Annotated in this window: 95 protein-coding genes and 1 riboswitch (1 of these 96 running past the window's edge); of the genes, 40 read left to right on the top strand and 55 right to left on the bottom strand. The window is 37.7% G+C overall.

Annotated features, from left to right (window positions below; genetic code table 11):
* The 4 genes from QQK09_RS17780 to QQK09_RS17765 form a co-directional block, all read left to right on the top strand.
* Window positions 1-165 carry the 3' portion of a helix-turn-helix domain-containing protein gene (locus QQK09_RS17780; protein ID WP_284205523.1) on the top strand. It extends 150 nt beyond the left edge of the window, so the window shows 165 of its 315 coding nt (coding positions 151-315); the start codon falls outside the window, past its left edge; the stop codon is at window positions 163-165.
* A gap of 116 nt (window positions 166-281) precedes the next feature.
* The gene (locus QQK09_RS17775; protein WP_284205522.1) at window positions 282-788 is read left to right on the top strand and encodes a GNAT family N-acetyltransferase; all 507 of its coding nucleotides are present in this window, start codon (window positions 282-284) and stop codon (window positions 786-788) included.
* A 94-nt stretch (window positions 789-882) separates the two neighbouring features.
* Window positions 883-1,134 carry a TIGR03643 family protein gene (locus QQK09_RS17770; RefSeq protein ID WP_284205521.1) on the top strand — a complete coding sequence of 84 codons (252 nt, stop codon included), beginning with the start codon at window positions 883-885 and terminating at the stop codon, window positions 1,132-1,134.
* Window positions 1,135-1,345: 211 nt separating this feature from the next.
* Complete coding sequence (locus QQK09_RS17765) at window positions 1,346-1,795, top strand: GNAT family N-acetyltransferase (RefSeq protein WP_284205520.1); 450 nt, start codon at window positions 1,346-1,348, stop codon at window positions 1,793-1,795.
* A gap of 54 nt (window positions 1,796-1,849) precedes the next feature.
* Here QQK09_RS17765 and QQK09_RS17760 read toward each other — a convergent pair whose 3' ends face one another.
* The 5 genes from QQK09_RS17760 to QQK09_RS17740 are packed head-to-tail and all read right to left on the bottom strand — an operon-like array spanning window position 1,850 to window position 9,224.
* Window positions 1,850-2,881 carry a protein-glutamate methylesterase/protein-glutamine glutaminase gene (locus QQK09_RS17760; protein WP_284205519.1) on the bottom strand — a complete coding sequence of 344 codons (1,032 nt, stop codon included), beginning with the start codon at window positions 2,879-2,881 and terminating at the stop codon, window positions 1,850-1,852.
* 2 nt (window positions 2,882-2,883) lie between these two features.
* Window positions 2,884-3,711, bottom strand: a complete 828-nt coding sequence (locus QQK09_RS17755) for a CheR family methyltransferase (RefSeq protein ID WP_284205518.1) — start codon at window positions 3,709-3,711, stop codon at window positions 2,884-2,886.
* The gene (locus tag QQK09_RS17750; RefSeq protein WP_284205517.1) at window positions 3,711-6,497 is read right to left on the bottom strand and encodes a methyl-accepting chemotaxis protein; all 2,787 of its coding nucleotides are present in this window, start codon (window positions 6,495-6,497) and stop codon (window positions 3,711-3,713) included. The genes QQK09_RS17755 and QQK09_RS17750 overlap by 1 nt, the downstream gene beginning before the upstream one ends.
* 12 nt (window positions 6,498-6,509) lie before the next feature.
* A complete protein-coding gene (locus QQK09_RS17745) occupies window positions 6,510-7,010 on the bottom strand; it encodes a chemotaxis protein CheW (RefSeq protein WP_284205516.1) in 501 nt (166 codons plus the stop codon).
* A gap of 27 nt (window positions 7,011-7,037) precedes the next feature.
* Entirely contained in the window at window positions 7,038-9,224 is a 2,187-nt protein-coding gene (locus QQK09_RS17740; protein WP_284205515.1) for a chemotaxis protein CheA, read from the bottom strand.
* Window positions 9,225-9,525: 301 nt separating this feature from the next.
* Between QQK09_RS17740 and QQK09_RS17735 the strand changes: the two genes are divergently transcribed.
* From QQK09_RS17735 to QQK09_RS17725, 3 genes are all read left to right on the top strand, one after another.
* Window positions 9,526-10,836, top strand: a complete 1,311-nt coding sequence (locus QQK09_RS17735) for a hypothetical protein (RefSeq protein ID WP_284205514.1) — start codon at window positions 9,526-9,528, stop codon at window positions 10,834-10,836.
* 648 nt (window positions 10,837-11,484) lie between these two features.
* Window positions 11,485-12,366 (top strand): NAD(P)-dependent oxidoreductase, encoded by an 882-nt coding sequence (locus tag QQK09_RS17730; protein WP_284205513.1) that lies wholly within the window; start codon window positions 11,485-11,487, stop codon window positions 12,364-12,366.
* 320 nt (window positions 12,367-12,686) lie between these two features.
* Entirely contained in the window at window positions 12,687-13,616 is a 930-nt protein-coding gene (locus tag QQK09_RS17725) for a M14 family metallopeptidase (RefSeq protein ID WP_284205512.1), read from the top strand.
* A gap of 78 nt (window positions 13,617-13,694) precedes the next feature.
* Here QQK09_RS17725 and QQK09_RS17720 read toward each other — a convergent pair whose 3' ends face one another.
* The 6 genes from QQK09_RS17720 to QQK09_RS17695 form a co-directional block, all read right to left on the bottom strand.
* Window positions 13,695-14,018: a hypothetical protein gene (locus tag QQK09_RS17720; RefSeq protein ID WP_284205511.1), complete on the bottom strand. Its 324-nt coding sequence runs from the start codon at window positions 14,016-14,018 to the stop codon at window positions 13,695-13,697.
* Window positions 14,019-14,223: 205 nt separating this feature from the next.
* A complete protein-coding gene (locus QQK09_RS17715) occupies window positions 14,224-14,853 on the bottom strand; it encodes a CDP-alcohol phosphatidyltransferase family protein (RefSeq protein ID WP_284205510.1) in 630 nt (209 codons plus the stop codon).
* A complete protein-coding gene (locus QQK09_RS17710) occupies window positions 14,846-15,514 on the bottom strand; it encodes an ATP-binding cassette domain-containing protein (RefSeq protein ID WP_284205509.1) in 669 nt (222 codons plus the stop codon). Before QQK09_RS17710 ends, QQK09_RS17715 begins: the two co-directional genes overlap by 8 nt.
* 2 nt (window positions 15,515-15,516) lie before the next feature.
* A complete protein-coding gene (locus QQK09_RS17705) occupies window positions 15,517-17,223 on the bottom strand; it encodes an ABC transporter permease (protein ID WP_284205508.1) in 1,707 nt (568 codons plus the stop codon).
* Between the two features lie 127 nt (window positions 17,224-17,350).
* Complete coding sequence (locus tag QQK09_RS17700) at window positions 17,351-18,493, bottom strand: ABC transporter substrate-binding protein (protein WP_284205507.1); 1,143 nt, start codon at window positions 18,491-18,493, stop codon at window positions 17,351-17,353.
* A 113-nt stretch (window positions 18,494-18,606) separates the two neighbouring features.
* Entirely contained in the window at window positions 18,607-19,422 is an 816-nt protein-coding gene (locus QQK09_RS17695) for a sterol desaturase family protein (RefSeq protein ID WP_284205506.1), read from the bottom strand.
* A gap of 420 nt (window positions 19,423-19,842) precedes the next feature.
* Between QQK09_RS17695 and QQK09_RS17690 the strand changes: the two genes are divergently transcribed.
* The gene (locus QQK09_RS17690) at window positions 19,843-20,253 is read left to right on the top strand and encodes a LexA family protein (protein ID WP_284205505.1); all 411 of its coding nucleotides are present in this window, start codon (window positions 19,843-19,845) and stop codon (window positions 20,251-20,253) included.
* Window positions 20,253-21,509: a Y-family DNA polymerase gene (locus QQK09_RS17685; protein WP_284205504.1), complete on the top strand. Its 1,257-nt coding sequence runs from the start codon at window positions 20,253-20,255 to the stop codon at window positions 21,507-21,509. The genes QQK09_RS17690 and QQK09_RS17685 overlap by 1 nt, the downstream gene beginning before the upstream one ends.
* Window positions 21,510-21,677: 168 nt before the next feature.
* Here QQK09_RS17685 and QQK09_RS17680 read toward each other — a convergent pair whose 3' ends face one another.
* Window positions 21,678-22,175, bottom strand: a complete 498-nt coding sequence (locus QQK09_RS17680; protein ID WP_284205531.1) for a fasciclin domain-containing protein — start codon at window positions 22,173-22,175, stop codon at window positions 21,678-21,680.
* Window positions 22,176-22,546: 371 nt separating this feature from the next.
* On the opposite strand from QQK09_RS17680, the gene QQK09_RS17675 reads away from it, so the two are divergent.
* The 3 genes from QQK09_RS17675 to QQK09_RS17665 all read left to right on the top strand — a co-directional run bounded on the left by QQK09_RS17675 (window position 22,547) and on the right by QQK09_RS17665 (window position 24,848).
* Window positions 22,547-23,227 carry an SDR family oxidoreductase gene (locus tag QQK09_RS17675; RefSeq protein ID WP_284205503.1) on the top strand — a complete coding sequence of 227 codons (681 nt, stop codon included), beginning with the start codon at window positions 22,547-22,549 and terminating at the stop codon, window positions 23,225-23,227.
* 55 nt (window positions 23,228-23,282) lie between these two features.
* The gene (locus tag QQK09_RS17670; protein WP_284205502.1) at window positions 23,283-23,804 is read left to right on the top strand and encodes a GNAT family N-acetyltransferase; all 522 of its coding nucleotides are present in this window, start codon (window positions 23,283-23,285) and stop codon (window positions 23,802-23,804) included.
* A gap of 132 nt (window positions 23,805-23,936) precedes the next feature.
* Window positions 23,937-24,848, top strand: a complete 912-nt coding sequence (locus QQK09_RS17665) for an AEC family transporter (protein WP_284205501.1) — start codon at window positions 23,937-23,939, stop codon at window positions 24,846-24,848.
* 54 nt (window positions 24,849-24,902) lie between these two features.
* Here QQK09_RS17665 and QQK09_RS17660 read toward each other — a convergent pair whose 3' ends face one another.
* On the bottom strand, window positions 24,903-26,345 hold the full coding sequence (locus QQK09_RS17660) for a sensor domain-containing diguanylate cyclase (protein WP_284205500.1): 1,443 nt from the start codon (window positions 26,343-26,345) through the stop codon (window positions 24,903-24,905).
* Window positions 26,346-26,517: 172 nt separating this feature from the next.
* On the opposite strand from QQK09_RS17660, the gene QQK09_RS17655 reads away from it, so the two are divergent.
* From QQK09_RS17655 to QQK09_RS17630, 6 genes are all read left to right on the top strand, one after another.
* On the top strand, window positions 26,518-27,135 hold the full coding sequence (locus tag QQK09_RS17655; protein ID WP_284205499.1) for a class I SAM-dependent methyltransferase: 618 nt from the start codon (window positions 26,518-26,520) through the stop codon (window positions 27,133-27,135).
* 30 nt (window positions 27,136-27,165) lie between these two features.
* A complete protein-coding gene (locus QQK09_RS17650) occupies window positions 27,166-27,984 on the top strand; it encodes a fumarylacetoacetate hydrolase family protein (RefSeq protein ID WP_284205498.1) in 819 nt (272 codons plus the stop codon).
* Between the two features lie 320 nt (window positions 27,985-28,304).
* Window positions 28,305-28,760, top strand: coding sequence for a YHS domain-containing (seleno)protein (locus tag QQK09_RS17645; RefSeq protein ID WP_284205497.1), 456 nt, complete (start codon window positions 28,305-28,307; stop codon window positions 28,758-28,760).
* A 68-nt stretch (window positions 28,761-28,828) separates the two neighbouring features.
* Window positions 28,829-29,305 carry a hypothetical protein gene (locus QQK09_RS17640; RefSeq protein WP_284205496.1) on the top strand — a complete coding sequence of 159 codons (477 nt, stop codon included), beginning with the start codon at window positions 28,829-28,831 and terminating at the stop codon, window positions 29,303-29,305.
* 549 nt (window positions 29,306-29,854) lie between these two features.
* The gene (locus tag QQK09_RS17635; protein ID WP_284205495.1) at window positions 29,855-30,031 is read left to right on the top strand and encodes a hypothetical protein; all 177 of its coding nucleotides are present in this window, start codon (window positions 29,855-29,857) and stop codon (window positions 30,029-30,031) included.
* Window positions 30,032-30,231: 200 nt separating this feature from the next.
* Window positions 30,232-30,834, top strand: coding sequence for a TetR/AcrR family transcriptional regulator (locus tag QQK09_RS17630; protein ID WP_284205494.1), 603 nt, complete (start codon window positions 30,232-30,234; stop codon window positions 30,832-30,834).
* A gap of 47 nt (window positions 30,835-30,881) precedes the next feature.
* Here QQK09_RS17630 and QQK09_RS17625 read toward each other — a convergent pair whose 3' ends face one another.
* Window positions 30,882-32,405: a hypothetical protein gene (locus tag QQK09_RS17625; protein ID WP_284205493.1), complete on the bottom strand. Its 1,524-nt coding sequence runs from the start codon at window positions 32,403-32,405 to the stop codon at window positions 30,882-30,884.
* 14 nt (window positions 32,406-32,419) lie between these two features.
* Complete coding sequence (locus tag QQK09_RS17620) at window positions 32,420-33,448, bottom strand: HlyD family secretion protein (protein ID WP_284205492.1); 1,029 nt, start codon at window positions 33,446-33,448, stop codon at window positions 32,420-32,422.
* A 319-nt stretch (window positions 33,449-33,767) separates the two neighbouring features.
* On the opposite strand from QQK09_RS17620, the gene QQK09_RS17615 reads away from it, so the two are divergent.
* A complete protein-coding gene (locus QQK09_RS17615; RefSeq protein ID WP_284205491.1) occupies window positions 33,768-34,145 on the top strand; it encodes a DUF2237 family protein in 378 nt (125 codons plus the stop codon).
* Window positions 34,146-36,032: 1,887 nt separating this feature from the next.
* On the opposite strand, the gene QQK09_RS17610 is transcribed toward QQK09_RS17615, so the two are convergent.
* A complete protein-coding gene (locus QQK09_RS17610; RefSeq protein WP_284205490.1) occupies window positions 36,033-36,752 on the bottom strand; it encodes an SDR family oxidoreductase in 720 nt (239 codons plus the stop codon).
* Between the two features lie 176 nt (window positions 36,753-36,928).
* Between QQK09_RS17610 and QQK09_RS17605 the strand changes: the two genes are divergently transcribed.
* On the top strand, window positions 36,929-37,870 hold the full coding sequence (locus QQK09_RS17605; protein WP_284205489.1) for a LysR family transcriptional regulator: 942 nt from the start codon (window positions 36,929-36,931) through the stop codon (window positions 37,868-37,870).
* Between the two features lie 53 nt (window positions 37,871-37,923).
* Here QQK09_RS17605 and QQK09_RS17600 read toward each other — a convergent pair whose 3' ends face one another.
* From QQK09_RS17600 to QQK09_RS17585, 4 genes are all read right to left on the bottom strand, one after another.
* Window positions 37,924-38,127, bottom strand: coding sequence for a hypothetical protein (locus QQK09_RS17600; RefSeq protein WP_284205488.1), 204 nt, complete (start codon window positions 38,125-38,127; stop codon window positions 37,924-37,926).
* A gap of 154 nt (window positions 38,128-38,281) precedes the next feature.
* On the bottom strand, window positions 38,282-39,010 hold the full coding sequence (locus QQK09_RS17595; RefSeq protein WP_284205487.1) for a substrate-binding periplasmic protein: 729 nt from the start codon (window positions 39,008-39,010) through the stop codon (window positions 38,282-38,284).
* Between the two features lie 363 nt (window positions 39,011-39,373).
* A complete protein-coding gene (locus tag QQK09_RS17590; RefSeq protein ID WP_284205486.1) occupies window positions 39,374-39,832 on the bottom strand; it encodes a hypothetical protein in 459 nt (152 codons plus the stop codon).
* Between the two features lie 296 nt (window positions 39,833-40,128).
* On the bottom strand, window positions 40,129-42,846 hold the full coding sequence (locus QQK09_RS17585) for a hybrid sensor histidine kinase/response regulator (RefSeq protein WP_284205485.1): 2,718 nt from the start codon (window positions 42,844-42,846) through the stop codon (window positions 40,129-40,131).
* Window positions 42,847-43,028: 182 nt separating this feature from the next.
* Here QQK09_RS17585 and QQK09_RS17580 point away from each other — a divergent pair, with 182 nt between their 5' ends.
* The gene (locus QQK09_RS17580; RefSeq protein WP_284205484.1) at window positions 43,029-43,496 is read left to right on the top strand and encodes a hypothetical protein; all 468 of its coding nucleotides are present in this window, start codon (window positions 43,029-43,031) and stop codon (window positions 43,494-43,496) included.
* The gene (locus tag QQK09_RS17575; protein WP_284205483.1) at window positions 43,486-44,574 is read left to right on the top strand and encodes a porin family protein; all 1,089 of its coding nucleotides are present in this window, start codon (window positions 43,486-43,488) and stop codon (window positions 44,572-44,574) included. The genes QQK09_RS17580 and QQK09_RS17575 overlap by 11 nt, the downstream gene beginning before the upstream one ends.
* Window positions 44,575-44,696: 122 nt before the next feature.
* Here QQK09_RS17575 and QQK09_RS17570 read toward each other — a convergent pair whose 3' ends face one another.
* From QQK09_RS17570 to QQK09_RS17555, 4 genes are all read right to left on the bottom strand, one after another.
* Window positions 44,697-45,800, bottom strand: coding sequence for an ABC transporter ATP-binding protein (locus QQK09_RS17570; protein WP_284205482.1), 1,104 nt, complete (start codon window positions 45,798-45,800; stop codon window positions 44,697-44,699).
* An 18-nt stretch (window positions 45,801-45,818) separates the two neighbouring features.
* Window positions 45,819-47,000 (bottom strand): carbohydrate ABC transporter permease, encoded by a 1,182-nt coding sequence (locus QQK09_RS17565; protein ID WP_284205481.1) that lies wholly within the window; start codon window positions 46,998-47,000, stop codon window positions 45,819-45,821.
* A 2-nt stretch (window positions 47,001-47,002) separates the two neighbouring features.
* Window positions 47,003-48,013: a carbohydrate ABC transporter permease gene (locus tag QQK09_RS17560; protein ID WP_284205480.1), complete on the bottom strand. Its 1,011-nt coding sequence runs from the start codon at window positions 48,011-48,013 to the stop codon at window positions 47,003-47,005.
* A 63-nt stretch (window positions 48,014-48,076) separates the two neighbouring features.
* Window positions 48,077-49,435 (bottom strand): ABC transporter substrate-binding protein, encoded by a 1,359-nt coding sequence (locus QQK09_RS17555; protein ID WP_284205479.1) that lies wholly within the window; start codon window positions 49,433-49,435, stop codon window positions 48,077-48,079.
* A gap of 309 nt (window positions 49,436-49,744) precedes the next feature.
* On the opposite strand from QQK09_RS17555, the gene QQK09_RS17550 reads away from it, so the two are divergent.
* Entirely contained in the window at window positions 49,745-51,427 is a 1,683-nt protein-coding gene (locus tag QQK09_RS17550; RefSeq protein WP_284205478.1) for a glycoside hydrolase family 13 protein, read from the top strand.
* A 146-nt stretch (window positions 51,428-51,573) separates the two neighbouring features.
* Here QQK09_RS17550 and glgC read toward each other — a convergent pair whose 3' ends face one another.
* From glgC to QQK09_RS17510, 8 genes are all read right to left on the bottom strand, one after another.
* Entirely contained in the window at window positions 51,574-52,839 is a 1,266-nt protein-coding gene (gene glgC / locus QQK09_RS17545) for a glucose-1-phosphate adenylyltransferase (protein WP_284205476.1), read from the bottom strand.
* Window positions 52,840-53,351: 512 nt separating this feature from the next.
* Complete coding sequence (locus QQK09_RS17540; protein WP_284205475.1) at window positions 53,352-55,616, bottom strand: alkaline phosphatase; 2,265 nt, start codon at window positions 55,614-55,616, stop codon at window positions 53,352-53,354.
* 389 nt (window positions 55,617-56,005) lie between these two features.
* Window positions 56,006-57,382 carry a TRAP transporter large permease gene (locus tag QQK09_RS17535; protein ID WP_284205530.1) on the bottom strand — a complete coding sequence of 459 codons (1,377 nt, stop codon included), beginning with the start codon at window positions 57,380-57,382 and terminating at the stop codon, window positions 56,006-56,008.
* The gene (locus QQK09_RS17530; protein WP_284205474.1) at window positions 57,382-57,948 is read right to left on the bottom strand and encodes a TRAP transporter small permease subunit; all 567 of its coding nucleotides are present in this window, start codon (window positions 57,946-57,948) and stop codon (window positions 57,382-57,384) included. Before QQK09_RS17530 ends, QQK09_RS17535 begins: the two co-directional genes overlap by 1 nt.
* 101 nt (window positions 57,949-58,049) lie before the next feature.
* The gene (locus QQK09_RS17525) at window positions 58,050-59,135 is read right to left on the bottom strand and encodes a TRAP transporter substrate-binding protein (RefSeq protein WP_284205473.1); all 1,086 of its coding nucleotides are present in this window, start codon (window positions 59,133-59,135) and stop codon (window positions 58,050-58,052) included.
* 787 nt (window positions 59,136-59,922) lie between these two features.
* Complete coding sequence (locus QQK09_RS17520) at window positions 59,923-61,146, bottom strand: quaternary amine ABC transporter ATP-binding protein (protein ID WP_284205472.1); 1,224 nt, start codon at window positions 61,144-61,146, stop codon at window positions 59,923-59,925.
* Window positions 61,146-62,039 (bottom strand): ABC transporter permease, encoded by an 894-nt coding sequence (locus QQK09_RS17515; protein ID WP_284205471.1) that lies wholly within the window; start codon window positions 62,037-62,039, stop codon window positions 61,146-61,148. The genes QQK09_RS17520 and QQK09_RS17515 overlap by 1 nt, the downstream gene beginning before the upstream one ends.
* Window positions 62,040-62,098: 59 nt before the next feature.
* Complete coding sequence (locus tag QQK09_RS17510; protein ID WP_284205470.1) at window positions 62,099-63,103, bottom strand: ABC transporter substrate-binding protein; 1,005 nt, start codon at window positions 63,101-63,103, stop codon at window positions 62,099-62,101.
* Between the two features lie 595 nt (window positions 63,104-63,698).
* On the opposite strand from QQK09_RS17510, the gene QQK09_RS17505 reads away from it, so the two are divergent.
* Entirely contained in the window at window positions 63,699-64,436 is a 738-nt protein-coding gene (locus tag QQK09_RS17505) for an SDR family oxidoreductase (RefSeq protein ID WP_284205469.1), read from the top strand.
* Window positions 64,437-64,541: 105 nt separating this feature from the next.
* Here the strand turns inward: QQK09_RS17505 and QQK09_RS17500 are convergent, their stop codons facing one another.
* The 4 genes from QQK09_RS17500 to QQK09_RS17485 form a co-directional block, all read right to left on the bottom strand.
* Window positions 64,542-65,045, bottom strand: coding sequence for a prepilin-type N-terminal cleavage/methylation domain-containing protein (locus QQK09_RS17500; RefSeq protein ID WP_284205468.1), 504 nt, complete (start codon window positions 65,043-65,045; stop codon window positions 64,542-64,544).
* A gap of 172 nt (window positions 65,046-65,217) precedes the next feature.
* A complete protein-coding gene (locus QQK09_RS17495) occupies window positions 65,218-65,376 on the bottom strand; it encodes a YqaE/Pmp3 family membrane protein (RefSeq protein ID WP_284205467.1) in 159 nt (52 codons plus the stop codon).
* A 123-nt stretch (window positions 65,377-65,499) separates the two neighbouring features.
* Window positions 65,500-66,771, bottom strand: coding sequence for an O-acetylhomoserine aminocarboxypropyltransferase/cysteine synthase family protein (locus QQK09_RS17490; RefSeq protein WP_284205466.1), 1,272 nt, complete (start codon window positions 66,769-66,771; stop codon window positions 65,500-65,502).
* Window positions 66,772-66,870: 99 nt separating this feature from the next.
* The gene (locus QQK09_RS17485; protein ID WP_284205465.1) at window positions 66,871-67,191 is read right to left on the bottom strand and encodes a hypothetical protein; all 321 of its coding nucleotides are present in this window, start codon (window positions 67,189-67,191) and stop codon (window positions 66,871-66,873) included.
* 440 nt (window positions 67,192-67,631) lie between these two features.
* Between QQK09_RS17485 and QQK09_RS17480 the strand changes: the two genes are divergently transcribed.
* From QQK09_RS17480 to QQK09_RS17470, 3 genes are all read left to right on the top strand, one after another.
* Complete coding sequence (locus tag QQK09_RS17480) at window positions 67,632-68,471, top strand: DUF3014 domain-containing protein (RefSeq protein WP_284205464.1); 840 nt, start codon at window positions 67,632-67,634, stop codon at window positions 68,469-68,471.
* Between the two features lie 116 nt (window positions 68,472-68,587).
* A complete protein-coding gene (locus tag QQK09_RS17475; protein WP_284205463.1) occupies window positions 68,588-69,691 on the top strand; it encodes a phosphoribosylaminoimidazolesuccinocarboxamide synthase in 1,104 nt (367 codons plus the stop codon).
* A 326-nt stretch (window positions 69,692-70,017) separates the two neighbouring features.
* Window positions 70,018-70,206, top strand: a complete 189-nt coding sequence (locus tag QQK09_RS17470) for a DUF2897 family protein (RefSeq protein ID WP_284205462.1) — start codon at window positions 70,018-70,020, stop codon at window positions 70,204-70,206.
* A 36-nt stretch (window positions 70,207-70,242) separates the two neighbouring features.
* Here the strand turns inward: QQK09_RS17470 and bamC are convergent, their stop codons facing one another.
* Both bamC and dapA read right to left on the bottom strand, forming a co-directional pair.
* Window positions 70,243-71,361 (bottom strand): NlpB/DapX family lipoprotein, encoded by a 1,119-nt coding sequence (gene bamC, locus QQK09_RS17465; protein WP_284205461.1) that lies wholly within the window; start codon window positions 71,359-71,361, stop codon window positions 70,243-70,245.
* Window positions 71,358-72,239 carry a 4-hydroxy-tetrahydrodipicolinate synthase gene (gene dapA, locus QQK09_RS17460; protein WP_284205460.1) on the bottom strand — a complete coding sequence of 294 codons (882 nt, stop codon included), beginning with the start codon at window positions 72,237-72,239 and terminating at the stop codon, window positions 71,358-71,360. Before dapA ends, bamC begins: the two co-directional genes overlap by 4 nt.
* Window positions 72,240-72,414: 175 nt before the next feature.
* Between dapA and QQK09_RS17455 the strand changes: the two genes are divergently transcribed.
* Window positions 72,415-73,290, top strand: coding sequence for a tetratricopeptide repeat protein (locus tag QQK09_RS17455; RefSeq protein ID WP_284205459.1), 876 nt, complete (start codon window positions 72,415-72,417; stop codon window positions 73,288-73,290).
* Here QQK09_RS17455 and QQK09_RS17450 read toward each other — a convergent pair.
* From QQK09_RS17450 to ubiT, 4 genes are all read right to left on the bottom strand, one after another.
* Entirely contained in the window at window positions 73,279-73,938 is a 660-nt protein-coding gene (locus QQK09_RS17450; RefSeq protein WP_284205458.1) for a hypothetical protein, read from the bottom strand. The genes QQK09_RS17455 and QQK09_RS17450 overlap by 12 nt on opposite strands.
* Entirely contained in the window at window positions 73,939-74,562 is a 624-nt protein-coding gene (locus QQK09_RS17445; protein WP_284205457.1) for a glutathione S-transferase family protein, read from the bottom strand. It lies immediately after the preceding gene.
* A gap of 26 nt (window positions 74,563-74,588) precedes the next feature.
* Window positions 74,589-74,816 carry a DUF1294 domain-containing protein gene (locus QQK09_RS19420; RefSeq protein ID WP_431312609.1) on the bottom strand — a complete coding sequence of 76 codons (228 nt, stop codon included), beginning with the start codon at window positions 74,814-74,816 and terminating at the stop codon, window positions 74,589-74,591.
* Between the two features lie 224 nt (window positions 74,817-75,040).
* A complete protein-coding gene (gene ubiT, locus QQK09_RS17440; protein ID WP_284205456.1) occupies window positions 75,041-75,562 on the bottom strand; it encodes a ubiquinone anaerobic biosynthesis accessory factor UbiT in 522 nt (173 codons plus the stop codon).
* 121 nt (window positions 75,563-75,683) lie between these two features.
* Between ubiT and ubiU the strand changes: the two genes are divergently transcribed.
* Both ubiU and QQK09_RS17430 read left to right on the top strand, forming a co-directional pair.
* Window positions 75,684-76,679, top strand: a complete 996-nt coding sequence (gene ubiU, locus QQK09_RS17435) for a ubiquinone anaerobic biosynthesis protein UbiU (protein ID WP_284205455.1) — start codon at window positions 75,684-75,686, stop codon at window positions 76,677-76,679.
* A 28-nt stretch (window positions 76,680-76,707) separates the two neighbouring features.
* Window positions 76,708-77,589 (top strand): U32 family peptidase, encoded by an 882-nt coding sequence (locus QQK09_RS17430; protein ID WP_284205454.1) that lies wholly within the window; start codon window positions 76,708-76,710, stop codon window positions 77,587-77,589.
* A 74-nt stretch (window positions 77,590-77,663) separates the two neighbouring features.
* On the opposite strand, the gene QQK09_RS17425 is transcribed toward QQK09_RS17430, so the two are convergent.
* The 6 genes from QQK09_RS17425 to thiD all read right to left on the bottom strand — a co-directional run bounded on the left by QQK09_RS17425 (window position 77,664) and on the right by thiD (window position 82,921).
* Window positions 77,664-78,566 (bottom strand): LysR family transcriptional regulator, encoded by a 903-nt coding sequence (locus QQK09_RS17425; protein ID WP_284205453.1) that lies wholly within the window; start codon window positions 78,564-78,566, stop codon window positions 77,664-77,666.
* Window positions 78,567-78,829: 263 nt separating this feature from the next.
* Window positions 78,830-79,498, bottom strand: a complete 669-nt coding sequence (tenA, locus tag QQK09_RS17420; RefSeq protein WP_284205452.1) for a thiaminase II — start codon at window positions 79,496-79,498, stop codon at window positions 78,830-78,832.
* A 22-nt stretch (window positions 79,499-79,520) separates the two neighbouring features.
* A complete protein-coding gene (locus QQK09_RS17415) occupies window positions 79,521-80,468 on the bottom strand; it encodes an ABC transporter substrate-binding protein (protein WP_284205451.1) in 948 nt (315 codons plus the stop codon).
* A gap of 41 nt (window positions 80,469-80,509) precedes the next feature.
* Window positions 80,510-81,250, bottom strand: a complete 741-nt coding sequence (locus QQK09_RS17410) for an ABC transporter permease (RefSeq protein WP_284205529.1) — start codon at window positions 81,248-81,250, stop codon at window positions 80,510-80,512.
* A gap of 67 nt (window positions 81,251-81,317) precedes the next feature.
* A complete protein-coding gene (locus tag QQK09_RS17405) occupies window positions 81,318-82,073 on the bottom strand; it encodes an ABC transporter ATP-binding protein (RefSeq protein ID WP_284205450.1) in 756 nt (251 codons plus the stop codon).
* A gap of 2 nt (window positions 82,074-82,075) precedes the next feature.
* Window positions 82,076-82,921, bottom strand: a complete 846-nt coding sequence (gene thiD, locus QQK09_RS17400) for a bifunctional hydroxymethylpyrimidine kinase/phosphomethylpyrimidine kinase (protein WP_284205449.1) — start codon at window positions 82,919-82,921, stop codon at window positions 82,076-82,078.
* Window positions 82,922-83,013: 92 nt separating this feature from the next.
* A riboswitch (TPP riboswitch) is annotated at window positions 83,014-83,111 on the bottom strand.
* A 165-nt stretch (window positions 83,112-83,276) separates the two neighbouring features.
* Here thiD and QQK09_RS17395 point away from each other — a divergent pair.
* From QQK09_RS17395 to QQK09_RS17380, 4 genes are all read left to right on the top strand, one after another.
* Window positions 83,277-83,882 (top strand): TetR/AcrR family transcriptional regulator, encoded by a 606-nt coding sequence (locus QQK09_RS17395; RefSeq protein ID WP_431312608.1) that lies wholly within the window; start codon window positions 83,277-83,279, stop codon window positions 83,880-83,882.
* A gap of 296 nt (window positions 83,883-84,178) precedes the next feature.
* Window positions 84,179-85,222: an NADP-dependent oxidoreductase gene (locus QQK09_RS17390; protein ID WP_284205447.1), complete on the top strand. Its 1,044-nt coding sequence runs from the start codon at window positions 84,179-84,181 to the stop codon at window positions 85,220-85,222.
* A gap of 57 nt (window positions 85,223-85,279) precedes the next feature.
* Window positions 85,280-85,960 (top strand): type 1 glutamine amidotransferase domain-containing protein, encoded by a 681-nt coding sequence (locus QQK09_RS17385; protein WP_284205446.1) that lies wholly within the window; start codon window positions 85,280-85,282, stop codon window positions 85,958-85,960.
* Between the two features lie 83 nt (window positions 85,961-86,043).
* Window positions 86,044-86,673: a glutathione S-transferase family protein gene (locus QQK09_RS17380; RefSeq protein ID WP_284205445.1), complete on the top strand. Its 630-nt coding sequence runs from the start codon at window positions 86,044-86,046 to the stop codon at window positions 86,671-86,673.
* 179 nt (window positions 86,674-86,852) lie between these two features.
* On the opposite strand, the gene cspE is transcribed toward QQK09_RS17380, so the two are convergent.
* The gene (gene cspE / locus QQK09_RS17375) at window positions 86,853-87,059 is read right to left on the bottom strand and encodes a transcription antiterminator/RNA stability regulator CspE (RefSeq protein WP_284205444.1); all 207 of its coding nucleotides are present in this window, start codon (window positions 87,057-87,059) and stop codon (window positions 86,853-86,855) included.
* 493 nt (window positions 87,060-87,552) lie between these two features.
* Here cspE and QQK09_RS17370 point away from each other — a divergent pair, with 493 nt between their 5' ends.
* On the top strand, window positions 87,553-88,398 hold the full coding sequence (locus QQK09_RS17370; protein ID WP_284205443.1) for a DUF4405 domain-containing protein: 846 nt from the start codon (window positions 87,553-87,555) through the stop codon (window positions 88,396-88,398).
* Window positions 88,399-88,948: 550 nt separating this feature from the next.
* A complete protein-coding gene (locus tag QQK09_RS17365; protein WP_284205442.1) occupies window positions 88,949-89,491 on the top strand; it encodes a hypothetical protein in 543 nt (180 codons plus the stop codon).
* A gap of 166 nt (window positions 89,492-89,657) precedes the next feature.
* Here QQK09_RS17365 and QQK09_RS17360 read toward each other — a convergent pair whose 3' ends face one another.
* The 3 genes from QQK09_RS17360 to QQK09_RS17350 all read right to left on the bottom strand — a co-directional run bounded on the left by QQK09_RS17360 (window position 89,658) and on the right by QQK09_RS17350 (window position 91,771).
* Window positions 89,658-90,287, bottom strand: coding sequence for a sulfotransferase (locus QQK09_RS17360; RefSeq protein ID WP_284205441.1), 630 nt, complete (start codon window positions 90,285-90,287; stop codon window positions 89,658-89,660).
* A gap of 26 nt (window positions 90,288-90,313) precedes the next feature.
* Window positions 90,314-91,072 (bottom strand): tRNA isopentenyl-2-thiomethyl-A-37 hydroxylase MiaE, encoded by a 759-nt coding sequence (gene miaE / locus QQK09_RS17355; RefSeq protein ID WP_284205439.1) that lies wholly within the window; start codon window positions 91,070-91,072, stop codon window positions 90,314-90,316.
* A 144-nt stretch (window positions 91,073-91,216) separates the two neighbouring features.
* Window positions 91,217-91,771 carry a hypothetical protein gene (locus QQK09_RS17350; RefSeq protein ID WP_284205438.1) on the bottom strand — a complete coding sequence of 185 codons (555 nt, stop codon included), beginning with the start codon at window positions 91,769-91,771 and terminating at the stop codon, window positions 91,217-91,219.
* A gap of 283 nt (window positions 91,772-92,054) precedes the next feature.
* Between QQK09_RS17350 and QQK09_RS17345 the strand changes: the two genes are divergently transcribed.
* Window positions 92,055-93,845 (top strand): aminopeptidase P family protein, encoded by a 1,791-nt coding sequence (locus QQK09_RS17345; protein ID WP_284205437.1) that lies wholly within the window; start codon window positions 92,055-92,057, stop codon window positions 93,843-93,845.
* 375 nt (window positions 93,846-94,220) lie between these two features.
* On the top strand, window positions 94,221-95,528 hold the full coding sequence (locus QQK09_RS17340) for a sensor domain-containing diguanylate cyclase (RefSeq protein WP_284205434.1): 1,308 nt from the start codon (window positions 94,221-94,223) through the stop codon (window positions 95,526-95,528).
* Window positions 95,529-95,650: 122 nt separating this feature from the next.
* On the opposite strand, the gene QQK09_RS17335 is transcribed toward QQK09_RS17340, so the two are convergent.
* A complete protein-coding gene (locus QQK09_RS17335) occupies window positions 95,651-96,637 on the bottom strand; it encodes a YHYH protein (RefSeq protein WP_284205433.1) in 987 nt (328 codons plus the stop codon).
* Window positions 96,638-96,726: 89 nt separating this feature from the next.
* Complete coding sequence (locus QQK09_RS17330) at window positions 96,727-99,063, bottom strand: Lcl domain-containing protein (protein WP_284205432.1); 2,337 nt, start codon at window positions 99,061-99,063, stop codon at window positions 96,727-96,729.
* A 479-nt stretch (window positions 99,064-99,542) separates the two neighbouring features.
* On the opposite strand from QQK09_RS17330, the gene QQK09_RS17325 reads away from it, so the two are divergent.
* Window positions 99,543-100,100: a DJ-1/PfpI family protein gene (locus QQK09_RS17325; protein WP_284205431.1), complete on the top strand. Its 558-nt coding sequence runs from the start codon at window positions 99,543-99,545 to the stop codon at window positions 100,098-100,100.
* 23 nt (window positions 100,101-100,123) lie between these two features.
* Window positions 100,124-100,522 carry a ribbon-helix-helix domain-containing protein gene (locus QQK09_RS17320; protein ID WP_284205429.1) on the top strand — a complete coding sequence of 133 codons (399 nt, stop codon included), beginning with the start codon at window positions 100,124-100,126 and terminating at the stop codon, window positions 100,520-100,522.
* Between the two features lie 182 nt (window positions 100,523-100,704).
* On the opposite strand, the gene QQK09_RS17315 is transcribed toward QQK09_RS17320, so the two are convergent.
* On the bottom strand, window positions 100,705-115,305 hold the full coding sequence (locus tag QQK09_RS17315; protein ID WP_284205428.1) for a T1SS-143 repeat domain-containing protein: 14,601 nt from the start codon (window positions 115,303-115,305) through the stop codon (window positions 100,705-100,707).
* Window positions 115,306-115,343 lie beyond the last annotated feature (38 nt).

Raw genomic sequence — 115,343 nt, 5'->3', positions numbered from 1 at the left:
AGGTTTAATATGTCTCGTGGTGTATTTGCTAGTTTACTTCATACATCTTCCCGTACGTTAGAGAATTGGGAACAAGGACGCAGCGCTCCTAATGGGCAAGCAGTTACGCTTTTGAAATTAGTACAGCGTCACCCAGAAACTCTCACGCACATTGCAGAGCTATAAGGCACTTAAACGGAACAAAAAAAGAGTTGGTTACGTTTCACTTCGCTACACTACACATTATAACCAACTATTTTTGTCGGCTTAGTGCGTCGTTAGCCCTATTTGGAGATGTTTAAATGTCTATTATTATTCGACTAGAAAAAACTAGTGATATTCAAGAAATTCATAAAACTACAATCTCAGCATTTCTTGATGCTCCGCATACAGATCACACGGAACAATTTATTGTGGATGCATTGAGAGATTCGGGAATGCTGTCTGTTTCAATTGTTGCTGAAGACTCATCTAAAATAGTCGGGCATGTCGCATTGTCGCCTGTTACTATCTCGAACGGTTCAACTGATTGGTATGGTTTGGGGCCCATTTCTGTAGTCCCAACTGAACAAAATAAAGGAATTGGCTCTAAGCTAATGCATGCAGCTCTTATCGAATTAAAAAACCTTAATGCTAATGGCTGTGTAATACTTGGTGATCCTAATTATTATCGTCGATTTGGCTTTGCATCAATAGATGGCCTAGTACTTCCTGATGTTCCTCCAGAATATTTTCAAGTCGCACTACTTAAAGGTTCTTACCCGAAAGGCACTGTTGTATATCATGAGTCATTCTTATCGCAGGACTAACAAGGCGTTGGAATGACGTTTAAAGTGCCGATTATTTGATCTGAAAATGTAGTATAAACGTATGCTTACTATGTTTATAGTCAAAGAGAATTCAATGAAATTATGCAAAGAAAGTGAATCCCGTATTATTGAAATGGCGTGGGAAGATAGAACTTCATTTGAGGTGATTGAGATACAATTTGGTTTGAATGAGTCTGAAGTCATTCGCTTCATGCGCAGTCGTCTAAAGTTTGGCAGTTTTAAACTTTGGCGTTCCCGAGTTTCCGGACGATCAACAAAGCATCTTAAACTTCGTCACTCTGATGTATCGAGAGGTTATTGCCCAACTCAGTACAAGCATCGCTAAACGGAATTAAAACGCAGCTGAGAAATAATATAACTAATTTCAATTAGTGATGGACTCCGCTGTATTTATTGAAATTGACGGTGTTTCATAAGACGTAATTAAATATTCCAAGTAATTCAATAATTTTTAATCACACAATATGAGTCGGTACACTTTTGTGCTTTACTATGTATCGTAAACTTTTAGTTAGCGTTACCTTCTGGAGACAAAAATGTATATTAATATAAAACGAGCAACATCAGAAAACCTTAATGAAGTTAGTGAGTTATTTAATGATTACCGTGTTTTTTACAAACAAGATGACGATTTAGAGTTAGCGGTTAGTTTTATTGCTGAGCGCTTAAAGAATAAAGACTCTGTGATATTTTATGCTTATGATGAAAACGATAATGCACTAGGTTTTACACAATTGTACCCTACGTTTTCTTCACTTTCCGCGGCGTCGAGTTGGGTCTTAAATGATCTCTATGTTACACCTTCTGCTAGGCGATTAGGCGTAGGGAAAAAGTTGATGGATACAGCTAAGTTATTTGCCATTGAAAGTAATGCAAAAGGTATTGCACTTGAGACAGCAGAAGACAATGTAAATGCTCAGGCACTTTATGAGTCTCTGGGTTATGAAAAAGAGGTTGGTTTTTATAACTACTTTTTAACGTTATAAAAAATCAGTATGTTTTATAGCTAGAAATGTGGTTACCGTTTTAATGTAGCCACTTTATTTTTTTTGGGGGCTAGGACCTTTAACATAATTTAGTATCGCATTGGCAATATTCTCTAACGGAAGTTGATGTTTCACTGCTCCGATTCTTTTTGCTTCTTTGGGCATACCATAAACGACACAGCTCGCTTCATTCTGAGCGAATGTTTCAGCTCCTGAGTGATGCATCTTTAACAATCCTTGAGCGCCATCTTTACCCATACCCGTTAATATAATGCCTATTGCGCATGTCTTAATATTATCTGCTACGGATGTAAACAATACGTCGATAGATGGCTTATGTAAATTAACGGGGTCTTTATCGCAGAGTATCGTGTAATAACACCCCGCACGCTTTTGAACTAATAGGTGGAAATCTCCAGGCGCAATATACGCGTGACCGGGTCTTATTAGCTGGTTATGTTTGGCTTCACAAACGTCAATATTACAAAGACCTGTAAGGCGTGTTGCAAAAGAAGCGGTAAAACCCTTCGGCATATGTTGTGCAATGACAATGCCTGGGCAACTTGCTGGCATTTCAGTTAATATCTTTGTTATTGCTTCAGTACCACCAGTTGATGCGCCAATGGCAATCAGGTATTTACCTTGGTCTAGCTTTTCTTTTTTATTTTCATGGAGTTGATTTAAAACTCTTTTTTCATATATCTGTGTAGCTTCTCGAATCTGTTTTACAACCTCTAACGCGATATAGTCGAAATGCTCTATTTGGGGTTTATAGATACAGGCTGTTGCGCCTATTTTTAATGCTTGTTCGGTAATGAGCGATTTTTCTTCTGCTAATTTCGATATAATGACAACGGGCATTGGACGAAGGCTCATTAGCTTATCTAGAAAATGTAACCCATTCATTCTTGGGAACTCGATAGAGAGGGTTAACACATCGGGCTGTAATGTTTTTATCATTTTTCTTGCTTGAAAAGCATCATTGGCAATACCGATCACTTGCATATCATTTTGTTGGCTAATAATGCGTTCAAGCTCTTTGCAAACATCAGCAGAGGTATCAGTGATTAACACGTTAATGGTCATATCTACACCCTCTTATACATGGTTTGACCCATCAATTTAAATGCTGTTTGTGTGGTTGAGATACTTTCTGAGTGGCCAATAAAGAGTCGTGCATCTATTGGTAGATAATGGGCTAGTTTTCGTAGTAATTGTTGCTGCGTTTGTTTATCAAAATAGATCATGACATTTCTGCAAAATATCACATCGAATTGTTTCGCCATTGGCCATTGTTTGCTAATTAAGTTTAATCTTTTAAAACTGATCAATGCTTTCACTTCTTTTTTTACTTGAAAGTATTGTTTTTTACTATCGCAATTAAAAAATTTCTTTTTCTGTTGGTCTGTTAAATTTTCTAACTCTTTAACACTGTAAATCCCTTTTTTAGCACGTTGTAAAACATCAGTATTTAAATCTGTGGCTAATATTTTTACGGGCGGGTCAATGCAACCAAAAGTATCGATTAAAGTCATTGCAATACTATAGGCCTCTTCTCCAGTTGAGCAGGCTGAACACCAAACTTTGATTGGCTGTGTTTGGCTTTTATGGATCAGGTGCTTACTGGCATACTCTGCCAATAATTCAAAATGATAAGGCTCTCGATAAAAAGAGGTCAGGTTGGTGGTTAATGCGTTAAGAAAATAATTCCATTCCGGTGCATTCTTATCATCTAATAAATGGATATATTGTTTGAAACTTGATAACTTTTTTGATCTTATCCGGTGAATTAAGCGATTGTATACGAGGTGTTTTTTGCTTTCGGATAGAGATATTCCGACGTTGTTATAAAGCAAAAAAGCAATCGCTTGAAAGTCATTTTGTGTCAGTTCGAAGGTTTCATCAAATGTATTCATCAGAATTCTGACCAATCGTTATCATCATCGATATCGCCTAAGTGTGGGCTATGTTTATGTTTCGTACTGCTGACTCGCTTCATCTCATGGTGAAATGCTCCTTCACCTGTATCGAATGCCGCCACATAAATAGCTAAATTCGCTACTTGCTCTTCTAATGAACTTGCTGCTGCCGAGCCTTCTTCCACCAATGCTGAATTTTGTTGTGTCACATCATCAATTTGCAAAATAGCACGGCTCACTTGATCGATACCGACACTTTGTTCCACTGATGCTATCGTAATACCTTCAATCAGTTTCGCGACCTCTTGTATCGAGATAACCACATCAGTGATAGATTTTCCTGCTTGATCGGCAAGTGTTGTACCGGTTTCAATTTTTTGTACTGACGAACTGATGAGTGCTTTAACCTCTTTTGCTGCCGTCGCTGAGCGTTGTGCTAGGTTTCGTACCTCTGTGGCCACTACGGCAAAACCTCTACCTTGTTCGCCGGCTCTTGCGGCTTCTACAGCGGCATTAAGCGCGAGTATATTTGTTTGAAAGGCAATACTGTCGATCACTGAAATAATATTCATTATTTTCTGCGAGCTGGTATTAATTTCACTCATATTATCAACGACTTTTTTGACTATATCACCGCCTTCAAGTGCATTGGTAGAGGTCTCTTTGGCTAAATGGTTCGCTTGTTTGGCATGTTCAGAGTTTTGTTTAACGGTGACGGTTAGTTCTTCCATGCTCGATGCTGTTACTTCAAGGCTTGATGCTTGTTTTTCGGTACGTTGTGATAAATCTACATTACCACTGGCGAACTCTTTTGCTGCGGTGTTAATCGTATCGGCTGATATTTTAATTTGTAAAATCATCTCTTTTAGTTTAGATACAGTCAAGTTGGAGCTTTCTTTTAATTCACCAAAGGCGCCAGAATAGTCGGCCTCTATTTTTGCAGTCAGATCACCCTGAGCAAGTGAAGATAAGACTCGAACTATATCAGCTAAACTTACTTCGCTTATTTCGAGTAAGCGATTAATACTTTCACAGAGTGTGGTAAAAAAGGCATTTTTACCATCGAGATCCATTCTCTGCGTAAAATCTCCTTTGACAGCAGCCTGGATGACACTTTCAATGTCTCTTTCAATGGCGATCTCTAATGTGCGATCTGACCATTCGGCAACACTACCGATACGTTGTTCCTCGTCGTCAATCACAGGGTTAGTGATTATTTGGAATATACAGCCATTAACTTCCACTTGTGCACGGTGCTCTGAAGTAAATGTCTGTAACAATTGGGCTTGGTGTGATGGTTTCTCATGAAATTGGTCAATATTAGATCCGACTATATGGTCGGCATTGAAGTTAGGCAGTACCGCTTTTAATTGCTGTTCGGAGTTTTTAAACATCTTAATAACAGCTGGGTTTGCATAAATGATATTTCTATCATTATCGGCAATCAGTACATTTGTACTGACATTATCGAGGGCTATTTTAATACGTGTTGCGGTGATCGCTTTTTGTTTCATTTTCTCCATGTTAAAAGCTAACTGTACTTTCATTATTTTTAATGATTGCAGTACTTGATCGACTTCATCATGGTTATCCACCTTCACTTCAAACAGGTAATCTTGAATGACCAATTTATTAAAGTAATGTTTGATTGCTTGTAATCGGAATTGAATATCACGATTAAAAAAGAAAGTGATGATTAGTAGGGTGATAACGCACATTATTGTCAATGCGACTGAGATGATCACTTCATTAAGGAAGGCCTCTAGGCTAAATTGATATATTGCTTCGGTTTCTTCTTCGATACTGTTGATGTGCGTTTGTATTTCGGCTCGGTAGGTTTCTATTTCAGTAATCGTATTCTCTATGAGTGCCGTTAATTGTTCTCGCTCCATTGATGTTTGATTATTACTGATCAGATTATTATAAATCGGTTGTATCGATGTCGTTGCTAATAAATTATTTTCAGCCGCCACTCGTTCATATAGCTCAACACCGGCAGCATCAACATATTGCTGATTAGTATTCATTAATTGTGAAATAAGCAGCTCTAAACCAAGGCTGTTTTGTTTAAGTTTTTGGCTGACATTTAAGTTTTCTTGATAATTATCAGTGAGTAGGGGAGTGTTTAATAAGTATCGGTTTTCTTGCCAGAGACTACTTATCTCTTTCAATTGACCATATACTTTTATATTGGCGTGATAGATATGTTGGACAGATTCTTTTTCGGTATAAGTACTGTATACCCCCATGCCAAGTACCGCTAATATTGAAATAGTGGCAAAAATCACTAATCCCAGTAGGCGTTGTTTTATGGTGAAAAGAGAGGCAAAGGTGGGAGCTGCTTTTTTAATTATTCGACCATTTTTGAAGATAAGCTTACCTTGGTCTCCCGATTTAAATTTTAGGTATAGGTTTTTTACTCGTTCTAAATCGACTTTATTAGGTGCAGAGCGTACGGACATAAAACCGATATGTACGCCTTCTTTGTAAAGTGGTATCACATCTGCTTTTACCCAATAATAGCCGCCATTTTTTTGCCTGTTTTTGATAATACCAGACCAACATTTTTCTTCCGTGATACTTTGCCACAGATCGGCAAAGGCCTCTTTGGGCATATCGGGGTGACGAACAATATTATGTGGATTACCAATCAGTTCTTCTTCAGCGTAACCACTGATACGAATAAAGTCATCATCCGCAAAGGTTATATTGCCTTCTAAGTCAGTCGATGAAACAAGTAAATCATTTTCATTTAAAAGATACTCTTTATTATCATTGCTCATTATAAGTTCCTTTTATACTTCTGTTTGTTGCGTTGTACCGTCGGCGCTAATCTGTTCAAACAATGCCATCTCTTTGCTATTCATTAACTTTTTAATATTGATTAGTACAAGCATATCTTGGTCTTGTGCAGCCAGTCCTTTGATAAATTTGGTATCAAGTGCACTGGCAAAATTTGGGGGAGGTTGGATCTGTTGTTCTTGCAGTAAAATCACATCAGCAACAGTATCCACGACAATACCTACGATACGATCATCAATGTTCAAAATGATCACTACCGTCGTTTCATTGTAGGTAATATGCGTTAGGTTAAATTTAATACGCATATCTACAATCGGGATCACCACTCCACGCAAATTCATGACGCCTTTGATAAACGAAGGCATATTTACGACGGTAGTCACTTGATCATAAGTTCGAATCTCTTGTACGGTTAAAATGTCGATAGCGTAATACTCTTTACCTAACCAAAAGGTGAGATATTCTTTGGTTTGGCTTTGATTGTTATTATTCACATTTTTCCCTTATTCTTATTCAAGTGTTCAGCACTGTTGAACTAAATCAGCTACATCAAGTATTAATGCAACCTTGCCATCACCCATAATAGTTGCCCCTGAAATAGAGGGGACTTTACGAAAATTGTTTTCTAAATTCTTTAAAACAACCTGCTGTTGACCAACGAGAGCATCGACAAATAGCGCAATCATTTTGCTATCGTGCTCCAATAAAATGACGATACCTTGGTGAAGTTGAGTGATTGTTGTCTCTATATTAAAGAACTGGTGCAAAGCAAGTACTGGAATGTAATGCCCATGAACCAATACCATTACTTGCCCGCCATTGAGCACCTGTACTTCCTCAGCTCGGGGCTGTAATGACTCAACAATAAAGCTGAGTGGAATGATATAAATATGTTCACCGACCGCAATTGACATACCCTCTATGATTGCTAGGGTAAGGGGCAAGTGGATTGATATTTTTGAGCCTTTTCCTAATACAGAGCTAATTTCTACGCGACCACCCATGCTAGTTATATTACGTTTTACTACGTCCATGCCGACTCCACGGCCAGATACATCGGTCACTTTATCCGCCATTGAAAACCCAGCGGTAAAAATCAATTGGAATATCTCATTGTCTGTCATTTTATCCGCTAATTTCATGCCATTTTTTCGCGCTTTTTGTTCTATTTTTACTGCATCAATACCCGCACCGTCATCATCTACATTAACAATCACATCACCACCACGGTAAAAAGCAGACAACGTAATAGTGCCTTGCTCCTGCTTATTGTTTTTTAATCGCACCTCGGGTGATTCGATACCGTGATCAATACTGTTTCTTATCAGATGGGTTAATGGGTCGACTATCATTTCCAGTAAACTCTTATCGAGTTCTGTCTGCCCACCCTCAATAAGGAGTTTGATATCTTTATCTAATTTTGTGGATAAATCTCTAATGATACGTGGGAAACGTCCAAATACTGTGTTGATCGGCATCATGCGGACAGACATCACAGATGCTTGTAAGTCACGCGTATTATTCTCTAATTGGCTAAGCCGAGTTGCTAATAGCTCATTATCATTAAGCCCAAGATCGACACTCAGCTTTTGTAACATCGACTGGGTAATGATCAGCTCTCCAACTTGATTAATCAATTGGTCTACCTTGGCTGTTTCGACGCGGATAGAATATGTTTCGTGCTGATTTTTATTGTTTGTAGTTTTTTTGGGTGATTTCTGCACAGTATTTGGCTGTGTTTGAATTTTGGCTTCTGTTACGTCTTGTTGCTGAAGTCTGTTGTTATCAGAAGAGGCTTGATCAGTTTCAATCGCCTTCTTTGTGTTTTTTCTTTTATTAATCCAATATTGTATTTTTTCGTCCACACGCTTTGCATCAATGGGTTTAATTAAATAATCATCCATACCTGCGGTAAGGCACTGTTGTTTCTCCTTTTCACCGGCCATGGCGGTCATGGCAATGATAATAACGTGACGGTTTACTTCACTCGCTTCACCTTTACGTATTGCTCGTGTGGCTTGATAACCATCCATTATCGGCATCTGGCAATCTAATAAAATGAGATTAAAAGGGATATCGGTAGCTTCATTCAATTTGTCTAATGCTTGTTGTCCATCTTCTGCTACCTCTAATGTGCTAAATCCCAATTTCTTCAGGGTGAAGGTAGCAACCATCTGGTTGACTTTTGTATCTTCAACAAGCAAAATTTTAGTATTTTCTTTTTCTTGTTGTGTTAGTTCAGTCTGCTCATCAGCTGTGGTTTCTACTGTTTGTTGTGGTGTACTAGTGACAACGACGTGGTCCGTAATGGTTAAACCACCAGCGGTTGTTTTAAGTTGTTCGCATACTTTATTAACACGAGAAACAGACACTAAATCTGTATCGTTAAATTGATGACTCTCTTTTAATGACGTTAATAGATCATTTGCTTCGAGAAAAGTCTCAATCATGGATTTAGTGAGTGTGAGCTCATCACATCTGAGTTTATCTAGCAGACTTTCTAAAATGTGGGTAACCGAGGAGATATCGTCAAAGCCGAAAATGCCTGCACCTCCTTTAATTGAGTGGGCAGCCCTGAAAATAGCATCAAAAGCATCCTGGTTTTCATCTTTCACTTGCATGTTAAGCAGCAACGACTCCATCTCTTCTAGATGTTCAGTCATCTCTTCAAAAAAAATTTTATCAAATTGCTGCGTACTGTCTGGCATAAAAGCCCTCTAACGAAATGAATATCGCTTTGTAGTTATAAGGATATATCGGATTTTTAAAAACATCTGATTATTCTTTAAAAAACATCATTTTGGGAGCTGTGTCACGAGATTAATAGGCTTTAAATCTAGGCTGGTGTTATGGAATCGACTCGTTTTAATCGCTGCTGGTTAAGGTTATTCTTTACCTAAATACCCTCGTGATGATAAAAACACGCTTTTGCTATTCTCACTAGATTCTATTAATGTATCTTTCTCTCTTTTAACTTACTGTTATTATTTTAATATTTCAGGTGGATCTATGTCGGTACTCTCTCCAAATAGTGTGTTTACTTCTCTTCAACAGCATGGACCTTTTGCCGTTACTAGCCAGTCAATGACGGCAGGCATTTTTTCTGTTCAAACACGCGAATGGGTTAAACAATTACAACAAGATCCTAACAACATTACTAAATATCGTGCTTTGCGAAGCCAACTTTTTGAGTTCTTAGAGGTGGACAGTTTTGAGCAGATAAAATTACTGGTTGAAGATAAAACCTTACGTGAAAAACGTACAGAGCGTGCACTGTGCTTATTAGGTAATATGTTTGGTATTAATGGTAACCTCAATGAAATCAAAAGTAGGGTAGATGACTATGCGCGCACGGCAGATGCTGTCATTCACTCGATTATCGGTAAAATTCTTGCCCCCTATGCATCACACATCGAAGCCACCAATGAAATTGAAGTGACGAATAATCCGGTTGAGCTGTTATTAATTATGTTCAATGATGGTTACCATAAAAAAGCGCGCTTTGAGGCGCGTCGTAAACTGATTTTAATGACACTTGCCGGTAGTATCGACCAACGTGAGCGAGAAACGGATATAGAAAATAAGTTCTCTTCTTTTCTCGCATTCTTAAATGGTTATGTTTGGAGCCCCAATCTAAAAATTGGTGAGTTAGATCCTGTCTACTTGCATTCAACACACCGTAAAGAAGATTATAGATGTGTCGATGTTACTGTTTTAAGCCCGCAACAGGCTGAGTCAATTAAGCCTGCAAAAGGGGAGAAACTAACCCTTATTAAACGTCGAAGCTTTACAGTGGGCGTCAAAAACACCCCGATTTATGTTGCGATCAGAAAAAAGCCGCCAGAAGCGAAAGTTTTAAAACTGCTAAGAAAAAATGAGAAGAATCCAGCGGTAGCGGTGGATGATGAGTTAGGGCTGATGGCAGTACTCGATTCTGTTAGTGATGTTAAAGCGTTCCAGCAGCACCTGACACGTAGTGCTGCCAAGGCAGATTCATTGATGGTATTAGAAGATATCTCAGATACCTTAAATGAGCAGACTCATTATCGTGGGCGTGCGGTTGGCTCTAGTGATAAAACTGCGATGATGAAGTTTTTCGCTCGTTTAGGTGGTATGCGTGTTGAGTTTATTATTCACACTAATCGTTCTTGGTTAAATTATATATACCAGCAAGATGTTGCACATAATGAGTATGAAGTGAAACGTATGTTTGATACTGGTGTGATTGAACTTCTTTTTCCGATGGATATATTTCATCTTAAGCATTTAAATACGCGTAACGAGATGCTGCAATTTTTCCGTAAGCAAATTGAATCATAAAAATAAGGACGGTTAGAGTCGGTAATCCATGATCTAACCATTAACTGCCTTATTTATGCCAATATTCCTTTTCATGGCTTTATTTAAGGTCTCGATAAGTCACTTGGTTAGGGAAGGGCAGCGTTATTAGGCTAGGTTAACTGTTAAACGGCGTATGTTTTTTAGTTAACTATCTCAGTATGGATATATAATGGAAGACAGACATATATTCTTAAATGTATATATTCCATTATTCCTTATTAGCACCTTATGCACTGTTTATATTTACTTCCTAATGTTTGTAAATTATCCAATACATTTATTGCACAGTTTAATGCTAATAAGGTTTGTATTTGAATAACGTATAAAATCTACTATTTTTAATAGGCAGTTACAAAAAGTCGATTGAGTCTGTTAGACCTTTAACGTCCTGTATGTTTTATAGCTAATTATTATTTTTAGTGGGTCGTTTTCTATACATAGTCGTGACAATGAACACTATATTATGTTTTTTGACTCAGTTTCTGCATTTCTTGAGTGAAATAGATTGAAAATATGATTAATTATAGTATTGTATGACTTATAGGGTTACACACATACACATAGTCGTATATTGTTATCCTTCAAATTTTGATAAACATACACTATATACATATTTAGGAGTTTAAAATGACTAAACCAGTAATCGGTTTCATCGGTCTTGGCCTTATGGGCGGCAACATGGTTGAAAACCTACAAAAACGTGGCTACCAAGTTAACGTTATGGATCTTAACCAAGAAGCAGTTGATGCTGTTCTTGCTCGTGGTAACGCGACTCAATTTACTTCTGGTAAAGAGTTAGCTGCTGCTTCTGATATCGTTGAATTCTGTCTAACAACTTCTGCTGTTGTAGAAATGATTGTATACGGCGAAAACGGTGTTCTAGCTGGTATGAAAGAAGGCGCTACATTAGTTGACTTCGGTACTTCTATCCCTGCTTCTACTATCAAAATCGGCGCAGCACTAGCTGAGAAAGGCTGTGGCATGATCGATGCACCTCTTGGTCGTACTCCTGCACACGCTAAAGATGGTTTATTAAACATCATGGCTGCTGGCGATGTTGAAACTTTCAACAAAGTTAAAGTTGTTCTTGAAGAGCAAGGCGAAAACGTATTCCACCTAGGTAAATTAGGTGCTGGTCACACAACTAAGTTAATCAATAACTTCATTGGTATGACTACTGTTACTGCTATGTCTCAAGCATTTGCTGTTGCAAAAGCTGCAGGCGTTGACGGTCAGCAATTATTCGACATCATGTCTGCTGGTCCATCTAACTCACCATTCATGCAGTTCACTAAGTTCTACGCTGTAGACAACGAAGAAAAATTAGGTTTCTCTGTTGCTAACGCAAACAAAGATCTTGGTTACTTCCTACAAATGGTTTCTGACCTAGGTACTGAATCTCCAATCGCTGAAGGTACTTCTAAAGCACTTCAAGCTGGTGTTGACGCTGGTCTTGGTCAAAACGACGTACCTGTAATCTTTGACTACTTCACTAAATTAGAGAAGTAATTCAAACGTTACCTTCTACCTCGTGTAGAAAGTAGTTCATTATATTGATTTTTGATCTAATATAATGAACCATAGAAGGCGCCCAAGGGCGTCTTTTTTATGTCTGTTTCCAGGACATAATATTATTATTTAAAGCCTATCCTTATCTAACTACCCCTTTTATTCGTTGTAGAGAGAGTTATCTCAACACACTGTCGATAGTCATAATAAAGCTAAATCTCTTAATAAAAACAATAGTTATAAGCGTTAATTTTATGCTAATTTAACCTCTACTTAACATCAGCTTACTCTGTAAGTTATTATATTTCTAAGGTCATGATATGAAAAAATTACTAGACTACCCAATTGGTACTCCCGGTAAAAAGTGGGGGGCTGCAGAAAAGGTTGCATGGCGTGCACAGCAGCAGATAAAACGTAGCTATAAAGATGAAGTACATAGTGAATTCGATACTGTTGCTGAACATTTTGAGTTAATCCAATACGGTGCTTTATCCTATGCGCCAAATGACTATCCGTTATTTCTCTTTAAATCTAAATTATGGCAAGAAGAACGGCCGACAGTGCTCGTCACAGGTGGTGTGCATGGCTATGAAACGAGCGGTGTTCATGGTGCAATTCGCTTTGCAAAAACGGTTGAAGCTAACTTATTAAGTCAGTTTAACTTTATCATCGCACCCTGCGTGAGTCCCTGGGGTTATGAAACGATCAATCGCTGGAACCCCAATGCGATGGATCCGAATCGTTCATTTTACGAGGGGAGTACTGCCGAAGAATCTACTGCGCTGATGGCGGTTATCAGTTCTTTAGATCTTGAATTCATTGCACACATTGATCTACATGAAACGACTGATACTGATAACAGTGAGTTTAGACCTGCGCTGTTAGCTCGCGATGCAATACAGGATAAATATACTGATATTCCGGATGGCTTTTATTTAGTCGGTGACAGCACTAAACCTCAGGATGCTTTTCAAAAAGCGATCATTGAAAAGGTACAACAGGTTACTCATATTGCACCTGCCGACGAAAACCAAGAGATAATCGGCTCTCCTATCACTCAGTTTGGTGTGATCAATTATGCCGCTCGTGAGTTAGGTTTATGTATGGGATTAACCGATGCCGCTTATGTAACAACGACAGAAGTTTATCCTGATAGTCCGCGAGTTGATGGTGAAAACTGCATTAATGCGCAAGTCGCGGTTATCAACGCGGCACTTGAATATTTAATGAAGTTTGTCTTGAAGAAGTAAGTTTTTGAAATTGAACCTAGATGGTTAAATGATTATTTACCATCTAGATTCACGCTCGCAATAGTTTTTGTACCGTTATTAATGAGCATTCTTTTTACATGCTGAAATATAGATGCGTTGGGCTTTATCGATGGCGTGTAATGATTGCAGTGCAACTCGATAAGCTTGCTGATATTCGCTCTCGTTGCGTAAATCTTTGGCTTGATGTAACAGTTTGTTAGAGGTGTCAATTTGAGATTTCATTCCAAATGGACACGTTGGACGACTAATTGCCCAATCCTGTAGGGATTCAATATCCAAAATTGCTTCTTGATATTGTTCTTCAACCGCTTCTTGCTGGGCAAATTTAAAAATGATGTAGGTAATGGTGGTAATAAGTGCAAAGATAAATAGGATGCTCATGCTTTTTTCCTTATTTGAAGTAGGCACAGAACTAACGTAAGCATCCTTGCTGATCTATCTTAACTCTTATCCCTGATATTATGATTTTCACTTTATCATTTAAGCAATACATTAGTTTCATTGCGATTAGTTTGCAAAAAAGTATAGGAACGATAAATCTACTTTTCCATCTTATAAGCAAATAAACGAGTCTATTATAATGTATCTATTCTTTTGCCTTAGTAGCTACTGTTTTAAGTGTATTGTAACCACTCCATATCCTTGTAAATGTCGTTATCCAACATAAGCTAGCAAAGAGATAAGCGATAGCTGCGAAGTATTGAGGAAAGAGGCAGAACAGTATTAAACAAAAAATAGTTTCAGTACCTTCCGTTAAGCCACTGATATAATAAAGTGACTTGTGCTGATAAACAGGGTTTTCTATTCCTTGCTTGCCGGCCATCACTGCAAAGGCTAAAAAGCTACTGCCAGTACCAATGAACGAAAAAATCAAAAATGCGCCTGCGACGGCATTAGTGCTTGGATCTGCTAATACAAACGCAAAGGGAATGAGTGAATAGAAGAGAAAATCTAAACTAATATCTAAAAATCCACCACTATCGGTAATGCCTTGAATACGTGCAACGGCGCCATCTATGCCATCAAATATTCGGTTGATGATAATAAACAATAAACCAAGGTAATAATACTCAAAAGCAATACTGGGTAGTGCTAATAACCCTAGCAAAAAACCAAGCACAGTGACTTGGTCTGCACGCATGCCACGCTGGTCAAATAATATAGCTATCTGTTGTAGTGGCGATTTTATAATTTGAATAGCATAGCGATCAAGCATCTAATGTTTCCTCTTTATGCCAAGGCCAATGTAATGTTGTTTGACCTATTGGGCAGTCTTCGTTGTCGTGGGTGACTAAAATAGTGGGTAAGTTACGTTTTTTTAATTCAGTAAATAACCAATCGCGAAACTCACTGCGCAGTGATTTATCTAATTTACTAAAGGGTTCATCGAGTAATACAGCGTGGGGCTCTGCAAGTAATAAGCGCATAACACTGACTCTTGCTTTTTGACCACCCGATATTTGTAATGTAGATCTATCCGCTAAGTGTTGTAAGTTAATTTGTTGCAGTGTCTGCAAGGCAATCTCACGTCGCAGCTTTCCTTTTATGCTGTTTGGTAGAGCAACCATTAAATTTTCACATACGCTCAAATGTGGAAAAAGCAGATCATCTTGAAATAATATACCGATATTTCTATTTTCAGGTTTTTCTGACCCGATTCGCTTTTGGTTTAACAGTATCTCGCCGGTGTAATGAAAGTCTGGGCTGACAAATCCTGCAATAATGCTCAGCAGTGTTGATTTTCCACTGCCACTTGGCCCCATCAAGGTTAATACCGTGCCCTTATCGACACTGACACTAAAATCATCGATCAAAATATTGTTATCATTTTCACTATGGTTATTGAAAACCGATAAATGACTGATTGTTAAACTCATTCTTAGTTGGTCCTTGCACTATGTTGTTGATTATTTTTATTTGTATAATAGCGACTTAAGCCAACTGCTAACAGAAAAAATATAAACGGGAGTAGGGTTTGTAATAACGCATAGATTGCACTGAGTCGTCTTTGCTGACCACTTGCTAGTGCGACTGCTTCCGTTGTGATCGTTGCGATTCGACCAGCACCGAGCATCAAAGTTGGTAAATATTGCGCCAAACTGACGCTCATACCGACGGCCCAAGCAAGCAGTATTGCCGGCATCAGTTGCGGACGTTTTATTTTCCACCACACTTTAAGCGGATGTAACCCTAAGCTTAATGCGACGTTATCGAGGCGTTTATCGTAACTTTTATAAGCGCCATTTAATGCTAAGTAGATATAAGGAAATGTAAAAATAATATGTGCCCATAACACCCACAGGTAATAGTGCGGTTGTGGGACTAATAGCGCGGTTATCTGCAAACCAAAAAGTAGCGAGATTTGTGGTGCGAGCATCGGCAACGCAATTAATATATCAGGTATATAAACGCTATGTTTACGTCGTGAGCGGCGGACATTGAATTCATGTATCACAATCGCAAACAATAAAGCGATTGATGCACTGATTAATGCAATCACCACGCTGTTATTAATCGTCTCACTTGCATAACCTAATTCATCTATCCAATAACTAAAGGACCAATTTGTTGGCAGTAATGCAGGAAATGACCAACGAAAAGCGACAGACCAAAGTAAAAGAATAGGTAATATAAGCAGTGATAAGCCGTAACAAATATAAACCGATAACGCCCCTGGCAAGGGTAAACTATAACGACCGTTAGTTAACCAATGACGCCATTTAGTCACCACTAGCCATTCAAATACTCTTATCATTGTTAACGTAAAAATAGCGAGCAGCATCAATAATAGTGCGCCGGCACTTGCGGTTGTGTAATGGTTAATATCTGCGTGATTAAACCATTGCCATACTAATACGGCTAACGGATAGGGTTTTGTTGGCCCAATGATCAGGGCAATATCAACAACCGACAAGCTATAAGCCGCAACCGCAAACAAGCTAAAACGAATTTTAACTAACCACTGTGGCAATATTAATTTTTGCCATGCCTGTTTTGTTGAATAACCTAAGCTATGCGCCGTTTGAAACGTTTGTTTTAAGTTCAATTGTTTGAGCAGTGCAAGGCTCATTAATAAGATAAACGGGATCTCTTTTAAGGTTAACAACATAATTAAACCCAACCCATATTGGTCGTGAATTAAACTCCACGTTGCATTGCTGCTATCACCGGTTAGTAGTGCAACCACACGACTGAACAAACCACTTGGGCTAAACAGGAAGACAAAACCTATCGCAAAGGTCACATGCGGTAGTCCTAAAATAGGGGCGAGCAGGGTTTCAATCCATTTCCAGCGTTTGCTTTGCCACATCGATTGGATAATCGCAAAGCTTAATAATGCCGCTAAAAAGGTACTCGAAAAGGTGATCAGTAAGGTTAATAAAATAGATTCGAATAGGCCAGGCCATTGTATTAGTTGTTCAAAGCCGAGCAGTGAAAACTGCTTTAATCCGAGTGCGGGCAGATAAGCAAAAGCTGATGAGAATAACCCCAGTAGTGCAGGAAAAAGCGGAACGAAACAGATGAAAATAGCCACTAATACTAATAATTTAAAGCTAATACTGGCTGGGGATGATGACTTATACATAATAGGTATTCGCCTGTTTATGGTGCCAAGCAACATAAAACAGGCGTAGCGTTCTCTTGATAATAGATAAGTGGTTACCTAAGCAACCGCGAGTAATGTTCACCAGTTAGTGATCATAATATGTGTATTAATGCCCGTAACGCTTTTGCCATTCCTGCTCTAATGCGGCTTGCCAACTAGGATGTGGTTCAGGAATTGATTTAAACAGCGTCGTTTCTTTCGCGGAGCCAGTAATATGTTGTTTCTCTAATACCGTTGGGTCGCCCCAAATAGCTAAATCACCTTTTCTAGACTGTGCTTCTGGGCTTAACAAAAAGTTAATCGCAACTAATGCGCCTTCACGTGCACTGGCATTCCAAGGGATAGCAAGAAAATGTATATTAGAAAGGGCGCCTGCTTGCATTGCATAGGCTGCGGTTGTTGTCGCTAAAGTGCCATTGACTTGTGCGCTGATTACTTCATTAGGGTTAAATGAGATCGCAATATCTAACTGTTTATCGTCTAACATCTGCAATGTTGCACCACCGTTAGCGGGAAACTGATCGCCTTTTTGCCAAGCTAATGGGTGCAGTTTATCTAAATACTCCCATAACGGTGCGCTGATTGCTTCAAAATTTTTGCTATCTACCGCTTGGTATAACAATGGATCATTATTACTGAGTTCCAATAACGCCGCCTTTAGAAAACTCGTGCCATGAAATGCAGGCGGTTTCGGGTAGCTAATTTTTCCTGGGTGCTGTTGTGCATAGGCTAGCAGATCGACAAAACTTGTCGGTGGCTGTTTAATCGTTTGTTTATCGTAGATAAAGACCAGTTGTCCTACACCCCAAGGTGCTTCTAATCCTAACGTTGGCTCTGCAAAGTCATTATCAATGGGTAGGGTTTTATCAACGAATTCCCAGTTAGGCAGTTGCTCAACAAAAGCTGCACCTAAAAGTTGATGCTGCTTCATTGATTTAAAGTTTTCACCATTAACCCAAAGCATATCAACACGGCCATCGGTGTTTTTATTGGCTATTTTTTCAGTGACTAATTGGCTAATCGATTCTGAAACATCTGATACTTTGACATGTTTTAAAGTCACGCCATATTGTGCTTGTAATGATTTGTTCGCCCAGCGTAAATAATTATTAATTTCGTTACTGCCCGCCCATGCAAAAAAGTAGACGGTTTGGCCTCTGGCTTTATCGGTAACTGTTTGCCAATCGGATTGATTAGCAAAGGTAAAGCTGCTAATTAATAGTAATAAACTGGTCAATATTGGTTTCATGATTGTTCCTTGCTTCATCACACTTCCTTTGTAAATATACGGATATAACAACTAGACCCGTGTAGTAACAATTAAATTTCCATAACTTGTAAACTTTATTTTAAAACAGCAATTTATCTTTTTTTGAAAGGCAAAATTAACAGCTCTTTAAACGACAGGCTTTTTTGCAAGCCAAATTGATATAAGCCCTGCGACATATTTTGATACTCTGTTCTAGGGGTGCTGATATAAGTGGAGAATAGTTTATCCCAAATAATCAGGTTGAAACCATAATTACTGTTGGTCTCTTTAACAATTGGAGAATGATGTATCCAATGCACCTCTGGCGTTACAATCACCTTGCGCAGTTGTTTATCTACTTCCTTTGGCAATTTAAGATTGCTGTGATTAAACAACGCCAATGCGTTTAATAGCATTTCAAATACGATCACTGCCGCTACGGGGACACCCAATAAAAAAACAAAGGACATTTTAATGAGCATTGAAAGCAGTATTTCGACCGGATGAAAGCGAAGTGCGGAGCTCACATCCAACCCTATTTCAGTGTGATGTACACGATGTAATCGCCATAGTAGCGGCACGTTATGAAATAGCACATGCTGGCAGTAAATAATCAGATCTAATATCAGCAGTGAGATAAGAAAAACCAGGGCATAAGGAAGTGACACGTAATTAGCGTCGATATAATTAAACAGACCCAATTGATGTTCATGGGTATACAAAGCGACCCCAACCGCGAGCAATGGAATAATCAATTTTATGAAGAGGCTATTAATAACGGCAAGCCCCAAGTTTGTTGACCATTGCTGTGGACGAGAGGTTCTACGACGACTCAGTGGAGAATAAAACTCAGCGTAGGCAAATAAAGCAAACAACACAATAAACAGTGAGGGGCGAAGAATATGTTGGTAGTTGATTAAGAATTCCATGTCTCATTACCTCTCTTATTTTATGGTGGTAGTCGGGGAAACAGCTGTGCCGTCATTTAACCCTCTGATAAATCATAGTTTAGCGGAAACTACACTGTATTGTCATAAGCAAACATCATAAGCAAACGAATATCTCGAAAAGAAAGATGTTTATACACGTTATCATCTAATGCCTCTTTATAAGAATAAACTGCCAATTTCAGCGTGACTGTATGTATGTACAGTTTAACTTTAAGTTGTAAGCCTCTTAATTTTCACGCTATTAAAGTGAAATCATCGTGACAGGGTTATTTTTAGCCAATATAAGCGTTATTGTTGGTTATTTAGACATAAATAGGAATTACTTGTGCTTGTTGGAATCTAAATTATAATGATACTGTGTTTTTATACAGTTTATTGTAAGGTGTCCATAAAATAGCTATGAAATTTATTCCAATTACAGCAAGCGCAGGTATTACCGGTTTTGAAAGTCCTGCCAGCGATTATTTACAATTGCCTTTGAGTCTTGACGCCTTATTAGTGGAGCACCCAAGTGCAACCTTTATTGGCAAAGCCGATGGTCATTCGATGCAAGGTGTCGGTATTTTTAGTGGTGATATCTTGATTGTAGATCGTCATGTGACAGTTAAAGAGGGGGATGTAATTGTCGCTAACCTCAATGGTGAGTTCATTTGTAAAATATTGCATATCGCACAGCGTTTATTAGCCTCTGCCAATGTTAAATATAAAGATATTGCAATTAACGAAGAGGATCAGTTCACTATTGAGGGGGTCGTTATTCGCTCTATTCGCTGTCATCGTGCATCGCAGTTATTAGCGGTGAATATTTAATGTTTGCTTTAGTTGATGCAAACTCATTTTACTGCAGCGCGGAACAAGTGTTTAGGCCACACTGGCGTGGCAAGCCGATGATTGTACTTTCCAACAATGATGGTTGTATTGTTGCGGCGAACAAGCAGGCGATTGCATTAGGTATTAAGAAATTTCAGCCCTATTTTAAAGCCAAGCAGCTATGCGAAAAGTCGGGAATCATTGCCTGCTCCTCTAATTATGAGTTGTATGCGGATCTCTCCCATAAAATGATGCAAGTCATCGCGCGTTTTGCACCTGAGCAACATATCTATTCTATTGATGAATCATTCTTAAGTTTTAAGCATTGCACACAAGCAATCCCTGATTTAGCTGCGCATGCTCAGAATATACGACGCGCAGTATGGAAAGAGACCCGTTTACCGGTTTGTGTGGGGTTCGGTAAAACATTAACGCTCGCGAAGGTCGCAAATCATATTGCTAAAAAATGGCCGGGGTTTAATGGGGTATGCGTACTTGATGATGAATCATTAACCAAGCAACTGTTTACTCAATTATCGCCCGCGGATGTTTGGGGAATCGGTAGAAAAACGGCTAAAAAATTGCAGCAAAACAGTATCTGTAGTGTCTACCAACTGAGTACGTTAACCATCAATCAGCTGCCTGCAGGGTTTAACGTTGAACTGCAGCGCACGATTAAAGAGTTAAATGGTGAAGTGTGTAAAACATGGGATACCGTCAGGGCCGATAAGTTACAGATATTTTCAACACGTAGTATGGGAAAGCGAATTAGACATCGTGAACATCTTAATCAAGCCTTAGCGAAGCATGCCAGCATTGCAGCCGTGAAAGCAAGACAGCAACAATCACTGTGTGCGACATTAATGGTATTTGCAGCGAATAGTCCCTTTGATGAAACACCCTGTAGCTATAAAATATTATGCCACTTTAATCCTCCTACAAATAATACCACACAACTACTTAAGGCAATCAAAGACAATATTAATCAGCTATTTAAACCTGGTGTTGCCTATTACAAGGTAGGCGTTGGATTATTAAACCTAAGTAGTGAAAAAAATCAGCAGTGGGATCTGTTTGTCCCTCCACAAGAAAATACGCCACTAATGTCAGTGCTTGATCAAATAAACCAACGTTATGGTAGTGACTGTGCTTTTTTTGCGGCGCAAGGGATTAATCAAGTATGGGGAATGCGCCGTGAACTGCTAACACCGCAATATACAACCAACTGGCAACATATTCCTCCTATCTTGTGTTAACTGCGTTATTGAATATTTAATCTGATGTATTAATGCTAAAAATGATTGAGAAGAAATTGAGTCTGTACCGGGAAGCGTCTTTATCTATCAAGGCGGTTATGTAAAAGAAAAACAGGGGCAGTTAAAAACTGCCCCTGTTTATAATCGCTATAGAATTATCTTATTACCTTACTTTGGCATAAGCACGGTATCGATCACATGAATAACGCCATTGCTCGCTTTCACATCAGCGGTAACGACCTGTGCATTATTGATCATCACTTTACCATCTTTAACCATGATCATCACTTTGCCACCTTGAACCGTGTCAGCACTGTCTAATTTTACAACATCTGCCGCCATCACTTTTGCTGCGACCACATGGTAAGTGAGGATAGCAACCAGTTTGTCTTTGTTCTCAGGCTTTAAAAGCATGTCTACCGTACCAGCGGGGAGTTTTGCAAAGGCTGCGTCGGTTGGTGCGAATACAGTGAATGGGCCTTTACTCTTTAACGTATCAACTAAGCCTGCCGCTTTTACTGCCGCAACAAGGGTGGTGAATGAGCCATTTTCTGCAGCAACATCTACGATGTCTTTTTTCATACCATGTTGATCTGCTGAAACGAGTGGGCTAAAAGTTAAAATCGCTGCGATCACAAATAACATTGCTGATAATTTTTTGAACATAATTTTTTCCTCGTTAACGGTTTTAATGAATTTTGCAGTAAATTGATTAGACATTGTTCTCTCCTTAGTAAATTACATTTATTGTTTTGAGCGTCCCTGATATTTACGAAGGCTTATGTAAAATGGATCAGATTAAGAGCAAACTAAATAATTTAACCTGTTACATTCCTTGGGAAGTGGCATCTCAATGTTCTCATTCGACGCACTGGTTAACTACATTACGCTTTGCTCTAGGCGAATTTTCCTGCGTAATATTATGAGTAATTACTTATTGAGGTGATATAACTAAATGTTAAGGCTGTATTTTTAAAAAAACATTGATACGATGAAATAACGATTCATGCGACTTAGATATTTATAGGATACACATTATGAACCAAGGTGTTTTTATCACTGGTGCCACGAGAGGTATCGGACGAGCTTTAGTCGTTGAACTGTGCAATAAGGGCTATCAGGTTTTTGCAACGGGAAGAGATGAGACATTATTACAGCAATTAATGGAAGAAACGGGCTGTTTTGGACAAAGCGGTGATTTAAGTAACGCTGACGTGGTTATCGAACTTTTTCAAAATGCGAAACAGAATTTAGGACGTATTGATGTGCTGATTAATAATGCGGGTATCAATACACGTAAGTGTGCATTAGCGGAGACAAGCTTGGAAGAGTTTGAGCAACAATATGCAATTAACCTTCGTGCACCCTATTTGTTGTGTCGTGAAGCGATGCAGGAGATGTTACCTCGACAGTCCGGATACATTATTAATGTGATCAGTACCGTGGCTAAACGCAGTAATGAAACAATGGGTATATATACGGCAATGAAGCAAGGATTTGCGGGCTTGAATAATGTACTGATGAAGGAGGCGCAACCCAATGGGATCAAAGTCACCGCAGTATATCCCGGCGGCACTAATACCAATTTTCGAGAGCAAGCGCGCCCACAATATATGAGCCCTGAAAGCGTCGCGACAATGATTAGTCAATTATTATCTAATCCGAAGGATGTCATTGTCCATGAACTCACGTTTCGCCCCCCGGTTGAAATTGAGTAGATACAAGTAGAAATTAAACCACTATATTATCGATATCATTATCTGGAGATAAATAATGCAATTTATTCAATGTACCCATGAGCAGCATGCAAGCGCTATTTTAGATATTTTCAATGATGCGATAATGAATTCAACCGCACTTTATGATTATCAACCTCGAAAAATTGAAAGTATGGTTGAGTGGTTTAAAGTGAAACAGAAAAATAATTTCCCGGTGATTGGGGCCGTAGATGAAGATGGTCACTTATTAGGGTTTGCGAGTTATGGTGCATTTCGTCCGCATCCCGCTTACAAATATACGGTTGAACACTCTGTTTATATCAATCAGCTTTATAGAGGCAGGGGACTTGGGCGGATTTTGTTAGAAAAATTAATTATTGCCGCGACAGAGCAGCAATATCACACCATGATCGGTGCCATTGATATACAGAATCAAGGTAGTATCATTTTACATGAGCGCTTAGGCTTTAGTCACTCTGGGACGATTAAACACGCTGCATTTAAATTTGGACATTGGCTCGACCTTGGCTTTTATCAACTAATACTGCCAACACCACTTAATCCTGTAGATGGTTAACAATACCATGTTGTGAGTCATTGTTAAGGCAAGCCAATAAAACGTAATGATCGCCAAATTGATCGTCAAACATGAAAGATAGCGGTTAATTTTTTATTTTATTCATCTCTCGAATCGATAGGCAACATCATAATGACTTTTATTAGCGCACTGATCCCGATCATGATGTTGATTGTGCTTGGATTTATACTCAAGCGCAGTCGATTTTTACCCGAGAATACATGGGCAGGAATAGAAAAGCTGACCTATTATATTCTTTTTCCTGCACTGCTGATCAAAACGCTTGCTCAACAGTCTCTAAGCGGTGTGCCGTGGTTATCAATGCTGTTTGTTGTGTTTTTCACATTACTAGCGTGTACATTCGTGCTAATCATTTTCCGAAAAAAACTGACCAAGAGTGATGCGACCTTTACCTCCATTTTTCAGGGAGGACTACGCTTTAATACCTATATCATGCTTGCTATCTCGCAAAGTTTATATGGTGCAGTTGGCTTAGCAATGGGATCTGTTGTGGCAGGCTTTATGATTGTACTTATTAACCTGTGTTGTATTACGGTCTTTGCAATATGGGGAAAAACGGCATTTCAAGGAGCAGGGCAATTTATAAAAGCAATTATTGCTAATCCATTAATAATCGGTTGTGCCATTGGTTGGTTTTTAAGTATTAGTGGTATTGGTTTACCATTGCTTGCTGAAAATACCTTAGCAGTAGTGGCGCGAGCTGCGTTACCTTTGGGATTGCTCGCGGTGGGGGCTGCGCTCAAGTTGGAGAGTATACGAGGTCATGTTAGTGCAATTATGATCGCCTCAATGACACAGTTTATCATCAAACCGATAATCACAATTTCTTTGATTGCTTATACCGGCCTAACTGGCATCGCAGCTGCTGTGTTGATTATTGCGTTTATGACACCCACTGCTCCCTCTGCTTATATTCTTGCACGTCAATTAGGGGGAGATACCGACACGATGGCTTCAATTATTACTATGCAAACACTCGCTGCATTTTTAATTATGCCGGTATTGGGAGCACTATTATTATAAATTAATCTCAAAATTGCTGGTGGATATAAGCGCATGGTCATCAACACCATTAAGTTAACCCTTGTATGTCGCAACACTATTTCTGCCATTATCTTTAGCACGGTAAAGTGCTTCATCTATATGCGCGATCAACGTATCTCGCGTATCTAATTCAGATAAACGACTAACGCCAACACTAACCGTTACTGACACGGTTTTTCCGGCGAAAGTGATCACCAAACTTTCAACTTTTGTTCTAATCATCTCTGCTATGTCACTGGCTGTCTGTAAATCACTCTCAGGTAAGATGATTAAAAATTCTTCACCTCCCCAACGAAAGATAAGATCTGACTCTCGAATAGAGGCTTTAATCGTTTGTATCAATGTTTTTAAGACCACGTCTCCCGTTGGATGCCCGTAGGTATCATTGACTTGTTTGAAATAATCGATATCAAACATCATTGCTGACAACGGTGTTTTACTGCGTTTTGATTGACTTTGTGCTTGCTTGAAAAGTACATCAAACACTTGACGGTTGGCGCAACCGGTTAATTTATCAGTGGTGGCCATGGTCTCTAATTTTTTCTGGTAGCTAGCAATTATGAGGTGAACAAAAATAATAATAATAATTGAAATGATGAAGCTGACACCTAAATTAAGTAATAATGCATTATGGATACGTTGTTCTGCTTCATCCTCTTGCTGTGAAACAATGAGGTACCAATTAAATTCGGGCACAAAACGACTATTAAGATAATGCTTTTTGCCTTCGTTATCATAACTAATAGAGCTACTTGGTGAGGTCAGTATTTTGGTTGCAAAGCTAGAGAGACCATTTATGTTATGTATATTGTCATTTTCATGCCCAGATAAGCCGCGCAACATTAGCGTGCCGTTTTTATCAATAAAATAAACCTCTCTGCCATAGCGATGTTTGTAATTTTCTATTAAACGCTGCACGGCATCAACGGCAAGTCCGACACCAATCGCCCCGATATAGTTTCCTGCATAATCATAAACGCGGTGATTAATGAAAACCGTTAATGATGTCCGGTCAGCAGTATCTGTGTCGACATTAATTTCGTAGTCTTGCTGCATTTTCTGAACGCGAAAATACCATGCATCGATTTTATCTATCTGATTAATGGGTTTAAGAATACCCGTAGGATGGTAATACTGGCGTGTTTTTTCAGAAACAAAAAAACTGGTCACCGTACCATAATGTATTTGAATCTCTTTTAAGTATTTAACAATTGCTTGCGGTTCATTTTCACCATTTATTACCCAATCACGTACAAAGGTATCTTTTGCCATCATCGATGAGATAAAAATAGGTCGTAAAAGATCTCTTTGGATCTCTGAATAAATATTGTCGCTAGTTAATGGCAATGTCGTTTGCGCAACCTGAGAACTGATTGACTCATGGGCAGTAAAATAACTCACAAAGCTAGTAAAAAGAAAACCAGAGGTTAATAAAATCGCCAATAATGCAACGAAGCGTAATTTTCTATTGCGCATTAAAAATCCTTTTTATTAAGCAACTGTGTATAGGTTATAAAATACTAACTTATGAGTATAAAGATCATTATTAGAGTTGTAACCAACTGAAATCGTATATTTTGATATGTAGTTTATAATTAATGATTATTTTTTAGTTGTGGAACGTCGGAAGCATTTAAGGGGAAATTTAATGACCAGTTACTTTGATAGTGTAGCGAAAGAATGGGATAAAAGTGCGCTTAAAGTTGAACGAGCAAAGGTAACGGCAGATAAAATTAAAACGATAAGCTTTCATTGTACAAATAGTTGTATTGACTTTGGAAGTGGTACGGGGCTGCTAGGCCTGCAATTGATTGATACCTTTGCCAATATACACCTTGTGGATGCTTCAAATGAAATGTTAAGTGTAGCTCGTCATAAAATTGATAATGGTCGAATAAACAACGTTGAAACACATTGTGCCAATTCACTTTGTGTATTTTCCGAGCAACATTCAGCAATTGTCATGATGTTGGTATTGCATCATATCGTTAATATCGAATCGTTTTTTGTAGAAGCATACGAGCGATTAGCACCAAAAGGTAAATTAATGATTGCCGACCTCTATGAAGAGGATGGTTCATTTCATAAGCATAATGTCGCTTTCTCTGGTCATGATGGTTTTAATATTAGTGAACTAACGATACTTGTTGAACGTAGTGGTTTTAAAGTAGAGAAAGTTGAACACTATTACGATATATGGAAAGAAAACTTTGCAGGTAATAAAGTGGCTTATCCATTGTTTTTGATGGTTGTACAAAAACTTTAAATAAAATTTCTGAAAGTGGGGAGTCAATTAATGAAATGGATCATCTTAAGTTTGAGCATATTAATATCATCAGTGGTACATAGCCGTGATAATGAAAATGTTAGACAGCTTGTGCGTTTTGAATATGAGCAACGAATAAGTTATGGCGAGATAGTTGGGCAAGGCGTTCAACCTCTTTCTGGAGAGTTGTTTGGACAGTTAGTTCCAAAAGGGAGTGTTATTGCACTAAAAGATATAAAGCTATTGCTGCCAACGGAACCGCAAAAAGTATTTGCAGTGGGGATGAATTTTGCTAGCCACATATCATCTCCCTCTGATGCGCCGCCTCCATTATTCCTTAAGCTACCAAGTTCACTCATTGCTTCTGGTGAAATAATTCAACTGCCTACTGACGCAAATAATGTCCATTTTGAGGGCGAGCTAGTATTAATAATAGGCAAGCAAGGCAAAAATATTACTGAGTCTGAAGCCGACTCATACATTTTTGGTGTTACGGTGGGCAATGACTTAACAGAACGAAATTGGCAAAGCAGTGATCTACAGTGGATGCGATCGAAAGCAAGTGATGATTTTGGTCCGGTGGGTTCATTCATTACTTCTGGGATTGATTATAATAATGTACTGCTCACTACCAGACTTAACGGGAAAGTTGTACAGCAAGAAAATACTAAATTTATGATCCACAAACCAGCCAAGGTAATCAGCTATTTAAGTCAATATTTCACCTTAATGCCGGGAGATCTTATTTTTATGGGCACACCTGGACGTACAAAAGCCCTGAAAAATGGCGATCATGTTTCTGTGAGCATTGATAATGTGGGCAGTGTAGAGAATATTGTAAAAAAGTAGAAAGTAGATAAGAGATTAAACAAGGGCTGATATTCGGCCCATCATTATAGTAGCAATGACGACCGTTATTTCTCATGTTTTGGTTTACTATGTTGTCATCGCTATCACTGTACATATTCTGCCTAAATAACTCATAACTGCTGGTGGACTCCTTAATCGATTCACTTTTGATTATCACGTACAAGAGAAGAGGTCGTATCATCAATGACTAACTTTAAAAACTGTTTTTCAAGCAGGACAGGTTTTACGACTACACTAGAAGATAAGATTAACGTGTTGAACAATTTAACTATTATAAGATTATGTTGTGTGGGGGATTTATGAAAAAAATATTGATGACACTGATGTTACTCATTAGTAGTGTTGCTTTTGCAGATGAACCTGTTAGCAAAAGTTATTTTGGTTCAGTCGCTATCAGTGGTGTAGATACTATTGCTTATCATCAATTAAAAGGTAAGAAAGATAATCAAGCGATGATGGGAAACAGTCGTTACAGCGTAGAGTGGAAAGGAGCTAATTGGTACTTTGTTTCACAGCAATCTGCTGAAAAATTTGCAGCAGATCCCGCTCGTTATCAACCTAACTACAATGGTTTTTGCGCAAATGCGTTGAGCCTAGGGGAAGGTTTAATCAAGACCGATGGTAGTGTTTGGGCATTCTTCGATGATCAGTTATTTCTTTTTTATTCAGAAGCAGGCAGACAACGTTGGTTAAAAGGAGATTGGAAATCCTATAATAGACAGGCAAAAAAAGCGTGGTTACAACAGCTCCACTAAAGATGAACGATGATCCTTAATTACCGTACTATCGTGGATATATTATTGATTTTCAACAGGGAGAACAGATGAAAAAAACAATAATGGGTAACGCTGTAAAGCAAAAAAATGATGACGACAGTAACGAAGATTGGTTAAATATAGAGACTTTGGTAGATGTTGAAATCACATCAGAAGCTAAAGAATATCCGATTGAGTCTGCGTTATTAATCGGTGATAACCAAGGGTGGCGAGCTGGCAGAGCAGGTGAACAAACAGTACGATTACGCTTTAAACAGAGCCAAGCATTACAATCAATAATGCTTAAATTTGAAGAGTTAAAGTTGGAAAGAACTCAGGAGTATCGTCTCAGTTGTACAGATGAAAGTGGGATAATTCATGAAATTGTTAGGCAACAATGGAACTTCAGCCCAATGGGGTCTACCAAGCAAGTTGAAAATCATATCATCAACCTTGATAAGGTTAACCTCATTGAGTTAATCATTACCCCTGACATTAATCGCACTGATAGCTATGCAACGTTACAAGCACTGCGCATTTCATAAATTATTTAAGCAGTGATATAAAACGAACAAAAGTAAGGCCGCTATAGTATTACCAACAAGGCTAAAAGTAGGGCACATGTAACATAGGATTTATAAGTCATGTTCAAAATAACATGGCAGCAAAAAATCAAACTAAATCTTAAATGTGCATTTTGCCTCTCAACTTGCAAATGTTAAATGCACAATACACCGCTTAAATAAATACCTCCATTTTTTATAAAACCTAAGCTTCGCCCAGTGAGAGCATGGGCTGCAGTAAAAAAGGTCACCACTGCTTACCAAAAATAGAAAGCCCTACGCACCAATAGGACGCGACTTGTTGCACCATTTCAGTAAAAAAAGAGAAAATTATAAGTGAAGAATTTTTTTAATCGCCATTAAACAGAGAGTCATGTTGCGGTAATAGCCTATTTTATAAGGTAATAAATATGTTTTTGAGTTTGTTGATTAAGTTGGCATTGAATATGCAATATTATAAATATCAGACAGTTAGGCGCTAACTGTTACTCAGATTAAACATTAACTATTTAAAGCTAAGAGGAAATCCAAATGACTTTACATACTGAGACAAAATCAAACACACTAAACAGCAATCCGAAACATTGTCCAACACAAGCGGTAACAAGCAAAACAACGACTGATCGTCAAAGCCATAAGATTAATCCATTATACGAAACACCATTTAAAGATGTGGTTACCAACCAATATGTACGTGGGTATAACTAATCATTAAAATATGCGTTGTTTGGGGTGAGGTAGTAACAACTTAGTAGGTCAGAACCTTAGCTTTACTTTGTCCCAAAACGCAGTCTCATTGTTATACAAAATACAGTTAATATACTGCCATCATTGTGGTTAAAACCAATTTATTCCAATAATTTAAAATGATACTATACAGTACACTTTGTTACTGATAGGTCACACAAATGAGAGCTTCAACTCAGGAAAAAAGAACGCGGATTATCGAGGTCGCTACTGAACTATTTATTGATCAGGGTTACAAAGATACTTCCCTAGATCAGATCGTTGCAATTTGTGGTGGTTCGAAACAAACCCTATATCGATACTTTTCTAATAAAGAAGGGTTGTTCATAGAAGTATTGGAATACAATATTAAAAACAGCTTTGATCCTGTCTTTCAGTTGGCTGAAATTCAAAATGAATCTTTACAGTTAACCTTAGAAACCTTTGCATTAAATTATCTGAAAAAGATGTGTGCAAATCCGTTAGTAGGCCTATTTCGGATAATTTGTGCTGACTTTAATAAACACAGCACTATTCCTCAGTCGTTTTGGGAAACTGGCCCATTACGCATTCATCAAAGCATGATCGCTTTTCTAAAAAGTGAACGCGTTACTCATTCATTGCACATTGAAGATGCTGAACTTGCCTGCGCACAACTATTATCCCTGATCAAACTAGACTATTACAGCATGGCCTTATTGGGGTTAGCTTTACCTGATGATGAACAATTGGCAAAACATGTTAAAAAAGCAGTGGCTACTTTTTTGAAGGGTTATCAGAAATAAGAAGTTATCGATGAGTCGCCACGATGGTGACGACTTAAAGAGGGAGATTATTTAGATGCAATTTTTTTACCGATGATTAATATCGGTGCTAATGTAAATATCGATAAAATGAAGACGATCAATGCGTTATTAAGGGCCAATGTCGTGACTTGATGACTCACCAAATTGCTTATTTGACTCATTTCGATAGATAAAGAGGATAAGTGACCATTAGTTAAGATCATATTGCTCAGTGCATGTTGATAAAAGGCATAACCACCACTTGTACCATCGACACTTCTACTTAACTCCGCTGATGCCTGCGCGCTGTGCGTCTGAATCACTCGCGAAAAGAAAGCACTACCGATTAAGCTACCCACGGTTCTAAACAGATAGAAATTACAAACACCTTCAATTCGTTGCCCTGCGTTAAAATAAGTAAATACAGAAATAGTCACCGAAACATTGAGCAAACCAATACCAAACCCACGCAATAACATCGGCACCATTAGTGAATCTGGATCAACGTTACTCGGTAATTGACTGAATGCGTAGATAGACAACAAAATCATGACCACACCAATCGGAACTGCGGCATCACTGAGTGGACGACGGAAACAGAATATCAATACACTGACGATCATGGCCGCAAACATGGCATAAAAAGAAGGTAGATAGGAATATCCTGCGTTTAAACTATTGTAATTAAGTGCTTGCACTAAAAAACTCGAGAATAATATACTACTTGCTGCAACGGCAAATCCTGCGATAAATGCGTTGTACATGAAAACATTGGTTTTAAATTTTTTATGCAGCTTTGTTGAAGCACTAGTAAAGGTTTTGTCTTGTCTTACTAATAGATACACTGACAATAATGATATTATCGCTGCACCGGTTGTTAGTTTAGAGAAAAATACAGAGTCGAACCAATTATAGTAATCGCCGCGCATTAATAAAAATACAAACAAACTCATTGTGCTAGCAATCACTAGGTAAACAAGCAAACCTGATTTCGGTTGATGTTGCATACGTAAAGGGACTGTTGGATATAAACTGACAATGATAAACCCAGAAAAGAATAACCAAGCAAACGCTGCACTTAATGATGACCAATCGAATACTTCTAATATTTCCGCAACAATCCAAGCATAAGCCCCGAGAGGTAATAATGTTGAAAAGATAAGCATGCCAGCAATGACAACGGGCACTAATTTAGCTTCAAACGTGTCTAGTACCAGAAGATTAGTTAGTGCCAATAATATACTCAGTACAAAGCCAATAACCAACCAAGCATAAACAAAGATTAGCGCATTAGTTGGTAAAAAATACAGTGACAAACTGGCAATTAATCCAGCTGCAAGGGATACAATAAGAACTCGGGAGCTACACCAAAAACGAATGATAAGCGGGGAGAACAGTAAACCTAATACCTGAAAGATAGTAAAAGCCACTTTAACTTGCGTCATTTCATCAAGTGAGAAACCGATTGAAATTGCCATTTCATGAGTCACGTCGGTAAAAATAACTGAACTTAATCCATAGGCTGTCATCGTAAACAGCGCTAAAATCAATAGAGGAATTCGTTTCTGCATAGCGGTTAATCCTTCTAATTAATCACTGTTGTTTCAGAAGTTAACGTTGAAATCGCAACGGTTGCTGAAAGCCCTGGATAAATACGCTGTTTTAAGTCATCTGGAATATCTAATTGAATACGGACGGGTACACGTTGAACAACTTTTACAAAGTTACCCGTCGCATTTTGTGCGGGCAACAGGCTAAATTGTGATCCTGTAGCAGGGGTGATGGATGTTACGTGACCAGTGAGCTTTCTATCTGAGAACATGTCCAGTACCACTTCAACAGTTTGACCTTTTTTCAATGTTTCAAGCTGAGTTTCTTTGAAATTGGCTTCAACCCAAATGTAGTTAGGTACCATTGTGATTAGCCCCATACCTGGAGTCACGTACTTACCCACTTGCACTTGTCTATTAGTTATAAACCCATCAAGAGGGGCCTTAATAATCGTGCGTTCCAGTGCAATGTTAACTAAGCGTAAGTTGGCCTGAGCTTGCTCTAACTGCGCAGATAATTGTAGTCGTTGCGCTAGTAACGCTTGATATTGTTTTTGTTCGGCTGTTAACCCCAACTTTGCGCTTGCCAACAGGCTCTCAGAGTCAATGGATGTACTTCTTTGTGCTTCAAACTGATTGGTACTGACAGATTGCTTGTTAAGCAGGCTAGTGTAACGCTGTAATTCAGCACGTTGGTAAACCGCATTAGCTTCAGAACTGTGAATCGTTTGACCTGCCTGTGCAATTTTGATCTCTTGCATCTCAATCTGCGTTTGGTTTGCGCTTAATGCTGCATTAGCAACATCAAGTAAAGAGATAGCGATCTTTTTATTGGCAACAAAGTCCTTATCATCAATTGAAAAAAGCGGGGCTCCCTTATTTATCCATTGGTTATCTTTTACATATACCTTATTTACCTGTCCACTTACTTCTGGTGATATTGAGGTAACGTCCGATTGCACATAAGCATTATCGGTCGTAATCGTATTCGGTTGATAGATAGAAAAGGTGACGACTAATAAAGCGGTCAAAATTAGTGTTACTGCGATAAATGGTTTTTTCATTAAAGGGTTCCTAAGTGTACTGCATATTGCAAACTGTACCGTACGGTACAGTTGGTGTAAAGTTAACTTTCAGTGAAACTATTAACTGGAATAGCGGTTTATTGATCTGTTTTTAGAAGTTAACTGTTATTTTCTTTAAAAAATAAGAGGCTATGATTAAATTATTTAGGTAAAAGTAAGTAACAACGAGATAATTAAATTTTTAAAAAGGTCAAAGAAGCCGCAAAAAATAGAGAACATTTATTAAAAAAAGCTTATTCTTGGTCACTAGCCAAACGCTATCATTAATAATGAATGAACGATATTAAAGGAATAACGCATGGAAATGGATAAATCGTTAAATGTATTCGGTGAAACATTAGAGCTCTGTTGTAATGACCCAATAACAGGGGCTTACCGAGACGGTAAGTGTAATACAAGTAAACTTGATGTCGGTTCACACACCGTATGTATTAAAGTAACTAAAGAATTTTTAGAGTATTCAACGTCGAAAGGTAATGATTTATCAACACCAGTCCCTGAATATCAATTCAAAGGTTTAAAACCTGGTAATAGTTGGTGTTTGTGTGCGTCAAGGTGGTTAGAAGCTGAAAAGGATAACATGGCACCACGTATTCATCTGACAAGAACACATATCAAAGCATTAGATATCGTGCCGATGGAACTGCTAAAGAAATATGCTGTAGACCTTAATTAGCAGGTAGGCTACCAATTAATACCATTAAGTGACTATTTGATTTTATTAAATAGTCTTTTTCATCAACACCATTTTTAATATTACACGTTAGATATTCTGCTATATTTTCTGATCTTCAACTGAGAAAAGCATAATTGTGTTAGGTCAGTTAACATGAGTCAATTCTTAAAACTCCGTACTGCCTGTTGGCAAAAATAATCATACAAACTAGCTTGTAGACTTCGAAATTAACAAATCCTAAAAACCAGTAGAGAATGATTTAAGTTGATCTAAAGGGATTGTTACTTTGTCATACAGTAGTTGTTACCAATAAATTTATATTTAGAAAACTCCAAACTTTATTCGAGTAAAATTTACATATAAAAAAGGGGGCTTCATTTTATTTATAAAAGTAAACGATCATTGGCAATGATTAAAAACATTAATTTTCCTTTACAGACAGTTATTAGGATATGACACAACAAGCACGAATAATTAAACAAGGTAGATGAAATTTTTAATTAATAACTTAAGGAAATTATATTAGAGAAAGTTATTCCATCAGTTTATCGTTTCTAGCTTGCAGCGATTAGGAGAAAGACCCGAGTTTATTAATAGATTGCAGCACAGAGCGCTTAAATATATGGCATAAAGTATTACAAAGCCTTATCTGATGTGGATTTCAGCCAGATTAAGTAGAAAATGAATGACTGTAATTAGTTGTAAAATATGGCTAATCACGAATTTATAGCTTAAAGAGATATTAAGTAACACGACAATAACCAGAATTAGATTAAAAAACGCATTTAATATGAATATGATAAATCTGTATTTTAGTAAACCGCGCATATAGGATAACAGTATGTTATACATTTTATGTTAAATACAATTATGTTCAATAGGATATTAAATTGGGGTTATTGATAGCCTCAAGATGGTATCAATATACAATATAATAAACTCTATTTAACATAATATACATTATGCGCAGTTGTTAGTGTGTTTGTATTCTGGGGCATTAACCAGATTAAATACAGATTAACTACTAAATATCCACTTTAGCTTTTACTAAGTTTAAACAGATTCATATTGTCGATTTAATAATATTAATGATTATCTATGAATACTTCATCTACTGTTAACGTTGAAATCAAATTGTTACGCTAGCATTTAGCTAACCTGATCTTAATTACTTACTCTATACATATATTAAAATTTGCCTTCTCATTGCTTTAATTTTCAACCCTTAACTTTAATAATTTATATAGCTTCAACTTTAAATGATGGTGCTAATATTTTTACTTCAACAATTAGCTTGAACACGTTATCAGGTTTTAATACTACGAATGTATTATGTTTGACCGTACTCATTTTTTATATTTGATAACTTAGTTCTTTCTAGCGCTGTTTTCTAAAATCGTGTCTGTGACTTTACATCAATTATTAACCCATTAAGTGGCATCATATAGTGGATTGAAAATTACAGTTTCTTAATGTTCATTTCATATTTAAGAAATACTTATTTATCTTATATGACTGTTGTTCGCATTTATTGGTATTCACTCAACAATGAAGTTAATAAGCTTTAAAATATTTACTCCGATTCATTGATTATTACCATGTTTTTAACATCATTTTAGGCATCGAACTATTCATATAAGTGATAATTAGGTGAAATAACTTAACTGTGTTTTATACAGCTAGGTTGCATGGGGATAAATTAACCTAGATTTGTATTTTCAAAGTTAAATTTAATACAAGTGCCCTATCTACATTAATCTACCAATCAACTTAATCGTATAAGAGTTTGATTTAAATGGTTAATTTGGTTTTTGTAATAGTTGTAAAGTCTATTAAGCACAGTATTCACTGTAAGTCAGATCTGTGCTTAATGATTGGTATACGTAATTATGGCTGTTGACGTGTACTTGCTATAACAATTTCACGAATACAAACATCTTGTGGTTGTGAATAAGCAAATTCGATTGAGCGTGCTACATCATCAGGTGCTAGTACGTTACCCATCGACTCTTTCCACTCCTCGTAACCCGCTTTAATTTCATCTGACGTTGTATGAGATAGCAATTCAGTTTCTACAGCACCTGGTGCAATTGTAATTACGCGCACATCTGAACAAGCCACCTCTTCGCGGACATTTTCTGTAATAGCATGTACAGCAAACTTAGTCCCACAATAAGCAGCATGACCACCGAATGTTTTACGACCAGCAATTGAGCTTATATTAATGATTGTTCCTGTGTTTCTTTCTTTCATTGGTGCGAGTACTGCCTGCATACCGTTTAACAATGCAATGACATTAATATCAAACATGGTTTTAAACTCTGAAATATCCTGTGTTTCAACTTGCCCTAATAGCATCATACCTGCATTGTTAATGAGCAGATCAGTAGGACCATATAATGCTTCTGCTTTACTTAGTGCTGCATGAAGTTCTGCATGTACCGTTAAGTCTACTTTTTCACACAAGCAGTTTGGTAAATTTAATGCCTGCAATTTTTCTACTCGACGAGCAACTAATAATAATGGATGCCCTGCTGCACTTAAACGTTTTGCTGTAGCTTCACCAATACCAGAACTTGAACCAGTAATAACGACTAATTTTTTCATAATATATTTTCTCTGTTAAGACGATTAATACTCAAAGATGAGAATAGTCAGCTCTGAGTTGATGATCGAGATTATATAGAAACTAGTATTGGTGATATATATATACGAAAGTACATGACTGTTACATTTTGAGCTACAATGTGGTGAATGTTAATTATTCTAGGTGAACTCTATTCATGCAGAGCAATACTTCCCTTGTTGATATACGTACCTTTGTCACTATCGCTGAGCAAGGTAGCTTTACCAAAGCAGCCGCTATATTACAGTCATCACGCGCACATGTATCTCGTCAACTTACCCAATTAGAAAAGCAACTCGGCGTTCAACTCATTATTCGGACGACACGTGCTCAACGATTAACACCAACGGGTGAACTGTTTTTTCAGCAATGCCTCGCTTCTCTACAAGCGATCGAACAAGCGGTGATAACGGCAAAAGATGATACCGAATCTTTACACGGTAATATTAATATTAACTGTGTTGGCGGCATCATTGGTGAAGATATAGTGGCTGACTTGCTTGCGGAGTTTAACTTACTACATCCTGATATCACTTTAGAGTTAGATTTAAGTAGCCAGCGTGTTGACCTTATTGCAGAGTCTTTTGACCTTGTTGTGCGCATGGGAGAGCTACAAGATTCTGGTTTAGTAGCAAGAAAATTAACCGATATTAAGGTACAGGTATTAGCTAGCCCTGACTATTTGGCTAGACACCCTACTATTCATCATCCTAAGCAATTGGTGTCGCATAATTGTTTAACGGGTAGCATAAAGCGATGGCGTTTTCAGCAAAACATAAAATTAAAAACTGATATGCAGCAAGAGGATTTAGAAGTAAACGTGCAAGGAAATTTTAGTTGCAAAAGTGGTCGTGCATTAATCAATGCTGCAAAAAATAGTAATGGGATCGTACGTTTACCGGTATTGTATTGTGAGGATGAGATTAATAATAGAACATTAGTACCCGCTATTATTACGAATGAGATAGAAGAGCAATGGCATTCACCTGATGTACCACTGTATTTACTTTATCACCGTAATCGGTATCAACCTATTCGGTTAAAATTATTAATCGAATTTATATGTAATAAATTCAATAATGTAAAAACTAACAAATAAAAAAAAGCTATTAGCGCTTTAGCAAGATAATAGCTTATGTCTTAATATCTACATTATAAAACGATATATTTACATGCTGCTGCGCCAGAGCAGATTTGTTGATGAGAGTTGGTTTTAACTGTTACATGTTTTGCCGCAACATGCGGTACTTCGTTTTGGCCTAGACATGCACTTGAACCTTCACAGAAGCTTTGTGCTTGTACGCCGGCAATAGTGAAAAGAGATGCAATAATAGTCGTTTTAATTAAGTTTTTCATGATGGTGACCTTTCTTCGATTGATGTGTCATTCCGCTTGTATAAACGAAACTTATTTACGAAGTCATAATAAGGTACTTAATCAAGTTGATTAAATCTTTACGTGATTTGCAATGTTTCTATATTTATGGCTTAAATATTTGTGCCGTGTCAGTTTATTTTAAAAACTCATCCATAAAATGATTGTAAATACCCTGCTCTTTTAACTGTATAAGTGAATTTTTTGTTTTGTTAACAATCTCATCTGATGTGGATTTACTGTATGCCATATACAATCCATTAGATAAATCACTTAATTCATAGACTTTATCTAAGTTTGAACAATCGAAGTTGGCGTTATTACAGAGCGTAGCAAGGCCCAATTGACTAATTGGAAACATGTCGATTCTTTTTTTAAATAATTTTGCTAAATTTTGTTCATTACTGCTGACCACCTGTAGCTCAGTAAAATTTTCCCCTCTTAGGTATTGATGTCTAACGTCTTCGATTACGACGCCTATTTTATATTTTTTAGCTTGATCTAAGGAGGTGACTTCGATATCCGATCTACTCTTCAACTTCATAAAGTGGTATTTAATCGGAACGATTTGTCCAACCCACTTGAACTGATTCTCTCGAGAAGACGTTCTAGCCATAGAATAAATCAACGTATTCTCATCCATCAACGCTTTTTTATAGGCTCTAGCCCAGGGATATATCTCAATTTGGTAATCCAAACCTACACTGTCCAGCGTTGCTTTGACAACATCAGTAGCAGCCCCTGTGATTTTTCCATCTTTTTGATAACTTAATGGAAATGCGGATTCTGTAACAACTTTGATTTGTTCAGCGTTCACTGAAAAGGTAGATATAAATAACAACAAAAGAAATAATAATACAGGCATTGATCTACTCCCTTATCACAATATTCTTAATGCAAGAGTGAATTAAAAAGATACTAACGGTAATCCTTGTACATACATAGCAAAATAGATGTCACGTACTACATTAGCGAGTTATAGGATAAAATCTAATATATTAACCTGCCAATTACAATATTTCATTCATGATTGAAAATCAATTTATCTATTTATATTCAATCGCTTAATGAGATCTTTAAGTAAGTGCCTGAGTTGCAGTAACGTTAAGCTCATTCTCATAATGTAGAATGCGGGTAATTTGATATTTGTATTTAGGCAGCGATAGATAAGTACAAGGTTAATCAGTTTAATAATGATTAACCTTTAAATCATAGCAAATAATGAAATTTATGCGCTAGGAAAGCGAACTAAGACATCAACTTTTGTGGACATTGTTGAGCTAAGCGTTTGTTTGTTTTGTGTTGCTAAAATGACAACGCCATTGTGTTTAGCAATACTTTTAAATAAGTGGTTAATATCAAAACCACTATCACGTTCATGTGATTTTTTTACTTCTGTTTTTTTGTCAAACAGCAGGTCTGTATTTTCAAAAAGTAACATATCACGGTTAATACGTGCAGCACTAAACAATTCAGAAACAAGTGTTTCAGAACCTTTATCACTTACCACTGTTGAGTGTTGGATTTTGTTTTTGGTCGCAGATAAGAAATCTTCCTCTGCCATCGTTAACTCATTTGGATTTGGACCATTAAATGTCACTAAAAAACGTGTTTTATGCTTTGCGATTTGAGTCATATCTTCTAAAAATCGATGGTAACTTTTACTCTGGTAATCTACTACTAGCATTTATATTCCTATTGCGAGGTTTTAATTTGATTGATTGGGTCTTTCGTGCAGCTAGTTTAACAGTTTATTGTTTAAAACGCTGAGTTTAAATATAGTTGGTAACCATTTAATACTAACCCTAAAGTACTCAGCGAGTATTGAGCCCATCACTCTATATCAGAAGCTATTTTGGAGATAACTTTCAGTGATTAGATTACAATAATGGCTAATTATTCTCTTTATAGCCACCAGCTAATGGGCCGATATAAAGCTACAACACCATTAAGTTCGTTTAATTAATAAAGCTATTAACACTTTTAGTGAGCGATATTGTCTTTATTAGTATAGGTATTCATTTTATCTTGAAACAAGGCTTTATCGATAGGCTTAGCAAGGTAATCATCCATACCCGCGATATAACACTGCTTAATATCTTCATCAAAAATGCTTGCTGTTAGCGCAATAATCGGGACTTTATTTAATCCCTGTTGTTCTTCATAAAGGCGAATTTCTTTGGTTGCTGTAAAGCCATCCATGATGGGCATCATGCAATCCATTAAAACAGTACTAAAAATTCCGCCTCTTTTAATTGCATTAACGGCCTCTAACCCATTCTCTGCGATCTCAAAATCATAGCCAAAAGATTTTAGAAAGAAAGAAGCTACTTTTTGATTAACTAGATTATCTTCAACAAGCAAAACAGGTAGGTTTTTAGTTGTCTTTATAATGGAAGCCGAATCATGGCTAATACTCGTTTTAATTTTATTTTCAACCGCTTGATTAAGTATTTTTAAACATCGTTTACCAAGTAATGGAATCATAAGCTGACCGTCAATCTGATCCCTAAAGTCAAATCCGTCATCATCGGTTTCTTGGGCGAGTACAATTGGGTTAACGGTAAAGTCTGAAAGCAATATTTTTAACTCGCTTTGGGTACTTGAAGCTTCAGATTGACAATATAGTAATATGGTTGAGGGATTCAGTTTTTCGGGAATAGCCTCAACCGAAACAACAGTTTGTAATACGTCCACACCAAGATAGGTTAACTCTCTATTTAATAATGTAGCTTTATGACCAAGTGCATCGATGATAATCACCTGTTGTTTAACCTGAGTTGGCGCCGCTTCTGATAAGGTTGGTTGAATACCTTGAGGTTGTGTCATAAGCGGAATATCTAAATCAAAAGAGAAAGTACTTCCTTGCCCTTTAACAGAATCACATCGGATACTGCCCCCCATTAAATTGACAAGTTGCGAACTGATAGCAAGCCCAAGTCCAGTCCCACCAAATTCGCGGGTTATAGAGCCATCTTCTTGAACAAAGGGTTGAAATATTGTCTCTTGACTCGATTCGGCAATACCAATACCGGTGTCTTTAACTTGAATGCTTAATATACAACGCTGTTCATTTTGAACCCCGGATACAATAACCTTTACAAAGCCCTGCATTGTAAATTTTAATGCATTTGAAAGTATGTTCATCATGATTTGGCGTAAACGATGCTCATCTAACATTAATTCTTCCGGTAAGTTAGCATCCACATCAAGTGATAATTTAAGTTTTTTCTCAACTGCTTTAGAGCTCACCATTGAGATGGTTTCATATAATGCCTCTCTAAAATTAGTATTAGTTGTCGAGATAGTTAACTTACCCGACTCTATTTTAGAAATATCCAATATATCGTTAATCAACATTAACAACGTTTTAGAAGATTGATTGATTGTTTCTAAGTGGTTTTTTTGACTATGACTAAGTTCAGTTGCTTCCAATATTTGATACATCCCCAATATACCGTTTAATGGCGTGCGAATTTCGTGAGACATATTAGCGAGAAAATAGCTTTTGGCTTTATTAGCTCGCTCAGCCTCCTCTTTAGATTGAATCATTTTATCAACATTGATTTTACGCTCTGCAATCAGTTTGTTTAACTTAGAGGAAAAGTGAGAAAATTCATCATTACCTGCTTCTGAGATTAGAATTGTATAGTCGTTATTACTTTCAATCGTTTCTAATTGTATTAGGGTCGATTTAAGATAAGAAAATATACGTTGGATTAAATTGAAACTTAAGAAAATAATAAACAAAATAACTAAAACAATTAGAGTCATCAGTAAATAGATACGTTGAGTAACATGTTCACTACTCACTTTAATTTCTTCAATCGTTGTTGAAATAATGCTTTGTGACATTTCCATCATCAATGCTAAGCGTGCATTTAATACTGATTCAATATCGCTTTTATCAATCTGGGCAAAAAAAGCAAAATTTCGAGCTATTGCATTTTCTTTATATAATAAACTTTTTTGAAACCCCTCCTTCTGAAAGGTATTAAGCAACAAGTCTACTTGCTCTTTATTAGCATTTAACGAGAGAAAACGGCCAATAAATATTTCCTCTTTAACTGAAATAGTTCTTAGTTCTTCTAGCAACTCAAAGGATTGCTTTTCTAACATAACGTCAATAAGCCAGTTTTCTTGTAATGCATAATACATAATCCAGCGCAATTGATTGATGACATTCATCTTTTGATTAACATCGTCAATGCTTGTATATACATTCAGCTTTTCTAATGAATTAAATAATTCAAAAACGATATCTTCAATTACCCAAGCAGACCACTCTTCAATATCACTTGCATCAAAGCTACTGACATCATTAAGTGCATCATTCATATCATTAAAATTTGAAGTAAAGCTTTGTAAGGCAATATTTTTTGTTAATTCTTGGTGTTTAGCAACAAGCGAATTTGATAGCTCTATTACCCGTTCACCATTTACTTCAGCTTTTTTAAGTAACCCTAAGTTATCATGGCTATTTTGTTGCATTAATATGTTTAGGCGTAATTTATCAACGATCAATAGGTTAGTCATGACCCTATTACCCACGCTTAAGTTTGTTTCAATAGAAGAAAGATTAGCAATATCCTTATTTAATAAATCCACTTCTCTAAATGAAGCGAAGATCAATATTAATAAAGGAAAAAAGATAATAAGCAGTAGCTTACTTTTAATTGAGAAGTTGTTCAGAAAACCCATTATTTCACCTACTGTAAATTGGTATAATATAAAATCACAAACTATATTGAATGTAGAACATTTTTAACACAATGAAAAATAATGAGTTAATTGTTGTGACTTAATGTTGACTCAGCGCCCATTGACATTAAAATATAAAATCATAGGTTGCCAACTTACAATAAAAATATGGATAATTACAAATGAAAACAGTTTTACTTAGATGTAAATATATCAAGTTGTTGATTTTTTTGTCCGCTATTTTTACCTCTAACTACCTTAGTGCAGAGTCACTCGCAATTTTTAGCGCTAATGATGATTTTAAAAAATTGTCAGCGGGAAAGGCGAAAATGTTGTTTAAGGGGAAGGTTAAGCGGCTAAATAACCAAAAATATTCTCTAGTCGATTGGCCTGCCGGTTCTGATATAAAAATACAATTTTATAATGACCTATTAGAGCAATCAGAATCTCAAATTAATGCTACGCGTGCTAAATTAATTTTTTCAGGGAGGGGGTTCCCCCCAAAAGAGATGGATAAAAACAACTTTGAATCACTACAAAAATTCCTACTCGCACACCCAAACAGTATTGGATATGCCCCTGCTTCGCTAATATCAGATGAATTTAATCTTTTATTTATTCTTCAAACGGAGAGCAACGATGAAAAATAATTATTATTTAGTGACGATCCCCTTTGTTTTTCTCATTTCATCGAATGCATTGGCTACCATTGAATTAACTGATGACCTACTATTTAGTGCTTTTGGCTCGACATCAATCACTACCACGGATAATGAAACTCCAATCTATATTAATCGTGAAATTAACGATGAAACGTGTTTCGATTGTGATACAACATTAGGGCTACAACTTGATTATCAATTCTTAAATAACTTCACTACCTCTATTCAGGTTGTAAAACGCCCTCAAGACAATTGGTCTGAGCCTGCCTTAGAATGGCTACACTTAGGTTACAGTTTCAGTCAATTCGATATTAAAATAGGCCGTTTACGTACGCCAACCTTTTTAGACTCCGAATATTATTATGTGGGTCACGCTTATACAACAGCACGCCCTTCTAATGAAGTTTACGATAGTCAATTAGGGGTAACGTCATACGATGGACTTACGTTGAAATGGCAAGGTGAATTAACCGATGATATTGCTTTATCCGTAGAGCCCTATGCAAGTTTTTTTGGTGAAGGTAAAGCAACTAAAGGGCCTCAGAAATACATCTTTGATATTCATAGTATGCTTGGTGTCAAAGTTGAATTAAGTAGTTATGATTATCGATTTTACATGAATGCATTACGCACTGAATATGACTTAGAACTGCAACTCGCAGTGCCTAGATACACGTTACATCTTAAAGATCAGGCTATCAATACTTATAGCTTCGGCGGAGAATACTTATGGGATCAATTAACCATGAGAGCAGAAGCTTATTATGCGCAAGACAGCCACTTTGATTGGTATGCACAACTCAGCTACCGATTTAATAAATTATCGCCTTACGCGAATTATGGGCAGATGCACAGTGTTGGTTCAGGCAGAGAAAACAGCAGTCGAGCGATTACTGCGGGGTTACGTTATGACTTTACCCCTAATATTTCTATGAATTTAGAATATCAAAAAGCCTTTACTGAGAATTATTTCCCGTCAACAAGTGGACAATTTACAGAAACCTTCGCTCCGGGTAGTGACACCGATGCCAACATCTATACGTTAATGCTTAACTTTATCCTATGAAACAGAGCACTAAAATAGAAAAGCCCATTTATCCTAATCGGTAAATGGGCTTTTTCTTAACAAAATAAGCTGCTTTAAGTTTACCTACACAACTGAAACACAGCCCTTAGACAACATGACCGTTAGACTTGGTAAAGTAATGAAATTCCCTGTTCATCAAATAGGTGGGTTTTATCTAGTTCGGTTTTAAGACAAATCATCTCACCTTTTTGTTTATTAATAATCCCCGGTAATTTAACCACCAGCGGATCAGTGGACTCACTACTGTTTAGATGCAGTAAGGTGACTTCTCCCAATGATTCGATAAAAACTATTTCACCAGATAACATGCAACTCTCTTTATCAGCTAAACAGAAATCTTCTGGGCGAACGCCTATTGTGATTGTTTGTTCTTTTATTTGTGCAGCACTTGAAATAGGAATATCAAACACATTCTTATTTTGCGTTTTAATACGCGTTACTTTACCTGTCTGTAATACCTTAACCGTAAAGATGTTCATTGCTGGAGACCCTATAAACTGTGCAACAAATAGATTTGCAGGTTTACTGTATAATTCAAGGGGGGTACCGACTTGTTCAATATTACCCGCTGAAAGTACAACAATACGATCAGCGAGGGTCATTGCTTCAACTTGATCATGGGTCACATAAATCATTGTCGTTTGTTTCATGGTTTCTTTTAAATTAGCAATTTCAATGCGCGTTTGTACACGCAATGAAGCATCTAAGTTAGACAGAGGTTCATCAAATAGAAACACTTTTGGATTACGTACAATTGCACGACCGATTGCCACGCGTTGACGTTGGCCTCCCGAAAGTGCTTTAGGTAAACGATAAAGATAATCTGTTAATTGTAACATCTCTGCGGCACTGTTGACGCGTTGATCGATAGTGGCTTTATCTTCTTTGGCAATACGCATGGCAAAAGCCATGTTGTCGTATACCGTCATATGTGGATATAAGGCATAGGATTGAAAAACCATGGCAATACCACGCATTGCAGCAGGTAAATCATTAACATGGGCACCTTCTATAAACAGGTCCCCACTAGTAATCTCTTCAAGGCCTGCAATCATCCGTAAAAGCGTTGATTTACCACAGCCAGAAGGGCCAACAAAAACAATAAATTCTCCTAATGCAATTTCAAGATCAATACCATGTAATACGTCTGTTTTACCATAGGATTTTTTAATGTTTTTTAATGTTAATCCGGTCGAGCTAACCATAATTCATCCTTAAATTGATTATTTAACAGAGCCAGAAAGTAAACCTCGAACAAGGTATCGTTGTAAGGTGAAAAATACCGTCAGTGGTACTGCAATTGAAACAAATGCAGATGCAGTTAGAATTTCCCAGTTACCACCTCTTGAGCCCAGTAACTCTCTTAAACGACCTGTTAACACTAATTCATGTTCACCATTACCCAGGAATACGGTCGCCACTAATAGGTCATTCCAAACCCAAAGAAACTGAAAAATAGCAAAGGAAGCAAGCGCTGGAAACGAAAGTGGGAGAATAATTTTCACAAATATTTCAAAGTCATTTGCACCATCAACACGCGCCGATTCAATAATCTCTTTGGGAAGCCCTGCAATGTAATTTCTTAATAGGTAGATTGCTAACGGAAGTCCAAATCCAGTATGTGCAAGCCAGATACCGAAATAGGTTTTTGCGCTGACACCAAAATAACTACCTATCGTATTATATAACTGTAATAGAGGAATGAGTGACATTTGCAGCGGTACAACTAATAAGCCGACAACGAGGGCAATGAGTAAACCTCTACCAGGTAAACGCATCCAAGATAACGCATACGCAGCAAAAGCTGCAATTAGAATAGGGATGATGGTAGCAGGAATAGTTACTGTCAAAGAGTTAATAAATGACTGCCCTATTCCCTCTGAGTTTAAGACTTCTACATAATTATCAAGTGTGAATTTAGGGGATGTGAGTTGAGTATAAAAGACACGTTTTCCGCGACTTCCTGTGAATGGCACTAACGACGTCATTGTATACTGTCCATCACTACTAACAGTTAACGTACCAGCATTCTTCATAGAGGCGATTGTATTTACCTGATAAGCTTCTGGTTGTTTTGACGTCCAACCAAAACGTAAAATAGTGTCTTGTAAGGCAAAACCTTCAATAGTGCCAGATAAAACATACTTACCATCTAGCAATACTTGTTGGTCTGGCGCACTTGTTCTTCCAATTATGTTCTGTTCCGATGAGGACAGAGATTGCCACCAGCCACTGACGGCAAGTTGATCTTTATCGCGGAAAGAGGAAATTAATAACCCAGCCGTTGGAAACGTCCACAAGATAACCAGAAACAGTACGCTTAGATGCACAACAATCATTAAGGGGGAGCGACGAAGTTGACGTAAACTAAGCATCAATCCTGATGAGAATTTGTTATTTGCCATGATTAACGTCCTTCCATCTGTGCATTTGCCTGCCTAACATTCCAAATCATAACCGGGATAACCGCAATCATGATAATGACAGCGATTGCAGCACCACGTCCGAAATCACCACCTCCCCTGAACATCCAGTCAAACATCATATTGGCGAGTACTTGTGTATCCCATTGCCCATTGGTCATCGCTAAAACGATATCAAATACTTTAAGCACTAAAATAGTAATCGTTGTCCATACCACTGCAATCGACGTCCAAATCTGTGGAATCAGAATCTTAAAGAAAATTTGAAACCCATTAGCACCATCTAATACTGCGGCTTCTACGGTTTCTTCAGGAATACCACGTAATGCCGCAGATAAAATAACCATTGCAAAACCTGTTTGAATCCAAATCAAAATAACCATTAAGAAGATATCATTCCAAAAAGGTAGGGTTATCCAGGCTTGTGGTGTACCTCCAAAGTATTCGACAAGCGCATTTAACAAACCAATTTGATCAGATCCTTCTGCTCGGTAATCGTAAACAAATTTCCAGATGATAGATGCGCCAATGAAGGATATCGCCATCGGCATAAATATAAGACTTTTAGCAAAATCACCCCATCTGATGCGATCAGTCAGTGCGGCAATAATAAGGCCAAAGAAAGTCGATAGAGCCGGCACAATCAGTAGCCATAGAATATTGTTGGTTAAACTTTCAAGGAATTCATTATCCTGAAATAACCATTCGTAATTTGCCAAACCAACAAATTCCTCGCCATTACGTCCATGTAAAGAGAGATACACTGAATCAAAAACGGGATAAACGAGGTATAAAATGAGGAAAAATAGTGCAGGCCCCAAAAATAACCAAGGTCTAATAGCAGCAGCACGACGAATATTTTGTGCCATTTTGACATTAGAAACATGCTTAACCGGGTAGATTAAGAGTAACAACCAATTACTACCAACAAAATAAAAAACACAACTCAACACACCGAGTAGCATTACTAGCAAGGAGTAAAATAATTGTTCCATATAAACCTCACACTGCAATATAAATCAATAATAAGCCGTAAAATTACGGCTTATTCGTAGGTACTATTTAAGTGCATCCCACGTAGCTTGGATATAATCGCCGACTTCTTTAGCGGATTTCCCCCCCGTGTAATCAACCATTCCAGTCCAAAAGGCACCAGCACCAATCTTACCCGGCATTAGATCTGAACCATCAAAACGAAAGGTCGTGGCGTCAAGTAGAATTTGACCTTGCTTTTTGAGTGTCTCATTGGCGTAAGCATTAACATTTACCCCCTTATAGGGTGTTAAGAAGCCTGATTGTGCCATCCAAATTTCATGCGCTATTGGGGTTTGTAAGAAAGCAATAAAGGCTTGTGTTGCTTTTGAGTCATCAGTAATTCCCCACATAGTACCTGCACCAAGTACCGGTTTACCGAGATCTTTAGAAGCATAAGCAGGGAAATAAAAGAAGTCTGCGTCTTCTCCTAACTGCGTACCTTCAGGAAAGAAACTAGGAATAAATGATGCTTGTCTGTGCATATAACATTTTGCAGGAGAACTGAATAAACCACGTGGGCTTTCTCGGAAATCAGACGTTGCTACCGCGCGCGCACCACCCTCAACAAATTTATCATTGCCAGCAAACCAACCAAATTCATCAATAGCCTGCAGCACTTTGGGATCATTAAACTTAAGATCATTGCTTACCCAGCGATCATAATCTTCAGGTGTCTGCGTTCTTAACATTAAGTCTTCAACCCAATCCGTAGCAGGCCAGCCTGTTGCCCCACCACTGCCTAAACCAATACACCAAGGTGTTCCGCCATCTGTAACAATCTGTTTCGTTAATGTTTTTAATGCTTCCATGGTTTGTGGTACTTCATAACCTGAATCTTCGAAATTCTCGGGTACAAACCAAACCAACGATTTTAAATCTACTTTATAGAAGAAACCAAATAGGTGTTGGTCGCCTTTTTTATCTGCAAAGGTGCCTAAATCCACCCAAGAAGAACCTGCTGCATAATTATCTTTAACCCATTTCTCTGTTTCAGTATTAAGTGGCGATAAAAAACCTTTTGATGCAAGGTCTGCCGCTAGACCCGGTTGAGGAAATATAGCAATATTAGGGGCACTACCTGCTTGTACATCAATAACAATTTGCTGTTCGAAGGAATCTGAGCCTGCATACTCAACTGTGGCACCCGTTGCTGCTTCAAAATAAGCGATCACACTTTCAACCAGTTTCTTATCTGCACCTAACCATGGACCTTTAATGGTTATTTTTTCACCCTTAAGATCAATTTGTTTTTTAAACTGATCATAACTTGCCCAATTAAAGGTTTTATCTTCACCGGGTTGGTACTTTAGGTCCGTAGCAAAAACTGAAGAGCTGCTAAAAATAGCGAGTAAAATTGCGCCATTGAGTATGGTTTTATTCATCTTCCTGTCACTCCATTTTAATAAAAAGAAACATCTGATTTAGCATGTTATATTTCAAAAATATAAGACGTAATAATAGTCAACAACGGCGATAAGGTTTTATTGCTGTACAAATATTGAGCGCAATAACGCTTTTTGAGGTGAACTATGTATTCGGTTGGTGATATTAATCACTTGTTTTGTGAATATTTAGTGAGTTAGGTTAATTATTTATCAATTAGATTTAGACTGTAGTGAGTTCTTCAATTTATATATCAACGATCATCGCGTTATAAGTCATTTAAAAAAGCTTATACATAAGGAATAAAGATGGCAGAAACAATCACGAAAAAGTGGTGGCACAACTGTGTTGTCTATCAAATCTATCCACGTAGTTTTAAGGATAGTAACGGCGATGGTATAGGCGATATCCAAGGGATTATTAGTAAACTAGATTATATTCAATCGCTGGGGGTAAATGTAATTTGGTTAAGTCCCGTTAATCAGTCACCAATGGATGATAACGGCTATGATATTTCTGATTATTATAACATTGCACCTGAATTCGGCAGTATGGATGATATGGAGTTATTGATTACAGAATCAAATAAACGCAATATTAAAATTTTAATGGATCTTGTTATTAATCATACCTCAGATGAACACCCTTGGTTTATCGAATCAAAAAGTAGTGTAAATAACCCTAAACGTGATTGGTATATATGGAAAGAGCCTAAACCAGATGGTAGTGAACCCAACAACTGGGAGTCATTCTTTACACCTAAAGCCTGGGAGTTTGATGATTTAACTCAGCAATTTTATTTACATCTGTTTAGTAAAAAACAACCCGATTTAAATTGGGCAAATCCTGAAGTACGTGAAGCCATCCACGCTGTTTTACACTTTTGGCTTAAAAAAGGGATTGGCGGCTTTCGAATGGATGTCATAAATATGATTGGTAAACCTGACGATTTTCCCGATGCGACTATTTTTGATGAAGGTGTATCTGGCTGGGAACATTGGGCAAACAACCTATTATGTCATCAATACCTGCGTGAGATAAACGATAAAGTATTATCTCATTACGATGTAATGACAGTGGCTGAAACACCGTTTACCAGTACATTAGATGGTCGTTATTATTCGCACCCTGCTCGTAACGAAGTGAGTATGATCTTTCATTTTGAGCACATGAGTATCGACAGAGAGGAACATAACGCGGTCAGGAAACCTTTTGATCTTAGAGAATATAAAGAGATCATGAGTCGCTGGCAAAAAGACCTTTATCAAAAGGGATGGAATAGCCTGTATTGGAGTAATCATGACCAACCGCGAACAGTATCGCGTTTTGGCTGTGATAACGAGCAGTATCGTACCATTAGTGCAAAAATGTTGGGGACGATTACACATATGATGAGTGGCACACCTTATGTATACCAGGGTGAAGAACTTGGCATGACCAATAAAGTATTCACCGATATTGAGCAATTTAATGATCTGATGGCTAAGTTTCATTATCAGAAAATACTCGCTAGTGGTCGTAGCGAAAAACAGGCTATCGATTTCTTAAACTACTTCTCACGGGATCATGCCCGTCTTCCGATGCAATGGGATAACACGGCTAATGGAGGGTTTACTACAGGCAAGCCATGGCTAGCACTCAACAACAATTTTGCGACAGTGAATGTACAGGCAGAAATAAACAACAAAGATTCTATCTTCAATTATTATCAGCGGCTCATTACACTTAGAAAATCTAACAAATATGGTGAAGTGATTACCTATGGTGATTATCAAGCGCTTGATGTAAACGATGCTGAAGTATTCGCCTATCGACGTTGTTACCACGAGTACACACTCTTAATTATTTGTAACTTTAGTGATCATACTTTGCAACGTAATTATGCTGGAGAAATTAAAGAGTTTATCTTAGGGAATTATGCCAATGTACCAACTTGCTTAGAAGATTTAACGCTTAAGCCTTATCAGGCGTTTATATTCGAGATTAGATGATTAATAGAGATGATATTATTGGTCAACTTACGCCTTGAATTAAGTTGTTTTTCCTAGGCAAAATTTAGATCACATACTGAATGTAATTGGTATTAAATAAAAAGAGCAACCAAGGTTGCTCTTTTTATTTACATAACAATTAAAGACTAGTTACTTTTTTTCTCTAATGCTTTGAGCATACTCCTCGTGACTAAGGTAACGCCTTTATCAGTGACACGAAAACCATTTGCAATATCCTGCTCTTTATCATGGCCAATCGTCAAACCTGCTGGCACATTACATTTACTGTCAAGAATAACGCGTTTTAATTTACAATTTTCGCCTACATCACTTTCATGCAGTAATACCGACTCTTCGATAAGGCTATATGAGTGTACATGTACACTCGAATACAATAACGATTTACGTATGGTGGAACCAGAGATGATACAGCCACCTGATACGGTTGAATCTAATGCCATACCACGGCGTTCGTCATTATCAAAAATGAACTTTGCAGGGGGTAGCTGCTCTTGATAAGTCCAAATCGGCCATGCTTTATCGTAAAGGTCAAGCTGAGGCTCAGGAGAGACAAGTTCCATATTAGCTTCCCAAAAAGAATCTAATGTACCCACATCACGCCAATAAGGTTGATTTTCACTATCAGGGTCTTTGAATGCATAAGCATAGACGTCATTTTCCTTGATAATTGAAGGGATAATATCATGACCAAAATCATGCGTAGAACCTTCTGTCCCATCGTCTTTTAACAATTGATTGAATAGAAAATCTGCATTAAAGAGATAATTACCCATAGAGGCTAAACAAGTACCTGGTTTACCTGGCACTTCATTTGGTTGTTCAGGTTTTTCATCAAAGGCCATCACTTTATTTTTTGCATTAACAGTCAACACACCAAAGCTACCCGCAGCTTCCTCTGTTGCCGCTTCAAGACAGCAAACGGTCATATCGGCATTGTTAGCGACATGCTCAGCTATCAAAGTACCATAATCCATGCGATAAACATGATCGCCAGATAACACTAATACGTATTTGGGATTGTGTGATTGAATGATATCCATGTTCTGATAAACAGCATCAGCTGTACCCACATACCAATCTTCACCATTTTGCTGTGATGCTGGTAAAACTTCAACAAACTCTTTTGCCTTAAAGCTGCCCCAACCACGGCTTATATGACGAATTAAAGAGTGAGATTTATATTGTGTTGCTATGCCTACGCGGTTAATGCCAGAATTTATACAGTTTGATAAAGGGAAATCAATAATACGGAACTTACCACCAAAATAAACAGCGGGTTTTGCTCGAGAGTCAGTTAGTTCATATAAACGGCTACCACGGCCACCAGCTAAAACTAATGCATAGGTATCTTTGGTTAAATTACTAATGTGACGGTCGGTACTATGGTGCATATAAATCTCCTGAGAGGAATTTTTCAAAGGGAAACAAGAATAGGGTTTCATTAGTAAATACAAATAAAAAACTATTATTGCAGAGTAACTTTTCAAATAAATGACAAAGGCATTTATATTGAATAAGTTTGTTGCTAAGAAGTTAGATTAAAGAGCGTAAATCAGCGTTTAAATCGTCATCAATGAGTAAATACTATAATGAATTAATTGCAGCTGTCGCGATAGGCAGATCACGCTATGTCTATCTGTGTACTCAAGGTGGGGATTATTAACGAATAATGAGAAGCTGAGCCGAATGATAATGAGTATTGATGATAAACATTATCAACAATGTATTTTATCTTTCAATATTACGAGTAAAAAAGTGCAAATAAGTATCTAAAGTCGAGCAGGTTCTACCATATCCTTTATAAAATACTTGTCTTATCACAGTCCACCAGCACTGTGATAAGACAAGCATGATTATTCAAAATAATATTACATAGTTAATAATATCAAAACTGATTACACTTTTACTGTGCAGCAGTCATTGCACCGAACATAATACTGTGGATGGATGTATTATCAATTGAGCGTGCATGCACAACATCGCTGTTCAACCCCCAAGCCATCATTGGTACAGGTACATTCGTATGACTACCCCATTTCCAACTAACATCCGGGATATTACCAGCACCATTTGTTTTAATAAGCGCTAAACCGCCAGTTTCATGATCGGCAGTGACAATAACCATCGTATCATCACGTTGTACGGACCAATCAACAGCATGTTTAACTGAGTCATCAAATTTAAGTGTTTCATGAATCATACGTTTTTCATCATTTATATGTGCCGCAAAATCAATTTGTGAGCCTTCTACCATTAAGAAAAAGCCATTAGGGTTACGTGACAGAATATCTATTGCAATCTCTGTCATCCTTTCAATCTGCGGGATGTCTAAGCTTTCATAACTCCAATCATTCGCTTCTTGTGAATCACTTGGCACGACATAAGGGATTTCATCGATTCCAAAAATACCTGCAAACTTAATCTCCGCATTTGGATCATTAATTGGCAGATCATCCATTTTAGTCATCAAGTCAGTATGGTTGCGAACAACAATGTAGTTGTTCGCTGCAGCATCACGACTTATCACATCGATATTGTCCACTTGTTTGCTACCACATAATGCTACATTAGGTTGAACATCATAAAACATGCTTTGAGAAAGCTGCGTAAAATCATTTCTGTTTTGACCATGTGCAGTAAACGCAGCAGGAGTTGCATGCACGCAATGAGAAGTGGCAACAACCCCCACTGATTTACCCATTTTTTGGGCTGATTCAAGAATAGTTTTAAGATCAGAACCATCACCAGGGATAGCTTGCGATATAACACCAGAGTTTACCTTATAACCTGTTGCCATAGCAGACGCAGCTGCTGCAGAATCAGTATAATAGTGTTCACCTAAGCCAGCTAGATGCTCATGTCCCAATGTATCAGCACTAGCTGTATTTATCTGGCCTTGATGAATTCCTGATTCAAGAAATAATGTTTCACCTTTGTAAGCACGTGTTACATTAATTTGGCCGTATCCCATACCATCACCAATCATTAAAATTACGTTTTTAGTTTTTTCCATACTGACAACATCTACATCATGGCTATCTGTTGATTGAGAGTCGAGTTCTTTATTGATTGTTAATGTGACTTTATAGTTACCTTGCTCATCTGCTGTTGCAATTTGTCTTGAAGTAGAATCCAATTGTTTGTCATCATCTTCTAGTGATACGTTAACCGCATCGTCAGAGGAAGTTTCCCATTCATAACTTTGGGCAAAGGTACTACCATCAGCACCAATACTTATGGGGTTATCAATGGTTGTTAATTTATTGTAACCAGACACCGCATTAACCTTAGCAATAGAAACGGGTACACCAATCTGACCATCACCCAATACAGATATACCTACTATGTAACTTCCTGCTTCAACGCTGGCATGAATCAAACCACCAGGGTAAGTTGTCAGTGCAGATGCCCCTTCTTTTAGGTCTACAAGTTGATTTTTTAGTGAACCATAGGTTAATAACTTATCATCTAATTCCTGTGTAATATTAAATTGTATGTCAGTCTGTTGGGCAAATGAAACTTTGACTTGATAATTACCAGCACCAATATATTTAAAAACATAATCATCATGTTGCTCCCAATCAGTGAAACTACCAACTAAGTACATTGGTGTAGATAGATTGTCGACGTCTTGTTCAGTAATATTCTCTATGTAGAGCGTTGGGTTATCAGTACTTACACTGGCATCTAGTGTAAATCGAAATACTTGTTCCTGCCCATTTACAACAATATCCATATTTTGGTTTTCAAATTCATCGTATTTACGCTGTAACTCGTAAATGGTATCTACCGAGACACTGTTATCCGCACTTTGAGCAATCGCTAGATCACGTTGGTCACTCCATTGTGGATCGGAAATTTTAAAAGAATAAGAGCCGGATTCCATACTAAATAATGCAATGTGGGCACCCTCTCCCTGATAATGAAGTTGCGCATCAGGACGGGCTGACCAACTATTCATCGAACCTTTAATATACAAGCGACAGTCTTTTCCAGGGTTGTCATCTATTTCTTCACTGCTACAAGCATAAGGACCTGTATCAATACTATCTGCAATTTCTCGATCTACTTCACGATCGATATACTCTTTATCATTACTATTACAACCTGCTAATACCAACAGGCTTATTGTCGACACTGAAAAAAAAAGGTTTTTAGTTTTAAACATCCGTTATTCTCACTTGCGTTATTAAAGAGCCAGTAAAGTAACAACCAAATATGACAAAAACGTGACATAAGTTACGTAACATGCTGATATAAAACAATTAAATCTACGCCTTTATCATTATTTTCTACGCCCCTAATGGTCTAAGTTACTACGCCCATAAGAGATTTAACTGCTATAGATCAATAGGATATAAATTTCGACATTAAATGTCTTGGTGAGGTAAATGTTTAACTTAAAGATATAATAATATTGTAAAAGAGGAGTAAAATCGCAGAAACAAACGCAGTATTATAAATTAATGTAAATAGATGAGTGAATTGCTCTGTTCATCTCACCGTTGATGTTGAGATGAACAGAGTTAAATTAATGCTTGCGGCTAACCAATAAAATTAACCATATACTAAATTAGGTAACCAAGTGGCTAAGCTTGGGTAATAAGCCAGTAAACCAATTACGACTATTTGTATGGCAATAAATGGAATAACGCCGCGGTAAATCTGTGGCGTTGAAACCGAGTCTGGGGCAACCCCACGCAGATAAAACAGTGAGAACCCAAAGGGAGGTGTCAAAAATGAGGTTTGTAGGTTTAAGGCAATCATAATACCTAACCAAATAGGATCGATCCCCATACTCAAAAGGATTGGTGCAACAATAGGTATAACAACAAACGTTATTTCAATAAAGTCGAGAAAGAATCCAAGTAAAAACATCACTAACATGACTAAAAATAGCGCAGAAAACATACCCCCGGGTAAATTAGTCAAAAAATCACGTACAAGATCATCCCCGCCGAAGCCACGAAATACAAGAGAGAAAATTGAAGCGCCGATTAAAATCATGAACACCATTGCAGTTACTTCGGTAGTGCTACGCAATACTTGCTGTAATACTGAAAAATTTAACGTTTTCTTAAATTTTGCTAAAACAATAGCGCCAACCGAGCCGACAGATGCAGCTTCTGTAGGTGTTGCAATCCCCCCTAGAATTGAACCCAGTACCAATACAATCAAACCAATAGGTGGGATTAATACGGTTAGTACTTGCATCCATAATTCACGACTTACTTTACGCTCATCCTCTGGAATTGGCGGTACTTTGTTAGGTGCCACTAGTGCGATTATGATGATATACAATGCATACAGACCAACTAACAATATGCCTGGAATCAATGCTCCTAAAAACAGATCACCTACCGTGACACTTTCAGGAGCGAAAATGCCTTGGTCTAATTGAGCTTGTTGATAGGCAGATGAGATTACATCACCCAATAACACTAATACAATTGATGGGGGGATTATTTGCCCTAAGGTGCCCGATGCACAGATAACGCCAGTAGCGACTTGTGGTGAATAACCACGCTTTAACATGGTAGGTAACGCTAACAAGCCCATTGTAACAACCGTCGCACCAACAATGCCTGTACTCGCGGCTAATAACATACCAACAATCAACACCGACAAACCTAAGCCACCGGGTTTACCGCCAAAGACTTGCCCCATTGTATCGAGTAACTCTTCTGCTATTTTAGACTTTTCTAGCATCACGCCCATAAATACAAATAGGGGGATAGCAATTAAGAGTTCATTGGAAAGAATACCCTGAATACGATTTGGGATAGCTTCAAGGAATACGCTATCGAACGTGCCAGTCATATAACCTATTAAGGCAAATAGGAGACCTGATCCTGCTAAAGCAAAAGCGACAGGATAACCGACTAATAATATGATAAAAGCAAAGGCGAATAATAATAGTGGTAGCAATTCAATCATAATCCATGCTCCTCTTGATGTGTGTCTAATGCTTCAACTTGCTTTTCATAACCTTTGATGACCAATATTGCTTTTAACGTTTCAGCAATACCTTGAATGATCATTAATGCTGGCATTAATAAAATGGTAGATTTAAACAAGTAACGCGCATCAATTCCTCCCGCTTCTTGTGAACCTTCTAATACACGCCATGAAGCGGCTACATATTCCCAAGCAATAAAAAAGATAAACAAACAGGTCGGGAGTAATAAGAAAAGAAAACCGAATAAATTAACCCATGCTTGCTTTTTAGCACTTGCAGGTCGATAAAAAATGTCAACACGTACATGCCCACCTTTTAACAACGTATAACCTGCACCGAGCATAATGACGTAGTTGTGAAAATAAGTGATCGATTCCTGCAAAAAGACAGAACCGGTATTAAAAAGATAACGCATGACAACGACAATGAATGTAACTAATACAATCGCGAGTACAAACCAAGAAACAAAACGGCCAGTCCAGTCACTAAAACGATTGATGTTTTTGATTAGGTTGATGACTACAGGGGATGGTGTATCCATACACATTTCTCTATTTACAAAAAATGGGACTATGTCTTAAATAGCCCTATAAAAAAGAACAGCTAATCCATTAGGTGATTGGATTAGCTGATTTATCGGAACTACTCAGGGTTTCTTGCATTCAAGTAGGATTGCTCTGAGATAGCGTGCCATTTAATCACTTGGTCACGATAGGCTTTATAAGAAGCATAAACCTTTTTACTCATTTCATCTTTTTGTGCTTCTTCCATAACAACTTCAGCTGATAGTGCCTTTAACTGTGTTATGACATCTTTCGGGAACGGTAATAGCTCTACCCCTCCTTTATTAACCAATTGCTCAAGAGCAGCATTGTTTCGCGTAGTGTAATCTGCCAGCATGTTAGCATTGGCAACTTTAGTTGCATTTAACACAATTGATTGTAAATCTTTTGGTAGCGCTTCTAATGCTTTCTTATTAATTAGCACTTCCATTGTTGAACCTGGCTCATGCCATCCTGGATAATAATAGTATTTTGCGGCTTTATTAAGGCCAAATGCAAGATCGTTATAAGGACCTACCCACTCTGTTGCATCGATGGTACCTGATTGTAATGCAGGAAAAATTTCACTACCTGGTAATAAGACCGGCGTACCGCCTGCTCGTTTTAACACTTCACCACCTAAACCGGGAATACGCATCTTCAAACCTTTAAGGTCTGCGAGACTATCAATACGCTTATTAAACCAGCCCCCCATTTGCACACCAGTATTACCTGCAGGCATTGGAACAATACCAAAGGGTTCGTAAGCTTCATGCCATAACGCTAATCCACCACCATTGTATATCCAACCATTCATCTCTTGAGCGGTTAACCCAAAAGGCACCGCAGTGAAGAACTGCCCTGCAGGCACTTTACCTTTCCAGTAATAGCCTGCACCGTGGCCTAATTCTGCTGTACCACGAGAGACTGCATCAAACGTTTCTAACGCCCCTACAAGTTCTTTTGCCCCATATACTTTGACTTGAATACGGCCGGCACTCATTTCATTAATTAATGCTGCTAACTCATTTGCCCCAGTACCTAAACCAGGAAAGTTTTTTGGCCAAGTGGTCACCATTTTCCATTTATGCTCCGCTTTTGCAGCATTGGCTACAAACGGGGTAAAAAGTGTTCCTGCAATAGACAAACCTATTGCTAAATGTTTGACTAACTTTTTTAACTGCATTCTGTTCTCCTTGATAGTAGCGATGCCACATAACGACATGTTAATAATTTATAAAATTAACCTATTACAATAAGTCACTATGATGTTAATCAATTGTTACCAACTAGCAAATTAATCGATTGATTTTTCATCGTTTATACTCTGTTTTTTGACATAGACCCAGTTAGTATATTAAATTTGACGGCGGTCACTTTATGTTGAATGTAGAAAATGTGGCTGATTAATTGAGCTAACATTAATAGTAGATAATCTAAAATGTCGTAACAGATATATTAATAATAAGTGTAAATATAAAATGTAAATGCTAAGCATGTGCTAAATTTTAAGTTAACTAGGTAGCGCATTGTTAATAAAACAAAACCACACTGGCAGGCGGGATCTTTATTTTGTTTTTAATTGACTTTTATTTATGGGTGATTAAGATGGTTAAAACATTGATTGATATTATATTAATGTTGGCTATTACAGGGAGAGTATTATGCATACGTGTAAATATTGTGGGGAGCCGTTGCCTATTTTAAAGCATCATCGCTCACTAAAAGAACGGTTATTTACCCATAGAAATGAAGAAAAATATAAATGTGTCAATTGTCAGAAAATGACTTTTAAGGCGGTTAAATTTAATGAAGCTTTAGATTGATTATTATTAATTATTATTAAAATGTTTTAACACTTTCTAAAATACCTGAAGCTCCAAGGCTTTATTTTGCATGAACATTAGCCAAGCATTGAAATTAATCGTTATCAACACCTAGCTAATATATAACCTATCAAGTTAAAAGGTTTGTCACTTCTTCACATCATTATCAACACTTGGCTGATCACTTAACACTTCAGCAAGTGTTGTGCGACATAAATGCCCTTCTACTTCACCCTCAGCATTTAATACGGGTAATGGATGCTCATTATCAATCATGTCTGGAATAACACTTTCAAGCAAAGCATCACTTTGAACAGAAGGAACATCTTCAAGTAATGAGGCATCGATGACATTATCGTATTCACCCTTTTCTACATTCTCTAGTGTCTCTTGAGTAATTAATCCACGATAGCCGTCATCATTAACAACGTAGCCATAATCTTGTTTTGATTTACGCATTTGTAACACTGCTTCACCAATTGTTTCGGAAGAGATACGGCATATTTGCGGTTGCATTACCGTTTCTACGGTTAAGGCGCGAGCACGATTGACATCTTTTACGAATGCTTCTACATAGTCATCAACAGGGTTAAGTAAAATATCTACAGGCTCCCCCTGTTGGACTAATATACCATCGCGCAAAATTGCAATTTTATCGCCAATACGTAACGCTTCATCGAGATCATGGGTAATAAATACAATTGTTTTATGTAATTTATCTTGCAACTCGATGAGTTGATCCTGCATCTCACTCCGTATTAACGGATCAAGTGCAGAAAAGGCTTCATCCATTAATAAGATATCCGCATCAGTACATAAGGCACGAGCAAGACCTACACGTTGCTGTTGTCCACCAGATAATTGCGCCGGATACTGATTTGCATAACCATTCAGTCCAACAGTATTTAACCATTCAGTTGCTTTATCTTCACGAACATCTTTTGCAATACCTTGAACCTGTAACCCGTAACCAATATTTTGTAGTACAGTACGGTGAGGTAACAAACCAAAACGTTGAAATACCATTGACATTTTATTTCGGCGAAAACCTTGGAGCTCTTTTTCATCAAGCTTCATGACATCACTACCTGCAATTTCAATTTCACCCGCAGTTGGTTCTATTAAGCGATTAAAATGACGGATTAATGTCGATTTACCTGAGCCTGAAAGCCCCATAATCACGAATATTTCACCAGGATAAATATCTAAGTTGATATTTGATAAGCCTACAGTATGACCTGTTTCTTCTAAAATTTGCTCTTTGCTTTTACCCGCTTTAACTTGCTCAAGTACCTTTTTCTCATTTTTCCCAAATATTTTGTACAAGTTTTTAATACGCATCAATGGTACTTTATTTTCATTGTCGCTCATTATTCATTACCTCCAAAATTTTGCAGTGTACGCTTTGCATAACTTTGAGATAGTCGGTCAAAAATGATCGCAATTGCGACAATCGCCAATCCATTCAGCAAGCCTAATGTGAAATATTGATTAGTAATCGATTTTAACACCGGTTGCCCTAGTCCTTTAACACCAATCATCGACGCAATAACAACCATAGAAAGCGCCATCATAATTGTTTGGTTGATACCTGCCATGATATTAGGCATCGCTAAGGGGATCTGAACACCAAATAAGCGTTGCATAGAATTAGCACCATAAGCAGTAGCAGCTTCTAATACTTCTTTATCTACCAGTCTAATACCAAGATTTGTCAAACGTATAACAGGTGGTATCGCATAAATAATAACCGCAATAACACCCGGAATTTTACCTATTCCTAACAACATAACGACAGGAATCAAGTATACAAATGCTGGCATGGTTTGCATTATATCAAGGATAGGTGTAACAATTGACTGAACCCTGTTAGAACGCGCCATCGCGACGCCTATTGGCACGCCGAGTATAATTGCGAGTAAAGTAGATACGGTAATAATACTCATGGTACGCATCGTATTTTCCCACATTCCTAAAAAACCTATCATGAAAAAAGCGACAACAACACCCAGTGTTAATTTCCATGAACGACTTGCTAGATAAGCAAAAATAGCTAATGCAGCGATCACTAACCACCAAGGACTATTTAACAATAATTTTTCAAACCAAATAAGAAAGCTAAGAAGAGGATCGAAGAAAGCTTCGATATTATCACCATATTCACGTGAGAAGCTACGGTAAGCACCGTCTAGTGTTTTTCTGATATCTAATAATTGGTGACGATCAAGTTGCGGGATTTCCGACAGCCATGACTTGTCTGACATTTTATTTATTTCCTTATAAAAAAAAGCCCAGATAATCTGGGCTTATAGAGATGACTTAATTAAAGTTCTGACAATGCTTTTTTAATTTTCTGTGCCGTTTCCGTATCAACCCATTTTGACCAAGTATCTTCATAATTAGTTAAAAAATGTTCAACCGTATACTCACCATCAGCTTGTTGATCTTCCATCCAAGCTAACAAAATGTTCATTTGTGCGTTACTAAACGAACGCGCTGCAAGATATGACATTGCTTCAGGCGCTCTCTTTGCAAACGCTTCAGTGACAACTGAATCAACTTTTGAAGGTGGGTACATGGTAGGTTTTGGTGTTAAACAATCATTTTGAGTAATACACTCTTTAAAATGTTTGCTGTCAACGTCTGAACCAAAATCAACCTTAACCATTTTATACTTACCCAGAACCGATGTTGGCGCCCAGTAATAACCAAACCATGCTTCTTGGCGTTCATATGCTTTTGCAATTGAACCAGAAAGACCAGCACCTGAACCTGGATCTAATAGTTCAAACCCAGCATCTTCAAGCCCTAATGCAGTAAATAGTTGGCTAGAAGATATTTGACAATTCCAACCTGCAGGACAGCCCATAAATCCAGATTTACTTGGATCTTCAGGATGTTTAAATAGTTTTGCATTGGCTTTAACACCAGCAATAGTTGCAAGCGATGGGTCTTTTTCTACCATATAAGCAGGAACCCAAAATCCTTCTTCACCACCATCTGAAAGCGTTGTACCGGCATAACGAATACGCCCTTCTTGTACCCCTTTATCTAAGGCTTCTTTCATGGAATTACTCCAAAATTCAGGAGCGATATCAGGTTGGCCTTTTTCAATCATAGATGCACCAGTAGGCATAGTATCACCAGGTACTAATTCAGCATCACAATCAAAACCATGTTCAAGTATAAATCTATCGATGTTCGCAATAAGAGTTGCAGAGTTCCAGTTCATATCAGCAATAGTGACTTTTCCACATTCATTAGCATTGGCATTCATAGACAATGATGCACATGCAAGCAATACAGAACTAGAGAGAAATTTACGCATATTAATATCCTTATTAATTTAAATTTAGGGCTAATTATTTATCTTTTACATAACAAGCAATTATATAGGTTACAGCAAACAACCTTGTAATCACAGTACAGGGGAATTTTGCTGTTCGAGAGTAGGTGAACTTGAGGTCATTCAAATTATTTATTAAATTGCAGAAAAACTTGCTAAAACTTGCTCTGACTTGGCTAGAGCATAGGGTTACCCCATAAGCATTATTAAACCAATGGAGTAATAACCACACCTAAATAACAAATAAAAACTGACAAATAAAAGTTAAAATAATTAGAATTAATTCTTTTAAATAATCCTAATTATCATAACTGCCTACATTTACACCGCTTACTAGCTTAGTATTAATACAACAAGTGCGCACAATTTAAACATGATATATGTTCTATCTAAATAATATTGGCTACCTATCGAGCATTTATGTGATACTTACCTTATAAAAACTGACCTGCCGTACCTCGAAAATTTAACCAATGAACATCACAAAATAATATATAACATTCATTTTATTCGTCTTTTATTGTCGACAAAATTAAATTATTCCTATACTGGCTATTAATTTACAACTGGAGATATCATGAATTTAAACCTTAATAATAAAAAAGCGTTGGTAATGGGTGGCAGTACAGGCATCGGAAAAGCGATCGCTTTGTCACTGGTTAATGAGGGTGTCGAAGTATATATTTGCTCTCGTTCTGAGTTAAAACTAAAAGCCTGCTGTGACGAAATTGGTGCCGCTGGATATGAAGTTTGTGATCTGTCAGTACCGCTTGCATCAAAGCAGTTAATTGATAAATTAATAAAAAGAATTGGCCAAATTGACATACTTGTGACCAATACAGGTGGTCCTGAAAAAGGCAGTTTTCTTGAAGTATCGGATCAGCAATGGCAACAGGATTTTCAATCCCTTTGGATGAGCCCTGTTGAGTCAATTAAAACAATACTTCCAATCATGAAATCAAACAATTATGGACGAATAATTTTAGTGACTTCGGTTGCAGCAAAAGAACCGATCGCCGGTTTAACAACCTCAAATGGATTAAGAGCGGGTTTACCCGGTTTAGCGCGATCAATTGCGAACGAGTTTTCAGCTTTTGGGATTACGATCAATTGTCTGTTACCCGGTTACACGAGCACTCAAAGACTAAAATCTTTAAATCTTTCAGATCAAACAATTAAAGCAATGATACCTGCAGGCAGATTAGCTGAACCATCTGAATTAGCTGATTTAGCGACTTTCCTCGCGTCGGAAAAAGGTGCTTATATCACAGGGCAGAGTATCGCAATAGATGGTGGTTTATTAAATGGTCATTAATATTTAAATCAATTTGTAACGACTTAATCAAATTAGCCTCAGACAACAACCTCATTTTATGAGGCTAATCTGCTCGAATATGTTCCTCATATACTTAAATAGTTACTATTTAGAAACGATAACTTCACCATTATTAGAATTATAATAAACATTCAAATCGGGTTGTGCATTATAGGTATAAGTACAGTCAAAATTACGGTTGTATACGGTAGTGAACTCAGTTGAGTCTGTTAAATCGCGTGTATCTTCTGTTTCTGCTCCCGATGAGAGCATTACCGCTCGCCAGACATCGACACAATCAGCTTGTGAGTTTAATGTTTTACTAACACCTCGTGTATCAGCAGGATAACCAAATTCATTAACAGTTAAATACTCGACGTCTGATACTTGAATAAAGTCTTGCACCGCTTGGTTATTGCCACGTATTAACCATGCATAATGTATTTGTCTTACACCCGATTCGAATGCGGCTGCAATACCTGCAAAGGTAGCTTTTTCTGCATCATCCCTTAAATTTAAAAATTTTGGCGCAGCAACTGCCCCTAATATCCCCAATATAATAATCACAATAACTAATTCAATGAGTGTAAAACCACGACTTTTAATCAAACTAACATCCTTTAGATAGATTAAACATGACTACTTAATGAATAAGTAGTCAAATTAATTTTCAGCATAACGACGTAACTTTAATGCGGCGATAAGTAGAAATTATATCTGATTTATTTGTATATTACATTGCAATAATATGTCGAGGTTTTATACAGATCACCATTAAAAGTTATCTTGTTGTTAACCATAAAGCGTGAATAATGCCGGGTACAAAAAAGAAAATTGTTAATATAATATTAATAATTAAATCTTTGCCTACACCATGTTTTAAAAAAACTGCAACAGGTGGTAATAAAAAACAGATAATAATATTGATTAGTTGATTCATTGTACTTCCCTATAATTAAGAGTGATTAAAACTATATTTAATAATTGTAGCAATCAAATTTGTAATTGTTAGCCATTGATTTTAAAATAAGTAGCATCTATTGTTTGATGCTACTTTAAAAGGTTAAACCTTTCCTAACGCCTGTTCGACGTCTGCAATAATATCAGCTATATTTTCAATACCGACTGAGATTCGGATCAATTCTTCACTTACACCCGCCGCTTTTAACTCGTCATTATTTAGTTGACGATGTGTTGTAGAAGCAGGATGACATGCAAGAGATTTAGCATCTCCTATGTTAACTAAGCGTAATATCATGTTTAACGCATCAATGAATTTAGCGCCTCCTTCGGCTCCACCTTTAATACCAAAACTTAAAACTCCAGAAGCCTTTCCGGCACAAATTTTTTGGCATGTTTCGTAGTATTGGCTATTTTCAAGTGCTGCGTAATTTACCCATTCTACTTTTTCATGAGCGGATAAATAGGCTGCCAATTTTTCTGCATTTTCACAATGACGTTCCATGCGTAAACATAAGGTTTCTAAACCTTGCATGATCTGAAATGAGTTCATTGGAGAAATAGCTGCACCGGTATTACGTAAAGGTACGACACGACAACGACCAATATAAGCAGCAGCGCCTAGCGCTTCTGTATAAATGACATCGTGATAAGAAGGATCTGGTTCATTAAGTACGGCAAAGCGTTTTTTATTTGCAACCCAATCAAACTTGCCAGAATCAACAATGATTCCACCGATGGATGTACCATGTCCGCCGATATATTTCGTTAATGAATGTACGACAATGTCTGCACCAAATTCAAATGGGCGACATAAAACCGGCGACGCAACTGTATTATCTACAATCAGTGGTAGACCATGCTTGTGCGCGATGTTGGCTAGTTTCTCTAAATCCACAATATTTCCGGCAGGATTACCGATAGATTCACAAAAAATGGCACGCGTATTATCATCAATAGCATCTTCAAACCCTTGATAATCATCAAAGGAAACCATTCGGCATTCAATACCTTGTTTTGGTAACGAGTGTGCAAAAAGATTATAAGTACCACCATAAAGTTGACTCGTACTCACAATATTTGTGCCCACTTCACAAATACACTGGATGGCATAAGTAATTGCAGACATGCCGGATGCAACTGCAAGCGCTGCTATTCCACCTTCCATCGCTGCAACCCGTTTCTCTAGTACATCGGTTGTTGGGTTCATAATACGTGTATAGATATTACCTGGTACTTTCAGGTCAAAAAGATCTGCGCCATGCTGCGTATCATCAAACGTATAAGAGGTTGTTTGATATATAGGTACTGCGGCCGCTTTAGTCGTTGCTTCTGACTCGTATCCATGATGTAACGCTAATGATTCTAATTGCATAACTATCCTTTTTAATTAACTAAATATGAAAACCGAAGATGATATTACCGATTAATAGCCTTAAATTTTGCGTGTTAGGTTAAATTAATAATGTAATTATTATTTAAAGTATTCGACCATAAACTCAATACATTTCTCAATGGTTAGTTCATCTATCGGTATTTGTGCCGTTGAGCTAATGTCACCCGCTTTATTGCCAAATGCAATGTCGATTTGTTGTGGCTTTTCATCATAGACTAAAAAAACTATCTTTTTATTTAAAGGAATACAATCAACACTAATCGCATCTGCTTTCATTCCTTGCTTGCGAAGAGTTTTATCCATGATGCCAATAACAGTATCTAACTTACTGTTTTTTTCATAAAAAAGATCATTGGATTGGGCAATAATATCTGATAGTGATTTTAATGTTTCTTTCATTAGTTCCGTCTTTTTGAATAGATTAAAATTAAATAATATCATCTTAATCTATTGAATTAGAAGATTATATCGTTTTATTTTTATTCAAAACAAGTATTCCCAATGAAACATTTCTATTAAAAGGTTGATAAACAAACATCACCTGCGAACAATAACTACACACTTCGCTTGTATTTAAGTATATTTTGGTGCGATATTTGACCAACAATTAAATCATTCATTTTATTCATATACACCTCACAGTACCATGTTCACTGGCTGTAAGACTCTTGTGTTTAAAATACATACGCTGTCAGTTGTGTGATTAGGAAAAAACCTATACTTACCTTGCACTTACGTGAATATAAAGCAGGTTAAGATAACACTTTATGCAGTATCCATTAGCTTTTAGGTTAGCTTTTTGACACAATATTTTAAATTAATTATTTAGGTGTTAACTAATGACAATAGAAAAAAGAAGTGACAATAAATTACTTAAGGTCATTATCGTTTCAGTTGGTGTGGTGTTGATTGGAGGTGGGCTTGGTCCTTATCTGATCGATCATTTTTCAGAGGCTGATGTTGTCGAAGATAATAAACAAGTGTCTCATTCAGATGAAATATCAGCAATATCAAATGTGGACCAACAACCCCAAAAATTAGCACAAGTCGTAACAATAAAGCCACCTACCCCGCAAACAAATACAACTACAGAAAATGCTGAACCACTACCCGCTTTACATGAATCAGATCCGTTTGTGTTGCAAAATATAAAGGTTGTAGGTGATACATCACTGATTGTTCAGAATGATATTATTAGTAATGTTGTTGTCTTTATCGATAATTTTTCAAGAGGTGAATTAGTTACTAGTTTCAGTCCGTTGTTAACACCGAGCGAACCATTTTCTATCAAAGAAGTGAAAAACATACTGATTATGGACAGTAAAAGTTATCAACGTTACGATAATTATGCTCAACTTGTCGATAATATTGATGTCGAAAATTTTATTTCCTTATACTCTCAACTAACACCATTGATTGATCAAGCATACCAAGATATTGGTTACGAGAAAGGTAGTTTTCAAGATACCTTTAATAAAGCGATAACGGAAGTGTTGGATACGCCGATCATTCGTTACAACATAGAACTTAACTCCCCTTCAGTTATTTACAAATACGCAGATGAAAATTTAGAAACATTGCCAGATACGCAAAAATTAATGCTTAGAATGGGACCAGATAACTTACAAAAAATACAACTTAAACTTGCACAAATTCAAAATGAATTAGAGCAATTATAACGAGTTACGTTAAGTAAATTAGCATTAATATTGACAGGATAACTGATTATTTATCTGCTAAACTTGCGTCTCAAATTTTTAATAACTGTATTTGACGTAAAACAAGGATATTTTTTATGAGTCTTGCCAATAAAGTGTTAGCCGTGAATAACGATCTCCCAATCCGTACTCATAAACCTGTACATAGTGGTAAAGTACGTTCCGTTTACTGGTTAACTGAAGCGGACAGCAAACGTCTAATTGAAGAAAAAGGTTACGATGTTCCTGCTGATGCACCACTAGCTATTATGGTAATTAGCGATCGAATTTCTGCATTCGATTGTATTTGGCATGGTGAAGGTGGCATGAATGGTGTGCCAGGAAAAGGCGCTGCACTTAATGCCATTTCCAATCATTGGTTCAAACTGTTTAAAGAACAAGGTTTAGCAGATAGCCATATTCTTGATATCCCACACCCATTTGTTTGGATCGTACAAAAAGCAAAACCTGTCATGATAGAAGCGATTGCTCGTCAATATATTACTGGATCTATGTGGCGCGCTTATGAAAAGGGTGAACGTGAATTTTGTGGGATCAATATCGCGGAAGGTTTATCGAATAATCAGAAATTACCTGAGCTACTTATCACTCCTTCTACCAAAGGTATTTTAGAAGGTATCCCGGGTGTCCAAGCAGTTGATGACGTAAATATTACACGTCAAAATATCGAAGATAATTTTGAAGCGTTTAACTTTACCAAACCATCAGATATTAATTTCTATGAGAAACTATTAAAAGATGCGTTTGCAGTCATTAGTACTGAACTTGAAAAGCTTGATCAGATATTTGTAGATACAAAATTTGAATTTGGTTACGTGAATGATAAAGCAGGTAATGAAAAGTTAATTTACATGGATGAGGTGGGTACACCAGACTCTTCTCGAATTTGGGATGGCGCTGCATTTAGGGACGGAAAGATTGTTGAAAATTCTAAAGAAGATTTCCGTCAACTTTTATTAAAGCACTTCCCTGATCCTGATATTTTATTAAATAAAGATCGCATGGCAGAACGCTTTGCGTTAGCAAAAAATAATGCATTGCCAGAAGATGTATTAATGAAAATTTCTGAAACCTATATTGGTATTGCAGAAAAAATAATTGGTAAAGAAATTGTACTTAGTGAAAACCCTAAAGCTGAAATAGTAACAATACTACGTGAACAGTATGGTTTGATTGATTAAGTTTTTTAACTGATTTTCTTCTCAAAACTTATCTACATAAAAGCAGAATTAATTTTCTGCTTTTTTCTACAAGCTTTAAATATTTAAGCATATTTTATATTTAATTTCGTTCTCAGTTTTGTAACTAAAATTCTTATTGATACATTTTTATAAAAATTTTTAACTTTAACTTACACTCAACAGCACTTGTTGCCTTACTAAGTTTTCATTTAATAGAAATGTAAGAAACACTTTTATAAAAAGGCCCCCTCTTATTAAGAAATAACTTTATTAAAAATTAATGAGTTAAAAATAAATTTCAAATTTAAAAAACAAAGGAAATATTTATGAACGGCTGGATGTTATTTTTAGTTATTGCATTTGTTCTAGGGATTATTGTTAGCAATATTCTTTTGTTAAAACACAGTGCAAAAATGAAATTACCAGATAGTGTTTTAAAATCTATTGAAGAAAAAAAGCAAGCTGAAGCATTAGCTAAAAAAAAACAAGAAACAAAAAAGCCAACGGATGATTAATCGGTTGGCTTTTATTTTTATTTTCAGATTAAGCGATTAAAACTCTTTGGTTTGTTTATCATTTTCTAACAAAGCACCACGAACATGTTCGGTAATACTGATATAAATTTCCGATACCTTTTGATCAGTTAAAGGTTTTTTATCTTCATCTAACCAAACAATTGATGTAGTTCCACCCGTCACTTCACCAAGCTGAACAAAATATTCACCATTATCCAGTTCAAAAGGTTGTAAATCATTTTCGTCCCAGTAACTGTCACTTGGTTTGCTGTAATTTAACAGAAAGTAACCGAGATTTTTATCTGCATCAACTAACTCAAAGTTAAGTAAGGTAAATAAAGCAGGTAATTTACGCCAAGTTTCAATAAATTCATCTTCAACAATCCAAGCACTTTGATGGTTATCATCAAAGCCCAGTTTTATTGTTAATGGCTGCGTATTAGCAGAAGCAAGTTGTTCAGATGCTTTTACGAAATAGGCATGTCTTAATAAATTATTTACAAAACGAAGTTCAATTTCCTGTTTCGTACTACCTACTAAATTAATCTTTAAGTCGGCGGACTCATTCTTTTCTGCATAAGTTAATGCATCAACAGTAACTGCAACGGTATGTCCATTTTGTTCTTTTTGTACCGTTAAGTTATAGCTAGACTTTTTTTCAACCGTGTTTTTATTAACAAAACTACCGTAGGTTGTCGTATCAACAAATATGCCGGTTTGAATATGCGTGTCATCTTTTTCAACCACTTCTACATTATTCTCTGATAAATAAGAGTTAATGAGAAACCAAACTTTGTTTTGCATATCTTCGTCTTGGTTAAACGAATTAAACAAAACTTTAATTTTATCATCTGGCGTCGACTCTAATAAAACACCATCAATGATCGCCATAAATTGTGTTGGAGGACGTATGTCAACATCTTCGCCGTGGAATCCAACGGCTATTTGGCCATCGGATAACGGGGGCAGGTCAAAATTATTACGCATCTCATCATTACTAAAATCACCTGTTTGGTACGGCGTAATTAACTCTGATTTTTGATAATCAAATGAGCCATTTGCTTGCATGCGCGTATCGAAACGTACACAAGCAGAAAGTGATAAAGCAACAATAATTGCGGTTGCACTGCGGTAATGTTTAAAATTTATATTCATGAAAATAGTTTTGCTTCTGTTAGGGCTTCGCGCACAATATTATGAAACTTTGGCGCTAAAATTGTCAATGGTAAACGGCAACCAGCAGTTGGAATTAAACCAAGTTCAGCACATGCCCATTTAACCGGGATTGGGTTAGACTCAACGAATAAGTTTTTATGAACAGGCATTAATTGTTGGTTTATTATTTGTGCTTCGTCACGATTTCCATCAAGTGCTAAGCGACACATTTTTGCCATTTCAGCAGGCGCAACATTATTAGTAACAGAAATAACGCCATCACCACCTTGTAGCATAAATTCACAACCAGTTTCATCATCGCCACTGAAGAGTAAGAAATCATCAGCTACTAATGCTTTAATTTCGGTAAGTCGATTAAGGTCACCTGTTGCTTCTTTGATACCGATGATATTTTTAATTTCGGCTAAGCGTGCAACGGTTTCAGGTAGCATATCCACAGCTGTACGACCTGGTACATTATATAATATTTGTGGTAAATCTGAAGATTCAGCGATCGCTTTAAAATGCTGATATAAACCTTCTTGCGTTGGCTTATTATAATATGGTGTCACATTAAGTCCTGCTGCAATGCCACTATTAGCAAATAATTTACTAAAAGTAATCGCTTCAGACGTCGAGTTTGCTCCATTACCGGCAATAACAGGGATTCTGCCCGCTGCATATTCAACCGTTTTTAATGCTACTTTGACGTGATCATCAACATTAAGTGTTGCAGACTCCCCCGTTGTGCCAACTGCAACAATAGCAGAAGTGCCAGACTTGATATGGAATTCAACTAACGCTTCAAGTGACTTAAAATCTATTTCGCCAGTTTTATCCATTGGAGTCACGAGTGCGACAATACTACCTGTTAACATATTAAAATCTCCTATTTATAATCACTTAATGTTACTTTTGCGCGCAACTAAAAACAAGCAATAAAGCACATAGATCGAGCCTGTAACGATAAAATTTACACATTGTTGCTTGCGTTCAACGAATAAGAAGATAATCTAGCCTCAATTGAACTATTTTTACTTTATTGAGGTTTGCATGTCAGTTAATAATCATGATGTTAGCGTTTCTACTTTCCCACAAATTATATTAGAAGGCTCTAAAGAGAAACCTGTGTTGGTTGTTTTTTGGTCACAACAGTGTCCCGTCTGTTGTGAGTTATTACCCCTACTAGATAAAATTCATGCCGAAGATGATCAAGCGTTTGTTATTGCTCGTATTAACTGTGATGTTGAACAGCAAATTGTAAACCACTTTGGTGTGCAAAGTGTCCCAAGTGTGTTTATGTTTATTGATGGGCAAGGTGCAGATGGTTTTGCTGGAGAGCAAACAGAAGAGTTTATTCGTACCTTCATTAAAAAGCATACACCGGATCAATCGCTGCTTTTATTACAACAAGGGCAAACACTTTTTGCTCAAGGCGAAATAGAAAATGCGAAAACAATTATCTTACAAGCATTACAAAGTTGTGCTGCCGATAATGTAAACTACAACGATATCAAACTTGCACTGGCGCAAATCTATTTAGCGTTGGGCGATTTTGAAAGAGCGACACCGATTTTAGAAAAGATTCCTATGGCAGCTCAAAACATGATCTACCATAGTTTGATGTCGCAATTGGAATTAGCGAAACAATCTTCTCAAACACCTGAGATTACAGCGTTAGAACAATCTCTTGAAAACACACCTAATGACTGTGTTGAGAAAACTCAGATTGAATATCAACTAGCCTTACAATATAACCAAGCAAACAGAAACAGTGAAGCATTAGCATTACTTTATAATATTCTACTTGCGGATATGAACTATGAAGAGGGTGAAGCTAAAAAAACATTACTTGATATTTTAGCAACGATTGATGATCCTAAATTAGTGAGTGAATATCGACGTAAATTGTATAGCTTACTGTATTAGTCGCTGTAATAAATCTTTCACACCTATCTCTGGGCTGCTTATTATAAGTGGCCTTTTTTGTATCATTAATTCACAAACACCTGCCATCGATGCTTGCGCTAAAACCACACAGTCGTAGTCGATTTGTTTACGCTTAATAACCTCAGCTATAGCTTGATAATACAGACTATATTGCGAATTTAAAAAGTATTGCCAACTATTTTCAATAACAAAATAGTCGATCCTATTTTTACTTTTTTGTATCAGTTGTGATTTGTTCATTAATCGTGTCGTAGCAGGTAAAGTACTTTTTAACGCTGCTAAGACTAATATCCGCGGCCCCTCATTAACGGCGATATTTGCCATTGCCCTATCAATACGTAGGGCATATTGGCCACTTTCTAATAGTGTACTTTCTGCAATACTGCCCAGTGTCGAACAACTACACACCACTAATTTACTGTGTTTATCTGCTTGCTGTAAGATATCAACCACGTGTTCGGTCACTCTTGTCGTGATACCATTTTGTATTGCATCGTCGAGTAGTTGTGGTTTAACAATATGTGCAACGGTTACAGATTCGTCATACTTGTTAAGTAACTCAGTAAAAGTATTCACATGCACTTGATCGGTATGTAAAAAAGTAATATCTACCTGCTTAACTTGCATCTAACCATTCTCTTTATTTAGATTAAAGTCATCCATTGATTTATAGCCAGGGAGTTGTCGTATACGTGACAACCAGGATAAAATACCTGGGTAAGAGGACAAATTAAACCCACCTTCAAAGGCAACATGTGTATAAGCATATAATGAGATATCAGCGATAGTGATTGAGGACCCCACTAAATAGTCTGATTGACTAAGTTGATCCTCCATCACACGCAACGCTTTATGGCCGCCAACTTGTAAATCTTGGTATTCCTGAGCACGAGATTCAGGTAGCCCCAGATAAAGATTAATGAAACGAGCAACAGCAATAAAAGGCTCATGACTATATTGCTCAAAAAATTGCCATTGTAATACTAAAGCGCGTTGCATCGGGTCAGTTGGTAAAAGTGCTGTATCGTCTGCTAAATAATTTAAAATAGCGTTAGATTCAGCTAAATATTGACCATTTTCTGTTTCTAATAAGGGAATTTTACCATTACTATTTTTAGCTAAAAAAGACGTTGCTTGTGTTTCAGCTTTTAAGATATCTACATGAACCCATTGATGTGATATTTCTAATAATGAGCATATCAATGCAACTTTATAACAATTACCTGACTTTATATCCGCATATACTTTCATCTCTAACTCCTTTAGAGGTAGCCTAACTATCTATTGATAAACGTTATTAACACTATTACATTCATTAGCATGGTACAACTAAACACCATTAAAAATGGCTTTTTTATCGATTTATGACGAATGAATTGTTGCGCAATTAATGCGCCACACCAACCACCAAAGAGTGATAAAAGATGTAAATGTAGCTCTTTAATGCGCCAATGTCCCTTTATAGCTGCCGACTTATCAAAGATATAAACAAATAAAGTGACCATATTGATAATAAGGTAGTAATAGCAGAGGTTGAGTGAAATTTGCTGATTGATGTGAAGTTGTGACAAAAACAATAGGGTAAAAATTATAAGAGAAATTCTGAGCATCTTTCACTCTGTAGTTAATTTTTTACTTAGAAGTGAATGCCTCTGTTAATTGTGTCTGAAAAAAATCAACAGAGTCAAAGCAATGACGTAACTATAACCTTAGTATTTATTATTGGTAATTATATAGACACCGTATTTTGTGGTGCATTCATTCCCTGTTGTATAAAGGTAGAAAATCGTTGGATACCTTGTTGAGCAAGATCAGGTAAACTATCAAAATCGATATTATCGAGTAAGTTTTTCACTTCCAAGCCAAGTTCGGTGTCGCCTTGAATTGATAAACGACGTTGGAAAAACAGGGTATCAGGATCTTCTTTACGTCCCGCAATTAGAATCAACTCATTCACATCACCCGAAAATGTAACATCAACTTGATCAGATTTTTCTGCAATCACCAACTTGTCATCAGCGAAACTTAAAAACCAAGTTAGTTTGAGATCAGTCACTTCTACTTTTAACCATTTATCTTCTAAAAATTCTAGATCACCATCTTCAATCGCTTCTTTAAACAATCGAGGTAAAAATTCAGATAATAATTTTTTCTGAATAAAAAACGGCATAAAGCTCGTTGGTAGTGCTAAAACATTTGGTGCTGTTTTAACCAGCTGATGATGAAAATTTTTCAATAATGGTTTAAACATAAGATTTCTCTGAAAAAAATAGAAGTATAAAGGCAATAGATTACTACAACCCTGCCCTATATCAATAAATGTTTTGCTGATCTTTTTACAATTATGATCTTTTATACGCATTGGAACAATTATGGAACTTCTTTGCCCTGCAGGTAGCTTACCTGCTTTAAAAACCGCAATCGATTGTGGTGCTGATGCCGTTTATATCGGCCTTAAGGATGATACCAATGCACGTCATTTTGCCGGATTAAATTTTAATGATAAAAAATTAGCAAAAGGCGCGCAATATGTACGAGATCATAACAAACATCTGCATGTTGCGATTAATACATTCGCTCATCCAGGTGGTGAAAAACGTTGGCAAAATGCGGTGGATAAGTGTGTCGATCTAGGCGCAAATGCAGCGATCATTGCTGATATTGCGACATTAGATTATGCAGCTAATAAATACCCTGAGTTGGAATTACACTTAAGTGTTCAAGCTTCTGCAACCAATACCGCTGCAATTGATTTCTACAAACAAAACTTCAACGTAAAACGTGTTGTTTTACCACGTGTTTTATCAATTCATCAGGTTAAGCAGTTAGCACGTAATACCGATATGCCACTTGAAGTTTTTGCTTTTGGTAGCTTGTGTATCATGGCCGAAGGAAGGTGTTACTTGTCATCTTATTTTACAGGTGAATCGCCAAATACTGTAGGCGCATGTTCTCCTGCCAAATTTGTACGTTATAGTGAAACCGACCAAGGTTTAGAGTCTCGCCTCAATGACATTCTGATTGACCGCTATAAAAAAGATGAAAAAGCGGGTTACCCGACCCTGTGTAAAGGTAAATTTAACGTTGATAACCATCTTTATCATGCCCTTGAAGAGCCAACCAGTTTGAACACACTGTCAATGGTGCCAGAACTGATGAAAGCTAATATTTGTTCTGTCAAAATTGAAGGTCGTCAACGAAGCCCTGCTTATGTAGAACAAATTACTAAGGTATGGCGTGCAGCTATCGATAGCTACAAAGCGAACCCAGAACAATACAATGTTAAAGACGAATGGAACGCGGTGTTAGCGAATGTCTCAGAAGGCAGTCAAACCACGTTAGGCGCTTATCATCGTGAATGGCAATAAACGCCACCAGTCATTTATAGGATGCAATATGAAATTATCATTAGGCCCACTTTTATACTATTGGCCAAAACAAAATGTGGAAGATTTTTATCAGCAAGCATTAAGCAGTGAAGCAGATGTTATCTATTTAGGCGAAACCGTTTGTAGCAAACGTCGCGAATTAAAAACCAGAGATTGGATTAACTTAGCCAAAGAATTAAACGGCCAAGGTAAAGAGATCGTCTTATCGAGTATGGCATTGCTTGAAGCGCCATCTGAGTTGAAGATCCTCAGACAACTTTGTGATAATGGCGAGTTAAGTGTGGAAGCCAACGATGTCGGCGCAATTCAACTACTAAGCGAACAAAAAGTGCCCTTCGTCTGTGGACCTGCAATAAACTGTTACAACGCATCGGTGTTAAAAATGTTCGTTAACAAGGGAATGCAACGCTGGGTGATGCCGGTTGAACTATCTCGAGACTGGTTAGCTAAAACTGTTTCAGATTGTGAAGATTTAGGTATTCGTTCTCAATTTGAAATAGAAGTATTTTCCCACGGATTTATGCCATTGGCCTATTCTGCACGCTGTTTTACTGCTCGATCTGAAAATAAAGCAAAAGATGACTGTGAATTATGCTGTATCAAATATCCTCAAGGGCGAGCAACCACCACACAAGAAGATCAACAGGTATTTGTATTGAATGGTATTCAAACACAATCGGGTTACTGTTATAACCTGATAAATGACCTACCCTCTATGCAAGGTTTGGTAGATATCGCTCGTATTAGTCCATCGTCTGAACAAGCATTTCCGATTTTAAGTCAGTATCGTAATGCACTAACAAAAGAGATAGCTGCGATTAAACTTGAAAGTAAAGAGTGTAATGGTTTCTGGCATCAAATTGCAGGGTTAGAAACACAATATAACTAAGCGTTACCTATCATAATTAAGAGGTGATTGAACATTAAGCGCCTCTTCATTAAATAACCATTTGCTATGAAATGCTATACCAAAATCCGTTTACTTGGATTGAGCATATGCTGCCTTATTTTTGTTAAAGCAGCATTTAATACAGGACCAGCAGCATGACTGCGAGAAGTGATACAATCGATCGTTGTTATCCAACCATTGGGTTCAAATTCAAGGTTTAACGAAACTAATTGTCCTGCATTGATATAATCATTCGCTAGTTGTTCAGGAATCATTGCCCAACCTACCCCTTGCTCAACCAAGCCTGCAATTGTTTTATGATTATTGGCGTACCAAACTTTGGTACTAATTGCATAACTAAACCATAACTGTTTACCTTCGGAAGAACGCATTGCAACTTGTCGATGACTGCGTAAATCAGACTCTTTAACACTTGCTAACAATGTTAATGGGTGTGTAGGTGATACCACGGTTGCAAATCGGTTGTGTCCGAGATTAAAAAAATCCATGGTATTTTGCATTTTTCCATCTGCATATATAATCCCGATTTGTGCTTTACCCTCACTGACCATTCGCTCAACATCAAATGTCGAAGTTGCGACGATTTCGATGATTGTGCTCGGAAACTCATCCGCTAACTGGCTGAGTGCAATTAATAATGAATTATCTATAAAACTTTCTTCGATTGCGAATACTAAGGAATGTTCGTGCTGTTTATCTAACGATTCAATTTTTTGTTCAAAATTGACTGTTTGATTTAAAATAGATTGTGCAAGGGGCAGTAACGCTATCCCTTCAACCGTTAAGGTGGGTTTATTGAGGCTACGATCAAATAATTCTTGGTTGATACTAATTTCCAAATTAGCAATAGATTGACTTACTCCAGATTGTGCACGTTTAAGTTTACGCGCCGCAGCAGAGAAAGAGCCTGTTTCACATACCGCTACAAATATTTTTAGCTGCTCTAAACTGTACATTGTTACTCCGAATCAAAATTGACTAGCACGAGTATAACTCAACACCATAAAGTCATCACATATAGTGATAGCATTGACGCTTTTTTATCAATCTCAAAACATAATAATCTGTGCACAAATTATTAACTGTTCGTTAAGCTACTCGTTCCTGTTGTTAAAAATTACTGACAGAAAGTGTGTACTGCTTACCAATAAAAAAGAGCGCATTATATGCACTCTTTTTACTCTATAAGTTTCTAAGTCGAACAGTTATTTAATGTTAATTAATTTTTAGTTTGATCTAACCCTTGCTGCCAAAACGCAACTTCCATACGGGTTGCCGTCTTGAATATTTGACACAAACGTTGTCCACGTTGACTACTAAGCTCAATATCTTCCAGTAATGTATCTAAATTTTTAATACTTTTTTCAACGCCTAGCTGAAACTCTTCTCCGGCGTACATATTAATCCAGTTAGCATAAGGGTTATTTACGAATTTAGTCGACTTAGCTGCTGACAACTGTGCACCAATGACGGCATACCCAATTGAACAAGGCGCTAATGCTGCATACAAATCAATAACATCTCCAGACATACCGGTGTCTAAAACAAATCGAGTATAAGCAACAGTACCTACAGCTTCAGGCTCAGCCTCCATCTCAATTTCAGAAATCCCCCACTCACCACAATAGTTAACATGATGCGCAATTTCTGATTCTAATAAAGCTTGCACGCTAGGCAGCGCCATGCGCATTTCAGCTAAACTACGCGCTTTATATATCGCCAACGCATAGGCACGAGTATATTGCTTCAAAAATAAAAAATCTTGTTTCAGATAATGTAAAAACGACGAATGCGCTAACTCGCCAAGTGCTAATTGTTGAACAAAACTATGCTCTGTATAGTCATTCCAATCATGTTGACATGCTTGAATTAAATCTTGATGATTCATATTTTTCTCTAAACAAATAATGTTATAAAACAGGAACGAAATCTTTCGCTTTAGGTTGTGTTTTAATGATCTTGTGCTCGAACATAAATGCAGAAAAACGATCGTAACGCTGTAAATCAACCGCAGCAGGACGCAATGCAAAACGTGTTAGTGTGTCACGCCAAGCGCGTTTGTTTAATTCGTTGTTTAATGTATCGGGCTTGTAAGCAACAAAAGTGTCCCAAGATGCCTGTGGGTGGTTAACAATAAATTGTGTCGCTTTTTCGATAGCACGATTAAATTTCTTTAATGTATCAGCATCGTATGTATTGGCGTTAGCGACAAAAACCAATTCATCATACGAGGGTACGCCGTGCTCTTCTGGGAAGAACGATTTTGCTTTATACCCCTCTAATGCTAATTGATTCGTTTCAAAATTACGTAACCCACCCCATATCGCATCCACTTTACCCGAGGCTAATGATGATGATAACGCCCAACCTATATTGATAATTTTCACCTCAGAAAAATCAACGCCAACACTGTTTAACATCGTACCGACGGTTGCTTCTTCGTTACCTGCAATGGCGATACCAATGGTTTTACCTTTCAAATCAGCCAAGCTATCAATTTTACCATCGTCCAACACCATTAAGGTATTAAGTGGTGTCGCAATCAACGTTGCTGAGCGAATCAATGGCAAACCAGCTGCGACATCGATGGTTAAGCTTGTTTGGTATGAAATAGCTAAATCAACATTATTAGCAGCAACCAATTTTGCTGGCATGCTTGGGTCTGCAGGCTCTTGAATCTTGATGTTTAACCCCTGCTCTTTGAAATATCCTTTTTGTTCAGCAATTATAATTGGCCCATGATTCGGGTTTACAAACCAATCAAGCATTAATGTCATCGCTTTATCTTGTGCACTAGCCATCAGCGAGTAACTCGATATCAGTAGCGCTATTGCACCTTTGATGAATCTGTTTTTCATTTTTAAATCCTTTTGTAATTTAGGGTTAGTTTTATGGTTTATTAGTCGTGTTGCCACGGTATAAGTTTGTTGATTAACAGATCTGCTAAAAAATATAGGCTGACTGATAATGCGGCGAGAATAAATAATGCTGCAAACATTTCATCAATCATCATGCGTGCATTTGCTTGTAACATTAAATAACCAAGTCCTTCGGAAGAGCCCACCCATTCCCCGACGACTGCACCAATCGGCGCAACAACAACTGCGACACGAATACCAGACGCAAGTGCGGGCAATGCAGCAGGTAAGCGCACATGTTTTAACAGTTGCCATTTTGATGCACCCATGGTTTTCGCTAAGTCGAGATAACCACTCGGTGTATTACGTAATCCGTCGTAGCAACATGTCGTCACAGGAAAGAAAATAATTAGCGCCGCCATGACTACTTTCGAAGCGATGCCATAACCTAACCAAAGCATTAAAATAGGTGCAATCGCAAAAACGGGGATTGCTTGACTAGCAATTAAAATGGGTAAAAGCCATCGTCTTAATGGGTCAAACAACAGCATTTGCAACGCAAATAATAAGCCCATTGAAAGCCCTAACACTAAACCTAGAATGATCTCTTGAGCAGTTATCCATGAGTGATAAAAAAGGATATCGTAGCGTTCAAGTAGCTTATTAAATACCGCAGCTGGACTGGGTAGAATGAAACTTGGTAATGCAAAGAAGAGTACAATTGACTGCCATAAAACAATTAGCGTTACTGCGCTTATAAATATTCGTAAAAGCGATTTCATACTTTGAGGGATGGCCTTAGGAATAAAGTTAATTTGCTTAGATAAAGTTTTATTTTCAGAGATTAATTTAGACATAATCAACCTCTAAGCTATCTATGATTTGTTGCTGAAGCTTTGCAAGCTGCGCATCAAACACGCGTGGAATAGCTGTATTGGGTAAGGTCAGTGAAATAGCACCTGCGGGAGAGCCCTGCATGATATATAGCGCATCGCTGAGTCTGAGTGCTTCTTGTGGATCATGGGTTATCAGTAATACTGTTTTATCAGCCAATACCTGTGCGGCGAGTCCCTGTAAACGATGACGAGTGACCGCATCTAATGCAGAAAAAGGCTCATCCATTAATACAACGGGTTTATCTTGCATGAGTGTTCTAGCCAGTGCTACACGTTGACGCATTCCTCCCGATAGTTGCGCTGGCATAGTTAGCGCTTGTCCACCTAACCCCACTAAGTCGATCAACTGAAATGCGCGTTTATTATCTGTATCTGATAAGCGGCGATCAGAAAATTTAAACGCAAAACAAACATTATCAATCACATTTAACCAGGGCATCAATAGGTCTTGCTGGGCCATGTAAGCGATATTGTCCTGCAACGTTTCTATACCATGCAATGTTATATCACCAGACCACAACACATTTTCGTTTAATAACCCGGCTAAATAACGTAATAGTGAAGTTTTACCACAGCCGCTTTTACCCAATATCGCCGTCCATTTCCCTAATGGCATACGCAGATTAAAGTGTTCAATAATAGCTTGGTTGCTGTCTTGGTATTGTAGCGAGGCATTGCAAATGGAGATGCCGACTTTTTGCTTTGGCATCCTTAATTTTCTCTATTTAATGAGAAAAAGTGATTAACGGGACCGTGTCCTTGTCCAATAGTCATCACATCAGCATAATTAAGTGCTTGGGTAATATAGTGTTTAGCTAATCTTACTGCGTCAGTTAATTGATGACCCTGTGCTAAATAGGAAGCGATCGCCGACGATAAACTACAGCCCGTGCCATGCGTATTACGGGTTTTAATGCGCGGTGTTGATAAACGTTGCACATCATCCGATAAAATCAGTAAGTCTGTGCTGTTGATATCCTCCTTTAAAAATCCACCTTTAAGTAATACTGACTTTGCACCGAGCAAGCGTAACTGATCAACAATAGTCATCATTTGCGCTTCATTTTGGGGTATTGCTACATTAAGTAATGCAGCAGCTTCCGGAAGGTTTGGCGTGATCACATCAGCAAGGGGAAATAATTGAGACTTAAGACTTTCAATAGCAGAAGCTTGTAATAGTAGATCTCCATTACGCGTCACCATGACAGGATCAACCACGATAGATTGTGGTGAATATTGTCTGATTTTTTTAGCCACTGAATTGATAATATCGACATCACTCAACATACCGATTTTCACTGCGACAATATTTAAATCAGAAAAAACAGCATCCAGCTGTTGCTCAACAAACTCACTACTAATGGGATAAATACCGCTCACACCTTGAGTGTTTTGTGCGGTTAGTGCAGTGATGACAGAGCATGCATATCCGCCAGTTGCAGAAATCGCTTTAATATCGGCTTGGATACCTGCGCCACCGCCGCTGTCGGAGCCTGCAATAGTTAACACGATTGGGGTTACAGAAGATAAGGTTTTAGCAATGTTTAACGAAGTCATACTCTTTTCCTAACCAACGATCAGGAAAAATAGCCGACAGAGTATGAAACCATGTACGCGGATTTATGAATAGTTACCTCATAAAGCGTATCTCAAGCGGACCATTAGTTCCCTACGTCAGTATTAACTGAATCAGGTTCAACGGGTTCGCTATTGCGATCTCAACCTACTGGTTCCCCGACTAATTTCGACATAATAGCATTGATGCATCATGAAAGAATATTAAATAGTATGAATTTGAAAAATAAGGCAAATATAAAATATGTTCTTATCCACAAAGTGAATCTTATGTACAAATTTTATGTTAATTAAAATACCACTAGACGACTGGTCTATTAGCTTGTATTGTATGCTGATGAAAACAGAACAAAACTCAACAAGACAACACATCATAAGCACCGGTTACCAGCTCTTCTCTGCGCAGGGCTTTACCCGTGTAGGCTTAGCTGAAATATTAAAAACCGCTGATGTACCCAAGGGTTCTTTTTACCATTACTTCAAATCAAAAGAACTTTTTGGTGAAGCGATTATTGAAGATTATTTTGACAGCTATCTTAAACGATTAGCGACCCTTTTCGCTTTTGATCCAACCCAAACTGCACTTGAGCAACTAATGAGTTATTGGCAACTATGGCTTAGCGATACCAATAATGGTTGTGATCAAAACAGATGCCTAGTCGTAAAATTAAGTGCAGAGGTGGCCGATCTTTCTGATGCGATGCGCCTTGCACTGCGAAATGGCTCTGAGCAGGTCATTAAACATATAGAAGCATGTATCAAAGCGGGTATTAAAGATAATTCTATCTATCAACAAAACCCAACTGAAACTGCGAATACACTCTATAGCATGTGGTTAGGCGCGAGTTTATTAAGTAAATTACATCGTGATCAAACAATTTTACAACAGACGCTAATTCAAACTAGACGTCTCTTATCAACTGCTACAATTATTGAACATTAATAAATAGCTGATACCAATTACAGTAAATAGCTGATCTATTTTACTGGTTAAAATAACTTACTTCTGCGTTGTAAGTTTCGCAAAGGGAACAACCATTTGCGTCAACTTACGCCTTGAATTAAGCTATTTTTCCTGCGCAAAATTTAGATCACATAATTAATGTAATCGGTATAATATCCCGGCATAGGCGTAATAAACCTACGACATAGCATGCTGGGGTTTTTATTGGACATTTTACTAGTCGACCGGTCTATTTAAGCATTGCATTGCTTAATAGATTAATTATAGGAATTAATATGACGCAAGTATCTACTATAAACCGCCAAATCGTTTTAGCTTCAAGACCAACTGGTGCACCGATAGCCGCTAATTTTTCATTAAATAAAGTTGAGCGCCCTATTCCACAACAAGATGAAGTGCTATTACGTACGGTGTACATGTCACTTGACCCATATATGCGTGGTCGAATGAGTGATGCTGAATCCTATGCAGATCCTGTTGCTATCAATGCTGTTATGGTAGCTGGATCAGTATGTATTGTTGAGCAATCAAATAATGACGATTACCAAGTCGGTGATTGGGTTGTGGCCTTTGGTGGATGGCAAGATTTTGTTATTTCTAATGGTGTAGGTTTGATAAAACTAAGCGATCAACTGCCTAATAAATCTTACGCATTAGGTGTATTAGGCATGCCTGGATTAACCGCTTATATGGGGCTACTTGATATTGGTCAGCCAAAAGCAGGTGAAACATTAGTCGTTGCTGCAGCGAGTGGCGCTGTAGGCAGTTTAGTTGGGCAAATTGGCAAAATTAAAGGCTGTAAAGTCATTGGTATTGCTGGTGGAGCAGAAAAATGTCAGTACGTTGTTGATGAGTTAGGCTTTGATGCTTGCATCGATCATAAAGCAGCAGATTTTGCACAACAGTTAGCAAACGTTTGTGATAACGGCATTGATGTCTACTTTGAAAATGTCGGTGGCGCTGTTTTTGACGCCGTATTACCTTTGCTTAACACCTGTGCACGTATCCCTTTATGTGGCTTAATTTCACAATATAACGCAACCGAGTTACCTGAAGGACCCGACAGATTGTCACTATTAATGGGTAAATTATTAGTTAAGCGGATCCGTATGCAAGGGTTTATCGTATTTGATGATTACGGACATCGCTATAATGAATTTATGACTCAAATGAGTGAATGGCTATTGAGTGGTCAGATTAAATATAAAGAGCACCGCATCGAAGGGTTAGAAAAGGCACCAGAGGCGTTTATCGGTTTATTAAAAGGTGAGAATTTCGGTAAATTGGTAGTACGTGTCGGTGAAGAAAACAGTAAATAACCCAAACAACTTAAACAAACAACAAACATTAATTAAATCGATTACAGGGAATAGATCATGAAAATATTATTAGTATTAACATCACACGACCAACTTGGTGAAACCGGAATGAAAACGGGTTTTTGGCTAGAAGAATTTGCTGCACCTTATTACGTATTTAAGGACCAAGGGGCACAAATTACATTAGCATCACCGAAAGGTGGTCAGCCACCTCTTGATCCAACCAGTGATGGAGAAGATTTTCAAACAGACGCAACACGTCGTTTTGCAGATGATAAAGAAGCGCAACAACACCTTGCAACAACGGTTAAATTGGAAACGGTTAACAGTGATGATTATGACGCCGTATTTTACCCGGGTGGACATGGTCCATTATGGGATTTAAGTGAAGATGCTAAATCAAAATCAATTATTGAAAGCCAATACAATGCCGGTAAACCTGTTGGTCTTGTTTGCCATGCAGTCGCTGCTTTGCGTCATACAACTAACACAGATGGTTCATCATTAGTTAGCGGAAAACGCGTTACTGGCTTTAGTAATAGTGAAGAAGAGGCAGTACAACTTACTTCTGTTGTACCTTTTTTAGTAGAAGATAATTTAAGTGCTAATGGCGGCCTGTATCATAAAGGTGATGATTGGGTAAGTTACATCGAAGTTGATGGCAACTTAATTACTGGGCAAAACCCTGCTTCTTCTGAAGCGGTTGCTAGTGCAATGTTGGTACAATTAAACAAATAAGCTCCCTCAGTAGCACAATCAGCAAGTAAATTAATCGCTATCTAATGCCTATTAGATAGCGATTTTAGTAAATAAGGAAATTTATGATAAAGCTTCACCATCTTAATAAATCTCGATCTAAGCGCATAATTTGGTTACTTGAAGAACTCGGACTAGATTATCAAATAGTCCCATATCAAAGAGATGCCGCCACTTTTTTAGCACCACCTGAGTTAAAAAATATTCACCCTTTAGGCAAATCTCCTGTTATACAAGACAATGATTTGATTATTAGTGAGTCTGGTGCGATCACTGAATATTTAATTGATAAATATGGGCAAACTGTTAATGCAACAGGTTTAGCACCAGATCCTGAAAGCAATGAATACGTAGCATATTTACAGTGGTTACACTTTGCCGAAAGTTCTGCAATGTTACCGCTGTTATTAAAGATGTTTATTGATAAAGACGGCTGCGAAACTAATTTTGTCAGCCAATATGCAAATACTGAGATTGATAACGTTATTAGTTACTTCGACCAGTCACTTGAAAATAAACGTTATTTAGTGGGAGATTCGTTAACAGGCGCAGACATCATGATGTCGTTTATTGTTGAAATAGTCACGAATAATGGCCAATTATCAAAATATAAAAATATTGAGCGTTATGCCACTCAACTGGCTACTCACCCTGCGTTTTTTAAAGCTGAAATCATTGAGCAACAATATAGTTAATCTCAATTAGAGGATAAATATTGATTTACGAATCGTATTAAGATCATCTATGAGCTATTTATGTCTAAAAAAACATCTTTATCATTTTTGAAAAGCAAAAAAAATGGTGAACCCATAAAGGTTTACCATTTTTTTAAATATCTATTTAGCTCATTAATGAGCTAAAACAACATAACGAATTAAAGCGCTACGATGTTTTCTGCGTTCGGGCCTTTTTGACCTTGGCTTACAGTAAATTCAACTTTTTGGCCTTCAGCAAGAGTTTTGAAACCTTCGCTTGAAATTGCACTGAAGTGAGCAAATACGTCTGGACCATTTTCTTGCTCGATGAAACCAAAACCTTTAGCTTCGTTGAACCACTTAACTGTACCTTGAACTTTAGACATAATATTATCCTGAAATTTTAATGTTGATTGCCTTACATAGGCCTCAATAGCTTAAAACAAACTCAAATTATAAACTTAATCATATTACCTTAATAATAAAAGTAGGCAGATAAAGAATATAAACAAATCCTTTGTTTTTGCTGACGTGCACTTTATAGATTCGGCAGTGAAAGTCAAGCCGTGTTTAAAATACAAACTCCTCAGCAATGATTAATATCTCAGTAACATTACCCGTCTTTTTATGGCATAAAAAATGTTAATCCCCACTAAAGCTACAGCCTCATTGCGGTTCAAGAAAAATGGAACAAGTAATAAATAAAGTGATTAAGTTATATGGTGAAAAATAGTTAAATGTAAAAACGAGAACTAAGTACAATCTTTACACAAAACGAATTGATTTAGTGCACATTTTTAGTCGTAACAGAGCATATTTATTAAGCTAAAACTATGTAACAATAAACCCTAAGTTAATAAAGGTTAATAGGGGTATTAAATGAAATCACGTCGTATTACCGCACTAACTGCATTTTTAACGTTTTTTATTATGTTGTTTAGCAGCATCGTCTTATATATTGCGCCACAAGGACGTGTCGCATATTGGGCAAATTGGACACTAGGTGAGCTTTCTAAAGAACAATGGGCTGATATTCATATCAATACTGGTATTGTGTTTCTGCTTGCACTGAGCTTCCATCTGTACCTGAATTTCAAAGCGATAAAAACTTACCTTAAAACCCGTGATAGAAAATTCAAAATTTTCACTATTGATTTTAATATCGCACTGTTAATCACCATCGCTTGTGTTGTGGGAACCTATATGAAGATTCCTCCATTTTCCAGCATGCTTTCGTTAAGTGAAGCTTTTAAAGAATCAACAGCCCTCACTTACGGAGAACCACCCTACGGTCATGCTGAGCAGTCAACACTCAACTCATATTGTAAAAAGATGGGCCTTAATCTGGAAGAAACTATTAAGAAAATAAAAGCTGCAGGGTATTCAGTAGAAAGCAGTGAATTACAAATCAAACAGATTGCCACTCAAAATAATGTGTCACCACAACAATTACTATTTCCACTCACGCCTGATCCTAAATTTCCTGTAAGTAATTCAAACGCTATGTTAAAAATACCTGAAGATTTATCAGGTGTGGGTCGATTAACACTAGTGGATCTTAAAGAACAGTATAATGCGGATAGCCAAAAAATAATCGCCGTACTTAAAGCTAAAGGTATTAAACTGGATGAGTCCACTAAGATAAAAGAGATTGCCGAAGATCAAGATATGAGTGCCCATGATCTATTTGATCAAATAAGGGAAATCCACAACCAAACTTTATAAAAACAGAAATAAATATGCGGTGAGCAATGATGATGCTCACTGCTTTACCGCTGAAACAAACTGAACGATAGACTTGAATTCATCCTAAGACCTCCCAACAACATGTATTGTATTAACCAAGAAATACTTAAGAGAAGCAACGAATATATATTCCACTATTCCGCCTTAAGCGCTATAAATATGAGTGTTTGTAATGATTGTTGTGGCTAACATTTATGTTTTAAAACTTAAAACACGTAGAAAATTAAGCCATCCGCTTGCTATTATTGATTAATAGCAGTGCCCACTTTCAGGGATAAACGCATTTAAAGTTGACGATACAACCGTGTGAAATTTTACAAAGATAATTTAACAGGAAAAATATAACTGACTCAATTTTTTTATCAATTATTAAACGAGCAACTGAAACAGCAACGATCACTATCAAAGGTGAGTCAGTACATAATGATGTAATTAATAAAGTAAATAACTTTATATGAATAATGTCACAGAACAACTTCCATATTACTGTAATAATTATTCCAACATTCCATCGTGAGAGCTGTTAATAATGAATGCGTATCAATTACTACAAGATGTATTACACACCCCTACTGAGTTAGGCCATTACTGGCATAATCAAAGTTCATTAGCTCAATTTTCAGGATTAACCCAATCCAACATAAGTAAACAACTCAATAAATTAGTACATAATGGTGTGGTCAAAGTCGACTTACGTGAGCATGCAGATGGAAAAAATGGCAAACACTATTGTTTAATCACTAAGCTCAATTCTCATGAGTCAGCACAACAAACAGCCCACCAGCAGCTTCGCTCTGCAGTTGAAGTGTTAGCAAATGACTTAAAAAAGAATAAAAAGTTGCCCATTGAACAATATCAATCACTGTTAGCACAAGTAAAAAAGGTCAGTGCTTCCGTTAAAGGTCAAATAAAAGCACAATCAGCTTATGACCGCCAATACAGTAAACTACGAAATATATTTAAAAACCTTTCAGATGAAGAAGTTGCAGCGTTTACTTCTGAATTACTAACAACAGGCGCAAACCACGGTGCAATAACAGATAAATATTTAACATTGAATGCAGAGAAGTAAACGCTATTAGCTTAAGCGTGTAGACCCGTTTTAGAATTAGTCCCTAAGGTACCTATTTAGATACAGAAGATAACTAAAGATCAAAAGCAAATATAAGGCTCTAAAACTAACTCGTAACAAATACAGCTAGTTTTAGAACCGCCATTCAATAAAGGGACATTAGAACTTAATAGTGATAATCGAAAAATTTTCGATGGTCTCTTCCCGCGCTTAAACTATTTATTTTATTGGCATGTTTATACTCTTTCCAGTTAGCGACCTGAGTGCCTTTATTAAGATGCGGGAACTGTTGTGCACTATCACATTCATGATCTAAAAACTTCAATAACGCAGTTAAACTTCCGACATGGCTTATATCAATCGACAAGAGATCATCTCGACCTTGAAAATAGGACTCAACTTGCTGTTCATGTTTTAAGTAACAATGCGACAGATGTGCATCTGATAACAACAGTTCATTATTGAGATCAAATATTTGCTCAAAACTTCGTTTTAATACTGGGTTAAAATGTCCCGTTTTAGGCATTAAATGCGGGCCCATTTTGTAGAGTAAACGTTTTATGGATGGGAGCCATTTACACAAATCTCGTTTTAAATAAACAAATTTTGACTCAGGAAATAGCAAATCTAACTGTTGATAGTCTGAAAAACAGGGGGAGTCTGAGATGGCATCAGCCAATTCAAATGCTTGTTTTGTAAATGCGGTATGTGCAACCTTAAAGCCCTGCTCTAATAACGCGACACTAATACTAGTCGTGCCAGTACGGGGCAAGCCAATAATAAAAATCTTAGTCATAATGGTTTCTAATCTACTTAATAGCGTTACAGTGGCACACCACTATGAAATTTAAAGTCGTCATCAGGCATCAAAATTAATTGTGCCTCTACTTTGCCAAAATGGGCAACTTTATCGCTAATATCAACTGCAGAAATCGATTGTGCTAACGCTAAGTAGTCTTGATAATGACGCGCTTCTGAGCGTAATAGAGAGACATAAAAATCACCCAAATGTTTATCTACGTGTGGGGCTAATTTTGCGAATCGTTCACAAGAGCGAGCTTCGATGTACGCGCCACAAATAAGCTTATCAATTAAGGTGTCTGGCTCATGGGTTGTGACATGTTTAAACATACCTTTAGCGTAACGTGACGGTGTAATACTTTGGTATGCCACATCATAGTGATCCATCATCTCTAGCACTTGATAGAAATGGTGAAGCTCCTCTTTGATCAATAGAATCATTTTATCAATCAGATCCTGTCCATAGGGAGAATGAGACTTTGGAATAACCGATTTAGTTAATTTGTTTTTAGCCGCAAGGTCACGCCACTGCCCTTTTCTTTTATAAACAAATAATTCAAAAGGTTGTAACCACGCTAATAACGCATCACCACTCTGTTTATCAACCGCGTATTTACGGATAAGGTACATCGCCGACTGCGACGCTTTTAATTCGCACACTAAATGGTCTAATAACAACATTGAAAAATTTTCTGGTTGAATTGCTTTTTCAACCCAACTGTCAGGAGTTTCACAATGCAGGAAAGATTTTATTGGGGATAATAGTTCTGTATAAGGCACGTTAATCACATCTCAAAAGTAAACTTTAAAATACCAACATTATCATAATTAGCACGCTAACATATTGAAATGTTAGGAGTAGAAGGTTAGCCATTCCTTGGCCTGATCTGAACATGCGAGTATCGGTTCAGAACACATAGCTGCTTATGCTTTATTCATCTGCTGATGCATCGCTTTTACTAACGCAACAAGCGCATCTTTAGATAACTTATTAACGTTTTCTACAGTCGCTGCGAGCTGCTTACTATCAGCAACGATTGGTGTGAAATCAACGACAGGTTTAAGCAGTAACGTTTGAATTAATTTCTTAGCGGTTTCTGAATCATTTTTAGCAATAATATCTAACACTTGTGCTTTAAGCGCTTCATTTTTAGGAAGCAATAATTTAGCAACGTGCGTAAAACCAACTATTTCACATTGTGCTAAGGTGCCAAATTTAGGCAATTTACGCCAAGCAATTAAGGTATTCGGTGTCACTTCTTCGATATCAGTTGAGCACTCATCAATTATATTTGCCCATACCCAATCAAGAAAAGCTTCATCACTACACAAAATTTCTCTTACTTTATTGCATGCTTTACCAATCTGATATTTAGCTTGGCGCTTTTCCGCAGCTTCTGGTGCGTTTTGATCGATATAATGCGTAATATCTAACTGTTGTAAAATAGTTGCTTGTTGTTCTTGTAACGGTGAGCTCATTGAATGTACCTATTTTGTAACACCACATTATCGGATGCCTTGATGAATTGCCTGCAGTTTATCCTACCGTGACTAAGAGTCTAGAAATATGCTCTAAAATATTTCTCTAAATTAGATTAAAGTGTCTTTTTTTTATTCAAACAGTAAGCCCTTGGCATTGAATTACTGGTTACTATTGCCAAACCTAATGGTAACAGGTTAATGTTTCTTATCTTTTAAATTTATTCATCAACTACCGAGTCACTTCGCTGACTCTTAATGTTATCTCCATATGGAATACTCAATGACTCAGACTATCGAACAAAAATTAATAGCCATTCGAGAGCACATGACCGCAGCTAATTTAGATGCTTTCGTTGTTCCTCGCGCCGATGAGTACTTAGGTGAATATGTACCAGAACATAACCAACGCTTACTTTGGTGCAGTGATTTCACTGGCAGTGCCGGTACCGTTATCATTTTAAAAGATAGATGCGCTATCTTTACCGATGGTCGTTATACCATCCAAGTTAAACAACAAGTCAACGCACAACATTTTGAGTTCTATCATCTTATTGATACACCACACATGCAGTGGGTGAGTGAACAGGTAAGTGCTGGTGCAAACATTGGTTTTGATGCAAAAGTACATAATCTGAATTGGTATCATGACAGTCTAGCCACATTGACAGAAAAAAATATCAACCTTGTTGCCGTTGAACAAAACCCAATCGATTTAAGCTGGTCAGACCGCCCTGTTCCAACAAAAAACAAAGGTTTATTACTGGCGCAAAAATATACTGGTTTATCGAGCTTAGAGAAACGTCAACAGATAGGTGCTTGCATTGCAGCACAGGGTGCTGATGTCGTCATAATCAGTGCATTAGACTCTATTGCTTGGTTATTAAATATTCGTGGGAAAGATATTCACTGTTTCTGCGTTATCTTAGGTAGCGCAATATTAGCTAAAGATGGCAGCATGACATTTTTTACCGATCCAGACAAAATTCCAATGGGCTTTGCTGAACACGTTGGTGAAGGCGTCACCATTGTTGAAGAATCACAATCAACAGCCTCTTATCAAGCACTTGGTCAACAAGGCTTAACGATACTAGCAGATCCAGAAACAACCAATGCATTTAGTCAATTAACAGCACAACAAGCAGGCGCAATGTTACTGTCTGGTAGTGATCCGGTGGCATTACCTAAAGCCTGTAAAAACAGCATTGAACTCAAGGGTATGCAACAGGCACATATGCGTGATGCTGCAGCTGAAATTCGATTTCTTTCTTGGTTAGAAGCAGAAGTAGCGAAAGGCAACCTTTACGATGAAGCTCAATTATCTGATGCACTAACTGATTTTCGTGCAACGGGTGAAAACTACATTGAACTCAGCTTTGATACCATATCTGCAGCGGGCGCAAATGCTGCCATGTGTCATTACAACCACATGAACGACACACCTGCTATGCTGCCGATGGATAGTATCTATTTAGTTGATTCTGGTGCGCAATACCTTGATGGCACTACGGATATCACTCGAACCGTTGCCATCGGTACCCCATCTGAAGAACATAAAAAAATGTTCACCTTAGTATTGAAAGGTCATATCGCACTTGCACAAATGAAATTTCCTGAAGGTACAAGTGGCGGACAACTAGATGCATTAGCGCGTCAATTTTTATGGCAACAGGGTTATGATTACGATCATGGTACCGGCCATGGTGTTGGTTGCTTTCTTAATGTTCATGAAGGCCCACATCGTATTGCAAAAAATTCAAATTCTGTGCCGCTAGAACTAGGTATGGTTGTGTCAAATGAACCTGGCTATTACAAGCAAGACGAGTACGGTATTCGCTGTGAAAACCTTATATATGTAGTTGAAAAAGGGAATGGTCACGATGGTAAAACATTCTATGAATTTGAAACTCTCACCTTAGTCCCCTTTGACCGTCGCTTGATTGAAAAATCAATGCTGACAGAAGTTGAACGTAACTGGATCAATCACTACCACGCACAGGTTAATGAACAAATCGCCCCACTACTGACAGGTTCAGACTTAGATTGGTTAATAGATGCGACTAAAGCTATTTAATTGGTTGTTGTAACAGACTGCTAAACATTAAAGTAACGGTTAATTTAATTTGAACAATTAGCCGTTACAAATACAGAAGTCATCTTCGTATAATCGAAAATCCAGGCTATTACTCCTTTCATAAACCCACTGCCTAATAACAACGTCTTTTAAGCAAATGTTTCGAAAGTAAATCAATTTTTGTGCTGTGAGTACGGATTTACATTTGCAATGTTTAATGAGGGCACCAATACTCAATTTAAGCCATTAAATCAACATTCCATTCACTAGTTAAATGGCATAAGCCGCTTTTGCAAGTAAATATTTTATCGCTTATTAGCTTTACGCTGGACTCGATTACGAAGAGTTCAATAATGTTTGTTATAAGAGAAAACAATGAAAAACAAACCCGATTTTAAAAAATTTATGAATATACTCAATTCCTTTGAGGATCAAGGCTCAATGGATGAGTATGCTGTCTTGTTTTCTAGTGAAGATAATGAATTAGTTGTTTTTTTCGTTGAAGTGACAGATATCTGTCAGTTAATAGGTGTTAGTACTTTAGAGCAAAAAATAGTTGAATTGAATGATTTCATTCATGAAGAAGATCATTATTTATGTCAGTACACTTACTTATCAGGCCGACAAGCAATACAAACTGCATTTAACCTCAGAATAATCAAATCAGATAAGTCAGTGATCGTCGTGTGGATAGAATTAGAGGAGGTTTACTGCAACACTAAGCAAAAGACTATCGCGTATAAAGTAAAAATGATAAATCCCAGAGAGAATCTAAATAAACAGGTGTTAGACAAAGCCGCCTCGAATAACTATTTATCCATTCTTTCCAGTGCTCAAGATTTTGTCTATTTTAAAAACTTAAATCATATTTTCACTGGAAGCAGTCAAGCGATGGCTAACATCACAGGATTCAGCTCTGGTGAACAACATATCGGTCTTACCGATTACGATATTTTTCCTAAAGAGCACGCTGATATCTATTATCGATTAGAGAACGAGATTTTGAGCGGGAAAAAGAATGATATTAAACAGATTGAACCTTTTCTCGATGAAAATGGTAATGAAGGTTGGGTAGATACCCGTAAATTTGCTATTCGTGATACACAAGGAGATATAGTTGGCCTGTTTGGTATATCAAGAGACATTACTGAGGAGTTATTATTAAAAAAACAGCTCGAAGAAACGCAACAAAAACTACTCACATTAGCCAATCAAGATGGTTTAACGTCAATGTTTACTCGTCGACACGGATATGACCTAAGCACTCAAGCATTAACTCAGGCTAACCGTTATCATTCCCCCTTGTCATTAATCATGTTTGATATAGACCATTTCAAAGTGGTCAATGACAACTACGGTCATGAGTGTGGTGATAAAGTGCTAGTGAGCATTGCAGATATTGTACTTGCTACACTAAGAGATGCGGACATTGCATTTCGATACGGCGGTGAAGAATTCGTTATCTGTTCCCCACATACATCCTTACAGAATACGGTTGTTATCATGGAACGTATCAATGAAAAAATTAACGCCATTGCACCCCCTTGTAAAATCCCCTCCGTTACAGTAAGTGCAGGCATAGTCGAGTTAGCAAATGATGAATCGCTAGACAAACTAATACATAGAGCGGATGAATTATTGTATAAAGCAAAAGCAGCAGGAAGAAATTGTATTAAATATTAACGGTCAATATCAACAATGCCGTAATATTTAATAAAAAGGCAGTACAACTCTCAAAGCGTAAGATTCATTAACATGTTGTAATGAATCATGATAATTATTTCCTAAACCAATCGTTTCAAAGATTAACGGCGTCTTTTTTTATTAAAGCTACTATCGGGTGTACCAGTAAAACAATTTAGAACCCAAGGATAAGTATCTGTTACATAATAAGCATACTTACCATTAACCGTCATACCATTACATTGATCTAAGTCTCCACCAGAGGATGCGCTATAGACAAAGTCATCGATATATTTACCATCATAAACACCACCTGGCGAATAGGTTTTCCCTTTATAAGTAATATCCACTCTTGGCCCACCATTATCTTTAAATACATAGCTCGATTTTGCTTTTCTAATGGTGCCATTTTCATCAAAATAACTACCGTATATCGGGAAACCATCTGCTGCAAAGCCGATTAAAGGAGAAGCAACCGTGCTATTTTCTGAAAACATCGCTAAAGGGTTTCCGTGATAGTGATATGTACCATCTGGTTGAGTATGTGCGTTATGGGAATCGACGCCAAAACTGTTTAACTTTGACATTGGGTCATATCTAAAGGGCTGTCCATCATCTCCGCAACCAATAAAACCGCGGCCAATCCCAAAACAACCCGCTGCCATTACATCTAATTTAACGCCATTTAAGAAAATGGCGTTATCGGTACGCAAGCCAAGCTTGGTTACTTTACTACTTACAACGGGGGATTGAGGGATTGTGTAAGTGATATCTTGCTCAGAGACTTTATTATGGAAGCTTTTGTCAGCATCATTGAAGTCATGATTAGGAATCGCATTGGTGGTAAAAATACACTTATCCCCCTCTAAGCTTATTTTCAAACTACCTGAATAGACGCTGTTTTCATTGATGTCTTTAGAGATAGACTTATATTCATTAGCGTATTCTGCACAATTGCTAGCAGTACTGGTAAATATAAGATTAGTGATATCTTTTACGCTTGTTTCGGTTTCATGTGTGTGGTTACTGCCCTGCCCGTGATCATGATCATCACTAGTACAAGCACTCAAACTTACAACGATTGCCATTATGGTCATTGTTTTTTTCATGTTAATTCCTTTTGTACTTTTAAAAATATGTTTATCCCACTCTAAAATCACCATAGTGGGATATTCCTTACAACTTGGTTTTATACCAATTACTGCATATTTTTTTTACGCTCACCTGATGGAGGACCTGTTGGAGCTTCGTCAGCAGTAATGTAACCATCATTGTTTTTATCAAACTGCTTGAACCTAGCAGCATTACCTTTAAATTCAGATTTTGATACTTTGCCATCACCATTCTTATCTAAACGAGTAATAAATTTATTATTAGTCCCCCCTATTTTACGCTGTGGTTTATTACTCTTCTGTTGTTTGCTAGTCTGTCCTTTCTGTTCACTCTGTGAATATTGACTCACCTTTTCCGTGACAACAGACATGGGAATATTAACGTCACCACCTCTTACTACACGCACATAGTTATCTACACGAATCATGTCACCCTGCGGACCTCTTGACATTGGCTCACCTGTTTTAGGATCACTTCGTTGAGAGCCAGCACCATGTACATCCATGGTAACACCATGCATCTCCCCCAAGGCTTTACCAAATGCAACATAGACTGCACCACTTTCAGGTACAGGTCCGTCTAAGTGAGTTGTTGAACTCCAATAATAGGGATAGTCTATTTCTCCCCCTTCATTTTTTATAGAAGAGATCTCGAAAATTGGATCAATAGCCGCTGAGTTAGATGTTTCTGGAGAACGAGTATAATCAACGATACTTTGTAACTCTTTAGCATTAGGTAAACGCCAATCATCATGTCCTGCTAATGTAAGGTTTTCAGCATACGCTAACGACTGTTGCCAATTTAACCCTTTGCCGCTGTCTGCTTGTTGCCACATTAGCCCTGTTGCTTGATCTGTGATAGTTGCATCGCCATTATCAACAAAACTGTTGTTTCCATAATCTTCATTGCCGCGAACAAATCTGAAATACATCTTATTGGCTTGTTTAGTACGTGGATTGTATTTTGGATAACCTTTAATTCGCCCATCAACAAAGTTCACGCCAAATACTGTCTCATCATTATTCATGGTTTTACCGACATACTCTGTACTGGTCCAAATCTGCGCATCAATCTCTCGCTCACCAGGATTTGCACCACCAAGTGGTTGCTCAAAATATTGTGTATCAATGAACGGGGTTAATGCCGTTTCGCCTTTTACTGTGCCAGTAAACTGAATTAATGAATAAGCCTCTTTTAAAGTCGCAATGCGCCAATCGTTAAAACCAGCTAGTTGATAACTTTCAATTTTTTGCTGTGCTTGCTCGAAAGTTATTTTTTCTCCAAGTTCTTTTTGCCACATTAAGCCAGTCACATTATCTGTAATGGTGCCATCGTTATTATCGCTATAAGATGGGTCATTGATGGTATAGGTTGCATCTTGTCCGTAAAAGGCATCGCCTTCTCGTGGTAGTGAGATGACATCATCATTGCCATAAAATTTCTTTTGTCCCGTATCAACAATTTGATAACTAAACTGGCTTTGTGGGCGTGATGCAGAAATGTGCGCATTATTGATAACCATTAAATCTTCAGCAAATACGACATTACCGCTGTAGATTTTACGGATCTCCTCTAAACTCGCTTCAGTATCAACCAAGGTTGAATTGAAATGTGTGTAAATCAAATTTTTAACCTTGGCTTGTTGAGCGATACTACTTGAATCATCCAAATTCAAATGTGCAGGTGTACGTGGATTTTTACTCTTTTTTTGTCCATTTTGTGGTGAATTTTTACTGTTTTTCTTTCTATTACGTGCATCCTTCATGATCATGCCACCTGAGTCGATGATCATATAATCAGCATTTTTAGCAAATGCAGGTAACGCTTCCGAATAAGTGAGATCACCGGTGATAACCACTGATTGATCATCATAATCAAATCGGTAAGCAACAGTATGGATAGCATGCGGCACCTCTAATGTGCTGATATTGATATCTCCAACCGTAAATGATTCCCCACCAGTTAAGTCTCTAGCATCAAAAAACGTTCGCGTTCCCTCAATCGTTCTTTTGGTTTTACCTAAGCGATATGCGATATCCTCTTCATAAAGAACCAAGTTTGTCTCTGAAAGTTTTACAGTGTTTGGTGGACCGACAACCGTAAACTTATTTCCGCCCATCAAAGATTGGATAAATATAGGCACAAATTCTTCATTATGATCAAGATGATGATGAGTAAAAAACAAACCAGATAAATCACGAATTCTAATGCCTAACTTATTCAGATTCGCTTGAGTTCCATTACCCATATCCACTAATATTTTAGTATCGCCAACTGAAACTAACACCCCTGCACTAGCTCTATTTTCGTTAAAAACAGGCGAGCCAGAGCCGATTATTGTTGCCGTGAGTTGCTCCTGTGCACTGGCTATATTGAGCAATGTACTGCCCGATAAAATAAGTGCAATCATCATTTTCTTCATAAGAATAACTTCCATTTATAATGGCATTGTAATGCGTACAATCAACTTATTTATAAACGTTAAATACGCGACATAGACTATCAATTTTCAGTTTATATTTAAGCAGTTATGATTGTCTGATGTTTGTCTGAAAGAGATTATGTTGCAACAGTTTGTGTCAATATAGCGCTTAGACACACTTTGACACATTTAATGTAACATATTGAAATTTTCAAAAGATTTGCATGACAATTATGCAGATTGACGAACACCAGAAAATTGTTAATGAAACGTTAATTTTATGTGACCATGCTCTTGCAATTGAAAGTTAACGATACAGATAATGGGGCTTCCATCGATATCGTTGCAATGTAGTATTAACATATTACCTTAGCGTTATTCATACATGGTGTAATCATCAGCGAAGTTTAGGTTGAGCTTTATAGATTTATAGGTCTATTAACTCAGCTCTTTTCGTTAAATGCATTGAGGAATAAATAATGGCTAAAGTACTTATTATTACCGGTGATTTTGTTGAAGATTATGAAAATATGGTTCCCTTTCAAGCCCTGCTGGCGATGGGGCATGACGTTGATGCCGTATGCCCCGGGAAAAAAACAGGTGAACTGATTGCCACATCAATCCATGATTTTGAAGGCGATCAGACCTATTCTGAAAAACGCGGTCACAACTTTGCACTTAATGCATGTTTCGACGACATTAATGTGAGTGATTACGATGGCTTGTATTTACCGGGTGGTCGTGCACCAGAATATTTACGTTTAAATGCAAAAGTCATTGAGATAATTCAACACTTTTCGAACAGTGATAAACCCATTGCATCGATCTGTCACGGACCACAATTACTGACTGCAGCAGGTGTAATAAAAGGTAAAAAAGTATCTGCTTATCCAGCTTGTCAGCCAGAAATAGAGATGTCTGGCGCCGAATATGTCGAATTACCTATGGATGCAGCAATAACAGATGGACAATTAGTCACCGCACCTGCTTGGCCAGCTCATCCCGCCATGTTGATGCAATTTGTAGCACTGCTATAGATACAATCAATTGAGAGGTATATATGTGTCATCTTTTTATCCATGCAGATAGCGAATTGTGGGTTAGCAAAACCAAATCATTGCGTATTCAAGGCGTGGTTACATCAATTCGTTTAGAAGTGTTCTTTTGGAATACATTGGAAGAGTTGTCATTTAGAGACAAAATGACCGTCAATCAGGCTATCTCTAAACTATACCTCGAAGCGCTTGACGCTGATCACGACATTGGAAACTTCACTTCATTTTTACGTGTATGCTGCTCACGCTATTTATCGTTAATTGCTGATGGTGCGCTTTCACGTGAAATTGAATTGCCTTTGAGTGATATAGACGCAAAGAATATCATTGAACAAGAACAACTACGTAACAAACAACGCAAAGTACTATTTGCTGCTAACACGACCAATAATTTAATCAATTAGCATGACAAAATACAATAAAAAACTCTATCAAGCCTAACCTGAAATTGATTTTCTCTTGAAATTTATAATACCCAGTTAAGACAATTTTGCCTTAACTGGGTCAGTTTTATCACTCAAAATAGTTCATTATAAAACCCACAACGCAGTTAGGTATAATGTTCACCTTGTTAACTCCTTTACTATTATGTATTCGGATCAACCTTAAAAGCATCATGGCTGAATAATTGATTCAGAATATCAGCACTACTAGCGCCGCCAAGACTTGAAGCATCAATATTATCAAGCACAATAACCTGTTCTTTTTGATCTTCAGTTTTAACCGTCAGGTTGACGTTACCCTCAGCGTCATAACTTGCAGTCAAATCACCGGAATTACTGTGTAGTAACAGATCATCCAAGGTGAATTTATCATAGTCGCCATCGGATAATATTTGTGATAAATCAAGCTGATCTTCATCGAGTTTGAAATCAGTAATGGTATCAATACCAGAAGCATTATTTTCCCAGGTAAACAGGTCATTATCGTTACCACCCGCTAATATATCGTTACCTTCTCCACCAGAAAGGATATCAGCCCCCTCTCCGCCAAATAGCATATCCTCACCAGTTCCCCCCATAAGTGTATCGCTGCCATCAAAACCATATAGACTTTCACCACTATTATCTGCATTCAAAATATCACTGTCTTTATTACCAAAGTTCTCCGCAACATCAAGTTGCCCACTGTTAAGTAAAGCACCTAACTTATCTTCATCAGACATGCTTGCGGGATCACTACCTAATAGTGCCGATTCTGTTACCCCATTAAGGACAATATTTTGAATCAAACCACCTTGGTCATCGTAAATTTCAAGCGTTGAATCGACACCATTACCGGTCAACTTAATAATGTTACTCAACTCGCTCAGAGACATTGAGTCAAATGAGGTGAATGCATCTGTTAAATCAATGCTATCTACACCGACTTCAAAGTCCATAATGGTATCTGTCGCAGCACTGCCAACAACCCCAAAGTCACCGCTTTGCCATACAAAGCTATCTTTGACAGCATCACCTGTACCGAATTGATCCCCGCCCCAAAGTATATCGTCACCAGCACCACCAATAAGAATATCCGATGCCGTACCACCAATTAATATGTCCGCACCATCTCCACCTAGCAAGGTAGCTTCAGCACTACTATCAATCACCAAGTTTGCTGCATCAGCGCTTGCTGTAGCACCGATTTGATTATTGGTATTAGCAAGATTATCGACGAAAACATTGAGTTCGAGAGGTACCGATTCTGCTTTAGTGCCATCAGTTTCTTCTGACACTGCCACCACCTCAAGGTTAACATCGCCTTCACTCAAACCGATCACATGTAAGTCAGCGAGTTCAGCCTCTAATACCAGCCAGACACCACCTCCTAAGTCGCTACCAACCGCTTGACCATTACTATCTACTAACTGTCCAGAGCCTAAATTACGCACCTCAATTGTCAAAATTTCTGAGGCATCGGTTGCGATTGCAATCAATCCTAATAATGGAATCATCGTGTTGCTTGAAGCACGTATTGCTGAAGTTTGAATAAAACTGTTGTTCAGCGATAAGGTCGGTATATCAACTTTCGGTGTTACAGTAACCGCTACTTTGCTGATCGCAGTATCGTCACTCCCTGATCCGACATTCCCCCCATCATGGGTCGTCATTGTCAGTTCATCTGCACCGCTAAAGTTCGCATCACCTTGATAAGTGACTCCATTAGTGAGTACTGCATTTATCTCGTCTATTGAACCTGAGATTACCACCAAGTCAGTTCCCTGATCTGTCACCACAACGCTACTTCCAACAGGTACATCAACACTTAGATTACCGTTAGCCACACTCAAGGTAACAGACATAGCGCCCGTCGTTCCTGATTCGATAAAATCGACATCACTAATTTGCATGCCTGTTATAACAGTACTGCCATCTTCTTCCGCAATGACAGCATCAGGTACTGTATTGACAGGTGCATCATTCACCGGATTAACGGTTATAGTGATACTGTCGCTGTCAGTCAATCCATCTACCGGGCCAATACCTGAATTAGCCTGATCATTGGTTGTCATGGTCAGAGTATCGTCACCATTGAAATTAGCATCACCGGTATATTCAACACCACTTGCTAATAACGCATTGATATCTGCAAGGCTGCCCATAATAACTAATGTCTCTGAGCTTTCACCTGTCACGGTTAAACCTAATGCATCCCAATCGAAACTATCAGGAACATTCAACGTGCCATCACCAACATTCAGGGTCACTGTGATGTCACTATCTGGCGTTTCTTCAGCGTCTACATCAACCACTTTTAAGCTGTTAATTAATAAAGGAACATCTTCATCAGCTATTAAATTAGTTGGAATGACATTTTCTGGGGCATCATTATCAGCTTCAATCTCTACATGGATTGTTTCATCTATCGCGATACTATCATCCGCTACAACACCGTTATCGACTGCACGGATATCAACATCAATATTACCGTCCCAGTTAACGTTATTGGCATCACCTGGGTGGAAAATTAATTTATCAAGGTCTGAAGATTCAACCGTCACTAACCAACTACCACCGCCATTATTGGTTACCGTGCCTATTACACCACTTGGCAAAATAATCGAACTAGAATCGGGGATATTATTCAAGGTAATTTGTAGGCTTTCTGGGCCTTTCTCTATCACATTTGACCCGCTTCCTAGGTAACTATTGGCATCATCAAAAGCTTCAATATTTAAGATTAACTCAATACCTGCAATATCATTTTCTGTTCCCGTTACCTCTGTTTCTATATCAGTGTCAACGCGGTCAGCCACTGGTTGTACATCAATAATAAGAGGGGTTGTATTTTCTGCAACTTCATCTAATGAGTCTTCTTTACTGTAAACAACCACATTTAATTCAATTTCACCACTGAAGTCTTCAGGTGGAATTACTTTGATATTATCTAAATTGAACGTGGTTGCATTCGCTGGTACCGAAATACTCCATTCTCCATTACTGTTATTAGCAGCCCCCTCAATAATGAAGTCATCAGGTACCCCTGTCAGTTTTATAGACAGGATTTGTTCTGAGTCATCAACATCAACAATCGAACCACCAACACCGGTCAGTGAGATACCGCCAGCGTCTTCTTGACCGATAATTTTATCAGGTCCTGTCCAAGTTACTGCATCATTAACAGCGACAACGTCAAAACTTACATTAGTAGAGTAAGAACCACTATCAGATGCTGAACCGCCGATTTGGTCGAAGTTTACTGTATCTGTAATATCAACTTTCACAGCAACACTGACAGATCCACTGAAGTCCTCTTCTGGTTTGAATTGAATATTATTCAATTCTGCTTCAAGTAGCGTAATTTCAGAAACTAATGAACCATCGGATTCAACAAAGAAACCGTTTGTAGCATCAACAGTGAGCGTTACTGAAGTCACGGTTTCCAACCCTTGGTTCAAAGTGCTGCTGTTATCAGCAAGGGCGACACTTAAATCAAGCGTAATCACACCATCTTCATAGGCAACATCCGTATAATCAACATCCGCACTGCCATCTGTTATTGGTTGTTTATCGCTATCTAGTCCATCTGTCTTAACAACATTAATCTCAATTTCTGGTGTGCTCTCTCCGATTTGTGAATTACTAGGGATATCCACAACAGGGTTAACCTTAACAGGAATTGTGCCAAAGACCTCTTGCACATCACCACTGACATTATCAGTATTGACATATTTAACATCGAGTTCAAAATCACCGGAAAAGTCTTGAGGTAATTGAATACCCAATGCAGAGAAATCAACTGCACCTGTTGAATCCACATCTACGTTAAGTACATACTCATCTGTTTCATAGTTATATTCGGCACCTGTAATAGATGCATTACTAGGAAGCGCTGAACCACTAATGACAAGCGTAAATACATCATTACTTTGCTCTGAAAGATCCGTGCTGATAGAGATAAATGCATTTAATTGATCACCAAAATCAAGTAATTTATCTTCACTACCAATAATGATGACATCATTATCAATATCAATATTTCCAGCTAACTCGCTACCACCTGATACGCCTTGGAAATCAAGCTCAATAACGCTATCAACTTCTTTTATGACAGCACTACTGGAATCGCCTTCATTATTATCACCTAGGTCACGAATTTCAGCCGATATACGCACATAGACAGGCGATGTCTGAGCAACGGTTGCAATAATTTGTAGATTATCCAGTTCAGATTGTGGAACCGTCCAGCTACCATCACCGTCATTAATCCCGCCTGTCACTAAAAATTGATCTAGGGTGTTTTGATCTGTGATGGTATTACCATTGCTATCGACTAAGGTAATAATTACTTTCTCAATCACTTCAGCACTGCTCAGATCATCTTCAATGAAACTTAACCCATTAGTAAATGCTTGATCGCCTGTTGTATTAATATTGATGTCGATAACACCATTTGCATCACTGTTAATTATATTTGTCACATCACTATTATTATCGACCATCGCTAAGATGCCATCGTTTTCAACAACTGCATTTATATTAACGTTAAGTGTGCCTTCAATGTTTTTCACATCCGTCACTGTTGAATCGACATCTACTTCTGTGATTGTCACTTGTGTTTTCAATGTAATATCAACATCTGAATCTTCGGGGGCTATAACACGCAGTGATTGTCCATCGGTTGTGATCTGAACAACTTGTGCTGCTGTTAAGGTGATCTCACCACCGCCAGAAGCGATTAAGGTATTACCTATGTACAATTCATAATCTGCAGGTAGATCTTTAATCACCAAGCCGGTAATCACTTCCTTACTATCAATCAGCTCAGGTTGCCAATTTAAATTAACAAAGTTATCTTCATTACCATTTGAGTTTTTGCTGTAATCTGTTGCATCAACCATCGGTTCAACATGGATAACCAAGTGACCATCAAAGGATTTACTATCACCGTCGTTTTCTGTCACCACCAATCGCACATCAAGATCGATATCAGCGGTACTCATTAATGGTGGCGTTATCGTAATGCCATTTATAGTATCAAGATTCACTTCATATTTAGGATGACCATTGGCATCAGTACCGACATAAACCAGCGATTGTTCATTGCCGTTGGCATCAAAAACAGTTACACCCTCAGGAAGATTAGAAATAACCAAGCTCAGTGTTTCTGAATTGTCAGTAGGCGCTAATACGTGTTCACTTGACATGACAGTGAAGTCAAAAACGGCAGAGTTATCTTGATCAATGGTCGTTTCGAGTCCAGTACGACCATCGGTTAGTGCAGTCCATGCTGTATTGGTAAAATCAAAGTTCGGATCATCAGCAACACCGGTTAAGTCAACTTCAACGGTTTGCTCTGCCGTAACATATTCATTGACTACCGTTGTTGTGGTTGTACCATCAGGGTTTGTGATTGTCGCTGTATCTTTGATTACGCCTTCCACTTTTATAGTAAAATCAACATTACTCTCGGGAATTGGTTTTAGCTGTAGTTTATCAATATCATCGTAAGAAACTTCATATTTCCCATCAACATCGGCAACTAATGCTTGTCCATCAAACAACAAGATAGCGTCTGTAGGTAGGCCATCTATGCGTACAAAGGCTTGCTCTGAACCATCATCATTATCACTTTCAGGCGTTAAGAAAATGTGATCTTTTAAGTCAATCAACTGATCTTCATCGGATTCAATACGTTTCACTTTGATGGTAACTTGATCAGCATCTGGGATGACGTTAATGATGATCTCTTTCACTACTGAATCAGCCGTATCACTGTTATCACGCTCTTCACTCTGCGCGTACACATCGAGTTTAATGTCGCCACTGAAGTTCTCAGCAGGGGTCACTTGAACAGATCCTATATCTTCAGCAGGCACTTTATAGATGTTCGAACCAATAGCGGTTTCATCTAAGTTATCACCAACTAAAGTACCTTCACCCTGTTTGATGGTAATGAAGTAATACAGATCTTCTGAACTGGTATTAGCACCATCGTCATCTTCAAGTATTGCCGTTAAATTTAAGTCAACGCTATCGGTGTCTTCCGTAACGGTATAGTGGTAGGTGGTATTTGCATCATCCCATGTTGGAATATCAGCGACTCCGTCGACATGTATGGTAAAGCTACCTGTCATACCGGGATGTTTACTACCATCTGTATTGATAATTTCAGCACTTACATCGAAGTTCAAATCACCATTAATGGTTGAGAAGTCTTCGTCAGGCATAAAGGTCACGCCGGTTAATGTGAATATATTCCCATTAACGACGAAGGCATCTTCCCCAAGGGTAATTGAACCATCAACATTTGGAATAATTACTGCACCATTAAAGATAAAGTCACCGTGCATATCACCCACTGGTGTAATGGTAACCGTATCCACAGATTCACCACGGTCAATATCACCAGCATTAATTTCCATATTGATAACAATGCCTTGATAATTAGCATCAATACTGTCAGATGGGCTGCTGTTGTCTTCAAAACCGCTACTATTACTAGTGCTTAATGTGGCATCCTGATCACTAATTTTTAAGGTAATAATACTGCTGTCAGTGTCACCATCACCATCTGTGATATTGACAGTAATCGTCTCAGTAATTTCTTCTATATCATGTGGTAAATTGGGATTTGACTGGAATTTAACATCGCCATTGGCATTAATGTAAAGCGTACCTAGCTCTACTTGAGGTGAAGAATCGTCAAGCACTATGAAAGTATTATCTTCTATTCCGATAAGGTTACGTTCAACACCATCAATAATAACCGAGGTCACTTTAGCGCCGTCAGCACCTACATTGCTATCCGCAAGTACATCAGCAGTGCCAGTCCACTGACCTTCAACAGTACTTAAGGTCACATCTGTACCACTTGGCTGATCATCTTTAATAGTAATAGGTACATTAACCGTAATACTCTTATCACCATCTTGATCAACAGCTTGTATCGGTAAGGTGATAACTTGTTGAAGATCTGTTGCAGTGCCCTCTTTATGGTCAATATTGTCTTTTAGGGTAAACTCATATTCACCACTGTTACTGAGCGTGACGACAAAAATAGTGCTATTGCCAACCTTACCTTCATACTGATCAGCACTAGTGTTATAAGATAGCGTTATTTGCTGGCCATTTGACAGCAGAGCACCTGTATTTTGTTGATTAAAAGTAGCAACGTCAATAATAAAATCAGTCACTTCATCACTACCACTATCAACCGTAATTTTCCCATTTGCTTTTTCATCATTGCTTGATGGATTAGAACCTTCATTATTTAATGCACTTTCATCAACAACAATCGGCTCAAAAGCAGTAACTAACGGATCATCACCATCATTAATAGTGATTCCAACGGAAATAGCGGAATCTAATTTATCTCCGTCAGTATCTTTTATTTGCACAGGTACAGTGATCTTAATCTGATCTCCATCCGTTGATACCATGCCATCGCTATTTCCACCTTGATGATCCAGTGGTTGGTTTTGTGTAATGCTAAGAGTCACCTCTACATCTTTATCGTTAGTAGTATTTTGAGCTGCTGTTACCGCAATGCTCATCACTTCAACATTACCTGTAACACCTGTTAATATACCGTTACTGTAGGTAAAGGTAATAGCAACACCACCTGCTGTTAATTCATTTTGTAGTTCAATAATTAATGCATTAACAGTATCGCTGTCGATTTCGACAGTATCAGGGTCAAGGCGATCTACACCCGCTATAACACTAATCTGAGTAGTACCAGTTACAGGGTAGCCATCGATTCCTGCAGGGGTTAAATCACCTTCAGAGATGATAATCGAACCCGTTTGACCACCGATGGCATTCATACCGTCATTAACCACAATATTGATATGTCCAGGTAAACTGGAATCACCATCTACATCATCTGCGAATACATCAATAATGATGGTTTCTTGATCATTCGTTGGATCATCAACTTGGTCGATCGGTTGTGTTTGCTCAACTTGGTAATTTCCGTTGATATCAACCGTGATTTTCATCACTTCTACACTAGTATTTGCAGCTAATGTGACCAGTAACGTTTTACCATCAGCACTCACTGTAAAGGCAGTTGCTTGACCATTACTGGTTAAGTTATTTAACGAAGATTGGGTCTCATCAAAGTACACCTTAACAACTTGATCACTTCCGGTGTCAACATCAATTTGTCCAGAGCCAGAAACGATGCCATTATTTCCTTCATTTAAGTTAATAGTGCTGTCAGCACCAAATTTAGGATCATCGCCATCTTTGATAACCGCTATTACATTAACTGGTTTATCAAGTGCGTCTCCATCTGAATCACTCATCTGCACAGGAATCCTAACAGTGATTTTATCACTGTTTAGTTTCACGAAGCGACCCGAATCATTGTTATGATCCAGAGGTCCACTTTGCTCAATGAGCATATTTACTTTTACATCACCGTTAATTTGTTGTTCAGGTGTTAGTGTTATCTGTAAAATTTCAGTGCTCGGTATGGTTGCCGTCGAGCCAGTAATAGTTATCAAGCCATTAATATCTGTACTAAAAGTAAATGCCAGATCTTCGCCATTAGATGTTAAATCGTTCAATTCTGCTAACAATGCTGCTTGTACAGCAGGTTGTATACGCGTTGTATCAGCAACTAAATTATCGTTCAGGGCTTCAACGGTAAAGTTAGCAGTACCTGTTGATGGGTAACCGCGGTTATTGGAAGGATTTTCGATATCTCCTTCTACTACTCTTACTCTCGCCGTTACACCTTCACCAGTCGCATCTAAACCATCTTTGATAGTAATAAGCACTTGCCCTTGATTACTAACATCGTCATCATTATCGGTTGCTAACACGCCCAAGCTCAGAGCAATCTCATCTTGTGCATTATTATCTTGCTCAAGTGGTTCATCTTGTTTAACTGTATAAGTACCATCTGTATTGATAGTGATCGTAAGTACGGGGTCGCCATCATTTACGCCGTCTTTAATACTAACAGTGATCACGTTCCCGTCGACTTTATAACTTGTTGCTTGTCCGTTAGTGGTTAAACCAACAAGTGAAGCCTGCACTGCATTAAAGTCAATATTAGCGATAGCATCACTACCGACATCCAGTCCAATATCTGAACTGATAGTCTGACTACCTTCTGTCTCTGTTATTATTTTAATGTCATCAATAGCAAAAACTGGATCATCACCATCTTTGATAGTGATATCTACTTTAGCCGCTGTGACTAAATCATCCCCATCTGTATCTAATGCTTGCACAGGTACACTAATGGTAATGTCGTCACCAACAGTTTGAACAAAACCACTGTTATCGAATGCATTGTTATGATCCAATGGCAAGCTTTGTTGAAAATCAACATTCACTTTTATACCATCACCGTCAGCAAGCTGAGTGCCAGACAGGGTAATGGTCACTGCAACCTGACCGCCAGGTGTTGTGGTTCCGACTAATGACTTACCATCTAAACTCGGTATGAACTCTAAGCTTTCACCCGCTGTGGTTAAGGTTAACTCTAACTCATCAATCAACGCATCTAGTTGTGTCGAATCTAGGCTAACCTTACTTGGGTCGAGACGATCTTCCCCAGCACCGATATCAAAGGAAGCCGCGCTGTTTTTAGGATAGCTAGAACCACCATTTGAAGTTTCAAGATCTCCTTCAACAACAGTCATAACAAGGTTCTGACCACCTATTGCATCATCGCCATCAGTTACTTTTATATTGATGATACCGTTCGCGCTATCATCATCAGAATCGGTTACGATCACCTTGATCGGAAAGTTAAGTTCGTTATTAACAACCTGATCTAATTCACCAGTAATTTTCGCAGTGTAATTGCCATTAACATCAATATTAATTTCCAGCACGGTGTTGCCATTGCTATCTTTTAGCAGTAACTGATCACCATCAACATAAACCTCTGTTTGATTACCATTACTAGTAATTCCATCAAACCCAGATTGCATATTGGCTGCATCAAAGGTAATTGATTTGACTTCGTCACTGCCGGTATTAACCACAATACTGCTTGATAACAGATCATTTTCATTGCTTTCTTCATTCAGTAAAATACCCGAATCAAGGCCAAATGATGGCGCTTGACCATCATTGATTGTTACCGTTACAACGGCGGGATTATCTAAGCTATCACCATCACGATCTTGACCTTGTAGGGGAACTTTGATTGCAATACTATCGCCATTTTCGCTGACAAATCCAAGACTATTACCAGAGGTATTTTGATCCAGCGGTAAAAACTGTTCGACTTCTATTGTGCTAGTAACATCTTGGCCATTTTGTATTGAGGTCACCCTAATGCTGACCGCAATCTCTCCACCAGAAAGTTTACCCACTAACACGCCATTATCGAGTGTAAATATCAGTGCTTCACCACCAGAAGTAAGCTCTGCTTTTAACTCATTAATTAAAGCATCTTTCTGTAGTGGATCAATGCCAACTGTGCTGGCAAGCAGACGATCTGCACCGGCAGATAATGTTATATCAGTGTCTGCAGAGACAGGGTAATTATTTGGACTTAATCCCGGTTCGGTGATTTCCACCTTAGCCGTTTCATTACCACTTGCATTCGCCCCATCACTGATAGTGACTTTTACATTGACAGGTTGAATAAGCGGATCATCGTCTGAATCACGCATTTGCACAGGAATATCAACAGTGATTTTATCATCACTTAGTTTTACGTAAGTACCCGAGTTATTGTTATGGTCAAGTGCCCCACTTTGCTTAATGGACATACTGACTTCAACATGTCCGTTAATTTTTTGCTCTGGTGTTAGTGTAACGAGTAATATTTCAGTACTACCACTTGGTGTGGTTGCAGTTGAGCCTACAATGGTAATCATGCCATCAGTATCAGTGCTAAACGTAAATGTTAGCGCTTCACCGTCTGATGTTAGGTTATTTAATTCGATTAAAAGTGCATCACGCACGCTGTCCTCAACACGCATCGTATCAGCAACTAAATTCTCGTTAACGGCTTCTACAGTAAACTCTGCAGTGCCTGTCGTTGGAAAACTCACGCCAACATCTGGTAGTACAGCCTGTCCCTCTATAACAGTTAGATTTGCAGATATATTTTCACCAGTCGCATCCAAACCATCTTTGATGGTAATCAGTACTTTACCTTGATTACTTACATCGTCATCATTATCGGTTGCTAACACTCCCAAGCTCAGAGCAATCTCATCTTGTGCATTATTATCTTGCTCAAGTGGTTCATCTTGTTTAACTGTATAGGTCCCATCTTTATTGATGGTGATCGTAAGTACGGGATCGCCATCATTTACGCCGTCTTTAATACTAACGGTGATCACGTTCCCTTCGACTTTATAACTTGTTGATTGACCGTTAGTGATTAAACCATCAAGCGACGCCTGCACAGTATCAAATTCAACCTTAGCAATGACATCACTACCGACATCAAGTCCAATCTCTGAAGTGATAGTTTGACTGCCTTCAGTTTCAGTAATCACTTTAACGTCATCAACTGCAAAAGCAGGATCATCACCATCTTGAATGGTAATATCTACGTTAGCAGAAGTTACTAAGTTATCTCCATCGGTATCTTGTGCTTGTACTGGCAAGCTAATGGTAATGTCATCACCATTGCTTTTCACCAAGCCAAAACTATCAGTTACTTTATTATGATCCAATGGCAAGTGTTGCTTGAACTCAACGTTGACATCAATTCCATCGCCATTTTGCATACTTGTTAATGTAATGGTTACGGCAATATCACCGCCAACTCGAGTAGTACCCACTAAAGTAGTACCATCATTACTCAGGATGAATTGTAAATTTTCACCCGCAGAGGTTAAAGTCGATTCTAGCTCTGCAATAAGTGTGGATGTTTGTGTTGAATCTAGACTTACTGTAGTGGGGTCAAGACGATCTTCACCTGCGGCTATTTCAAAGGATCCAGAGGTGGTTTTTATGTAGGTCGAGCCACCACTTACCGTTTCAAGATCTCCTTCAATTGCCGTTATATCGAGACGTTGACCGCCAGTAGCATCAAGGCCATCAATGACTTCAATATTGATACTGCTTTTAGCGCTATCGCCATCATCATCTGTGACGGTCACATTGATAGGCAAGTTGAGTTTGTTACCTACACTCTGATCTAACTCTCCGGTGATTTTCGCAGTGTAAGTGCCATCAATATTGATGTTAACTTCAAGTACCGTGTTGCCACCACTATCTTTCAACAGTAACTGATCACCATCAACATGAACAGTTGTTGGGTTACCATTGCTGGTAACACCATTAAAAGCAGATTGTGTATCAGCAGCATCAAAGAGGATTGATTCAATGGCATCACTACCAGTATTAACAATAATAGAGCCTGACAATATACTATTTTCATCACCTTGTTCATTAAGTGAAATACCAGAGTCATCTCCAAATGATGGTACTTGACCATCTTTAATAGTAACCGTTATAACAGCAGGATTATCTAAGCTATCACCATCGGTATCTTTACCTTGCAGAGGAATATTGATTGCAATGCTATCGCCATTTTCGCTGACAAATCCCGCGCTATTACCAGATGGATTATGATCCAGTGGTAAAAACTGTTCGATTTTTATTGTGCTAGTAACATTTTGACCATCTTGGACTGACGTTACGATTATGCTAACAGCAGTCTCTCCAGTTGCAAGTTTGCCAACTAGCGCTCCACTTTCTAACGTAAATATCAGCGCTTCACCGCCTGAAGTTAGCTCTGCTTTTAACTCATCAATTAATGCATCTTTCTGTGTTAAATCAATGCCTACTGTATCAACATCAAGGCGATCAGATCCTGCAGACAGCGTGATATTAGTATCAGCCGACATTGGGTAATCGTTTGGACTTAACAGCGGTTCGGTTATTTCAACGTTCGCAGTTTCACCACCGGCGGCATTAATTCCGTCGGTAATGCTAATCTTCATTGTACCTGATGCGCTATCATCATCTTGATCAGTCACAGTAACCGCTAAGTTCAAATCTGTTGATAAGCTATCTTGCTGATCAATCGGACCACTGACTGTTACCGTATATTTTCCATCTGTTTCAACAGTGATTACCATGATCGGTTGATCATCGCTATTAAATAATGTGATGGTCTTACCATCCACATCGTAGCGTGTGTCGTTTCCATTACTGGTTAGGTTTTCAAGGGATTGTTGCGTTTCAGCAAACAACATGCTTTTAATCGTATCAGAACCAATATCTAGATTTAATTGCCCCTGTATAGCGATGCTAGAATCTGATGATTCATTAACAAGCGTACCATCGTCGGAATCAACAGCAAATGACGGGTTAGCACCATCATTGATAAGGATACTGATATCAGTCGGAGTTAACAGAAAATCTCCATCACTATCGGTTGCCTGAAGTGGTACTTTAATGCCGATTTGATCATTGTCAGAGGTAATATACCCAACAATATCACCGCTGTTTTTATGGTCTAACGGAAGATTTTGCGTGATTACAACCGTCACAGTAAGGTCTTGTCCATTTTGCAATGCAGACAGTTCGACCGTTAACGCGACTTCTCCATTTAATCGACCAACAATATTACCGTCTGCATTTAACGAAAAGTTTAATGCTTGACCAGCAGAGGTAAGTTCAGAAGCCAATTCTGATATCAATGCATCAACTTGCAAAGGGTCAACTTGAAGCGAGTTAGGCTGTAAACGATCTACACCTGCAATAAACTCAAATTCGCCAGATTGGCTAACAGGATAACTGCTACCTGTTCCATCAACATCAAGATCACCTTCCGTTAAGGTCATAGACTCAGTAATATTTGTGTTACCACCAACTGCATCATCACCATCAATAATAGTGATATCCATTGATCCTTGAGCAACATCACCATCTTTATCAGTGGCGGTGACAGCCAAATCAATATTGATACTATCAGTTGATGCAGTTTGATCCACAGGACCCATGACCGTCACTTCGTATGAACCATCTGTCGCGACAGTAACTGTTAACACTGGGGTATTAGTGATGTCATAAACAGTAACAATACTACCTTGTACAATATAGGTTGTTGCTAAACCGTTACTGGTAATGCCCTCTAGCTCTGGTTGAACGGAATGGAATACAATTGAGTCAATTTCATCAGAGCCAACATTTAATGGAATATTTCCAGTAATAACGTTGTTTTGAGCTGATTCATTAATGATGACACCGTTATCAAAACCAAAGTACACATCAGCACCATCGCTGATAATGATTTCAATATTTGCAGGCTTATCTAAATCATCATCATCGGTATCGGTTGCTTGTACTGGCACATTAATATGCAAGTCATCACCATCAAAGGTCACGTAACCTGCGGTGTCTGTGTCGTTATGATCAAGTGGCAGCTGTTGCGTAATCTCGACTGTGACGTTGATATCTTGACCTTGCTGCGCACCAGATAAGGCAACGGTTACTGCAACCGTGCCGTCAGCAAGTTCACCGATTAAATCACCATTAGTATTAACACTAAAGGTCAGCGGTTGACCGCCAGAAGTGAGTTCATTTTGTAGTTCAGTGATTAAATCAGCTTGTAAGCTAGGATCAATTTTAACCGAGTCTGGTACAAGGCGGTCTTCACCTGCCGCAATCACAAAGGTGCCTGATTTTATCGCTGGGTAACTGGTGTCAGTATCACCAATATTAACGCCATCACCTGCCGTGTCTAAATCCCCTTCGGTCAGTGTAACTGTGCCTTGATCATCACCAGCGGCATTGGTGCCATCGGTGATGGTAATATTCATTGCGCCATCGCTGTTATCGCCATCTTTATCAGTGGCGG

Source organism: Psychromonas marina (genome assembly GCF_030161115.1).
GTDB lineage: Bacteria > Pseudomonadota > Gammaproteobacteria > Enterobacterales > Psychromonadaceae > Psychromonas > Psychromonas marina.
The sequence above is the reverse complement of the archived record's forward strand: the minus strand, read 5'-3'. Positions and strand labels throughout refer to the sequence as shown.

What these genes read in the sequence shown, in the direction of transcription:
- QQK09_RS17340 (WP_284205434.1), top strand. Translation starts at nt 94,221, where the DNA reads ATGAAAAACAAACCCGATTTTAAAAAATTTATGAATATACTCAATTCC.
- QQK09_RS17455 (WP_284205459.1), top strand. Translation starts at nt 72,415, where the DNA reads ATGTCAGTTAATAATCATGATGTTAGCGTTTCTACTTTCCCACAAATT.
- QQK09_RS17450 (WP_284205458.1), bottom strand. Translation starts at nt 73,938, where the DNA reads ATGCAAGTTAAGCAGGTAGATATTACTTTTTTACATACCGATCAAGTG.
- QQK09_RS17430 (WP_284205454.1), top strand. Translation starts at nt 76,708, where the DNA reads ATGAAATTATCATTAGGCCCACTTTTATACTATTGGCCAAAACAAAAT.
- QQK09_RS17425 (WP_284205453.1), bottom strand. Translation starts at nt 78,566, where the DNA reads ATGTACAGTTTAGAGCAGCTAAAAATATTTGTAGCGGTATGTGAAACA.
- QQK09_RS17640 (WP_284205496.1), top strand. Translation starts at nt 28,829, where the DNA reads ATGAAAAAAACAATAATGGGTAACGCTGTAAAGCAAAAAAATGATGAC.
- QQK09_RS17650 (WP_284205498.1), top strand. Translation starts at nt 27,166, where the DNA reads ATGAAATGGATCATCTTAAGTTTGAGCATATTAATATCATCAGTGGTA.
- QQK09_RS17510 (WP_284205470.1), bottom strand. Translation starts at nt 63,103, where the DNA reads ATGCGTAAATTTCTCTCTAGTTCTGTATTGCTTGCATGTGCATCATTG.
- QQK09_RS17520 (WP_284205472.1), bottom strand. Translation starts at nt 61,146, where the DNA reads ATGAGCGACAATGAAAATAAAGTACCATTGATGCGTATTAAAAACTTG.
- tenA (WP_284205452.1), bottom strand. Translation starts at nt 79,498, where the DNA reads ATGAATCATCAAGATTTAATTCAAGCATGTCAACATGATTGGAATGAC.
- QQK09_RS17315 (WP_284205428.1), bottom strand. Translation starts at nt 115,305, where the DNA reads ATGAATATTACCATCACCGATGGCACCAATGCCGCTGGTGATGATCAA.
- QQK09_RS17775 (WP_284205522.1), top strand. Translation starts at nt 282, where the DNA reads ATGTCTATTATTATTCGACTAGAAAAAACTAGTGATATTCAAGAAATT.
- QQK09_RS17360 (WP_284205441.1), bottom strand. Translation starts at nt 90,287, where the DNA reads ATGACTAAGATTTTTATTATTGGCTTGCCCCGTACTGGCACGACTAGT.
- QQK09_RS17565 (WP_284205481.1), bottom strand. Translation starts at nt 47,000, where the DNA reads ATGGCAAATAACAAATTCTCATCAGGATTGATGCTTAGTTTACGTCAA.
- QQK09_RS17395 (WP_431312608.1), top strand. Translation starts at nt 83,277, where the DNA reads ATGAAAACAGAACAAAACTCAACAAGACAACACATCATAAGCACCGGT.
- QQK09_RS17750 (WP_284205517.1), bottom strand. Translation starts at nt 6,497, where the DNA reads ATGAGCAATGATAATAAAGAGTATCTTTTAAATGAAAATGATTTACTT.
- QQK09_RS17580 (WP_284205484.1), top strand. Translation starts at nt 43,029, where the DNA reads ATGAAAACAGTTTTACTTAGATGTAAATATATCAAGTTGTTGATTTTT.
- QQK09_RS17320 (WP_284205429.1), top strand. Translation starts at nt 100,124, where the DNA reads ATGTGTCATCTTTTTATCCATGCAGATAGCGAATTGTGGGTTAGCAAA.
- QQK09_RS17705 (WP_284205508.1), bottom strand. Translation starts at nt 17,223, where the DNA reads ATGTATAAGTCATCATCCCCAGCCAGTATTAGCTTTAAATTATTAGTA.
- QQK09_RS17690 (WP_284205505.1), top strand. Translation starts at nt 19,843, where the DNA reads ATGAAATTTATTCCAATTACAGCAAGCGCAGGTATTACCGGTTTTGAA.
- QQK09_RS17720 (WP_284205511.1), bottom strand. Translation starts at nt 14,018, where the DNA reads ATGAGCATCCTATTTATCTTTGCACTTATTACCACCATTACCTACATC.
- QQK09_RS17570 (WP_284205482.1), bottom strand. Translation starts at nt 45,800, where the DNA reads ATGGTTAGCTCGACCGGATTAACATTAAAAAACATTAAAAAATCCTAT.
- QQK09_RS17380 (WP_284205445.1), top strand. Translation starts at nt 86,044, where the DNA reads ATGATAAAGCTTCACCATCTTAATAAATCTCGATCTAAGCGCATAATT.
- QQK09_RS17730 (WP_284205513.1), top strand. Translation starts at nt 11,485, where the DNA reads ATGACTAAACCAGTAATCGGTTTCATCGGTCTTGGCCTTATGGGCGGC.
- QQK09_RS17525 (WP_284205473.1), bottom strand. Translation starts at nt 59,135, where the DNA reads ATGCAGTTAAAAAAGTTAGTCAAACATTTAGCAATAGGTTTGTCTATT.
- QQK09_RS17765 (WP_284205520.1), top strand. Translation starts at nt 1,346, where the DNA reads ATGTATATTAATATAAAACGAGCAACATCAGAAAACCTTAATGAAGTT.
- QQK09_RS17700 (WP_284205507.1), bottom strand. Translation starts at nt 18,493, where the DNA reads ATGAAACCAATATTGACCAGTTTATTACTATTAATTAGCAGCTTTACC.
- QQK09_RS17600 (WP_284205488.1), bottom strand. Translation starts at nt 38,127, where the DNA reads ATGAAAAACTTAATTAAAACGACTATTATTGCATCTCTTTTCACTATT.
- QQK09_RS17390 (WP_284205447.1), top strand. Translation starts at nt 84,179, where the DNA reads ATGACGCAAGTATCTACTATAAACCGCCAAATCGTTTTAGCTTCAAGA.
- QQK09_RS17620 (WP_284205492.1), bottom strand. Translation starts at nt 33,448, where the DNA reads ATGAAAAAACCATTTATCGCAGTAACACTAATTTTGACCGCTTTATTA.
- QQK09_RS17405 (WP_284205450.1), bottom strand. Translation starts at nt 82,073, where the DNA reads ATGCCAAAGCAAAAAGTCGGCATCTCCATTTGCAATGCCTCGCTACAA.
- QQK09_RS19420 (WP_431312609.1), bottom strand. Translation starts at nt 74,816, where the DNA reads ATGGTCACTTTATTTGTTTATATCTTTGATAAGTCGGCAGCTATAAAG.
- QQK09_RS17505 (WP_284205469.1), top strand. Translation starts at nt 63,699, where the DNA reads ATGAATTTAAACCTTAATAATAAAAAAGCGTTGGTAATGGGTGGCAGT.
- QQK09_RS17660 (WP_284205500.1), bottom strand. Translation starts at nt 26,345, where the DNA reads ATGCGCAATAGAAAATTACGCTTCGTTGCATTATTGGCGATTTTATTA.
- QQK09_RS17635 (WP_284205495.1), top strand. Translation starts at nt 29,855, where the DNA reads ATGACTTTACATACTGAGACAAAATCAAACACACTAAACAGCAATCCG.
- QQK09_RS17625 (WP_284205493.1), bottom strand. Translation starts at nt 32,405, where the DNA reads ATGCAGAAACGAATTCCTCTATTGATTTTAGCGCTGTTTACGATGACA.
- QQK09_RS17670 (WP_284205502.1), top strand. Translation starts at nt 23,283, where the DNA reads ATGCAATTTATTCAATGTACCCATGAGCAGCATGCAAGCGCTATTTTA.
- QQK09_RS17490 (WP_284205466.1), bottom strand. Translation starts at nt 66,771, where the DNA reads ATGCAATTAGAATCATTAGCGTTACATCATGGATACGAGTCAGAAGCA.
- QQK09_RS17675 (WP_284205503.1), top strand. Translation starts at nt 22,547, where the DNA reads ATGAACCAAGGTGTTTTTATCACTGGTGCCACGAGAGGTATCGGACGA.
- QQK09_RS17470 (WP_284205462.1), top strand. Translation starts at nt 70,018, where the DNA reads ATGAACGGCTGGATGTTATTTTTAGTTATTGCATTTGTTCTAGGGATT.
- glgC (WP_284205476.1), bottom strand. Translation starts at nt 52,839, where the DNA reads ATGCACCATAGTACCGACCGTCACATTAGTAATTTAACCAAAGATACC.
- QQK09_RS17645 (WP_284205497.1), top strand. Translation starts at nt 28,305, where the DNA reads ATGAAAAAAATATTGATGACACTGATGTTACTCATTAGTAGTGTTGCT.
- QQK09_RS17530 (WP_284205474.1), bottom strand. Translation starts at nt 57,948, where the DNA reads ATGGATACACCATCCCCTGTAGTCATCAACCTAATCAAAAACATCAAT.
- QQK09_RS17540 (WP_284205475.1), bottom strand. Translation starts at nt 55,616, where the DNA reads ATGTTTAAAACTAAAAACCTTTTTTTTTCAGTGTCGACAATAAGCCTG.
- QQK09_RS17770 (WP_284205521.1), top strand. Translation starts at nt 883, where the DNA reads ATGAAATTATGCAAAGAAAGTGAATCCCGTATTATTGAAATGGCGTGG.
- ubiT (WP_284205456.1), bottom strand. Translation starts at nt 75,562, where the DNA reads ATGTTTAAACCATTATTGAAAAATTTTCATCATCAGCTGGTTAAAACA.
- QQK09_RS17555 (WP_284205479.1), bottom strand. Translation starts at nt 49,435, where the DNA reads ATGAATAAAACCATACTCAATGGCGCAATTTTACTCGCTATTTTTAGC.
- QQK09_RS17665 (WP_284205501.1), top strand. Translation starts at nt 23,937, where the DNA reads ATGACTTTTATTAGCGCACTGATCCCGATCATGATGTTGATTGTGCTT.
- QQK09_RS17350 (WP_284205438.1), bottom strand. Translation starts at nt 91,771, where the DNA reads ATGAGCTCACCGTTACAAGAACAACAAGCAACTATTTTACAACAGTTA.
- QQK09_RS17755 (WP_284205518.1), bottom strand. Translation starts at nt 3,711, where the DNA reads ATGAATACATTTGATGAAACCTTCGAACTGACACAAAATGACTTTCAA.
- thiD (WP_284205449.1), bottom strand. Translation starts at nt 82,921, where the DNA reads ATGACTTCGTTAAACATTGCTAAAACCTTATCTTCTGTAACCCCAATC.
- QQK09_RS17680 (WP_284205531.1), bottom strand. Translation starts at nt 22,175, where the DNA reads ATGTTCAAAAAATTATCAGCAATGTTATTTGTGATCGCAGCGATTTTA.
- QQK09_RS17365 (WP_284205442.1), top strand. Translation starts at nt 88,949, where the DNA reads ATGAATGCGTATCAATTACTACAAGATGTATTACACACCCCTACTGAG.
- QQK09_RS17370 (WP_284205443.1), top strand. Translation starts at nt 87,553, where the DNA reads ATGAAATCACGTCGTATTACCGCACTAACTGCATTTTTAACGTTTTTT.
- QQK09_RS17735 (WP_284205514.1), top strand. Translation starts at nt 9,526, where the DNA reads ATGTCGGTACTCTCTCCAAATAGTGTGTTTACTTCTCTTCAACAGCAT.
- QQK09_RS17475 (WP_284205463.1), top strand. Translation starts at nt 68,588, where the DNA reads ATGAGTCTTGCCAATAAAGTGTTAGCCGTGAATAACGATCTCCCAATC.
- QQK09_RS17480 (WP_284205464.1), top strand. Translation starts at nt 67,632, where the DNA reads ATGACAATAGAAAAAAGAAGTGACAATAAATTACTTAAGGTCATTATC.
- ubiU (WP_284205455.1), top strand. Translation starts at nt 75,684, where the DNA reads ATGGAACTTCTTTGCCCTGCAGGTAGCTTACCTGCTTTAAAAACCGCA.
- QQK09_RS17515 (WP_284205471.1), bottom strand. Translation starts at nt 62,039, where the DNA reads ATGTCAGACAAGTCATGGCTGTCGGAAATCCCGCAACTTGATCGTCAC.
- QQK09_RS17610 (WP_284205490.1), bottom strand. Translation starts at nt 36,752, where the DNA reads ATGAAAAAATTAGTCGTTATTACTGGTTCAAGTTCTGGTATTGGTGAA.
- QQK09_RS17550 (WP_284205478.1), top strand. Translation starts at nt 49,745, where the DNA reads ATGGCAGAAACAATCACGAAAAAGTGGTGGCACAACTGTGTTGTCTAT.
- QQK09_RS17740 (WP_284205515.1), bottom strand. Translation starts at nt 9,224, where the DNA reads ATGCCAGACAGTACGCAGCAATTTGATAAAATTTTTTTTGAAGAGATG.
- QQK09_RS17710 (WP_284205509.1), bottom strand. Translation starts at nt 15,514, where the DNA reads ATGAGTTTAACAATCAGTCATTTATCGGTTTTCAATAACCATAGTGAA.
- QQK09_RS17335 (WP_284205433.1), bottom strand. Translation starts at nt 96,637, where the DNA reads ATGAAAAAAACAATGACCATAATGGCAATCGTTGTAAGTTTGAGTGCT.
- cspE (WP_284205444.1), bottom strand. Translation starts at nt 87,059, where the DNA reads ATGTCTAAAGTTCAAGGTACAGTTAAGTGGTTCAACGAAGCTAAAGGT.
- QQK09_RS17725 (WP_284205512.1), top strand. Translation starts at nt 12,687, where the DNA reads ATGAAAAAATTACTAGACTACCCAATTGGTACTCCCGGTAAAAAGTGG.
- QQK09_RS17605 (WP_284205489.1), top strand. Translation starts at nt 36,929, where the DNA reads ATGCAGAGCAATACTTCCCTTGTTGATATACGTACCTTTGTCACTATC.
- QQK09_RS17385 (WP_284205446.1), top strand. Translation starts at nt 85,280, where the DNA reads ATGAAAATATTATTAGTATTAACATCACACGACCAACTTGGTGAAACC.
- QQK09_RS17685 (WP_284205504.1), top strand. Translation starts at nt 20,253, where the DNA reads ATGTTTGCTTTAGTTGATGCAAACTCATTTTACTGCAGCGCGGAACAA.
- QQK09_RS17345 (WP_284205437.1), top strand. Translation starts at nt 92,055, where the DNA reads ATGACTCAGACTATCGAACAAAAATTAATAGCCATTCGAGAGCACATG.
- QQK09_RS17615 (WP_284205491.1), top strand. Translation starts at nt 33,768, where the DNA reads ATGGAAATGGATAAATCGTTAAATGTATTCGGTGAAACATTAGAGCTC.
- QQK09_RS17445 (WP_284205457.1), bottom strand. Translation starts at nt 74,562, where the DNA reads ATGAAAGTATATGCGGATATAAAGTCAGGTAATTGTTATAAAGTTGCA.
- QQK09_RS17695 (WP_284205506.1), bottom strand. Translation starts at nt 19,422, where the DNA reads ATGGAATTCTTAATCAACTACCAACATATTCTTCGCCCCTCACTGTTT.
- QQK09_RS17330 (WP_284205432.1), bottom strand. Translation starts at nt 99,063, where the DNA reads ATGAAGAAAATGATGATTGCACTTATTTTATCGGGCAGTACATTGCTC.
- bamC (WP_284205461.1), bottom strand. Translation starts at nt 71,361, where the DNA reads ATGAATATAAATTTTAAACATTACCGCAGTGCAACCGCAATTATTGTT.
- QQK09_RS17715 (WP_284205510.1), bottom strand. Translation starts at nt 14,853, where the DNA reads ATGCTTGATCGCTATGCTATTCAAATTATAAAATCGCCACTACAACAG.
- QQK09_RS17585 (WP_284205485.1), bottom strand. Translation starts at nt 42,846, where the DNA reads ATGGGTTTTCTGAACAACTTCTCAATTAAAAGTAAGCTACTGCTTATT.
- QQK09_RS17560 (WP_284205480.1), bottom strand. Translation starts at nt 48,013, where the DNA reads ATGGAACAATTATTTTACTCCTTGCTAGTAATGCTACTCGGTGTGTTG.
- QQK09_RS17495 (WP_284205467.1), bottom strand. Translation starts at nt 65,376, where the DNA reads ATGAATCAACTAATCAATATTATTATCTGTTTTTTATTACCACCTGTT.
- dapA (WP_284205460.1), bottom strand. Translation starts at nt 72,239, where the DNA reads ATGTTAACAGGTAGTATTGTCGCACTCGTGACTCCAATGGATAAAACT.
- QQK09_RS17630 (WP_284205494.1), top strand. Translation starts at nt 30,232, where the DNA reads ATGAGAGCTTCAACTCAGGAAAAAAGAACGCGGATTATCGAGGTCGCT.
- QQK09_RS17325 (WP_284205431.1), top strand. Translation starts at nt 99,543, where the DNA reads ATGGCTAAAGTACTTATTATTACCGGTGATTTTGTTGAAGATTATGAA.
- QQK09_RS17410 (WP_284205529.1), bottom strand. Translation starts at nt 81,250, where the DNA reads ATGAAATCGCTTTTACGAATATTTATAAGCGCAGTAACGCTAATTGTT.
- QQK09_RS17590 (WP_284205486.1), bottom strand. Translation starts at nt 39,832, where the DNA reads ATGCTAGTAGTAGATTACCAGAGTAAAAGTTACCATCGATTTTTAGAA.
- QQK09_RS17485 (WP_284205465.1), bottom strand. Translation starts at nt 67,191, where the DNA reads ATGAAAGAAACATTAAAATCACTATCAGATATTATTGCCCAATCCAAT.
- QQK09_RS17760 (WP_284205519.1), bottom strand. Translation starts at nt 2,881, where the DNA reads ATGACCATTAACGTGTTAATCACTGATACCTCTGCTGATGTTTGCAAA.
- QQK09_RS17595 (WP_284205487.1), bottom strand. Translation starts at nt 39,010, where the DNA reads ATGCCTGTATTATTATTTCTTTTGTTGTTATTTATATCTACCTTTTCA.
- QQK09_RS17575 (WP_284205483.1), top strand. Translation starts at nt 43,486, where the DNA reads ATGAAAAATAATTATTATTTAGTGACGATCCCCTTTGTTTTTCTCATT.
- QQK09_RS17655 (WP_284205499.1), top strand. Translation starts at nt 26,518, where the DNA reads ATGACCAGTTACTTTGATAGTGTAGCGAAAGAATGGGATAAAAGTGCG.
- QQK09_RS17415 (WP_284205451.1), bottom strand. Translation starts at nt 80,468, where the DNA reads ATGAAAAACAGATTCATCAAAGGTGCAATAGCGCTACTGATATCGAGT.